The organism is Avibacterium volantium, assembly GCF_900635775.1.
GTDB lineage: Bacteria > Pseudomonadota > Gammaproteobacteria > Enterobacterales > Pasteurellaceae > Avibacterium > Avibacterium volantium.
The window spans coordinates 2,133,148-2,230,476 of the sequence record NZ_LR134167.1; the positions used below are offsets into that span (position 1 = coordinate 2,133,148).

At 41.7% G+C, this 97,329-nt stretch carries 101 protein-coding genes, 4 tRNA genes and 2 pseudogenes (1 of these 107 only partly in view); 28 read left to right on the forward strand and 79 right to left on the reverse strand.

The window, feature by feature from the left end; all coding sequences use genetic code 11:
• The 3 genes from ELZ61_RS10115 to ELZ61_RS10125 form a co-directional block, all read right to left on the reverse strand.
• Positions 1-230, reverse strand: the 5' portion of a protein-coding gene (locus ELZ61_RS10115) for a TatD family hydrolase (RefSeq protein WP_126373683.1). The gene continues 559 nt to the left of window position 1, outside the view; the window shows 230 of its 789 coding nt (coding positions 1-230); it begins with the start codon at positions 228-230; its stop codon lies beyond the left edge, outside the window.
• 13 nt (positions 231-243) lie between these two features.
• On the reverse strand, positions 244-861 hold the full coding sequence (locus tag ELZ61_RS10120) for an NUDIX hydrolase N-terminal domain-containing protein (RefSeq protein ID WP_115249060.1): 618 nt from the start codon (positions 859-861) through the stop codon (positions 244-246).
• Positions 862-963: 102 nt separating this feature from the next.
• The gene (locus ELZ61_RS10125) at positions 964-1,473 is read right to left on the reverse strand and encodes a peptidylprolyl isomerase (protein ID WP_126373685.1); all 510 of its coding nucleotides are present in this window, start codon (positions 1,471-1,473) and stop codon (positions 964-966) included.
• A gap of 114 nt (positions 1,474-1,587) precedes the next feature.
• Here ELZ61_RS10125 and cysS point away from each other — a divergent pair, with 114 nt between their 5' ends.
• Positions 1,588-2,967: a cysteine--tRNA ligase gene (cysS, locus tag ELZ61_RS10130; protein WP_126373384.1), complete on the forward strand. Its 1,380-nt coding sequence runs from the start codon at positions 1,588-1,590 to the stop codon at positions 2,965-2,967.
• Between the two features lie 71 nt (positions 2,968-3,038).
• A complete protein-coding gene (locus ELZ61_RS10135) occupies positions 3,039-3,857 on the forward strand; it encodes a pyridoxal phosphatase (protein WP_126373386.1) in 819 nt (272 codons plus the stop codon).
• 34 nt (positions 3,858-3,891) lie between these two features.
• Here ELZ61_RS10135 and recC read toward each other — a convergent pair whose 3' ends face one another.
• The 18 genes from recC to ELZ61_RS10225 form a co-directional block, all read right to left on the reverse strand.
• Positions 3,892-7,296 (reverse strand): exodeoxyribonuclease V subunit gamma, encoded by a 3,405-nt coding sequence (recC, locus tag ELZ61_RS10140; RefSeq protein ID WP_126373388.1) that lies wholly within the window; start codon positions 7,294-7,296, stop codon positions 3,892-3,894.
• Positions 7,297-7,307: 11 nt separating this feature from the next.
• Entirely contained in the window at positions 7,308-7,613 is a 306-nt protein-coding gene (locus ELZ61_RS10145; protein WP_103854152.1) for a DUF5374 domain-containing protein, read from the reverse strand.
• Positions 7,594-8,271, reverse strand: coding sequence for a DUF2572 family protein (locus tag ELZ61_RS10150; protein WP_126373390.1), 678 nt, complete (start codon positions 8,269-8,271; stop codon positions 7,594-7,596). Before ELZ61_RS10150 ends, ELZ61_RS10145 begins: the two co-directional genes overlap by 20 nt.
• On the reverse strand, positions 8,268-8,990 hold the full coding sequence (locus ELZ61_RS10155) for a PulJ/GspJ family protein (RefSeq protein ID WP_126373391.1): 723 nt from the start codon (positions 8,988-8,990) through the stop codon (positions 8,268-8,270). The genes ELZ61_RS10150 and ELZ61_RS10155 overlap by 4 nt, the downstream gene beginning before the upstream one ends.
• Positions 8,991-9,515, reverse strand: coding sequence for a type II secretion system protein (locus ELZ61_RS10160; RefSeq protein ID WP_126373393.1), 525 nt, complete (start codon positions 9,513-9,515; stop codon positions 8,991-8,993).
• Between the two features lie 225 nt (positions 9,516-9,740).
• Positions 9,741-9,816: transfer RNA gene (locus ELZ61_RS10165), tRNA-Lys, on the reverse strand.
• A gap of 24 nt (positions 9,817-9,840) precedes the next feature.
• Positions 9,841-9,916 (reverse strand) — tRNA-Lys (locus tag ELZ61_RS10170).
• Between the two features lie 28 nt (positions 9,917-9,944).
• Positions 9,945-10,020: transfer RNA gene (locus ELZ61_RS10175), tRNA-Lys, on the reverse strand.
• A 182-nt stretch (positions 10,021-10,202) separates the two neighbouring features.
• Positions 10,203-10,667 (reverse strand): peptidoglycan-associated lipoprotein Pal, encoded by a 465-nt coding sequence (pal, locus tag ELZ61_RS10180; protein WP_103854155.1) that lies wholly within the window; start codon positions 10,665-10,667, stop codon positions 10,203-10,205.
• A 10-nt stretch (positions 10,668-10,677) separates the two neighbouring features.
• Entirely contained in the window at positions 10,678-11,976 is a 1,299-nt protein-coding gene (gene tolB, locus ELZ61_RS10185) for a Tol-Pal system beta propeller repeat protein TolB (protein WP_422386271.1), read from the reverse strand.
• 36 nt (positions 11,977-12,012) lie between these two features.
• A complete protein-coding gene (gene tolA, locus ELZ61_RS10190; RefSeq protein WP_126373398.1) occupies positions 12,013-13,227 on the reverse strand; it encodes a cell envelope integrity protein TolA in 1,215 nt (404 codons plus the stop codon).
• 16 nt (positions 13,228-13,243) lie between these two features.
• Positions 13,244-13,666 (reverse strand): colicin uptake protein TolR, encoded by a 423-nt coding sequence (gene tolR, locus ELZ61_RS10195; RefSeq protein ID WP_103854158.1) that lies wholly within the window; start codon positions 13,664-13,666, stop codon positions 13,244-13,246.
• Between the two features lie 49 nt (positions 13,667-13,715).
• On the reverse strand, positions 13,716-14,399 hold the full coding sequence (gene tolQ, locus ELZ61_RS10200) for a protein TolQ (RefSeq protein WP_103854159.1): 684 nt from the start codon (positions 14,397-14,399) through the stop codon (positions 13,716-13,718).
• A 45-nt stretch (positions 14,400-14,444) separates the two neighbouring features.
• A complete protein-coding gene (gene ybgC / locus ELZ61_RS10205; protein ID WP_103854160.1) occupies positions 14,445-14,843 on the reverse strand; it encodes a tol-pal system-associated acyl-CoA thioesterase in 399 nt (132 codons plus the stop codon).
• Positions 14,844-15,026: 183 nt separating this feature from the next.
• A complete protein-coding gene (gene ybgE / locus ELZ61_RS10210; RefSeq protein WP_126373399.1) occupies positions 15,027-15,329 on the reverse strand; it encodes a cyd operon protein YbgE in 303 nt (100 codons plus the stop codon).
• 4 nt (positions 15,330-15,333) lie between these two features.
• On the reverse strand, positions 15,334-15,432 hold the full coding sequence (locus tag ELZ61_RS10215; RefSeq protein ID WP_103853713.1) for a cytochrome bd oxidase small subunit, CydX/CbdX family: 99 nt from the start codon (positions 15,430-15,432) through the stop codon (positions 15,334-15,336).
• A gap of 11 nt (positions 15,433-15,443) precedes the next feature.
• Entirely contained in the window at positions 15,444-16,580 is a 1,137-nt protein-coding gene (gene cydB / locus ELZ61_RS10220) for a cytochrome d ubiquinol oxidase subunit II (RefSeq protein WP_126373401.1), read from the reverse strand.
• Positions 16,581-16,594: 14 nt separating this feature from the next.
• The gene (locus ELZ61_RS10225) at positions 16,595-18,157 is read right to left on the reverse strand and encodes a cytochrome ubiquinol oxidase subunit I (RefSeq protein WP_103853715.1); all 1,563 of its coding nucleotides are present in this window, start codon (positions 18,155-18,157) and stop codon (positions 16,595-16,597) included.
• Between the two features lie 470 nt (positions 18,158-18,627).
• On the opposite strand from ELZ61_RS10225, the gene ELZ61_RS10230 reads away from it, so the two are divergent.
• Positions 18,628-18,888: a DUF5339 domain-containing protein gene (locus tag ELZ61_RS10230; RefSeq protein ID WP_197717483.1), complete on the forward strand. Its 261-nt coding sequence runs from the start codon at positions 18,628-18,630 to the stop codon at positions 18,886-18,888.
• 60 nt (positions 18,889-18,948) lie between these two features.
• On the opposite strand, the gene hpt is transcribed toward ELZ61_RS10230, so the two are convergent.
• Both hpt and pmbA read right to left on the reverse strand, forming a co-directional pair.
• Complete coding sequence (gene hpt / locus ELZ61_RS10235; protein ID WP_126373405.1) at positions 18,949-19,491, reverse strand: hypoxanthine phosphoribosyltransferase; 543 nt, start codon at positions 19,489-19,491, stop codon at positions 18,949-18,951.
• 244 nt (positions 19,492-19,735) lie between these two features.
• Positions 19,736-21,085, reverse strand: coding sequence for a metalloprotease PmbA (gene pmbA / locus ELZ61_RS10240; protein ID WP_126373407.1), 1,350 nt, complete (start codon positions 21,083-21,085; stop codon positions 19,736-19,738).
• Positions 21,086-21,203: 118 nt separating this feature from the next.
• Here pmbA and yjgA point away from each other — a divergent pair, with 118 nt between their 5' ends.
• Positions 21,204-21,737 (forward strand): ribosome biogenesis factor YjgA, encoded by a 534-nt coding sequence (gene yjgA, locus ELZ61_RS10245; protein ID WP_115249015.1) that lies wholly within the window; start codon positions 21,204-21,206, stop codon positions 21,735-21,737.
• Between the two features lie 75 nt (positions 21,738-21,812).
• Here the strand turns inward: yjgA and ELZ61_RS10250 are convergent, their stop codons facing one another.
• From ELZ61_RS10250 to ELZ61_RS10260, 3 genes and pseudogenes are all read right to left on the reverse strand, one after another.
• Positions 21,813-22,043 carry a hypothetical protein gene (locus ELZ61_RS10250; protein WP_126373409.1) on the reverse strand — a complete coding sequence of 77 codons (231 nt, stop codon included), beginning with the start codon at positions 22,041-22,043 and terminating at the stop codon, positions 21,813-21,815.
• A gap of 69 nt (positions 22,044-22,112) precedes the next feature.
• Positions 22,113-22,766 (reverse strand): annotated as a pseudogene (locus ELZ61_RS10255) (IS1595 family transposase).
• 21 nt (positions 22,767-22,787) lie between these two features.
• Complete coding sequence (locus tag ELZ61_RS10260; protein ID WP_126373411.1) at positions 22,788-23,360, reverse strand: hypothetical protein; 573 nt, start codon at positions 23,358-23,360, stop codon at positions 22,788-22,790.
• Positions 23,361-23,668: 308 nt separating this feature from the next.
• Between ELZ61_RS10260 and ELZ61_RS10265 the strand changes: the two genes are divergently transcribed.
• A complete protein-coding gene (locus tag ELZ61_RS10265) occupies positions 23,669-24,877 on the forward strand; it encodes an IS256 family transposase (protein WP_126373413.1) in 1,209 nt (402 codons plus the stop codon).
• Positions 24,878-24,948: 71 nt separating this feature from the next.
• Here ELZ61_RS10265 and ELZ61_RS10270 read toward each other — a convergent pair.
• Positions 24,949-25,308: pseudogene (locus ELZ61_RS10270) on the reverse strand (multicopper oxidase domain-containing protein); the annotation flags it as partial.
• Positions 25,309-25,445: 137 nt separating this feature from the next.
• Positions 25,446-25,844 carry a MerR family transcriptional regulator gene (locus ELZ61_RS10275; protein WP_013746097.1) on the reverse strand — a complete coding sequence of 133 codons (399 nt, stop codon included), beginning with the start codon at positions 25,842-25,844 and terminating at the stop codon, positions 25,446-25,448.
• A 69-nt stretch (positions 25,845-25,913) separates the two neighbouring features.
• On the opposite strand from ELZ61_RS10275, the gene ELZ61_RS10280 reads away from it, so the two are divergent.
• A complete protein-coding gene (locus ELZ61_RS10280; protein WP_039096602.1) occupies positions 25,914-26,528 on the forward strand; it encodes a cation efflux transmembrane domain-containing protein in 615 nt (204 codons plus the stop codon).
• A gap of 85 nt (positions 26,529-26,613) precedes the next feature.
• On the opposite strand, the gene arsB is transcribed toward ELZ61_RS10280, so the two are convergent.
• From arsB to ELZ61_RS10295, 3 genes are read right to left on the reverse strand one after another with little or no spacing between them, the layout of a single operon-like run.
• Positions 26,614-27,627: an ACR3 family arsenite efflux transporter gene (gene arsB, locus ELZ61_RS10285; RefSeq protein ID WP_065233445.1), complete on the reverse strand. Its 1,014-nt coding sequence runs from the start codon at positions 27,625-27,627 to the stop codon at positions 26,614-26,616.
• Between the two features lies 1 nt (position 27,628).
• Positions 27,629-28,039, reverse strand: a complete 411-nt coding sequence (gene arsC / locus ELZ61_RS10290) for an arsenate reductase (glutaredoxin) (protein WP_065233444.1) — start codon at positions 28,037-28,039, stop codon at positions 27,629-27,631.
• A gap of 50 nt (positions 28,040-28,089) precedes the next feature.
• Complete coding sequence (locus tag ELZ61_RS10295) at positions 28,090-28,413, reverse strand: ArsR/SmtB family transcription factor (RefSeq protein WP_126373687.1); 324 nt, start codon at positions 28,411-28,413, stop codon at positions 28,090-28,092.
• 129 nt (positions 28,414-28,542) lie between these two features.
• On the opposite strand from ELZ61_RS10295, the gene ELZ61_RS10300 reads away from it, so the two are divergent.
• On the forward strand, positions 28,543-29,196 hold the full coding sequence (locus tag ELZ61_RS10300) for an IS1595 family transposase (protein ID WP_126373415.1): 654 nt from the start codon (positions 28,543-28,545) through the stop codon (positions 29,194-29,196).
• Here ELZ61_RS10300 and ELZ61_RS10305 read toward each other — a convergent pair.
• From ELZ61_RS10305 to bioA, 20 genes are all read right to left on the reverse strand, one after another.
• A complete protein-coding gene (locus ELZ61_RS10305) occupies positions 29,164-29,532 on the reverse strand; it encodes a hypothetical protein (RefSeq protein WP_174896879.1) in 369 nt (122 codons plus the stop codon). The genes ELZ61_RS10300 and ELZ61_RS10305 overlap by 33 nt on opposite strands.
• Positions 29,533-29,648: 116 nt before the next feature.
• Positions 29,649-30,533 carry a protease modulator HflC gene (gene hflC, locus ELZ61_RS10310; protein WP_126373417.1) on the reverse strand — a complete coding sequence of 295 codons (885 nt, stop codon included), beginning with the start codon at positions 30,531-30,533 and terminating at the stop codon, positions 29,649-29,651.
• Positions 30,533-31,756 carry an FtsH protease activity modulator HflK gene (hflK, locus tag ELZ61_RS10315; protein ID WP_164550738.1) on the reverse strand — a complete coding sequence of 408 codons (1,224 nt, stop codon included), beginning with the start codon at positions 31,754-31,756 and terminating at the stop codon, positions 30,533-30,535. The genes hflC and hflK overlap by 1 nt, the downstream gene beginning before the upstream one ends.
• A 95-nt stretch (positions 31,757-31,851) precedes the next feature.
• Positions 31,852-32,586 (reverse strand): 4'-phosphopantetheinyl transferase family protein, encoded by a 735-nt coding sequence (locus tag ELZ61_RS10320; RefSeq protein ID WP_126373421.1) that lies wholly within the window; start codon positions 32,584-32,586, stop codon positions 31,852-31,854.
• A 30-nt stretch (positions 32,587-32,616) separates the two neighbouring features.
• Positions 32,617-32,880, reverse strand: a complete 264-nt coding sequence (locus ELZ61_RS10325) for a DUF5339 family protein (protein WP_103853734.1) — start codon at positions 32,878-32,880, stop codon at positions 32,617-32,619.
• Positions 32,881-32,953: 73 nt separating this feature from the next.
• The gene (gene htpG / locus ELZ61_RS10330) at positions 32,954-34,834 is read right to left on the reverse strand and encodes a molecular chaperone HtpG (RefSeq protein ID WP_126373423.1); all 1,881 of its coding nucleotides are present in this window, start codon (positions 34,832-34,834) and stop codon (positions 32,954-32,956) included.
• A 155-nt stretch (positions 34,835-34,989) separates the two neighbouring features.
• A protein-coding gene (locus ELZ61_RS10335) for an IS3 family transposase (RefSeq protein WP_126373425.1) occupies positions 34,990-36,317 on the reverse strand; the annotation gives its coding sequence in 2 pieces (ribosomal slippage) (positions 34,990-35,867 and positions 35,867-36,317; 1,329 coding nt in all).
• An 88-nt stretch (positions 36,318-36,405) separates the two neighbouring features.
• Positions 36,406-37,746 (reverse strand): anaerobic C4-dicarboxylate transporter, encoded by a 1,341-nt coding sequence (locus ELZ61_RS10340; RefSeq protein ID WP_126373427.1) that lies wholly within the window; start codon positions 37,744-37,746, stop codon positions 36,406-36,408.
• Between the two features lie 163 nt (positions 37,747-37,909).
• Positions 37,910-38,140 carry an acyl carrier protein gene (gene acpP / locus ELZ61_RS10345; protein WP_005544465.1) on the reverse strand — a complete coding sequence of 77 codons (231 nt, stop codon included), beginning with the start codon at positions 38,138-38,140 and terminating at the stop codon, positions 37,910-37,912.
• A gap of 311 nt (positions 38,141-38,451) precedes the next feature.
• Entirely contained in the window at positions 38,452-39,180 is a 729-nt protein-coding gene (fabG, locus tag ELZ61_RS10350) for a 3-oxoacyl-ACP reductase FabG (protein ID WP_115248669.1), read from the reverse strand.
• A gap of 23 nt (positions 39,181-39,203) precedes the next feature.
• Positions 39,204-40,148 carry an ACP S-malonyltransferase gene (gene fabD / locus ELZ61_RS10355; RefSeq protein ID WP_103853738.1) on the reverse strand — a complete coding sequence of 315 codons (945 nt, stop codon included), beginning with the start codon at positions 40,146-40,148 and terminating at the stop codon, positions 39,204-39,206.
• A 47-nt stretch (positions 40,149-40,195) separates the two neighbouring features.
• Entirely contained in the window at positions 40,196-41,146 is a 951-nt protein-coding gene (locus ELZ61_RS10360) for a beta-ketoacyl-ACP synthase III (protein WP_126373429.1), read from the reverse strand.
• 30 nt (positions 41,147-41,176) lie between these two features.
• Entirely contained in the window at positions 41,177-42,211 is a 1,035-nt protein-coding gene (plsX, locus tag ELZ61_RS10365) for a phosphate acyltransferase PlsX (RefSeq protein WP_103853740.1), read from the reverse strand.
• Between the two features lie 25 nt (positions 42,212-42,236).
• Positions 42,237-42,407 carry a 50S ribosomal protein L32 gene (rpmF, locus tag ELZ61_RS10370; RefSeq protein ID WP_103853741.1) on the reverse strand — a complete coding sequence of 57 codons (171 nt, stop codon included), beginning with the start codon at positions 42,405-42,407 and terminating at the stop codon, positions 42,237-42,239.
• Between the two features lie 17 nt (positions 42,408-42,424).
• Positions 42,425-42,949 (reverse strand): 23S rRNA accumulation protein YceD, encoded by a 525-nt coding sequence (gene yceD, locus ELZ61_RS10375; protein WP_126373431.1) that lies wholly within the window; start codon positions 42,947-42,949, stop codon positions 42,425-42,427.
• Positions 42,950-43,032: 83 nt separating this feature from the next.
• The gene (gene bioD / locus ELZ61_RS10380; RefSeq protein ID WP_126373433.1) at positions 43,033-43,680 is read right to left on the reverse strand and encodes a dethiobiotin synthase; all 648 of its coding nucleotides are present in this window, start codon (positions 43,678-43,680) and stop codon (positions 43,033-43,035) included.
• Between the two features lie 14 nt (positions 43,681-43,694).
• Complete coding sequence (gene bioC / locus ELZ61_RS10385) at positions 43,695-44,453, reverse strand: malonyl-ACP O-methyltransferase BioC (RefSeq protein ID WP_126373435.1); 759 nt, start codon at positions 44,451-44,453, stop codon at positions 43,695-43,697.
• Positions 44,454-45,143 (reverse strand): DUF452 family protein, encoded by a 690-nt coding sequence (locus tag ELZ61_RS10390; protein WP_126373437.1) that lies wholly within the window; start codon positions 45,141-45,143, stop codon positions 44,454-44,456.
• Positions 45,134-46,318 carry an 8-amino-7-oxononanoate synthase gene (bioF, locus tag ELZ61_RS10395; RefSeq protein ID WP_126373439.1) on the reverse strand — a complete coding sequence of 395 codons (1,185 nt, stop codon included), beginning with the start codon at positions 46,316-46,318 and terminating at the stop codon, positions 45,134-45,136. Before bioF ends, ELZ61_RS10390 begins: the two co-directional genes overlap by 10 nt.
• Positions 46,311-47,600 (reverse strand): adenosylmethionine--8-amino-7-oxononanoate transaminase, encoded by a 1,290-nt coding sequence (gene bioA, locus ELZ61_RS10400; protein ID WP_126373441.1) that lies wholly within the window; start codon positions 47,598-47,600, stop codon positions 46,311-46,313. Before bioA ends, bioF begins: the two co-directional genes overlap by 8 nt.
• A 764-nt stretch (positions 47,601-48,364) precedes the next feature.
• Between bioA and asd the strand changes: the two genes are divergently transcribed.
• Both asd and ELZ61_RS10410 read left to right on the forward strand, forming a co-directional pair.
• Entirely contained in the window at positions 48,365-49,255 is an 891-nt protein-coding gene (gene asd, locus ELZ61_RS10405; RefSeq protein ID WP_126373443.1) for an archaetidylserine decarboxylase, read from the forward strand.
• A gap of 47 nt (positions 49,256-49,302) precedes the next feature.
• On the forward strand, positions 49,303-49,935 hold the full coding sequence (locus ELZ61_RS10410) for a BamJ family beta-barrel-assembly machinery protein (RefSeq protein ID WP_126373445.1): 633 nt from the start codon (positions 49,303-49,305) through the stop codon (positions 49,933-49,935).
• Positions 49,936-50,082: 147 nt separating this feature from the next.
• Here ELZ61_RS10410 and ELZ61_RS10415 read toward each other — a convergent pair whose 3' ends face one another.
• Positions 50,083-50,421, reverse strand: a complete 339-nt coding sequence (locus ELZ61_RS10415; RefSeq protein ID WP_126373447.1) for a hypothetical protein — start codon at positions 50,419-50,421, stop codon at positions 50,083-50,085.
• Positions 50,422-50,548: 127 nt separating this feature from the next.
• On the opposite strand from ELZ61_RS10415, the gene ELZ61_RS10420 reads away from it, so the two are divergent.
• On the forward strand, positions 50,549-50,941 hold the full coding sequence (locus ELZ61_RS10420; RefSeq protein ID WP_126373449.1) for a helix-turn-helix domain-containing protein: 393 nt from the start codon (positions 50,549-50,551) through the stop codon (positions 50,939-50,941).
• A 74-nt stretch (positions 50,942-51,015) separates the two neighbouring features.
• Here ELZ61_RS10420 and ELZ61_RS10425 read toward each other — a convergent pair whose 3' ends face one another.
• A complete protein-coding gene (locus ELZ61_RS10425) occupies positions 51,016-53,589 on the reverse strand; it encodes a penicillin-binding protein 1A (RefSeq protein WP_126373450.1) in 2,574 nt (857 codons plus the stop codon).
• 158 nt (positions 53,590-53,747) lie between these two features.
• Between ELZ61_RS10425 and ELZ61_RS10430 the strand changes: the two genes are divergently transcribed.
• The 8 genes from ELZ61_RS10430 to ELZ61_RS10465 all read left to right on the forward strand — a co-directional run bounded on the left by ELZ61_RS10430 (position 53,748) and on the right by ELZ61_RS10465 (position 60,016).
• Positions 53,748-54,548 carry a type IV pilus biogenesis protein PilM gene (locus tag ELZ61_RS10430; RefSeq protein WP_126373452.1) on the forward strand — a complete coding sequence of 267 codons (801 nt, stop codon included), beginning with the start codon at positions 53,748-53,750 and terminating at the stop codon, positions 54,546-54,548.
• On the forward strand, positions 54,538-55,062 hold the full coding sequence (locus tag ELZ61_RS10435; protein WP_126373454.1) for a hypothetical protein: 525 nt from the start codon (positions 54,538-54,540) through the stop codon (positions 55,060-55,062). Before ELZ61_RS10430 ends, ELZ61_RS10435 begins: the two co-directional genes overlap by 11 nt.
• Positions 55,043-55,582: a hypothetical protein gene (locus ELZ61_RS10440; protein WP_126373456.1), complete on the forward strand. Its 540-nt coding sequence runs from the start codon at positions 55,043-55,045 to the stop codon at positions 55,580-55,582. The genes ELZ61_RS10435 and ELZ61_RS10440 overlap by 20 nt, the downstream gene beginning before the upstream one ends.
• Positions 55,579-55,938 (forward strand): pilus assembly protein PilP, encoded by a 360-nt coding sequence (locus ELZ61_RS10445; RefSeq protein WP_126373458.1) that lies wholly within the window; start codon positions 55,579-55,581, stop codon positions 55,936-55,938. Before ELZ61_RS10440 ends, ELZ61_RS10445 begins: the two co-directional genes overlap by 4 nt.
• A gap of 9 nt (positions 55,939-55,947) precedes the next feature.
• Entirely contained in the window at positions 55,948-57,351 is a 1,404-nt protein-coding gene (locus ELZ61_RS10450; RefSeq protein ID WP_126373460.1) for a type IV pilus secretin PilQ, read from the forward strand.
• A gap of 135 nt (positions 57,352-57,486) precedes the next feature.
• Positions 57,487-58,035: a shikimate kinase AroK gene (aroK, locus tag ELZ61_RS10455; protein ID WP_277870321.1), complete on the forward strand. Its 549-nt coding sequence runs from the start codon at positions 57,487-57,489 to the stop codon at positions 58,033-58,035.
• Positions 58,036-58,055: 20 nt separating this feature from the next.
• Positions 58,056-59,144 carry a 3-dehydroquinate synthase gene (gene aroB / locus ELZ61_RS10460; RefSeq protein WP_126373689.1) on the forward strand — a complete coding sequence of 363 codons (1,089 nt, stop codon included), beginning with the start codon at positions 58,056-58,058 and terminating at the stop codon, positions 59,142-59,144.
• Positions 59,145-59,149: 5 nt separating this feature from the next.
• Positions 59,150-60,016, forward strand: coding sequence for a Dam family site-specific DNA-(adenine-N6)-methyltransferase (locus ELZ61_RS10465; protein ID WP_126373465.1), 867 nt, complete (start codon positions 59,150-59,152; stop codon positions 60,014-60,016).
• Here ELZ61_RS10465 and ELZ61_RS10470 read toward each other — a convergent pair.
• Positions 60,004-60,318 (reverse strand): DciA family protein, encoded by a 315-nt coding sequence (locus tag ELZ61_RS10470; RefSeq protein ID WP_126373467.1) that lies wholly within the window; start codon positions 60,316-60,318, stop codon positions 60,004-60,006. The genes ELZ61_RS10465 and ELZ61_RS10470 overlap by 13 nt on opposite strands.
• A 106-nt stretch (positions 60,319-60,424) precedes the next feature.
• On the opposite strand from ELZ61_RS10470, the gene secM reads away from it, so the two are divergent.
• From secM to mutT, 3 genes are all read left to right on the forward strand, one after another.
• Positions 60,425-60,736 (forward strand): secA translation cis-regulator SecM, encoded by a 312-nt coding sequence (gene secM / locus ELZ61_RS10475; protein WP_126373469.1) that lies wholly within the window; start codon positions 60,425-60,427, stop codon positions 60,734-60,736.
• A gap of 85 nt (positions 60,737-60,821) precedes the next feature.
• Entirely contained in the window at positions 60,822-63,539 is a 2,718-nt protein-coding gene (secA, locus tag ELZ61_RS10480) for a preprotein translocase subunit SecA (protein WP_126373471.1), read from the forward strand.
• 68 nt (positions 63,540-63,607) lie between these two features.
• Positions 63,608-64,009 carry an 8-oxo-dGTP diphosphatase MutT gene (mutT, locus tag ELZ61_RS10485; RefSeq protein WP_103853760.1) on the forward strand — a complete coding sequence of 134 codons (402 nt, stop codon included), beginning with the start codon at positions 63,608-63,610 and terminating at the stop codon, positions 64,007-64,009.
• A 58-nt stretch (positions 64,010-64,067) separates the two neighbouring features.
• On the opposite strand, the gene ELZ61_RS10715 is transcribed toward mutT, so the two are convergent.
• The 4 genes from ELZ61_RS10715 to mfd form a co-directional block, all read right to left on the reverse strand.
• Entirely contained in the window at positions 64,068-64,226 is a 159-nt protein-coding gene (locus tag ELZ61_RS10715) for a hypothetical protein (RefSeq protein WP_164550739.1), read from the reverse strand.
• A 51-nt stretch (positions 64,227-64,277) separates the two neighbouring features.
• Complete coding sequence (mltF, locus tag ELZ61_RS10490) at positions 64,278-65,690, reverse strand: membrane-bound lytic murein transglycosylase MltF (RefSeq protein ID WP_126373474.1); 1,413 nt, start codon at positions 65,688-65,690, stop codon at positions 64,278-64,280.
• Positions 65,691-65,801: 111 nt separating this feature from the next.
• Positions 65,802-66,386 carry a D-sedoheptulose 7-phosphate isomerase gene (lpcA, locus tag ELZ61_RS10495; RefSeq protein ID WP_126373476.1) on the reverse strand — a complete coding sequence of 195 codons (585 nt, stop codon included), beginning with the start codon at positions 66,384-66,386 and terminating at the stop codon, positions 65,802-65,804.
• A gap of 86 nt (positions 66,387-66,472) precedes the next feature.
• On the reverse strand, positions 66,473-69,907 hold the full coding sequence (gene mfd / locus ELZ61_RS10500; RefSeq protein ID WP_164550747.1) for a transcription-repair coupling factor: 3,435 nt from the start codon (positions 69,905-69,907) through the stop codon (positions 66,473-66,475).
• 234 nt (positions 69,908-70,141) lie between these two features.
• On the opposite strand from mfd, the gene ELZ61_RS10505 reads away from it, so the two are divergent.
• A tRNA-Ser gene (locus ELZ61_RS10505) sits at positions 70,142-70,231 on the forward strand.
• 110 nt (positions 70,232-70,341) lie between these two features.
• Here the strand turns inward: ELZ61_RS10505 and cysK are convergent.
• Together cysK and cysZ are read right to left on the reverse strand one after the other, a co-directional pair.
• Positions 70,342-71,292 carry a cysteine synthase A gene (gene cysK, locus ELZ61_RS10510; RefSeq protein ID WP_126373691.1) on the reverse strand — a complete coding sequence of 317 codons (951 nt, stop codon included), beginning with the start codon at positions 71,290-71,292 and terminating at the stop codon, positions 70,342-70,344.
• A 119-nt stretch (positions 71,293-71,411) separates the two neighbouring features.
• Positions 71,412-72,260 (reverse strand): sulfate transporter CysZ, encoded by an 849-nt coding sequence (gene cysZ / locus ELZ61_RS10515; RefSeq protein ID WP_126373480.1) that lies wholly within the window; start codon positions 72,258-72,260, stop codon positions 71,412-71,414.
• 161 nt (positions 72,261-72,421) lie between these two features.
• Here cysZ and zipA point away from each other — a divergent pair, with 161 nt between their 5' ends.
• On the forward strand, positions 72,422-73,423 hold the full coding sequence (gene zipA / locus ELZ61_RS10520) for a cell division protein ZipA (protein WP_126373693.1): 1,002 nt from the start codon (positions 72,422-72,424) through the stop codon (positions 73,421-73,423).
• A 129-nt stretch (positions 73,424-73,552) separates the two neighbouring features.
• A complete protein-coding gene (gene ligA, locus ELZ61_RS10525; RefSeq protein WP_126373696.1) occupies positions 73,553-75,574 on the forward strand; it encodes an NAD-dependent DNA ligase LigA in 2,022 nt (673 codons plus the stop codon).
• A 74-nt stretch (positions 75,575-75,648) separates the two neighbouring features.
• Here ligA and hslU read toward each other — a convergent pair whose 3' ends face one another.
• From hslU to ubiA, 3 genes are all read right to left on the reverse strand, one after another.
• The gene (gene hslU, locus ELZ61_RS10530) at positions 75,649-76,980 is read right to left on the reverse strand and encodes an HslU--HslV peptidase ATPase subunit (RefSeq protein ID WP_126373483.1); all 1,332 of its coding nucleotides are present in this window, start codon (positions 76,978-76,980) and stop codon (positions 75,649-75,651) included.
• A 47-nt stretch (positions 76,981-77,027) separates the two neighbouring features.
• The gene (gene hslV / locus ELZ61_RS10535; protein ID WP_017805350.1) at positions 77,028-77,552 is read right to left on the reverse strand and encodes an ATP-dependent protease subunit HslV; all 525 of its coding nucleotides are present in this window, start codon (positions 77,550-77,552) and stop codon (positions 77,028-77,030) included.
• 164 nt (positions 77,553-77,716) lie between these two features.
• Entirely contained in the window at positions 77,717-78,583 is an 867-nt protein-coding gene (gene ubiA / locus ELZ61_RS10540) for a 4-hydroxybenzoate octaprenyltransferase (protein WP_126373485.1), read from the reverse strand.
• A gap of 127 nt (positions 78,584-78,710) precedes the next feature.
• Between ubiA and glpE the strand changes: the two genes are divergently transcribed.
• Positions 78,711-79,046, forward strand: coding sequence for a thiosulfate sulfurtransferase GlpE (gene glpE / locus ELZ61_RS10545; RefSeq protein WP_126373486.1), 336 nt, complete (start codon positions 78,711-78,713; stop codon positions 79,044-79,046).
• A gap of 119 nt (positions 79,047-79,165) precedes the next feature.
• Here the strand turns inward: glpE and brnQ are convergent, their stop codons facing one another.
• The gene (gene brnQ, locus ELZ61_RS10550; protein WP_126373488.1) at positions 79,166-80,497 is read right to left on the reverse strand and encodes a branched-chain amino acid transport system II carrier protein; all 1,332 of its coding nucleotides are present in this window, start codon (positions 80,495-80,497) and stop codon (positions 79,166-79,168) included.
• Positions 80,498-80,509: 12 nt separating this feature from the next.
• Positions 80,510-82,828, reverse strand: a complete 2,319-nt coding sequence (locus tag ELZ61_RS10555) for a Tex family protein (RefSeq protein ID WP_126373490.1) — start codon at positions 82,826-82,828, stop codon at positions 80,510-80,512.
• Between the two features lie 167 nt (positions 82,829-82,995).
• Between ELZ61_RS10555 and ELZ61_RS10560 the strand changes: the two genes are divergently transcribed.
• The 3 genes from ELZ61_RS10560 to greB are packed head-to-tail and all read left to right on the forward strand — an operon-like array spanning position 82,996 to position 84,194.
• Entirely contained in the window at positions 82,996-83,256 is a 261-nt protein-coding gene (locus ELZ61_RS10560) for a type II toxin-antitoxin system Phd/YefM family antitoxin (protein WP_103854784.1), read from the forward strand.
• A gap of 8 nt (positions 83,257-83,264) precedes the next feature.
• Positions 83,265-83,684, forward strand: a complete 420-nt coding sequence (locus ELZ61_RS10565; protein ID WP_126373492.1) for a type II toxin-antitoxin system VapC family toxin — start codon at positions 83,265-83,267, stop codon at positions 83,682-83,684.
• Between the two features lie 33 nt (positions 83,685-83,717).
• On the forward strand, positions 83,718-84,194 hold the full coding sequence (gene greB / locus ELZ61_RS10570) for a transcription elongation factor GreB (protein ID WP_126373494.1): 477 nt from the start codon (positions 83,718-83,720) through the stop codon (positions 84,192-84,194).
• Between the two features lie 2 nt (positions 84,195-84,196).
• On the opposite strand, the gene agaF is transcribed toward greB, so the two are convergent.
• The 14 genes from agaF to rpmH form a co-directional block, all read right to left on the reverse strand.
• Positions 84,197-84,631 carry a PTS galactosamine/N-acetylgalactosamine transporter subunit IIA gene (agaF, locus tag ELZ61_RS10575; RefSeq protein ID WP_126373496.1) on the reverse strand — a complete coding sequence of 145 codons (435 nt, stop codon included), beginning with the start codon at positions 84,629-84,631 and terminating at the stop codon, positions 84,197-84,199.
• A 71-nt stretch (positions 84,632-84,702) separates the two neighbouring features.
• Positions 84,703-85,545, reverse strand: a complete 843-nt coding sequence (agaE, locus tag ELZ61_RS10580) for a PTS N-acetylgalactosamine transporter subunit IID (protein ID WP_103854787.1) — start codon at positions 85,543-85,545, stop codon at positions 84,703-84,705.
• The gene (agaW, locus tag ELZ61_RS10585; RefSeq protein WP_103853840.1) at positions 85,535-86,311 is read right to left on the reverse strand and encodes a PTS N-acetylgalactosamine transporter subunit IIC; all 777 of its coding nucleotides are present in this window, start codon (positions 86,309-86,311) and stop codon (positions 85,535-85,537) included. The genes agaE and agaW overlap by 11 nt, the downstream gene beginning before the upstream one ends.
• Positions 86,312-86,329: 18 nt before the next feature.
• A complete protein-coding gene (gene agaV / locus ELZ61_RS10590; RefSeq protein ID WP_103854788.1) occupies positions 86,330-86,803 on the reverse strand; it encodes a PTS N-acetylgalactosamine transporter subunit IIB in 474 nt (157 codons plus the stop codon).
• 209 nt (positions 86,804-87,012) lie between these two features.
• Entirely contained in the window at positions 87,013-87,957 is a 945-nt protein-coding gene (ispH, locus tag ELZ61_RS10595; RefSeq protein ID WP_126373498.1) for a 4-hydroxy-3-methylbut-2-enyl diphosphate reductase, read from the reverse strand.
• A complete protein-coding gene (gene lspA, locus ELZ61_RS10600) occupies positions 87,954-88,451 on the reverse strand; it encodes a signal peptidase II (protein WP_126373500.1) in 498 nt (165 codons plus the stop codon). The genes ispH and lspA overlap by 4 nt, the downstream gene beginning before the upstream one ends.
• Positions 88,452-88,599: 148 nt before the next feature.
• A complete protein-coding gene (gene ileS, locus ELZ61_RS10605) occupies positions 88,600-91,419 on the reverse strand; it encodes an isoleucine--tRNA ligase (protein WP_126373503.1) in 2,820 nt (939 codons plus the stop codon).
• A gap of 184 nt (positions 91,420-91,603) precedes the next feature.
• Complete coding sequence (gene ribF, locus ELZ61_RS10610; protein WP_126373505.1) at positions 91,604-92,551, reverse strand: bifunctional riboflavin kinase/FAD synthetase; 948 nt, start codon at positions 92,549-92,551, stop codon at positions 91,604-91,606.
• 184 nt (positions 92,552-92,735) lie between these two features.
• Entirely contained in the window at positions 92,736-94,094 is a 1,359-nt protein-coding gene (mnmE, locus tag ELZ61_RS10615; protein WP_126373507.1) for a tRNA uridine-5-carboxymethylaminomethyl(34) synthesis GTPase MnmE, read from the reverse strand.
• 88 nt (positions 94,095-94,182) lie between these two features.
• Positions 94,183-94,524, reverse strand: coding sequence for an avidin-fold protein (locus ELZ61_RS10620; protein ID WP_126373698.1), 342 nt, complete (start codon positions 94,522-94,524; stop codon positions 94,183-94,185).
• A 105-nt stretch (positions 94,525-94,629) separates the two neighbouring features.
• Positions 94,630-96,243 carry a membrane protein insertase YidC gene (gene yidC / locus ELZ61_RS10625; protein ID WP_103853846.1) on the reverse strand — a complete coding sequence of 538 codons (1,614 nt, stop codon included), beginning with the start codon at positions 96,241-96,243 and terminating at the stop codon, positions 94,630-94,632.
• Entirely contained in the window at positions 96,243-96,503 is a 261-nt protein-coding gene (gene yidD, locus ELZ61_RS10630) for a membrane protein insertion efficiency factor YidD (protein WP_103853847.1), read from the reverse strand. The genes yidC and yidD overlap by 1 nt, the downstream gene beginning before the upstream one ends.
• Entirely contained in the window at positions 96,467-96,826 is a 360-nt protein-coding gene (rnpA, locus tag ELZ61_RS10635; RefSeq protein ID WP_126373509.1) for a ribonuclease P protein component, read from the reverse strand. Before rnpA ends, yidD begins: the two co-directional genes overlap by 37 nt.
• 14 nt (positions 96,827-96,840) lie before the next feature.
• Positions 96,841-96,975, reverse strand: a complete 135-nt coding sequence (rpmH, locus tag ELZ61_RS10640; protein ID WP_005539760.1) for a 50S ribosomal protein L34 — start codon at positions 96,973-96,975, stop codon at positions 96,841-96,843.
• Between the last annotated feature and the right edge of the window lie 354 nt (positions 96,976-97,329).

Consider the following 97,329-nt stretch of genomic DNA (forward strand, 5'->3'; position numbering starts at 1 on the left):
GCCACGTGGTGCTGCTTGATATACAATGGGTGCAAGCCCAAGCCATAGTAAAGCTGCTCGGGATAAAGTGCGGTGATTTTTTCAATATTTTTAAAATCCTCTGCTTGCACCGCCACCACGAGCATTTTCTCAACGCCAGCTTGTTGGCTTTCTTCCATCAGTTCTGCCAACGGCTGTTGGGTTGTAGCAAGTAAATAATCGAGGTGGGTGTGAGTATCAAAAAATGGCACGGGGGAATTCCTGTTAATCAAAAATGGTCTGCCAATGTTCGGCTTGATGTGCCTGAAAACACATTTTTATTTGTGCTTCAGTGGTTTTGCCTGTCGCCAAAGGCGGTAAGTCGTGTAAGGAAAAATAGCCACTGGCTAAGGTTTCGCTGTTTGGCATAAATTCTCCCCCTGTGGCACGGCAGTAAATAAACACTTTGCACACATTATGCGCAAGAGCTGGTGGATTATTTTTCGCGTGATCTTGCAAGGCGATAACAAATTCAGCAACGGCATCTAGCCCCGCTTCTTCCTTGACTTCTTTCACCACATTTTCTTTTACTGTGGCAATCACATCACACCAGCCACCAGGTAATGCCCATAAGCCGTTTTCTTCTTGCACGAGCAAAATTTGATCATCTTGAAAAATTGCCGCTCTGGTATCAATTTTTGGCGTTTGATAGCCCGTTTCGTTGCAAAATAACTGGGTTACGCGCGCTAAAGGCAAATCCGATTGGGCTTGCAACATTTCGGTGCTGATTTCTCTGATACGCTGAAAACGCTCCAAATCAAATTTATTGTTAGAATAAAACAAGCCCGCTTGTGCCAAGCCTTGCAATTCAATTATCCATTGCAACCATTTTTCATTTTGCATCGTGATCTCCTTAGCAAAGTGCGAGAAAAGAAAAGTGCGGTGGAAATTTTGGCTATTTTAAAAGGAGGCAAGCCTCCTTTATTCATCAATATTTCGTTAATTTTATTCCACAGTAACAGACTGGATTACCACATCGTCCACTGGCACGTCTTGGTGAAAACCTTTGTTGCCTGTTTTCACGCCCTTGATTTTATCCACCACGTCCATTCCATCAATCACTTCACCGAACACGGCATAGCCCCAATCTTGCACCACTTCTTTGCCGAACATTTCTTTTGAACGATAATCCAAGAACGTATTGTCTGCCACGTTAATAAAGAATTGCGCCGTTGCAGAATGCGGATCAGACGTGCGCGCCATTGCAATTGTGCCACGTTTGTTGCTTAGGCGATTGTTGGCTTCATTTTTGATTGGCGCATTGGTATTTTTTTCACGCATACCCGCTTCCATTCCACCACCTTGGATCATAAAACCATCAATAACACGGTGGAAAATTGTGTTATCATAAAAGCCACTTTTGCAGTAATTTAAGAAGTTTTCCACGGTGTTCGGCGCTTTTTCGCTGTTTAATTTAATTTTGATGTCGCCCAAATTTGTGTGTAATGTAACCATTGTCATCGTAATATTCCTCTTGTGTATCAAAGGCGGTTATTATTTCACAAAAGTGCGGTATAATTCCAGCTCATTTATTTTGTCTAATTTCATCACTTCAAGAGAAACAAACAAATGCTAAAAATTTTCAATACCTTAAGTCGAGAAAAAGAAGTTTTTACCCCCATTCACCCGAATAAAGTGGGAATGTATGTGTGCGGCGTAACCGTTTATGATTTATGCCATATTGGCCACGGACGCACCTTTGTTTGTTTTGATGTGATTGCACGTTATTTGCGCTATTTGGGTTACGATCTCACTTATGTGCGCAACATTACCGATGTGGACGACAAAATCATTAAACGCGCCTTAGAAAACAAAGAAACCTGCGATCAGCTTGTGGATCGTATGGTAACAGAAATGTACCGCGATTTTGATGCGCTCAATATTTTACGTCCGAATGTTGAACCGCGCGCCACCCACCATATTCCAGAAATCATTGATATTGTTGAGAAATTAATTCAACGTGGACACGCTTATGTGGCAGAAAATGGTGATGTGATGTTTGATATTGAAAGTTTTCCGCAATATGGCAAATTATCGCGTCAAGATCTCAGCCAACTTCAAGCAGGCGCACGAATTGAGATTTCAGAAATCAAGAAAAACCCGATGGATTTCGTGCTATGGAAAATGTCTAAACCGAATGAACCAAGCTGGGATTCCCCTTGGGGCAAAGGCCGTCCGGGCTGGCATATTGAGTGTTCTGCAATGAACAGCAAACAGCTAGGCGATCATTTTGATATTCACGGTGGCGGTTCAGATTTAATGTTCCCACACCACGAAAACGAAATTGCCCAATCCTGCTGCGCGCACGATGGCGAATATGTCAATTATTGGATTCACTCGGGAATGATTATGGTGGATAAAGAAAAAATGTCGAAATCTCTCGGCAATTTCTTCACCATTCGCGATGTGTTAAATCATTATAACGGCGAAGTGGTGCGTTATTTCTTACTCACCGCCCATTACCGCAGCCAGCTTAATTACAGCGAAGAAAACCTTAACCTTGCGCAAGGCGCATTAGAGCGTTTATATACCGCATTACGCGACACCGATCCAAGCGTCGCACCACAAGGTGGCGAGGAATTTGTCGCCCAGTTCAAAGAGGCAATGGACGATGATTTCAACACGCCAAATGCTATTTCTGTGCTATTTGAAATGGCGCGTGAAATCAATAAATTGAAAGGCGAAGATAAAACCAAAGCAAATCAACTTGCTGCACGCTTGCGTGAATTAGGCGATATTTTAGGCTTATTACAGCAAGATCCTGAAAGTTTCTTACAAGCAGGCGCTGACGATGATGAAGTGGCAAAAATCGAAGCCTTAATCAAACAACGCAACGAAGCCCGCGCTGCCAAAAACTGGGCCGCCGCCGACGAAGCCCGCAATCAGCTCAACGCGATGGGCATTGTGTTAGAAGACGGCGCAAATGGTACCACTTGGCGGAAGCAGTAAACAAACATATCGCAGGTAAATGGCCTGCGATATTTTTATCTAACAAACTCAAAAAATAAAAGGATAAAAAAATGAACTACCAAGCAGTCGCTTTTGATTTAGATGGCACATTGCTGAATTCGCAAGGGCAGATTCTTGCGGAAAATAAACAGGCAATCGCTAAGTTGCAACAGCAAGGCGTTAAAGTATTGTTGGTAACAGGGCGACATCATACGGCGGTGATTCCTTATTATATGGAACTGGGTTTAACCTCGCCGATTATTTGTTGCAACGGCACCTATGTTTATGATGTGCAAAATGACAAGGTGCTGGCGGCCAATCCACTTTCGCAACAACAAGCGCAGCAAATTTATGATACGGCAACCAAGCACCATTGCCATTTATTAATGTATTCTCGCAATGCGATGAATTATGCTGAGCTCAATCCGCATATGGAAAAATTTCTGAAATGGGTAGGCAGTTGTCCAGAAAATGTCCGTCCTTTAGTGCGAAAAGTAGAAAGTATTCAAGATGTGATCGATCACGACAAGCCAATCTGGAAGTGCGTAATTAGCGCGCAAAATAAGGACGTTATGAACCAAGTGGTGGCAGAATTGCCAATTGAGCAATTTAGCTGTGAATGGTCTTGGGTGGATCGTGTGGATATAGCCAACGCAGGCAATACCAAAGGGGCAAGATTGTTAGAAGTATTAAACCAATGGCAAATTGCACCGCAGCAAGTGATTGCCTTTGGCGATAACCACAATGACATCAGTATGCTCACCGCCGTGGGATTAGGCGTGGCAATGGGCAATGCGGAAGATGAAGTAAAACATCAAGCTAAGCTCACCACCACAAGCAATGATGAAGCTGGCATTGCTCAAGTATTAGCCGAATATTTCAAACGCTAAAACAAAACCGCTGAGAATGATCAGCGGTTTTCTTTTATTTACAGGTTTCTAACATCAACCCAAACCAATCCTGCATTATGCTAGTCATTGCGTTTAAGTCCAGTTGTGCTAATTCTTGTTCGCTTAGCACACGTTGCCAGTATTTATCTTCTTGTTTAAAACCATAATCGTTGCCGTAAATACTTTCGTACAAGATGGCCAAGCATTTTTGTTGGATTTTGGCTTCATCATCTTTGCCTTTTTCATTTTTGAGTGCTTTGAAATAGTTCCCCAAATTTTCTGTTAGCACTAAGCAAGGGGATTGCAGGGCTTGAACATAGGCTTCCAGATAACATTGTAATTGTGCAAGTGCGGTGTTTTTTGGCAGAATTTTAAACCGCACTTGTTCACCTTTGGCGTAACTATGAGCAGGTGCAACATTTTCTTGTGTGGCACATTGCACTAAATAATAGATCCAGTTTTCAATCAGATCTTTATCACGGATTTTCCCGCCTACACGCCAAGTTACTCTCTCCATTGTTCCATCAACCAAAGGATAAAGCTGATTGATTACTCCTGTTAAACGCAAAGTTTGGGTTGGCAGGGTGAAATCCAGCTCCACTGCCACGCTTTGGCTTTCTTGCGTTAAATAATCTGCCACTTCTTTTTTCAGCTCGCGAATATCTTGACTCAGTTTTTGACCTTGCACTTCAGCAAAAGCGCCCCTTGGCATTACACCTTTGATTTGTAACTGGCGGAAAAATTGGCTAAATTCATCATCATTGAGATAAAGCAGTTGCTGGTTAATGGCATAGCGTTCTAAATTATCGAAATCGAAATTTTCTGTGTCCCGCAAGGCGCTTTCTTCATTTTTCAGGTGAATGCCTAAAATCTGCTCTAGGAAAAATCGGATCGGGTGCTGTACAAAGGCGATAAGCTGGCTTAACGCCACTGTTTGCACCCGATGATCATTATTCAATGGCTGAATAAATCCCTGTTCTTGCTGAGCGGTTTTATTCACTAATGGCAACCATTTACGCGCAAAAGTGCGGTGGTTTTTACTGAAATTTTTCTCGCTAAAGGCAGTCATTGGGTGATGTATCACCAATTTTTTACGCCAATATTCATTCGGATTTTCGCCCTCATCATTCTCAGGCAATGGCAAGTTTTCTGCCACATAATCCAATAATTGATTTACCAGCACGGAAGGTTCTTTTGACTCATCGTCAATGATTGAATGCCCGACATAACTGAGATAGAAATAATCTTGCGCAGAAACCAGTGCTTCAAGGAAGAGATAACGATCATCATCTCGTTTGAAACGATCGCCTTTTTGCTGATGATATTGCATAAGATCAAAGCTATTTGGTGTACTTTGGCGTGGGTATTCGCCTTCATTCATTCCCAGCAAACACACTACGCGGAATGGGATTGAGCGCATTGGCAATAAGGTGCAAAAATTCACTTTCCCAGCCAGAAAACGTAAGTTATGCGGATTTTCTTGCAAATAGCCACTCATCACTTCCGACACCACTTCTGCGCCAAGTGGTTGTTCAAATTGCACATTGACCAAAGGCTCGGCAAAGGTTTCAATGCAATCATTAAGATACCATTGGGTTTCTTGGCTCGTTTCGTCAAATTGGAAAAAGGTTTCCACCAGTTGGAATAAAGCTTGCTGCCATTGCTCAACAGAATGTTCGCCGCAAAGTGTTTGATACCATTGATAAAGTTGTTCAATAAATTCCGCTAAATAGCCTGCTAATTGCCCTTTTAAGCCGTAACTATTATCAAAACCTAGGCTGTCTTGCCAAATGCCATTTTCTTCACGCATTGCATAGCCGAGCAACATTCTCTCCAGCCCTGCTTTCCACGCATTATAATTTTCTTGCGCTACGCCCTGATATTTTTCCAAGCCAAAGCGAATACCTGAATGTTCCACCCAATGATGAATATAAGGTAGATCTTCAAGCTTAATATGAAAACGGGCGCGGATACTTGGAATATCGAGAAAATCCAGCACATCTTGCGCACTAAACAGACTTTCTTTCAGGTTTAACAATTTGATGAAAGCCGACACAATCACATCATTTTCCGACAATTTATTATCCGAAATGGAAAATGGAATGTAAGGCTTACCTTGCTCAAAAACAGCACGAATATAAGGGGTATATTTATCAATATCGGCCACCATTACCACCACATCTTTTGGCGTTAGGCTCGGATCTTGATTAAACAAATGCAGCAAATAATCCTGCAAGGCTTCCACTTCTCGCATTGCGCTATAACAGGCGTGAATGGAAAAAGACGGATCTTGCGGTGCAAAATGCAGCGGCTCAATGCCTGTTGGGGTAAGCGTTAAAATCCGTTGCTGAATTTGGTGTAATAAACTGTCTTCTGCCAATTCTACATAGGCATTAATTTCATTACTTTGCAGATCGGTGAGCAGATAAAGGAAATCACGCCCTTGCTTGCCCCAAGAAGAAAGTAACGGATTGCCCACTTGCAACATTTCTTGCTCGGCAGTGCGTTCGTATTGCTCTTGTTCTAATCGTGCAATTTGCTGATGAGAAAATAATGGGTTAGCTTGCTGGCTTTGTTGATCGGTGCGAGAACGCTGTTGTAATTTTTGCCAATATTGCTTATCGACAATATCCCCCCAATACTCACGACAAGGGTTGGTGAAAAATAAATGCACATCACAAAACTCGCTGATGCCGTTGAGAATTTCCAAATACACTTTTGGCAGGGCTGAAATACCAAACACAAAAATGCGTTTCGGCAGTTTTAATGGTGCTTTTTCACCCAATAGCTGAAGAAATTGTTGGTGTAAATGCGCCCTGTGCCAAACTTCTTCACTGCCATTTTGCTGTTGAATTTCAGCCACTAACGCACGCCACAAAATACCTTGCCATTCAATATGGCGTGTAATTTGATTGGCTAACTGTTGTTTATCTTCACTTTTCTGTGCGGCAATTTGTTGCGCGATGCTACTGTCTGCATTTTTTTCCCACACGCTGATCCAATCTGGACGATACACCAAATATTGGTCAAATAAATCAGCCACTTTTTCTGCTAGCTGATACAACTTTTGTTGTGCCGATTGCGGCGCAGAATTGAGATAATCTCGCAATGGTGCAAAGGCAGGTTGTGCTAAATATTGCGGAATCAATCGCATTAAGCGCCATACAATCTGTTCTTTGGCAAATTGATTTTGCTGCGTTACATTAAACAAATTATCGCGATACAGCTGCCAAATAAAGGTCGCTGGCATAGGAAATTGTAAATTCGCTGAAATTCCTTGCTTTTCCGCAATTTGCCATTGCAGCCACTGCGCCATTCCAGGGCTTTGTACCAAAATAATTTCCGACTGCAACGGATCGTCCAACGGCATTGTTTTCATTAAATGCAGTAGGATCTCTTTTTGTGTTTCAAGCAAATTGGAATAATAAACGGTTAGCACAGAATTTCCTTTTATAAGCTGGTTTCCCCTGTGGGATAACGCACGGTAACTTTATTTTTATGACAATGAAGATGAAAAATAAGCTGATTTTGTTCAATTTGAGTTTGACAACTCAGTCCCATAAACAGACGCTGCTGCTGATTATGCGCAATAGAAATGGCTTGTAAATCTTGATAAATTTTCACCGCACTTTGCCGCTGGTGCGTGAGCCATTGATTAATGGACAGAAAAATACCACTAAATAGGGTTAAAGTCATTAGCAAAGAAAATAAATTCATTCCTTTGTATTTTAGCGGTCTATAAAGGCTCGAAATCATACCAGCTCCTTTTTGCTAGCCGCCAAAAACGATAAGCCTGAACCACTTCTTGTAGCGTTTTCTTATTATAAACCAATTTCACATTTTCCCCTTGATGTAATTGCCCTTGCGTAATCACAGCGCCACGAATTTCCCCTTTGCCAGATAAAGTTAAATCACCTTCCGCTACAATCACCGCATAAATATTGCCGTTGATTTCCCAATGTTTCTCGCGTTCAGAAAACCAATAAAGGGGATATTTACTGATATTTTCTTGCTGTAAAACTTTGGCAAACAAAGGTGTGATCTCAGGATCAAAATATTGCGAAAATTCCCCCGCACTTATGCCACGACTTGGCGTTTTCTGAAATAGACTTATTCGCTCGCACCAAGCAAAATGCGCGGGGTCATCAAAAGTGCGGTGGTTTTTTGTTGAATTTTTAAACTCAAGACGATAGACAGAATCCGCATAATCTAAGGGTAATTTTTCGCATTCCTGTTGCAGATGTTGGCTGCTTATTGGCAAGAGCACTACATCATTTTCCGCATAATATTTTTGCTGCGCATTCATTGCTCGATAAAAATGCAGTTCTTCTTGATTAAACAACATTGCGATCATCAATAATGAGCTAAGCAACAACAATAAGGTTAGGGTAACAATGCCTTTTTGTGCCTTCATTCTGTCCTGCCTTGATTGAGCAAAGGAATCACTGTTTCATTTTCATATTCAATATGCGGTTGTTTGACGAGTTGCCCTTTTAACTGTGCCACAAGTAACAAAGGTTCTTTTAGCCACCGCAAAGAAAAATGGGTGATCACAATTTCACGATCATCAAACAGATCCACCCAACCCCCTTTCTCACACGCGGGTTGCTGAATGTAAGTTTGACATTCTTCTTTTGTGCATTTTTGCTTAACGGTGTTTTTGTAAGTTAAGCGCGTTTCTAGCATTTTTTGCTTTAGGCGATAACCAAACAATTCACGTTCAATTTCTTTTGCTCGGTTTTTACCATTTTCAACGCATAATCCTTTGGTGTAAGTAGAGCCAATACAACCTGAATTATCCAAATCATAGAAAAATAACACACAGCTATTCGGCTTTTCTCCCAAGGCTTGGCTAATAACAAGACTTGTGCCTTGGCTGTCTTGCTCGAACAAGGCAAGATTATCCACTTTACGCTTTCCAACGGCTGCACGAAATCCCGTGCGGCGTAAATCTTTGCCGATTAATTGCAGGGTTCTTTCTATTTCGGCTTGTAAAAACAGCCGTGCATTCATTTGCTGAATTTGCCATTGGCTATGTTGATAAAATTTCACGATGGCGATTAATAATAGGCTAGATACCATCAAGGCGATCATCAAACCTAGCAAACTTTGCCCTTTTAAATAGCGGTTCATCTAAGGCTCTCCGCACGCACTGAGCGAATTTCCCTGTTTTAGCTTTAAGCTACCCACATTAAAAAAAGAAAATAAGGTTTTCGCTTGCCCTGCTTGCAATAAGAAGCAGTCCGCTTGAATGGTGTTGCGGATACCGCTGAATCTAGCCATTTCTTGCGGAAAATAATGTTTACTGCTAATCATTGTTTGCGTTGGAAACAAGGGTTGATAAATATTCGCCATTAGCTCCTCTGGACATAAGTGCGGTTGCAAACAGTTGCATATTTTGTCGCTTTTGACTTGGGCCGCAATGCACCATTTTTGACTTGCTAGATCGCGATTTGCCACTAAAAACCATACTTGATTAGAATTTTCTACGCGCCGTTGAATGGTACGGAAAAATAAATATAAGCGCTGTTGCTCTTTGCTTAACACCGATTGTTCCTGATTCTGTTGCCATACGGGCAAGGCCGTAAGCAATAGCATACTGGAAATCAATAGCACGATAAGAAATTCTAATAGCGTGAAACCTTTCATTTTAGCCATAATAAAAACACGGATTTTTCAACCGCACTTTTGCCTTTGTTTATCGGTAATTTTCTATACGCAAGCCTAACAAGTGCGGTGCTTTTTTAGTAGGAAATGAAGAAGGTTTTGGAATCGAGATCGCAAAAATAATCAGAAAACGAGAATAAAACCTAAGAATGTAATAGATGAAAAATAATAAGGTGGAAGATAGATTATTATAAAAATTTAGGGATAAATTGATGATGGTGGGTCGTGAAGGATTCGAACCTTCGACCAACGGATTAAAAGTCCGCTGCTCTACCGACTGAGCTAACGACCCTAAGTATAGTTAATGGCTTTGAAGTGGTGGGTCGTGAAGGATTCGAACCTTCGACCAACGGATTAAAAGTCCGCTGCTCTACCGACTGAGCTAACGACCCTAAATATATTTAGGCTGTTACGTTTGATTGGTGGGTCGTGAAGGATTCGAACCTTCGACCAACGGATTAAAAGTCCGCTGCTCTACCGACTGAGCTAACGACCCGAACAGGTATCATTGCGTAACGGAGGCTTATAATACTGTTTTTATTTTAATAATCAATAAAAATTTTCTATTTTTTGTTTGTTTGCACGAATAAACAACAACTAAATCACACTTTACCACGCAGATAAATAAAAAAACCGAGCATTCAAGGCTCGGTTTTTTTATTTCGTCAATAAGGCAGATTAGTATGCTAACACTGCACGACGGTTTTTAGAATATGCAGCTTCAGTGTGGCCTAACTCAGCTGGTTTTTCTTCACCGTAAGAAACGGTTGAAAGCTGACCTGCTTGAACACCTTTAGCAGATAAATAGTGCGCTACTGCGTCAGCACGGCGTTGACCTAATGCGATGTTGTACTCTGGCGTACCGCGTTCGTCAGTGTTACCTTCAACAACCACTTTAGATGCTGGAGTTGCTGTTAAATATGCAGCGTGCGCATCTAAGATTTGTTGGTATTCACCTTCGATGTTGTATTTATCGAATGCGAAGTAAACAGTGTTATAACGTTGTTGTAAATCTTGAACTGAGTAACCGCCAAAAGTTTGGGCAGTTGTTGTTTCTGCAGCACTTTCATTTTTTGAAGAACTACAAGCTGCTAATACAGCTACTGAGCCAGCTACAACTAATAATTTTGCAAAGTTTTTCATTAACTTTCTCCTAGTTTTTAGTTAAATATGGGGACCAAGCTGGAAATTTAACTTGCCCATCACTTCCCGGTAGGCGTGCTTTAAAACGCCCATCAGCAGAAACCAATTGTAGCACCTTTCCTAACCCTTGTGTAGAGCTATAAATAATCATAATTCCGTTTGGAGAGATGCTTGGACTTTCATCTAAGAAAGTCGAACTCAACATTTCTGTTTCACCTGTCGCAAGATCTTTTTTCATAATATGATCCGCGGCAATCATAATTAATGTACTACCATCAGCAGAAATTTGTCCGCTATAGGTGCGACCACCAGAACTTAGTAAGGTTGCGCCACCACCGCTTGCGCTCATTTGATATACTTGCGGCGAACCTGCTCTATCAGAAGTAAAAATAATGGATTGACCATCTGGCGACCACGCAGGTTCAGTGTTGTTACCTGAACCGCTCGTTAATTGTGAAACGCTGCCGCTGGCTAAATTCATCACATAAATATTTAACACCCCATCTTTTGATGAAGCGAAGGCTAATCTTGAGCCATCAGGCGAAAACGCTGGCGCACCATTATGTCCTTTAAAAGACGCAACCACGCGGCGTGCGCCTGAACGTAAATCTTGCACTACAAGCTGAGATTTGCGGTTTTCAAAAGAAACATAAGCAAGTTTATTGCCATCTGGCGACCAAGCTGGTGACATCAATGGCTGTGCGCTTTGGGTAACAATAAATTGGTTATGTCCATCATAATCAGCGACACGCACTTGATAAGGTTTTGAACCACCATTTTTTTGCACCACATAGGCGATTTTTGTTCTAAATGCCCCACGAATGCCCGTGAGTTTTTCAAACACTTCATCACTTACCGTATGCGCGCCTAAACGAATTGCGCTGGCTGGAACGGCATATTGATTTTGTGCCAATACTGCCCCAGCTGTGCCAGATGCACCAATGGTATCTACAAGCTGATAAGCAATGCTGTATCCATTGCCATTTGGCGTAACTTGCCCAACAACGATAGCATCAATGCCTAAAGATGACCAGGCATCAGCATTCACTTCTGAAGCTGAAGTAGGTTGTTGTGGCATTTTTGCTGGCGAAATTGGATTGAATTTACCGCTATTGCGTAAATCTGCAGAAATAATTTCTGCCACGTCAGTTGGCATTGCGCCTGCGCCATTCCATTTAAATGGTACAACGGCGATAGGGCGCGCGCTATCAACCCCTTCGTCAATCACAATACGAACTTCGTCATCTGCTAAGGCGACATTTGCCAATAGCACCCATAGCATCGTTAAAAACTGTGTGATACGAATCATTACTTTCATAAAATTCACCTTAAATTGTTAAACCAATTATTTCAAATCAAAATCAATAACTGGTGATTTATATTTACTATAAATAGCATCTGATGGCGCAGCCGGGACTTTCTTCGTTCTTGCCACAGCACTCATTGCCGCAGAACAAATATCATCAGGGCCAGAAATTCTTTGATAACTTGAGATCGTGCCATCACGTTGCAATTGAATACGAATGCGACAGACTTTCCCTGCAAAGCTCGGATCTTTTAAGAAACGGCGTTGAATTTCTTTCTTAATGACGCCAGCATAGCGATCACCTTCTTTTTTGCCATCGCCTGCGCCTAAACCTGCACCACTGCCTTGGCTGCCTGCTTTATTTGCATTACCGCCAACTTTAGCACTGCCACCACCAATATCACCACCGTTAAGAAAATCATCTAATGCGGCTTGTTGGGCGCGGCGTTTGTTGGCTTCAGCCTTTGCTTTCACTTCTGCCTTAGCTTTGTCTGCTTTTGCCTTGGCTTCAGCTTTCGCTTTAGCTTCTGCCTCTGCTTTGGCTTTTGCAGCAGCTTCAACCTTTGATTTTTCCGCTTGAGCTTTTTTCTCTGCGTCCGCTTTAGCTTTTGCCTCCGCCGCTGCTTTTTCGGCTTTTAACTTGGCTTCTTTTTCAGCTTGTTCTTTGGCTTTTTTCGCTTGCTCAGCGGCTTTCGCCTTGGCTTCTTCTTCAGCTTTTTTGGCCTGCGCGGCTAAACGTTTTGCTTCAGCTTCTGCTTTTAGCTTTGCCGCTTCCGCTTGTTGTTTCGCCTTTGCTTCTTGCAACTTCTGTTTTTCTAAGGCGATGCGAGCTTGTTCTTCACGTTGCCTTTGTTGCTCTGCCAACTGTTCTTGTTGTTTTTTCAGTTCAAGCTGTTTTTGACGCTCTTGCTCCAGCTGTTTTTCAAGCTGCTTTTGGCGTTCCAATTCTTGCTGACGTTTTTGTTCTTCTAACTGTGCTTGTTTTTGTTCTTGTGGATCGGGTTCTTTCTGCTGTGGTTGAGTAGGTTTATCCACCTGCCCTTTTTTCTGTTGTTGCAAACGTCCCCATTCCTGTGCAGCAGATCCTGTATCGACCATCACGGCGCTGATCACATCGCCATCACCTTCACCGCCGCCCATTATTTCTACTTTGTAATAAAGCGAGCCAAGAATTAACAAGCCAAATAGAATAATGTGCAGAATAATTGAAATGGCAAAGGCGCCAATTCCGTTATTTCGTTGATTATTACGCACAATAGACCTACTTACCTTAAATTGGGTTTGTCATTAATCCAACAGACTTTATTCCTGCTAGATGCAGTAAATTGAGTGCTTTAATCACTTCTTCATAAGGCACATCTTTCGCTCCGCCAACCAAGAACATTGTGTTGTTGTCTTTGTCATATTCTTGTTTAGCCATTTGCGTAACCATTTCTTCTGTGAGATTTTCACTGCGTTCACCGCCAATGGAAAGGCTATATTGACCAATGCCTGAAACTTCTAAAATAACTGGCACTTTGTCTTCATTGGATACGGATTGGCTTTCCACCGCATCTGGCAATTCCACTTGCACACTTTGTGAAATGATTGGTGCAGTTGCCATAAAAATAAGCAATAGCACTAATAACACATCTAAAAATGGCACTATATTGATTTCAGATTTTATATCACGACGTTTACGACGATAAGACATTATTGCCTCTAAAAACTTTGCTAAAAATCACCGCACTTTGTGCGACATACTATTGATGACGACCGAAAACTTGACGATGCAAGATGGTGGTAAATTCATCAATAAAGTTACCATAATTTTGCTCAAGTTTATTGACGCGTAAACTTAAACGGTTATACGCCATTACCGCAGGAATTGCGGCAAATAAACCGATTGCTGTTGCGATCAAAGCTTCTGCGATCCCCGGTGCAACCATTTGCAAGGTAGCTTGTTTTGCCCCGCTTAGCGCCATAAAGGCGTGCATAATTCCCCAAACCGTACCGAATAAGCCGATATATGGGCTGATTGATGCGACCGTAGCTAGGAATGGTACGCGTGTTTCCACATCTTCAATTTCACGGTTCATTGCCAAATTCATTGCGCGCGTGCTGCCTTGAATAATGGCTTCTGGGGCATCTGGGTTAGCTTTTTTCAAACGTGAAAACTCTTTAAAGCCGACATAGAAAATTTGTTCGCTACCTGTTAAACCATCACGGCGGTTAGATAGGCCTTCGTATAATTTATTTAGTTCTTCGCCAGACCAAAAGCGATCTTCAAACGCTGAGGAATCTTTTAAGGCTTTGGTTAATACGCGGCTGCGTTGGATAATGATCGCCCAAGACATAATGGAAAACGCGATCAGGATTACAATTACAATTTGAACCACTACACTGGCTTTTAAAAACAGTTCCAAAAAGTTCAATTCACTGGTCATTACATAGCTCCAAAAAATAGGATAGTAAAATAGGTAAGTGTTTATTTACCCGTTAAATGCTGCTTTAATTTCTTGTGGAATAGCAACAGGTTTCATTTTTGTGAGATCCACACAGGCCACTTTTACTTCAGCCGTACAAATCAGCACATCATTACGTTTTATTTGCTGCGAAAACAAAATTGTTGCGCCTTTAATGCCGCTTACTTCTGTTTCCACCGTTAATAAATCATCTAGCTTTGCGGCAAGACGATAATCAATCTGCATTGTTTTGACAACAAATGCGAGATTATGTTCATCAAGCAATGCCTGTTGAGAAAAGCCTAGCTCACGCAGATAATCGGTTCTTGCTCGCTCAAAAAAATGCAGATAACGGGCGTGATAAACCACTCCGCCTGCATCGGTATCTTCATAATAAACTCGTATTGGTAGAGAAAATCTTTGCATAAATTATCAACCTTGAGTTTTTAATCGTTGTTTTTTAATACAGAAAATTGCCGTATTGTAGAGAGCTTAATCAGGATTAGCAAGAAATAAAGTGCGGTGAAAATTAAAAAGATTTTTGCTTTATTTGCTGATATAAGAAAAACTTGGCAAAAAATCACCGCACTTTGATAAATGCGTATTTGATCAATGCGTGAACGCTGGCAAAAGGAAATGTTGCACTAAGGCAATGATGCCAACGATATAACCAACATAAGGGAAAAATACCCCTTTCCAAATGGCTGCCCGAATTTCAAACCCAATGCCGTGAATCCATAAAATCACTGTTGCCCACAAAATAAAAATAACCCAAACAGGTGGGGCTGTTCTTAATTGTGTGGCAAATTCATTAATATTAAAGAAAAAGCAAAGGGTTAATGCAATAGCTAAGATCAACGAAAGGGCTCGCCAAGAGCCCTTATTTACTAAATGATATGCTTTATCAATCATTGACTTACTCGTCAAATTTACCTGTTTTTTCAATGCCAATGGTAATCACTGCACTTAGCATTATGGCAAACAAGACACCCACTACCCATAAAACATAAAACATAATTTCGCTCCTTAGTATAATGAGTTTTTGTTGTCTTCGATGAAATCACTGTCCAAACGACCAAACATTTTGATGTATGACCAGATGGTGTAAGACAATAAGATCACCACAAACACTAATGCAAAACCAAGCATTAAGGTTAAGGTTAATTGGCTTGATGTTGAATCCCACATTAATAGGCTCATATCAGGGTGAGAGCTTGATGGCATTACAAATGGGAACATTGCCACGCCACAAGTTAAGATCACGCCAGCCATTGTTAATGATGAGAACAAGAAGGCAAAGCCACAGCGGTTTGCTTTCGATGCCAATACATTTAATAACGCGCCACCTACTGCTAAAGCAGGGAAGATGAACAATACAGGGGCATCAAAGTAGTTTTTGAACCACGCGCCCGCTTCAACTGCCACTTGTTTTGTTAATGGTGATGAAGGTGCATTGTGATCCACTACGCTAGTTACCACATAGCCATCTTTGAAGTATAACCACACGCCTGCTAATACGAAGGTGATTAAGGTTGCCATTGCGCCAACTTGGGTAATCACTCTTGCACGCTCACGCAATTCAGAAGTGGTTTTTAATTGTAACCACGCACCACCTTGCGTAATGAGCATTGATAAGCTAATTAAGCCGCAAAGTAAGGCAAATGGGTTTAATAATTCAAAGAATGATCCTGTGTAGAAAATTTGGTGCATATCATTGAAATAGAATGGCACACCTTGTAATAGGTTACCAAAGGCCACACCAAATACTACCGATGGCACAAATCCACCAATGAATAAGCCCCAATCCCATAGCTTGCGCCATAATGGATTGTCGATTTTAGCGCGATATTCTAAGCCCACTGGACGGAAGAATAATGCCGCTAACACTAAGATCATTGCAATAAAGAAACCTGAAAATGAGGTTGCATAAACCAATGGCCAAGCTGCAAACATTGCACCGCCAGCAGTTAATAACCACACTTGGTTTCCGTCCCAGTGGGGAGCGATTGAGTTGATCATAATGCGTTTTTCCACTTCTTTTTTACCTGCAAATGGTAATAGTGTTAAAACGCCCATATCAAATCCATCGGTTACTACGAAGCCAATCAGTAATACACCAACGAGAACCCACCAAACAAAACGTAAAAATTCGTAATCAATCATAGTTAGGCTCCTAATTATTTAGATGACTGCTCAAAGTAGTAACGACCTGTTTTTAATGCACTCGGGCCAAGACGAGCATATTTAAACATTAAGTACATTTCCACTACTAAGAAAATAGTATAAAGGGCGCAAATCAGACCGATTGAGAACCATAATTCGCCAGTGGTTAAGTTCGATGCCGCCACACCAACTGGTAACATATCGTAAATAGCCCAAGGCTGACGACCATATTCCGCTAAGAACCAGCCACTTTCAATGGCAAGCCACGGAAGCGGGAGTCCCCATAATAATGCGTGTAACAAGAAGCGGCTTTTACCCACTGTTTTACGCACATTTTGTACCACAGCGGCAATCATTAAGATTAGAATTAAACCACCTGCTGCCATCATTACACGGAATGCCCAGAATGTTGGCCCAACATTAGGTACAGTATCTAAGGTTGCTTGCTTAATTTGTGATTCTGTTGCATCAACCACTTTGTCTGTATAGCGTTTTAATAGTAAGCCATAACCAAGATCACCACGCACCGCATCAAATTGTGCTTTGGTTTCTTCATTGATTTGACCTGCTTTTTTCTCTGCTCTTAATTGTTCAAGCAAACCATAAGCCACCATACCTTGACGAACACGTTGTTCATTCACCACTAAAATATCGTTGATCCCTGCAAAGGTTTTATCCAATGAACGGGTTACGATAATCCCTGCGGCGTAAGGAATTTGTAAGGCAAAATCATTATGTCTTTCTGCTTGATTTGGCACAACAATCATATTCCAGTTAGCTGGTGCGGGTTCAGTATGCCATTCACCTTCCATTGCGGCTAATTTCATTGGTTGTTTTTGTCCGATTTCATAACCAGATTCATCACCCATAATTAGCACAGACACAACGGCAATAATACCGAATACAGAAGCGACAGAGAAAGAACGTTTGGCAAAACCAATATCACGCCCTTTTAAGATGTAATAAGCGCTAATTGCTAAAACAAAGAATGCCCCTGAAACATAACCTGCAGATAAAGTGTGTAGGAATTTACTTTGTGCAACTGGATTTAACCAAAGATCCATAAAGCTGGTCATTTCCATTCGCATTGTTTCAAAATTGAAATCTGAGCCTACTGGTGCTTGCATCCAGCCGTTTGCCACCAAAATCCACATTGCAGAAAGGTTTGAACCGAAAGCTACGCAGTATGTTGAGAGTAAGTGCTTACCTTTTGATAAACGATCCCAACCGAAGAAGAATAACCCAACAAAGGTAGATTCTAAGAAGAAGGCTAATAATGCCTCAATTGCCAGTGGTGCACCAAAAATATCGCCCACATAATGTGAATAATATGACCAGTTAGTCCCGAACTGGAATTCCATTGTAATACCAGTTGTTACCCCTAAGGCAAAGTTAATACCAAATAACTTACCCCAGAATTTTGTCATATCTTTATAAACTTCTTTGCCTGTTGCCACATAAAGGGTTTCCATAATCACAAGAATGAAAGATAAACCCAATGTTAATGGCACAAACAAGAAGTGATATAACGCAGTTAATGCAAACTGCAATCTAGAGAGTTCAACAACGTCTAACATCTCAACTCCTTGTAAATATTACAAGTTCTAAACCAATGATTACTGTGTAATCACCCCAAAATCTTAAAGGTACACCCTTAAGCCAAGTTAATTGAATTATCTTCGCAAGAATTATACAGATAACCCAAGATCGGTATGTATTCTACTACTAAAAGTGTGGATAAAAAATAGTAAAAAATGTAACACCGATCACATTTTTTAGATTTAAATCAAAAATAAACCCATAGAAAGTATGAGCTCTTTTGACAAGCTTCAAATTATAGTTTCTCTTAACATTTTTACAACAAGAATTGTGCGTTACCTCGCAAAATAGAATAAAAAATGATGAATAACTAGACTTTCCCCTCAGATTTTGCTAACTTTCGCAAAGCTCATTTTTTATTATATTTTTACAGATTGAAAATAAGGGAGTTTTAATGAAAATAATGAAGGGAATTATGTTCGTGGCAACGCTTGCTGCAACTGCATTTATGAGCGTTTCAATTTCAGCAGCACCACAACAAACAGAGAAAAATACAATCCCTCAGCAATGTGCCAAACTCTTTAAAGAAACCGAAAACCTCATTGCCGAAGCGGAAAAACAACCAGGAACACACACCCAGTTAAACAAAATTAAGAGTAAGCTAAACCAAAGCAAAAAACAGATTCTTGAAATGGAACTTGCAACACAAATGAAAAGTTGTGATGCAGCGTTAGCAAAACTGGCTTCGAAACAACAAAATACACTGTAATGATTAAAAAGGCTTGTTAAAAAACAAGCCTTTCTTTTATCTTCACTGTCTCTACAAAAATTAATCTTCTTGTAAAACCACTTTCCCAATGTAACCAAAATTACGATAACGCTGCGCGTAATCAATACCGTAGCCCACCACAAATTCATCAGGAATAGTGAAACCTACCCAATCCACTGGCACTTCCACTTCACGGCGTGAAGGTTTATCCAATAAAGTACAAATACACAGTGAAGCAGGCTCACGCAGTTTTAGCATTTCACGCACTTTTTGCAAGGTGTAACCGGTGTCAATAATATCTTCCACAATGAGAACCTGTTCGTTACGAATATCGCCATCAAGATCTTTGCTAATTTTCACATCGTGATTTGTCGTCATTCCGCTACCATAGCTTGTGGTAGTCATAAATTCTACTTCCACTGGTAAATCAATTTCACGCACCAGATCTGCCATAAACATAAATGAACCACGCAACAAACCAACCACAATCAGCTTTTCTACCTTTTGCTGATGATAATATTGCGTAATCTCACGGCCCAATTCGCTAATTCTTGCACGTACATCTTGTTCCGAAATCATCACATCTACATAGTGTTTTTTCATTATTAATTTACCTTTAAGCCCGCCAATGGCGAAATGATTGAGTTAAAAACGGTGAAATTGTAGCAAAAAAAAGGCCGAGATATAAGTCTCAGCCTTTTAAATACCCTAACGAATTTACTTTCTACTCTACTTGTTTGGAGCATCTTAAAAATGAATCATCATTTTCAACAACAATACTTAACAAACGCCTCCATTCTAGCAAACTAAAAAGCATTGTCAATAAGAATAATTCTCATTTATAAAATTAATTTCCTGATACCTTCATTTTTTCTAACAAGATTGAACCAGTTTGAATGTTAGAGCGGTGTTCAACATCGTCCGCCACGGCGACAATTTGCTTAAACATTTCGGGAAGTGATCCTGCAATGGTAATTTCAGCTACTGGATATTGGATTTGCCCATTTTCCACCCAAAATCCTGCTGCACCACGGGAGTAATCACCAGTAACGAGATTGACGCCTTGCCCCATAAGATCCGTAACTAGCAAGCCCGTTTCCATTTTTTCTAAAAGTGCGGTCAATCCCCCTTGCAAATTTGGTTTCACTAACCAATTATGAATACCTCCGGCGTGGCCCGTGCTTTGCATACCGAGTTTTCGCCCACTATAACTGGTTAATAAGTAAGTTTGCAAAATGCCTTGGTCAATAATTTCCATATCACGAGTTCGCACACCTTCACTATCAAAAGGTGAAGAAGCCAATTTCCCAATTAAATGTGGGCGTTCACTAATGTGAAACCAATCTGGCAAAATTTGCTTGCCTAAGGCATCTAATAAAAAACTCGCTTTACGGTATAAACTGCCGCCACTAATCGCTGCGGTCAAATGACTGATTAATCCTGTTGCCACATCATTTAAAAACACTACTGGCACTTCTTGGGTCGCAATTTTTTGCGGATTTAAACGTGATAAGGCTTTTTTCGCCGCATTTTCTCCCACCCAAGCTGGATTTTCTAACTTATCTGGATAACGTGAAATGGTATATTCATAATCACGCTCAAGCTGATTGTTTTCCCCCGCAATCATCGAACAAGAAAGGGAATAACGGCTAGACAAATAGCTCTGCAACATTCCATAACTATTACCATAAACTCGCACGCCAGTATGAGAATTAAAGGCTGCCCCTTCACTATTCACAATACGCTCATCATAATCCAACGCCGCTTTTTCTGCATTCAATGCTAACGTTGCCGCCTGATCCACATCAATTTCAGTGGGGTGATAAAGGGATAAATCTGGCGCATCAAACACCATTAAATCGCGATCAGCCAAGCCTGCGCAATCATCAGGCGACGTATATTTTGCAATGGCAAGAGCTGCTTCCACGGCATTTTTGATCGCCACAGGGCTTAAATCAGAAGTGGACGCATTGCCCTTTTGTTGACCTAAATAAACCGAAATACCTAATGCCCCATCATTATTAAATTCCACATTTTCAATTTCTTGCAAACGAGTGGAAACAGAAAGCCCATTTACTTTGGTCACGGCAACTTCCGCGCTTGCGCCCGCTTTTGTTGCAATATCAATGGCATAACTCACAGCCTCACGCAATTCTTGTTCTTGCTGTTTTAAAAGTGCGGTAGGATTTTGTTGCATTTTTTAACCTCTTATCAAAATTTACCGTATTCTATCCCATTTTCCCTTATCTCGCTAATTTAGCCGAAATTATGCTACACTAACGCCCATTTAGCGCATTTAGATTTAGGAAAACCTTATGGCAAAACGTAGAAAAGAACAATTTGATTGGGAAGATGAAGAACAAGAAGAAATTATTTGGGTAAGCAAAAGTGAAATAAAACGTGATGCGGAAGCCTTAAAACAGCTTGGTGAAAAATTGGTAAATCTAACCAAAACCAACTTAGAAAAAATTCCATTGGAAGAAAATATTCTTGATGCCATCGCGCTCGCTCAACGCTTACAAAAAGAAGCAAAACGCCGCCAGCTACAATATATTGGTAAACTACTGCGCCAAGTAGATGCAGAGCCAATTCAAGAAGCCTTGGATAAAATCGAGAATAAACACAATCACCAACAAGCGCTGTTACATAAATTAGAATTACTGCGTGATGAACTCATCGCCAAAGGGGACGAAGCATTAAGCAATGTACTGAATGACTACCCCTATGCTGATCGCCAACATCTGCGCAACCTAATCCGCGCAGCGCAAAAAGAAAAAGCACAAAACAAACCACCAAAAGCCTATCGTGAGATTTTTCAATATTTGAAAGAATTGGCGATTGAGGAATAATTTGTAATCCCCACATATCTCAATAAAAATGGCACGCTTAACGTGCCATTTTTTGCTGAAAACGCTTGTTTTATCCTATTCATCTAATAACCACTTCCAAATTTCAACTGTTTCAGGTTTTGGTGTACCTTTCTCCATTCCTAATTGAATAGCAATATGTTGCAACTGCTTTGCAAGCGCTGGCTGTCCACATAAATTAAGGCTTACGATAATACGAGAAATTTTTTTGTCTTCGTGTCCAATATGCTTAATCCAATAATCTCGATTCTTTACTTCCTCGCTAATTTTGAGTTCACTATTTTCCAAATATAATCCCCAATAACGGATGATATGTTTAAACGTTGTTAAAAATTTAGGGGCTGTAGTAGATTAGCCCTAAATTTCACACCATTTTCGCAATATTTTTAACTGCTCTTTTGGTGTCCCAAAGTTAAACCGAAATTCACATTCCTTCAAGAATAAAGGAAAGTTTTTTCGGTTAATTCCATTATATTTTCGCAGTATCCGCTTCGCCTGATTCCAAAAATTTTCAATGCCATTAATATGATTTTGTTTCACCGCAAATAGCTCGGAATGATTGATTCGTTCGTGGTGAAATTCACTCACATCAAGCGCATCATAACTGCGATAAGTGTCCGTATAAACCCAGCTATCAGGCTTGATTTTTCTTTTAATAACAGGGAGTAATGTTTCAATCTTGGTGTTTTCAACCACAACAGTAAATACCTTTCCTTGTCGTTTTAGTCACCCAAAAACAGCAACTTTTCCAGCCGCTCCTCGTCCTCGTTTTCCCTTTCGATGACCACCAAAATAGCTTTCGTCTAGTTCAATTTCCCCCTCAAAAATCTCGTTAACTTCAAGGGATAAATGATAGCCAATCACAAGCCTGATTTTATGGTAGAACAAAGCGGCTGTATTCGGTTGAATATCTAGCAAATTTGCTGCCGTTCTTGCAGTAACTTCTGCGACAAAAAACTCAAGCAGTTTTTTCTGTATGGATTTCTTTAATTTACAATATGTTATCTTCATTTTTGTAGTATAGCATTGTTGCTAATCTACTACAGCCCCATTTTTTATATAAATATATGTAATACTGTCACTATTTTCTTTTTTGTCTAATTTAAATGATGTTTTATTATCAAAATAAGGATTAATTTCATCAATGATTATTTTTTCAAGTATTCTTTTTTCTTTGAAAAATGTGAATATAAAGCCATTAAATAATCTAAGGTTTAATTTATTATTATGAGAGATTTGAATAAATCCTACTACAGGTTTATTTGAAATTTTCAATACAATAGAATTTATATTCTCTAGAGGAATGTGATGACATATTTGTCTATTTTTGAAAACAATGATTGAATCTTCATAAAGTTTTATGCTATATTTTGAACTTATGACAAATTGGTTTATTATAAGAAGAAGTATAAAGGAAATACCAAGTATAAGCCCATAAACTTTAGAAATATCAATAACAGAAGGTTTTTTGACAATGTCATAATTAAATATTTGTTCAATAAAAGGAGCTATTAAGAAAAAAAGGACTATCCAAACTGACATTGCTAAAATCAGCTTGCTTATTGTTAAAGCTTTAAACTCATATTGACTATTATATTGTTTCATATTGAAGTCATTTAAACTTTTTTGGAAAATAAAAAAGGGTTGACGAAATTTGTGTTGCAAAACATAATCATTTCAAAGTCAACCCCATGTTGTATAAAATACTCGACAAAGATACAATAAAAAATGAAATAATTCCACATTTGCCACGAGCAAAAAGAGGCTTTCAAGATCCGTAGGATGGGCTTCAGCCCATCAAAGGGGATAAATTACATTAAATGATGGGCTAAAGCCCATCCTACCCGAGCCTCTCCCACAATTTGTGTAAATGCCTGTTTCTGAGATAATACATTAGATACAGGTATTTTATTATGAACGAAAAACAACTCCACGCCTTGGCAGCAGAATTTGCCAAAAACCTCAAAACGCCGGAAGACCTTAATCAGTTTTCTCGAATGCTCAAAAAAATCACGGTCGAAGCAGCCCTAAACGCGGAACTGACTGACCACCTTGGTTATGAAAAACATCAGCCACGAAAAGGCAAAAATGCGCGTAACGGCTATACGTCCAAAACTGTGATGTGTGATGAGGGTGAAATGGAAATTGATACCCCTCGTGACCGTGAGGGCACCTTTGAACCGCAGCTTATCAAGAAAAACCAAACCCGAATTACCGGAATGGACGAGCAGATTATCGCCTTATATGCCAAAGGCTTAAGCAATCAAGAAATCGTCGAAATGTTCAAAGAACTCTATGATGCTGATGTGTCAACGAGCTTGATTTCTCGCGTGACAGATTCGGTTAAAGAGCGCGTCTTGGAATGGCAAAATCGCCCGCTTGATGCGGTGTATCCGATTGTTTATTTAGATTGCATCGTGGTCAAAGTGCGTCAAGACGGGCGGATTATCAACAAGTCCGTCTTTGTGGCGTTGGGTGTGAATTTGGAGGGGCATAAAGAATTACTCGGACTCTGGATTGCCGAAAACGAAGGCGCGAAGTTCTGGGCAAACGTGCTAACAGAGCTGCAAAATCGCGGTTTAAAAGACATTTTAATTGCGTGTGTGGACGGTTTAAAAGGCTTTCCTGACGCCATTAATGCCGTTTATCCCCAAACCAAGATTCAGCTTTGCATTGTGCATTTGGTGCGTAATAGTTTGAAATATGTGTCATGGAAAGATTACAAGGCGGTGACTGCGGATTTAAAACAGGTGTATCAAGCCCCGACGGAGATGCAAGCACGCGAGAATTTGACCGCACTTTCGCAAAAATGGCAGGAAAAATACCCGCTTGTAGCGAGAGGTTGGGAGGAGAATTGGGCGAATATCGCGACATTTTTTGATTATCCGTCGGATATTCGCAAAGCGATTTATACCACCAATGCGGTGGAGTCACTCAATAGCGTGATTCGGCGAGTCATTAAAAAACGCAACGTATTCCCGACGGATGAGTCGGTGTTCAAGGTAATATGGCTGGCGATGAAAGATGCGTCAAAGAAATGGACAATGCCGATTCAAAACTGGAAACAGGCAATGAATCGTTTTATGATTGATTTTGGTGATCGCCTCGACGATCACCGTTAAGTTGAAATGGGTGTTTACACAGAATTTGGGATAGGGTCCGAAAATCCCTCTATTTTTATAGTTAGATACCACTATTCCACTTTAAACATCCCCATCATACCGAGGTTTTCATGTTCTAAAATATGGCAATGGTACATTTTCAACCCAGTATGTCCTTGCTTAAAGCGAACAATCACTTTTTCATAAGGGCGTAAATTAACCACATCTTTTAACGCTCTGCCTTCTGGCTTAAAGGTTTTACCGTTTAACGTATGTTGAATTACTTCAAATTGAGTGCCATGCAAATGGAATGGATGATCCATATGGCTTTCATTGAAGATTTCCCACTGTTCCACTTCATTCAATTTGGTAACAAAATCAATACGGTTCATATCAAAGGTTTGACCGTTGATTAAGAACATCCCATCCATCATTGGCGGAATAGGGTTATTCTAACCTGAAATTAGATTTCCCTAGTTATCTAGTACAGCCCCTTAAATATTTGTTTAAAACACCGTTTGGAGCAATTCAAGCGGTGTTTTCGTGTGGAAATTTTGCAAAAATGAACTTTCAGGCTGCCTGAAAAACATTATCCTTTATCTTTAATACTTTTAATGATTTGACAATTTTCAATTTCTTTATTTTGACAACCAATAATTTGTTCCAAAAATGATTTAACTTCTTGTAATTGCTTAATTTGTTCGTTGATATGTGATAAATGTTTTTGGGTTAATTCATCAACATCATCACATTGATGATTGGGAGTTGTTTGAAATGTCAATAAGACCTGAATGTCATTTAAAGAAAAACCGATATTGCGACAAGTTTTAATAAAGCGTAATTGTTCTAGCTGATTTTCATCAAAAACTCGGTAGCCATTAGCTTGAAAAGTTGGCTTGATTAAGCCTTGTTTTTCATAATAACGAATGGTTTCTAAATGCACGCCTGTTTGTTCACTGGCTTGTTTAATTTGAAAAATTTTTGACATTGTACTTGACTCTGTAATAACTACGGAGTTTATATTATAGCAAATTTCAATCATCTTTCGGAGTTTGTTATGGCGTGCCAAAGTTGTTGCAGTTCAAATCAGCCCATTCATCAATCACCCAAGTACAAAAAAGCCTTGTGGATTGTCTTGATATTAAATTTATCAATGTTCTTTGTGGAAATTGTAATGGGGATTAAATCGGGTTCAACTTCGCTGTTGTCGGACAGCTTGGATTTCTTGGGCGATAGTGCCAATTATTTGATAAGTTTGATTGTTTTGCCAATGGCATTAAGTTACCGTGCCAAAGCATCTATGGTTAAGGGGCTAACGATGGGCGTTTTTGGCTTATTTATTTTAATTACAACCATTTATCGTGCGTTTTATGGGGAAATTCCCAGTTATAGCGAAATGAGTATTGTGGGATTTTTGGCGTTATTGGTGAATGTGTCGGCATTGTTGATATTATTAAAATTCCGTGATGGCGACAGTAATGTCCGAAGTGTATGGGTATGTTCTCGCAATGATGCGATTGGTAATGTGGCAGTGATTTTGGCTGGCATAGCAGTTTATTTTTTTCAATCAAAATATCCTGATTTAATTGTGGCGTTTATTTTGGCATTTTTAGCATTACAAGCCAGTCAAGAAATCATCAAAAGGGCTTGGGTGGAAGTAAAAGTCAGTTAATTTATAAACACCGTTTGAATTTGATTTTCAAGCGGTGTTTTTGTTTGAGAATTTTGCAAAATAACTTTCAGGCAGCCTGAAAAACCTACACCCCTTTATTTTCCAGCGATTTTCGGTTTATCCACCACACCAGCGACAACATCACAGGCACTTCAACCAACACGCCCACCACCGTTGCCAATGCCGCCCCTGAATTTAAACCAAATAAAGCAATCGCCACCGCCACCGCCAATTCAAAAAAATTGCTTGTGCCGATTAAGCAAGCAGGGGCGGAAATGGCGTGGGGCAATTTAAGCCATTTTGCCCAAATCGCACTCAAGGCAAAAATGCCGTAAGTCTGCACCAATAAAGGAATGGCAATCAGCAGGATAATCATCGGCTTATCCACAATGGTTTGTGCCTGAAACGCAAACAACAGCACCACCGTCAATAACAATCCCAAGATAGACAAAGGCTTAAAACGCTGGCTGAATTGGCGAATTTTGTGTTCATCTTGCAAAGATTTGCGAGTGGCAACTCCCACAAGCAAAGGCAACACCAAATACAGCAACACGCTAAAAAACAGCGTATCCCACGGGATTGTGATGTCGTTGATACCCAAAAGTAGCCCAGCAATCGGGGCAAAGGCAAAAATCATAATCACATCATTTAAAGACACTTGCACCAGCGTGTAATTGGGGTCGCCTTTGACCAGTTGAGACCAAACAAAAACCATTGCCGTACAAGGTGCAACCCCAAGCAAAATCATACCTGCAATGTATTCGTTTGCCGATTGTTCATCTACCCAGCCAGCAAAAAACACCTTAAAAAACAACCAGCCAACAAGTGCCATCGTAAAAGGCTTAATCAACCAATTCACCGTTAAAGTCAGCCACAGCCCTTTGGGATTGTGGCGGATATTTTTAATGGCAAGCCAGTCAATTTGTATCATCATCGGATAAATCATCAGCCAAATCAGCACCGCAATCGGCAAATTGATTTGAGCCACCTGCATTGTGGCAATCCATTGAAAATAAGGCGTAAACCAAATACCCAGCCCCACGCCAAGCAAAATCGCCAACCCCACCCACACACTCAAAAATCGTTCAAAAATGCCCATTTTATGCCCCTTGTACGCGGATGATTTCGCCATCTTCTTTGACAAAATCACTGTGTAATACCACAGGTGAAATGCTCAGAAACACTTCGCTTGGACGGCACAAACGCACGCCTTTTTCGGTGATGACAATCGGGCGGTTGATTAAAATGGGGGCGGTTAGCATTGCCTTGATGATGTCGTTGTCACTCACCTCGTTGTCCAAATTAAATTGTTGATATTCAGGCACATTACTTCGCAAAAGCTCTCTGGGCGTGATGTTCATTTGCTTAATCAGTTGGCGTAGTGTGCGTTCATCGGGCGGGGTGTCCAGATAATGAATAATGGTCGGCTCAATGCCCAAATGGCGAATCAAAGCCAGCGTGTTGCGAGAAGTACCACATTTGGGATTGTGATAAATGCTGATTGGGTGCATAGTATGTTCCTTACTTCAAGAGTTATTGAAATGAATGGGCAAAAAATTTGCTAACACGATTGGCAAAATTTTTCGCAATCGCCACCGCTTACGTTTTCACAACAGCGATGCAATAAAAACTCAATCAAGCCGTTCATCATCGCCAAATTGGCGAAATAACGGACAAATTTTCCCTGCTGTTCACTGTAAACAAGGTTGGCGTTTGCCAAAGTTTTTAAGTGAAACGACAGATTATTGGGGGCAAGATTGAGCTGTTTTGCCAAATCGCCCGCCACCATACCACGCCCCCCTTCGGCGGTCAGAGCTTGGAAAATGGCAAGGCGTGTGGGCGAAGCAAGACTTTCAAACAGTTTGCTGGCGTGTTCGGTGTTCATATTCATAGGCGGTTAGTATAGCAGGGTGTGTTTTTCATTTCAATAGGTATTGAAATGATGTTTGTGTGTTCAGGTAGCCTGAAAAATTTAGGGGCTGTAGTAGATTAGCAACAATGCTATACTACAAAAATGAAGATAACATATTGTAAATTAAAGAAATCCATACAGAAAAAACTGTTTGAGTTTTTTGTCGCAGAAGTTACTGCAAGAACAGCAGCAAATTTGCTAGATATTCAACCGAATACAGCCGCTTTGTTCTACCATAAAATCAGGCTTGTGATTGGCTATCATTTATCCCTTGAAGTTAACGAGATTTTTGAGGGGGAAATTGAACTAGACGAAAGCTATTTTGGTGGTCATCGAAAGGGAAAACGAGGACGAGGAGCGGCTGGAAAAGTTGCTGTTTTTGGGTTACTAAAACGACAAGGAAAGGTATTTACTGTTGTGGTTGAAAACACCAAGAATGAAACATTACTCCCTGTTATTAAAAGAAAAATCAAGCCTGATAGCTGGGTTCATACGGACACTTATCGCAGTTATGATGCGCTTGATGTGAGTGAATTTCACCACGAACGAATCAATCATTCCGAGCTATTTGCGGTGAAACAAAATCATATTAATGGCATTGAAAATTTTTGGAATCAGGCGAAGCGGATACTGCGAAAATATAATGGAATTAACCGAAAAAACTTTCCTTTATTCTTGAAGGAATGTGAATTTCGGTTTAACTTTGGGACACCAAAAGAGCAGTTAAAAATATTGCGAAAATGGTGTGAAATTTAGGGCTAATCTACTACAGCCCCAATATTTAAGCTGTTTTTCTGCGAGTTTGAGTAATAGTGATTGCTGCTCATTCAAAACGGGTAGCGCAAATCCAGCTGAACGCTCTTTCCAATAATAGGTATAAGGCTTGCTATCGTTGTTACATTCTAAATCGTCAAAATGTAAGCAAAGTGCTTGTAGCGTTCTCTGAATACTACGTAAATCACGATTAAAGCCTAAATCTTTCAGTTTTTCGTGAATCGTTTTTGCCTCTATGCTCGCTGGCAGCCTAGGAATAATCCTTAAAATTTCTATCTGCAAAAGCGTAGCATCAATATCTTTTGGTCGAGTTGTCATAATTTTATAATTTCCTCTAGCTTCAATTATAAAATTATAGCAAAAGCAAGTGAATATTTTGTGAGAATAGTGAGGAGTTTAGGGCTAATCTAATATAGATATAGCCCTTATATATTTTACTTCGGCGCTTGCATAAAGCGGAAGAAGTCGCTGTCTGGTTTGAGAATCAGCATATTGTTTGATTCTGCAAAGCTTTTTTCGTAGGCTTTCATACTACGCACAAAGCTGTAAAATTCAGGTTCTTGCGCAAAGGCATCGGCGTAGAGTTTGGCGGCGGCGGCATCACCGTTACCGCGCAATTCTTGTGCCGTTTTATTGGCGGTGGCCAGAATCACTGTAACTTTACGATCCACATCGGCTTGGATAAATGCGGCTTTTTCTTTACCTTGTGAACGATGTTCACGGGCCACTGCATCACGCTCTGCACGCATACGCTGGTAGATTGATGAAGACACTTCATCAGGGAGATTGATTTGTTTTACTCGTACATCAACCACTTCAATCCCTAATTCTGAGGTGCTATCTTGCCCTGTATTCAAGGCTTTGCGCGCACCAACCATTAATTCGCCGCGTGTCCCTGACACAATGTCTTTAATGGTGCGTGAACCCACTTCAGAGCGTAAACGGTCATTCACTTTACGGCGTAATAAGTTAGACGCTTGAGTATAATCGCCACCACCTGTTGCGGTGAAGAAACGGCCGAAATCACTGATTCGCCATTTCACATAAGAATCCACTAAAAGATCCTTTTTCTCAACGGTAACAAAGCGATCTGGCGCGCCATCAAGGGTGCGAATACGCGCATCTAACACTTTCATTGAGTCAATAAATGGGATTTTAAGGTGTAAACCTGGCTCATACACCTCCACTTTATTGTCAGAATCACGATGAACTTTACCGAAACGCAACATAATACCGCGCGTGCCTTCATCTACAATCACAAGGCTAGAATAAATCACCGCAAGCAATACCAGTAAAACAGGGGTTAAAATCTTACGCATTAGTTAAATCTCCCTTGGCGATTTTCAGATGATTGTTGATAGCTCTCACTGTTGGAAAAAGAGCGAGTTTCGGAATAAATTTCCTGATTTTTCACCGCACTTTGTGAATTTGATGAGTTAGGTGCGGTGCTTTTTGGGCTATTTTTTTGCGATAAAATTTTATCGAGCGGCAGCACACTTAAATTATTTCCGTTGCTATCAAGCAATACTTTTGGCGTGTTTGCCATCACTTTTTCCATCGTTTGAATATATAAGCGATCACGCAATAATTGCGGCGCGGCTTTAAATTCAGGCAATAAGCGTTGGAAACGTTCCACTTCCCCTTGAGCATTTAACACCACTTGATCTTTATAGGCGGTGGCTTCTTCAATAATGCGTTGTGCATTACCACGTGCGATTGGCTCTTGCTCGCGGGCATAGGCTTCCGCTTCACGAATATAGCGTTGCTCATCTTCTTGTGCTTTGATCGCATCATCAAAGGCGGCTTTCACTTCTTCAGGTGGGCGCGCAGATTGGAAGTTCACATCAAGCACTTCTAACCCCATATCATAAGGCTGAATAATGCCATTCAAGGCTTTCCAAGTGTCTTCACGCACAATAGAACGCCCTGTGGTTAAAATATCGTCCATTGACATATGGCCAATCACATAACGCAACGCACTGTCGGTGGCTTGGTTTAAGCTGTCATCTGCATTGGTTACGCTGAATAAATATTTCGCTGGATCACTCACTCGATATTGCACGGTCATTTCCACTTTCACCATATTTTCATCGCGAGTAAGCATTGCGCCTTGGGTTTTCAGCTCTTTCACCTGTTCCACATTAACGGGGATCACTTTATCTACGAAAGTCGGTTTCCAGTTCAAACCCGGTTGTACGATTTTTTCCAGCTCACCAAAACGTAACACCACGCCACGCTCTGCTTCTTTTACGGTATAAAAACCGCTCACGCCCCAAACAATCGCACCAATCACCGCGGCAACAGGTAACAATTTACCTAAGCCGAATGACAGGCCTTTGCCACCGCTATTATGGTTGCCACCATTTTGGCCACCACCGAGTTTTTTCAATAAATTACTAAAGACTTCTTCAAGATCAGGTGGGGATTGTTCCTGCTTATTGCGCTTATCCCATTGGTTATTTGGATCGGATTTGTTATCCGATTGATTTGGGTTGCTCCCTGGTTTTCCCCAAGGATCTTGATCTGAACCATTAAAGGACATTCTTTTCTCCATTTGTCAAAAAATTGTTACAAGTCTAAACAAAATAATAAGTGAAGTCTAGGGCGGATTGCCCGCTTTTCCTTCCCTTTAAACCGTCAAAATTTCGTTAAAGTGCGGTTCACTTTATAGCAAATTTTTTGCCTTAATTCAGTGGAAATTAAACTTTTATCATTCCAATACAAATAATGCGCTGTTGCCAGGGTTTCATTAGCAAAAACGGCCAAATAAAAGGGCAATTCTTGCGTAAATATGGCTTCCCCTTGCGGGCAATAGGCTGAAAATAATTGTAGGCTATCAGCTTGGTGATCCACTTCCGATAATTTCACAATGCCTACACCTTGTGATTTCAACAGCGCTTCACGCAAACACCAAATACGATAAAAAGCCGTTCTTTTGTCGAACTGCTTGGCAAACCATTGTTGTTCTTGTTCGGGAGCGAAATGACCAAGCAAGGCGGCATAATCCCGTTCTTTTTGCGGAAATTCAATGTCAATTCCCACCGCACTTTGGTTTTCATTTTTTTCATTAACCTTGAGCATCACTGCCACCCAATCGCCTGAATGACTGATATTAAAATCAATATTCGGTTTGGGGAAATGCGGCCGTTGGGTTGGGCTATATTGAATGTCTGCTAAAAGTGCGGTGGAAATTTTTGCGGTTTTTAATAATTGCCATAGCAAAAAATGTGCCACCCAACGGCAACGATAACGTTGCAACAAACGTGGTTGTTCAGGCGGTGCTTGACGTAATTTATAGCTTAATAATTCTGTGGGAATTTGGCTAAAAGGATAAGCCTGTTGAATATTTCCCCACGCAATAAAAATGCTCATTGACGCTCCTTGTTACGCAGGGAAAGAAAATTAATGTTGAAAACGTGCCAAACGCGCACGGCAGAATTGTTCTTGTTTCTCAGCAGAGAGTTTTGTAAATTCTTTGCGATATTGTGCAAAATCCTGTTGCAACGCCTGCAAGGTTTCCGCTGGTAAGGTGGATGTGGCAACATTCTCATCTAAAATATTAAAATAGGTTTGGCAGCTGTTAGCTAATTTAGCCGATTGAGTAACATTCAGCACTGAACTACAAGCAGATAACAATAAGCTGATAACGACAATAAATTTTTTCATACCATTCCTTTTTATAAGTCAAAAAATAAGCGTTGCCTAGTTTTAGACAACGCCTCTATTCTAACCTAATTTATTAAGATAACAACTCATTTACACGTTTAATGAATGCGGTTGGATTTTCCAGCGATCCGCGCTCCGCAAACATGGCTTGCTCAAGCAGTAATTCCACCCAATTTGCAAAGGCTGCATCGTCTGTCATCTCCGCCACTTTTTTCACTAACGAATGATCTGGATTTAGCTCAAAGGTATATTTCACTTCTGGCACTGGCAGCCCACTCATTGCAAACAATTTCGCCATTTGTGTGGTCATTTGATCGTTATCCGTTGAAACCACCGCTGGGGTATCCGTTAAACGATGGGTTAAACGTACCGCTTTCACGCGATCCCCCAATAAGGTTTTCACGCGTTCAACGAAAGCACCAAAGGCTTCATCTTGTGCCTTTTGTTCTTCCTGTTCTTGATCCGCTAAATCGCCTAAATCAAGATCGGACTTGGTGATTGGCTGCAATGGTTTGCCATCAAATTCGGTGAGATAACTTACCATCCATTCATCAATACGATCAGAAAGCAACAACACTTCAATGCCTTTCTTATTAAACAACTCTAAGTGCGGGCTATTTTTCGCCGCAATATAGCTATCTGCCGTGATGTAATAAATGGCTTTTTGACCTTCTTTCATTCGCGAAACATAATCTTGCAAGGAAACAGTTTGCTCGCTGCTATCATTATGGGTTGAAGCAAAACGATATAAACGGGCAATTTGCTCGCGGTTAGCCACATCTTCCGCCACACCTTCTTTTAATACCAAGCCAAATTCTTTCCAGAATCGTAAATATTGCTCTGGATTGTCTTTCGCTAATTTTTCTAACATTTGTAATGAACGCTTGGTAAGCGCTTTACGCAAGGCGGCGGTTACTTTGTTATCTTGCAGAATTTCGCGAGAAACGTTGAGCGGTAAATCATTACTATCAATTAAACCACGAATAAAACGCAGATAATTCGGCATAAATTGTTCCGCATCGTCCATAATAAACACACGTTGCACATAGAGCTTCAAGCCTTGTTTGTGATCACGGTTAAAGAGATCCCAAGGGGCTTTAGACGGCACATAAAGCAGGCTGGTATATTCTTGATTTCCTTCTACTTTATTGTGCACCCATAAAAGCGGATCCGCAAAATCGTGGCTTAAATGTTTGTAAAATTCTTTATATTCTTCATCAGAGATTTCGCCTTTTGAGCGTGTCCACAAGGCTTGGGCTTTGTTGATCTTTTCCCATTTCACGCCAGTTTCTTTGCCTTCATCATCATATTCTGGCGTCAAAATTTCTACTGGCAAACCAATATGATCGGAATATTTGCTGATGATTTCACGCAAACGCCACGCGTTGGCAAACTCTTTATCTTCCGCACGCAAGTGCAATGTGATCTCCGTTCCACGATCTTTTTTCTCAATGTTTTCAACGGTATATTCACCTTCACCAGTGGATTCCCACAACACACCTTGATCTGCTGGCACACCTGCGGCACGGGTTTTCACGGTTACTTTATCCGCCACAATAAAGGCAGAATAAAAACCAACACCAAATTGTCCGATAAGCTGGCTGTCTTTCGCTTGATCCGCGCCAAGTGCGCTCAAAAATTCTTTCGTTCCTGATTTCGCAATCGTCCCTAAATGATCGATCACTTGCTCACGCGTCATTCCAATTCCGTTATCGCTAATGGTGATCGTTCCTTTTTCTTCATCAAAGCTGATACGCACTTTTAAATCGCCATCACCTTCATATAATTCTGGTGCAGAAAGCGCTTTAAAACGCAACTTGTCCGCCGCATCAGACGCATTTGAGATTAGCTCACGCAGGAAGATTTCTTTATTCGAGTAAAGTGAGTGGATCATTAATTGAAGTAATTGTTTAACTTCAGATTGAAATCCACGAGTTTCTTGATTTTTGTTCATATTGTATCCTCTCTTTTGCAATGGGATCTTATATAGGAATAAATAAAGGAATTTCAACGGGGGATTTTTTGTTCGGTGAAAGTTTAAGCATTTCTGCTGTAATAAAAATGCGGTGAAAAATGATCTGCCCCCAAAAAGTTAGACTATATTCTAATTTAATTCAAGGACTGAGTTCTGTATTCCACAGGGCTTAGTCCTTTGAGCTTCACTTGAATACGCTCATTGTTGTAGTAATGAATGTACTCGTGAATCACTTTTTCAAGCTGTTCAAAGGTTTCAAACCGCTTGCCAAAGTAACATTCCGTCTTCAATCGCCCGAAAAAGCTTTCCATCGCACCATTATCAAGGCAATTACCTTTTCTCGACATACTTTGCTTAATACCGTGTTTTTTCAATATCTCCCGATAACTCATCATTTGATACTGCCATCCTTGGTCGGAATGCAGTATCGGTTTTTCCCCCGCTAATCGGTTCACCGCTTGGGTCAACATTCTGGTTATCTGCTCAAAATTCGGACTTCTCGCCACATTATAAGCAATAATTTCGTTATTAAACAAGTCTTTAATCGGCGATAAATACACTTTGCCTTCCGCACATTTGAACTCGGTGATATCCGTTACCCACTTCTCATTCGGCATCGTTGCCGTAAAATCCCGTTGCAACAGATTATCGGCAATTTGTCCCACTTTGCCTTGGTAAGAACGATATTTTCTCTGCTTACTTTTTCCTTTTAACCCCAAACGTTGCATTATCGCTTGCACCCTTTTGTGGTTGATAATCAAGTATTTCCTTAATTCCAAGGTAATTCGACGATAACCATAATTTTCGTCATTTTTGCGATAAATTTCCTCTATTTTCTGTGAAATCGCTACATTTTTATCCGACTTTGGCTTGAGATGATAAAAGAACGAACTGCGTGCCAATCCGATTAGCCTGAGTAACAATTCCAACGGGAAATGCGAGCGTAAGGCATTTACGATGACGGCTTTTTCTGCATTTTTTGTTGGTTGAGTTCCTGCAACTTTTTTAGCATTGCATTCTCCGCTTCTAATTCCAAAATTCGGTAACGCAAGCGTTCTTCTTCTGTTTTGGGCGTTGGTGGCATTTTAGGTGAGTTGAGTTTCATACTTGGACGACCTTTAGGTTTGAGTAATAACCCATCTATACCTTGTTTTTCAAAGCGTTGCAACCATTGACTAATTATCCCTGAACTGGGGATATCAAAGCGAAAGCAGGCGGCTTCAGCGGAGCACTGGCCTTTTTTGATAGCTTGAATAACCTTTAATTTAAACTCAACAGAATAATATCGTTTTTTACCTAACACAGCTAATCCATTGATTCCATTATGATTAAATTTCGCAATCCAACGTGCTAACGTTCTTTGGGGAAGCTGAAAATACTGGCGAGTAAGCGAACGGTTTTTTCCATTTTGATGATAAAAGTCGAGCACTTGTTGTTTGAAACGTTGAGTATATTTAGTCATAAAAAATCTGCACCTTAATCAATTGGTTGTTTAGTCCAACTTTTGGGGTGCAGATCAAAATCACCGCACTTTGCTATTATGAAATGAGTTATCTAATCACAATCTGTGCAATGGTATATCCAACCATACAAGCTACCACGACCCCAATTAGCCCCGGCACCATAAAGCTGTGGTTGAAGTAGTATTTCCCAATTTTGGTTGTACCTGTTACGTCAAAGTTCACCGTTGCGATGTCTGACGGATAATTTGGAATAAAGAAATAACCGTAAGTGGCTGGCATTAAGCCCACTAATAATGGCGCTGGTAAGCCTAGACCAATTCCCACTGGCAACATCATTACTGCGGTGGCGGCTTGGCTGTTGATCACCACGGATACGGCAAACAATGCAAAGGCGAATGTCCAAGGGTAAGTGCTTACCATTTCAGTAATGCCTGCTTTAAATTGTGGCATTGCGAATTTGAAGTAAGTATCACTCATCCACGCAATCCCGAAAATCGCAATAGCAGCCACCATACCTGATTTAAACACCACGCCATTTGGCACGATTTGCGGATTGGTTTTAGTCACCAATAAAATAATCCCACCAAAACATAGCATCATCATTTGAATGATGTAAGACATTGAAATCGGTTTGATTTTTTCACCCACGCCAACTGTACGAATTTCTGGGAACATTGCGATGAACACAATCACAACAAGGGCTAATAAGAATAAATAAACCGATTGTTTCGCCGCTGGTGGCAAGGTTTCATTTAAAGTGGTGCTAGTGGTATTTAAAATACGCTCACGCCAAATTGGATCTTGCAAACGGCGTTGGTATTCTGGATCTTGCTCAAGTTCTTTACCACGGCGCATACTATAAAGCGATAAGGCAATAGTTCCCGCCAAGGTTGCTGGCACAGTTACGCAAATAATATCCAACAAGCTGATATGATCGAAGCCCGGCAACTCCGTGATACGCCCTAAATAAAACACCACGGCCGCAGATAATGGGCTGGAAGTAATCGCTAATTGCGATGCCACAGAAGCCGCTGCCATTGGGCGTTCTGGACGAATTTTATTTTTCAATGCTACATCACCAATGATCGGCATAATAGAATACACCGAATGGCCTGTTCCGAGCATAAAGGTCATTAAATAAGTTACCAATGGCCCAAGCAAGGTAACCCGTTTCGGATTATTACGCAGAATTTTTTCCGCCACTTGCAGCATAAATTTCAGCCCGCCTGCTGCTTCTAATACGGAAGCACAGGTTACCACGGCTAATATGATCAGCATTACATCAATCGGGGCTTTTCCTAATGGCATACGCAACACGAAAACTTCAATTGCCAAGCCAATTCCCGATACCACACCCAAACCAATACCACCGTATCGGCTACCGATATAAAGCATTAATAATAGAAACAAAAATTCTAAATAAAGCATAGTCTATCCCTAAAATGAGTTATAAAAATTTCCGTTAGCAATCATACTTTATTTACAATTTTCTACAATATTCTTGGTGGGATTATTTGATGAAAAGGCTATCTAAATCAAATTTTTATGGAGGAAAAAAAATTAAGGCGGTTTTTACACCGCCTTAATGTGATTATTGGTTGTTTTGAACATAATCAATTGCTGATTGAACAGTGGTGATTTTTTCAGCTTCTTCATCAGGAATTTCGATATCGAATTCTTCTTCTAAAGCCATCACTAATTCAACAGTGTCTAAAGAGTCTGCACCTAAATCTTCAACGAAAGAAGCTTCTGGTTTAACGTCTTCTTCTTTAACACCTAATTGTTCAACAATGATTTTTTTTACGCGTTCTTCAATGCTCATTTGCTTTTCCTATTATAGTTAGCCATAAAATAATGGTTTTATAGTGTATGTATTTTTAGCTAAGTTGCAACCTATTTTTGCAAGGTCAAACCACAAATCAACTAACAAAAATACATTCGCTAAAAATAAGTTACGTTACTTTGCTAACGCAACAGCCAACGTAAACAATTTACATCGCTGGGGGCGATTTTAGCATTAAGCCCCCCGCTTGGCTATGCTTTCGTGCAAGAAATTGTTTTAAATCAAAGATTAAACAGAAAATCTTTTCCGTGATAGAATAAATTTTCCTTTTAAATCTTAGGGTTATGGCATTACGCCATATACATTCCACCATTAACGTGTAGGGTAGAACCAGTGATGTAACCTGCATCATCAGAGGCTAAAAATGCCACTGCTTTGGCAATATCTTTTGGTTCGCCTAAACGACCCGCAGGCACGTTAGCCAAGGTTGCCGCTTTTTGTTCTTCCGTTAATGCGTCTGTCATATCTGTGGCAATAAAGCCAGGAGCAACCACGTTTACGGTGATTCCGCGTGAAGCCACTTCTTTGGCAAGGGCTTTGCTGAAACCAATTAAACCTGCTTTTGCCGCGCAATAGTTCGCTTGTCCGGGGTTACCCATTGAGCCAACCACCGAGCCAATGGTGATAATGCGTCCAAAGCGTTTTTTCATCATTGAACGTAACATTGCTTTGGAAAGATGGAATACCGATGTGAGATTAGTTTGCAAAATATCAAACCATTCTTCATCTTTCATTCGCATTAATAGGTTATCACGGGTGATCCCTGCGTTATTAACAAGAATGTCAATATCGCCGAAATCAGCTTTGATTTGTGCAAGCACAGCATCAATAGATTGCGCGTCTGCAACATTCAATACAAGGCCTTTGCCTTTTTCACCTAAGTAAGCTGAAATGCTCTCAGCTCCTTTTTCAGAAGTGGCTGTGCCGATCACAAATGCGCCTTTTGCACTTAATTCTTCTGCAATCGCGCGTCCAATCCCACGGGTTGCCCCTGTTACTAACGCAATTTTACCTTGCATAATTGTTCTCCTAATTGTCTTTTTTAGGCTTCGGTTAATACCGCGTGCGCTTTTTCTAGCGATGCTACATCATTGACGGCAACGGCGGTTAATTCTTTCACAATACGGCTTGTTAAACCGGTAAGCACTTTATTTGGGCCAATTTCTACTAACACTTCAATGCCATTTTGAGCCATTTTTTCTACGGTTTCAGTCCAGCGTACAGGGCTGTATAGCTGACGAATAAGTGCGGTGCGAATTTCTTCACTTTTTTCTTCTGCTTTCACATCAACATTATTGATCACCGCAACTTCAGGGGCTTTAATGGCAATGCTTTCTAACGATACGGCAAGTTGATCTGCCGCTGGTTTCATTAAGGCACAGTGAGAAGGCACGCTCACCGCTAAAGGTAAGGCTCGTTTTGCGCCAGCTTCTTTACAGGCTGCTGCTGCACGTTCTACGGCTGCTTTTGCGCCTGCAATCACCACTTGCCCCGGTGAGTTAAAATTCACTGCTGAAACCACTTCGCCTTGCTCGGCGTCTTTACAAGCTTTGATGATTGATTCGTTATCTAAACCAATAATAGCATACATTGCGCCTGTGCCTTCTGGCACGGCTTGTTGCATTAATTTTCCGCGTAATTCCACTAATTTAATGGCATCTTGGAAATCAATGACACCTGCGCAAACTAAGGCAGAATATTCGCCAAGGCTATGGCCTGCCATTACACTTGGTTTTAAATCTGGATATTGTTGTTGCCAAACACGATAAATTGCCACGGAAGCGGCTAAAAGTGCGGGCTGAGTTTGCCAAGTTTTGTTTAATTCTTCCGCAGGGCCTTGTTGTACGAGTTGCCATAAATCATAACCAAGTACTTCAGAGGCTTGCTTAAAAGTTTGTTCTACAACGGGAAATTGATTAGCTAAATCCGCTAACATTCCCACTGCTTGAGATCCTTGTCCTGGGAAAACCATTGCAAATTTTTTCATTCTTATATCCTATTTTCGATTTTGAGTTGCTATTCTAGCAGATAAATTTAAAAACGAACTAAGGCTGCACCCCAAGTCCAACCACCGCCAAAGGCTTCTAATAAGACTAATTGACCACGCTGAATACGTCCATCACGCACTGCTTCATCAAGGGCAGTTGGCACGGTGGCGGCACTGGTATTGCCATAGCGATCAAGGGTGATCACCACTTGCGACATATCCATTTCTAGTTTTTTCGCGGTGGCACTGATAATGCGTAAATTCGCTTGATGTGGCACTAACCAGTCAATATCTTTTTTATCTAAGTTATTGAAAGCAAGGGTTTCTTCCACCACGTTTGACAATTGGCTCACCGCCAATTTGAAAGTGGCATTGCCTTGCATTGAGATATAACCAGAATGGGTATCCTTAGGTTCAGCCTGTGGTAATACGAGCATATTATCGGTATCAGGCGAAGCGTGTAAGTGGGTGGAAATAATGCCTGTATTTTCATCAGCTTCTAAAATTACCGCACCTGCACCATCACCAAATAACACCACAGTGCTGCGATCGGTTTCATCAAGATGACGTGAGTTTAAATCCGCACCGATCACCAAGGCTTTTTTCACTTGCCCGTTACGCACGAATTGATCCGCCACTGAAAGGGCATACACAAAACCTGTACAAGCCGCTGCAACATCAAAGGCAATGGCATCTTTAATGCCAAGAAGGCCTTGAATTTGGCAAGCTGCACTTGGGTAAGAATGAGAATTCGTGGTTGTGCCAACCACAATGAGATCGATTTCTTGTGGATCGATATTGACCATTGCTAAGGCGTTTTGCGCTGCCGCTGCGCCCATTGTTGCAACGGTTTCATTCTCACCTGCAATACGGCGTTCTTTAATGCCTGAACGCGTGGTGATCCACTCATCTGAGGTATCCACCATTTTTTCTAAATCGGCATTTGTTCTCACTTGTTCTGGCGCATAGCTACCAGTGGCTAAAATTCTACTATACATAACAATTTCTAATGATTAATGAATTGAAAGCTAATATCTTTGCAAGCCAGCTAAAATCTTTTCAGGGATTTTTTGTCTTGCTTGCTGTGCCGCATCAGCAATGGCGTAAGCAAAGCCATCAATGTTAGCACTGCCGTGGCTTTTGACGACCACAGCGGTTAAACCAATTAATGACGCGCCGTTATATTGGTCTGGATTAATTTGTTTTAAGCGTTGATAGCTCCCTTTCAACAAGAAAGTTCGCACAAACCAGCGAAAAATCGGTTTTAAAATATGATTTGTTTTATTCAATGTTGGACTGCCTTTGAATAAAGAAATCACATTCTTTGCTGCGCCCTCTAAGGTTTTTAATGCTACATTGCCCACAAAACCGTCATTGACAATCACATCAGCTTTGCCATTGAGCAATAAATCTCCCTCAATAAAACCAATGTAATTTAAGGTGGGATTTTGCTTCAATAATTCTGCCGCATCACGAATAGATTTATATCCTTTAATTTCTTCGATGCCAATATTTAGCAACGCAATACGCGGAAAAACCAGATCTAAACAATTCTCGGCAAAAATTGATCCCATTAATGCAAATTGATAGAGATTTTCTGCACTACATTCAATATTGGCGCCAAGATCAAGCATTACGGAACGATCACCATTCATTGTGGGAATCACAGAAATTAACGCAGGACGCTCAATTCCTTTCAGCGGTTGCAATAAAATTTTAGCTAAACCCATTAATGCTGCCGTATTACCTGCACTCACGCACGCTTGCGCCTCGCCTTTTTGCACCGCTTCAATGGCTAAACGCATTGATGTGCCTTTGCTATGGCGCAGGGCATAAGACAAACCTTGGGTATTTTCAATGATTCTGCTGCAATGGCAAACCTTGATGCGATCTTGCAACGCAGTGGGGATATTTTCTAATAAAGGGAGAATTTTTTGGCTATCGCCAAATAATAAAAGAGAAAGCATCGGATCTTGTTCCAACGCTTTTATGGATGCTGGGATAGTAACACGGGGACCAATGTCCCCGCCCATCACATCTAACGCAAGGGTTAGACGGCTCAAGTGAATACCTTATATAAAAAAGGAATTACTTGTTGATCACTTTACGACCGCGGTAATAACCGTCAGCAGTAACGTGGTGACGTAAATGGGTTTCGCCAGTTGCTTTATCTACTGATACTGCTGCAGTAGTTAAGGCATCGTGTGAACGACGCATATCACGACGTGAACGAGATTTTTTATTTTGTTGAACAGCCATTGGCTATACTCCTAAATTTACTTTTGCTTTAAACTAGCTAATACAGCGAACGGGTTCGGTTTTTTTGCCAATTCTTCGGGCAATTCGCCAAAAACCTGTTCAGCCACGGACACTTCACAGTGTTCAGATGAATGCATTGGCACAATCGGCAGACATAACATCAATTCATCTTCAATTGTTGCCAGTAAATCTATTTCCCCAAACTCGTTAAGTTCAATAGGTTCATAAATCTCTGGTAACGCATCGGCTTGATCCAAATTAGAAACAGGGCTATATGCAAACTCGGCTTCCAAGATTTGGTTAAAAGGTTCACCGCAGCGCTGACAAGTGAGTTCCACTTCAACCTGAGCTTTGCCTTTCATTACCACTAATTTTTGTGAATCAATGAAAAATGATAATGTTACCTGTGCATCGCTGAGCACTTTATTTACTGATTCAGCTAGGCGACCAAGTTGGTTGATTGCATAATAGCCATCATAATCCAATCTACGCTGTGCATCCTTTACCGGATCAGTTGTAAGGGGTAGTTTTACCTTTTGCATAGGGCGTGCATATTACCTTTTGATGTTCAATTAGTCAAAGGAAATTATGATTTTTTATGCGAAAAGTGCGAATTTCCTTTTTCTTAAATTTGATCTTGTTTTTCTAAACGGAAAAATTCTGCTTGGGGAAAATGTTGGTGCAAATAATTTTCCAAATAACGCGCCGTTTCATCATTGATGGTTTCATCGCCTAAGGGATAGCGATTATAAATTAATCCTTTTAATTCAATATGATACTGTTTGCAGGCTAACAAACTAAGCAAGGTGTGATTAATACTGCCCAGTTTTCCTGAGGTTACTAAAATCACAGGATAGCCTTGCGCGGCCACATAATCTAAGGTGGTGTGCTGTTCATCATAAGGCACGCACAGGCCACCTGCGCCTTCCAATAGCACATAATCATAACGCGCTGCCAGCTCGTCTGTTGCTTGGCGGATAAGTGCGGTGCAAATTTCACGATTTTCTAGGCGCGCGGCGAGATGCGGCGAACAAGGGTAAGAAAATAAATAAGGGCAGGTTAGCCCTTGCTGATCTTCGGGCAATAGCTCAATGCCTTGCAATTTGCGGTGTTGCACAATGTCTTCAGAAATTTCTTCACAGCCTGTTTGGATCATTTTTTGCGTAATGACCGAAAAACCTTGTTCCGCGAGTTTTTTCGCATACCAGCCTGTGGCGATGGTTTTTCCTACATCGGTGTCAATGCCCGAAATAAAGATCACTTGCCCTGTCATTTTGTTTCCCCTTGCTATAATTTTTGTGCCAAAATAAAAAGTGGCTGATAATTCAACCGCACTTGTCCTTGCGGATTTTCATATTGCGCTTTGTAATCTGCAATAAATTGTTGCAATCGTCCCTTTGTCCAACGTCCTTGCCCTGTGGCAGTTACGCCAGTGGCTTTGAGATGTTGCAACACCGCTAACGGATTAGAAAAATACAACGGCATCGCTTGTTCAAATAAGGCTTTGATCTCAAATCTTTCACTCAGCCATTGTTGCCATTGCTCCAAATCAGGATAATCCAAGCCAATTCCCGTTAATGCACGAATTTCGGCTAAATTTTGTGGGGCAAAGGTGCTAATCAGCAAGATGCCATTTTCACGCAATAAATCGGCACATTTATTGATGAAACCGTGCGGATCAGCAAACCACTGCACCGCAGAAGCGGAAGCGATGAGATCATAATGCGCAGGAAACGGATAGTTTTCCCCATCGCCTTGATAAAAAACAACATTCTCTTGTGGAAATAGGGCGTTAAGTTGGCTTTTCACATCGCATAAATCGTTAAATGCCCAAGATTTCACTTGTAAATGTTGCGCTAAAAGTTGGCTAAAATGCCCCGTGCCACAACCAATTTCCAGCACTTGTGAAAAAGCCGTTCTGCCCGTTTGCAATAACAGCTGTAACAGTTGCTGATTAATTTGCTGCTGCGCTTGTGCTTGGCTGTCGTAGCTCTGCAAGGCTTGGCTAAAGCATTGCGCAACGCGAGATTTATTTACCGCCTTCATTTAAAATAACTCAGCCCATGCGTGAAATTGCGCAAAAGGATAGTGCGGCAATGGCATTGTTTGTAAGACAAATTCTGTGCCATTTTGCACCGCACTTTGCTTTTGCTCAGCGGCATAAGTTTGCCAAAAGTTGAGCTGATTTTGGCTAGGGAAAATACGATCTTTCTCCCCAATAATGGCTTTTGTCCAGTTCAGCGATTTTCCATTATCTTGCTGAATAGATTGATAAAGTTCGCCTAATTCTGACCGCACTTGCTGCCAATCACGTTGCCCTGCTAATTGGCTATATTGCTCGAACGTGGCGCTATCACCGCACATTCTGCGCTGAAATTTGGCTAAATTACGTTCATCTAGCTGTTCTAGAGTGCCGATAAATACCGCTTGCGGAATGCCCATAGCATCATCACAAGGCTTGCCTGTGCCGTTAATGGCAGTCGCGCTGACAAAGGGCGTTTGCCCAAGTACTTTATTTGCCACCCACACGCCCATTGACCAAGCCACCACACGGATCTGCGAATAAGGGGAAAGATCCACATTAAATATCAGATCTTGATAGTCATAGCACAGCAGTAAATCGGTGTTTTCTGGTAACGCTAAGTGAGAAACCGCACTGGCTGGCGTTCCCCAGCCCGCAAAATAAATGATTAAATTTGGATTATTATCTGCGCGCTTGATTAATTCTATTTGCATTGTTGTTGCTCAAATTCCATTAAGGTTGTGAGAAAAGCGTCCACTTCTTGCTCTGTCATATCCGCTGTTAAAGAAACGCGAATGCGTGATGTACCTTTTGGTACCGTAGGCGGACGGATCGGCAAACAATAATAGCCTTGTTGTTGCAAGGCAAGCGCCGTTGCCACGGTTTTTTGATTATCACCGATAATATAAGGAATAATACCGCTTTCGCTCAGAATCGATTGGGCTAAATTCTCGCGAAAAAAGCACCGCACTTTTTTGCTTAGCTGATGTAAATGTTGGCGGCGCGTAGCAAAGTGCGGGAGTTTTTCAAACAGAAATGTGCTCCACGCCACACACAATGGCGGCAGTGCGGTAGAAAAAATCAGCGGTCGCATTTTATTAATTAAATAATCTTTAATGAGCTGATCGCACACCACATAAGCGCCCATTGATGCCAAGGCTTTGCCAAAGGTGCCAACTAAAAAATCGATCTCTTGCACGCAACCTTGCTGTTCCGCAATGCCTAATCCTGTGTTGCCATAAGCCCCGATGGCGTGGGCTTCGTCCACATAAAGCATCACATTGCCAAAGCGATGTTTCAACGCTACAAGCTGGCGTAAATCTACCACATCACCGTCCATACTAAAAATGCTTTCGGTAACGATGATCATTCGTTGGTAATGGGCTTGATGTTTTGCTAATAAGGTTTCTAAGTGATTGAAATCATTATGCCGATAGCGCACGAAATCTGCCTCGCTCAAACGAATGCCATCAATGATACTGGCGTGAACCAGTTTATCCGCCACGATCAGGGTTTTCTTATTTGCCACGGCGGGTAAAATGCCGATGTTGGCGTGATAGCCACTATTAAACAACAAGCACGCCTCACGTCCAAATCGGCTTGCCATCAGGCTTTCGAGCTGTTCGTAAATGGCGAAAGATCCCGTTAATAACCTTGAGGAAGAGGAAGTAAAGTGTGGTAGGTTTTCGCCATAGTTTTTTAAAAATTCGCTTTTTAACGCGTCATCATTGGCAAGACCTAAATAATCATTAGAAGACATATTGAGCATTGTGCGTCCGTCTTTGACGATCATTTTGCCTTGATGATCTAACTGTGGAAGCTGACGAAACTGCCCTTGAGCTTTAAGTTCAGCCAGTGTTTGTGCAAAATCAGCCAAATGATTATTCATTGTAAACCTCTTTGAGTACCGCCAATAAGCCTTGCGTGAGCTGGCTGAGCTGGGCGGACGAAATAATAAAAGGAGGCATAATATACACCAAATGCCCAAAAGGACGTAGCCAAATGCCTTTTTCTACAAATTTTGGTTGCAATACAGCTAAATCCACTGGGGCTTTCATTTCTAACACGCCAATAGCGCCTAATACGCGTACTTCTTTCACCGATTGGAAATTTTTTGCTGCCGCCAGTTCGGTTTTTAATTGCTGTTCAATGGCGTTTACCTTGCCTTGCCAATCGCTTTCCAATAATAAATCAATGGATGCACTGGCAATGGCGCAAGCGAGCGGATTGCCCATAAAGGTTGGCCCGTGCATAAAACATTTTGCTTCGCCGTTGCAAATGGTTTCGGCAATATGTGCGGTGGTGACGGTGGCGGAAAGGGTTAAATAGCCGCCTGTTAAGGCTTTGCCTAAGCAGATAATATCAGGCTTGATGTTGGTATATTCTGTGGCAAACAGTTTGCCTGTACGCCCAAAGCCTGTGGCGATTTCATCAAAAATCAGCAAGACGCCATATTCATCACACAAGGCGCGCGCTTTTTCTAAATAGGTCGGCGAATAAAAATACATTCCCCCCGCACCTTGCACAATCGGCTCTAAAATTAAGGCGGCAATTTCACCGCTCTTTTCTGCCAGTAAATCTTTGAGCGGCTGAATATCAGCCTCTTGCCATTGTCCGTCAAAGGTGGTTTTCGGTTGCGGTAAAAAATATTGCACGGGCAGGCCTTTGGCAAACAGACTATGCATTCCGGTAATCGGATCGCACACGGACATTGCGTGCCAAGTGTCGCCGTGGTAGCCCGAACGAATGGTGGCGAATTTGTAACGCTGGCTTTCACCTTTGGCTTGCTGATATTGCACCGCCATTTTCATCGCCACTTCCACCGCCACCGAGCCACTATCGGCAAAGAAAATTTTATCCAAGCCCGCAGGCAATAATCGCACTAAACGCTGCGCCAATTCGCCAGCGGGATCGTGGGTAAATCCACCGAACATAATATGGCTCATTTTCTCTAACTGATCTTTCGCCGCTTGGTTCAATTTCGGGTGATTATAACCGTGTAACGCCGCCCACCAAGAAGACATTCCATCAATAAGCCGCTTGCCATTTTTCAACGTGATTTCCACCCCGTCCGCACGTTCCACCGCAAACATCGGCGCATCGCTGTTAATGCGTGAATAAGGGTGCCAGATGTGGTTTTTATCGATATTAAGGAGGGATTGTTCTTGCATTTTTAACCTGTTATTTCAGCAAACTTTAGGGAGAACGATGTATTCGCCCGCATCTCATATCATTTGGGGTAGGGACGGACCTGTGTCCGTCCGTATATCATCATTAATTTTCGGGCGAACACATAGGTGCCCCCCTACATCAATATAAACGAACACTGCTCTTTTTCACCTATCATTTCAGTAAATTCTAGGGAGAACGATGTATTCGCCCGCCTCTCATATCATTTTTTGTAGGGACGGACCTGCGTGTCCGTCCGTAATAAGCATTAATTTTCGGGCGCACACATAGGTGCGCCCCTACACCAATATAATAGAGAACGAGCAATGCTATTTTTAACCTATAATTTCAGTAAATTCTAGGGAGAACCGATGTAGTCGTCAGTATCTCATATCATTTTTTGTAGGGACGGACCTGTGTCCGTCCGTATATCATCATTAATTTTCGGGCACACACATAGGTGCGCCCCTACACCAATATAATAGAGAACGAACACTGCTCTTTTTCACCTATCATTTAAGTAAATTCTAGGGATAGCGATGTACTCACCCGAATCTCATATTATTTTTGGTAGGGACGGACCTGTGTGTCCGTCCGTAATAATCATTAATTTTCGGGCGCACACACAGGTGCGTTCCTACATCAATACAATCGAAAACGAACACTACCCCCATTCCTGTGATAAATCAAGGCAAAATCCGCATATCGTTGCACAAGTAGGATAAGTTGATATAATCGCCCTTCCATTTTAACAAAGGAAAACCTTATGACATTAAAAACGCAAATACCTTTAACGTATTGGCAACGTGTAAAAGTGGCTTTTCAATATGTAATGCCGCAACTTTATTTAACCCAGCTTGCTGGTTGGTTTGCAAAGCAACGTTGGGGAGCGCTAACCCATTTAGTGATTAAATTATTCGCGAAAAAATACCAAGTCAATATGCAAGAAGCGCTGAAACCAAATTTTAATGATTATGCGACCTTTAATGAATTTTTTATCCGTCCTTTAGCGGAAGGGGCGAGAAAAATTGATGAAAATCCTACCGCACTTTGTTTACCCGCAGACGGCTGCGTGAGCCAGCTCGGGCATATTGATGAAGATCGTTTATTACAAGCCAAAGGACACGATTTTAGCCTTGCCGATCTGCTTGCCAATGATAAAGAATTGGTCGAGGCCTTTAAAAATGGTGAATTCGCCACAATATACCTTTCACCGAGAGATTATCATCGTGTACATATGCCTTGTGATGGCACATTACGCAAAATGATTTATGTACCGGGTGAACTGTTTTCAGTTAATCCATTTTTGGCAGAACACGTTCCGAATTTATTTGCTCGTAACGAACGCGTGATCTGCGTGTTTGATACGGAATTTGGGCAAATGGTACAAATTTTAGTGGGGGCAACCATCACAGCAAGCATCAGCACCCAATGGGCTGGCGTGATTAACCCACCGCGCAGCAAAGAGGTGAAAGTCTGGACATATAGCGGTGAAAATGCCGTGAAATTACGCAAAGGTCAAGAAATGGGCGCGTTCCAGCTTGGTTCTACGGTAATCAATCTATTCCAGCCAAACCAAGTGAAATTGGCAGAACAGTTGGCGGTTGATGTGCCAGTGCATATGGGCGAAGTGTTAGCTTATAAAAACACGATGTAATAAATCGCTTAATCAAACACATTTATTTTTAATAGAAGGAAAAAACAATGTCAGAACAATTTTTTAACCAAGTCGCTTTAGATGATGTTTCTGCCAAAGGCAGTTACGGTATCGGTTTACAAATCGGTCAGCAATTAGTTGATAGCAAATTAGCAGTCAAAGCAGATGCCGTGGCGAAAGGGATCTTTGATGCGTTAAATCAAAATGCGCTAGCGATTGATTTAAACGAAGTGAGCCAAGCCTTACAACAACTGCAACAACAAGCCGCAGAAGCAGCGCAAGCCCAATTCAAAAAAATTGAAGAAGAAGGCAAAGCCTATCTTGCAGAAAATGCGAAAAAAGACGGCGTGAAAGTAACAGATTCAGGCTTACAATATGAAGTGTTAGTGGAAGGTAACGGAAAAATCCCAAGCAAACAAGATCAAGTACGCGTTCATTACACAGGAACATTGCCAGATGGCACCGTATTCGACAGCTCCGTACAACGTGGCCAACCTGCTGAATTTCCTGTAAGCGGTGTAATCCCGGGTTGGGTTGAAGCCCTTTCAATGATGCCAGTTGGCTCAAAATGGAAACTCACCATTCCACACAACCTTGCCTACGGCGAGCGCGGCGCAGGTGCAGCAATCCCACCATTTAGCACCTTAGTGTTTGAAGTGGAATTGTTGGATATTCTTTAATTTATCTTCCGCATAAAAAAGACCTAGCTATTTCGCTAGGTCTTTTCTTTTCAGATTAGAAAAATTCTTGAAAAAACAACCGCACTTTGTTTTTTATCCTGTCGGTAGCGTTATACTAGAATAATTCTTATTGCTTAGGTAGAATGCTTACTTGTTAGCACAACCAGGTAAACTGCGATCCAAAACTTGTGTTCCTTCTGCAATATATTTTGTTCTAAATCCACTTTCTACAGAAATAACAACATCAGAAAGTGCGACTGCACATCGATCTGTTTCAATAGCTCTATCTACAGCATTTTTCATATATACGATACCAAATGTGGTTTTATCTTCACCTTTAACTCTTTCACCAAGAACTAATTTTCCTGAATTAAGATTCACATTTTTCGTACTAGCCAATGTAAAATCAGCTACTCTGTGAGTGACACAAGCACTCAACATTAATGTAGTGGCTGCAACAAAAATAGACTTCGAAATAAGTTTCATCGTTATACCTCATAAAATATATGTTAGAATCTTTGATATTATTTACTAGAGGAATATGTTTATCTAGTTATAAGTAGGTATAAAATACAATCAATAAAGGTGTTGACAAGTCAATAAGTGGTGAGCTATGAAAGTTAAAGACCAAATAAAAATGAGAAGAGAAGCTAATAAATGGACGCAAGAGGAAATGGCAAATAGGTTACATATGTCAACCAATAATTACGCAAAACTAGAACGTGGAGAAACGAAACTCAACCTTCATCGTTTAGAGCAAATTGCTAATGTATTTAATATTGATGTCATTGAGCTGATGAATTCTGGGGAGAAAAATGTCACTTTTCTTATGAATGATCACAATACAAATTATTATGGTAGCTCAGAAAAACAGATACAAGAAAATGAAAAACTACAATTAATCATCAACCACCAAAAAGAATTACTCTTGCAAAAAGACAACGAAATTAATGCACTAAAAACTCTCGTTGAGTTATTGCAGAAGAATACTATGCAAAAGACCTAGCTTGGCTAGGTCTTTTCTTTTCCAATTAGAAAAATTCTTGAAAAAACAACCGCTCTTTTATTTTCTTCATCTAGCTAAAATAACTCCTGTGGTTCAGAAGATTTTACACCACCGTTCAAACGCTCTAATAATTCAGGTGGTACATAATAACCTTTTTCCTCAACATAAGAGCGAGTAGGTTCTGTACCTTTGATGAAATACTCTTTACGCCCCTTTCCTGTGGAAAGTAGACCAGAAATGGTATCAATACTTTTTTCTATAATATTTTTCGGTATCGGGATCTCCCGTACAGGAATATTTTTCAAGCTCGCTTTCATATAAGCAACCCACGCAGGCATTGCGGTTTGTGCGCCGGCTTCGCCTTTGCCTAAATTGCGTTTGTTGTCATCAAAGCCAACATAAACCGCCGTGGTAATATTTGCCCCGAAACCGGCATACCAAGCCACTTTTGAATTATTGGTTGTCCCTGTTTTTCCACCAATATCAGAACGCTTAATTTGATTTGCCATTCGCCAGCTTGTACCTTTCCAACCTAGACCTTGTTCGCCGTAAATTGCGGTATTCAATGCACTACGAATTAAGAAAGCTAATTCACCACTAATTACGCGAGGTGCATACTGCACTTGATCGTTGGCTTTTTTATCTTGCGCCATAAAATCAATTGCGTTTTCATCTAATTTTTTATTTTGGCGATCAAGTTCTGGAATATCATTAGGTTGCTCATCTTGATCTAGTTCTTCACCATTGGTGCTGCTATCCGTAGAAACTAAATTATCAGGCTTCTCTAAATCAAGGTTTTTAAACCCATCTAATTTTTCAGTTTCCCCATAAATCACAGGAATGTTATCACAGGTAACACAAGCAATTTGTGGATTCGCAACAAACAGCTCTTTGCCGCTATTATCAAGGATTTTTTCAATAAGGTAAGGATTTACCAAGAAACCACCGTTATCAAACACCGCATAAGCACGAGCCATTTCAAGTGGGGTGAATGAAGCTGCCCCTAAAGCAAGGGCTTCGCTAGCGAAATATTGATCACGCTGGAAGCCAAAGCGTTGCAAGAAATCGGCGGTAAAATCAATACCTGCCATTTGGATTGCACGGATCGCAATCATATTTTTGGATTGCCCTAAGCCCACACGCAAGCGCATTGGGCCGTCATAACGATTTGGTGAGTTTTTCGGTGTCCACACCTTTTGCCCCGGTTTTTTGATCACGATAGGGGAATCTTGTAGCACGCTTGATAAGGTTAGCCCTTTTTCTAATGCGGCAGCATAAATGAAAGGCTTGATTGATGACCCCACTTGCACTAAAGATTGAGTAGCGCGGTTAAATTTGCTTTGCTCAAAGCTAAAGCCGCCCACTAAGGCTTCGATCGCACCATTATCACTATTTAATGAAACTAAGGCAGAATTTACTTCTGGCACTTGAGAAAGTTGCCATTCACCATTACCACGCTGACGCAACCAAATTTGTTCGCCTGCTTTTGGTTGTCTTTTGCCTGCCCAGCGCATTGCTGCCGGGGAAAGCGTGATGCTGTTGCCATCATCTAATAATACTTTTGCGCCCGCTTTGCTAGTTTCCAATACGGCAGCTGGCACTAAAGGCGCTGAATTAGGCAATTTTTTTAGCGCATCAATAATTTTATCTTCGTCCCAAGCGGTTTCGCCCTTTTTCCATAACACAGCCGCACCGCGGTAGCCGTGGCGCATATCATAAGCGAGCAAATTATCACGCACGGCTTTTTGCGCTTCGGCCTGATCGGCAGAAAGCACGGTAGTATAAACTTTATAACCACTAGTATAGGCGTTTTCTTCGCCAAAACGTTTCACCATTTCTTGGCGTACCATTTCGGTAACATAATCCGCTTTAAAATCTAACTGTGCACCGTGATAGCTCGCTACGATAGGCTCGTTAATGGCTTCATCATATTCCGCTTTGCTGATGTATTGCATTTCTAACATTCGCCCTAGCACCACATTACGGCGTGCCGTTGCACGTTTAAGAGAATAGAGCGGATTCATTGTGGAAGGCGCTTTTGGCAAGCCTGCGATCACCGCCATTTCTGATAAGGTGAGCTGATCGAGCGATTTCCCGAAATAGGTTTTCGCAGCCGCCGCCACACCATAAGCGCGATAGCCAAGGTAAATCTTGTTCAAATATAGTTCTAAAATTTCATCTTTGCTTAGGGTGTTTTCAATTTCAATCGCTAAAATGGCTTCTTTCGCTTTACGCACGATATTTTTTTCTGGCGTTAAGAAGAAGTTACGCGCGAGCTGTTGAGTAATGGTACTCGCCCCTTGTGAAGCACCGCCTTTAGTAATCGCAACACTCACCGCACGAGCAATGCCCACAGGATCTAAACCGTGATGTTCATAAAAACGGCTATCTTCTGTGGCAAGCACCGCCTCAATTAATTTTTTTGGCACGTCATTCAGTTTCACGGGAATACGGCGCTGTTCGCCCACTTCACCAATGAGTTTGCCGTCAGCGGTATAAATCTGCATCGGTTGCTGTAATTCCACGGTTTTTAGGGAATCTACACTTGGCAAGCCTGATTTTAGTTGAACATAAATAATTCCTGCGACAACACAGCCTAAAATGATCATTGTCAGCAAGCTACTTAAAATTAATTTTGCGATCCGCATCGTAAAATTCTCTCTTCATTCGTGCAAAATTGAAAAAAATCAGAAAAACTAAAACCCGAAATTTTAGCTTAACTACTTCCTTAAAACGTAAGTATAAAGTTTAGTCAAGGAAATCCAAAGCTAAAAGTGCATTTAAAATGAATATTTAAGTAGGAAGAATGAAGAAAACGAACAATTTCACCACACAAAAACAAGTTGGTGTGTGGAAACAAGGTGAAAATTATGAATGTGTTTGGTTTGATGAAAAAAATCAACCACAAGCCTGTACCCTATCTTCACCAATTTCCTTGCCACAACTTGCCGCACAGCTTATACCACAATCAAGCAATAATGCCTTGAAAACAATAAAATTTATCACCGCAATTTCACCACAATACACTTGGATCAAAAATCTGTTATTGCCACAAATTTTAACTGCCGCAGAATGTGAGCAACAATGTCGATTTTTATTATCGCAAGAATTGCCCCTTCCCCTTGAAGAAATCTGGTTTGATTATCAATCAGAACCGCTCAAGCAAGGCTTCAAACTAAGTATTTTTGCCATAAAAAAACAAACTGCCTTGGATTATCTCAACGCTTACGCCCCTTTTCCTATTCAAGTATTGGATTGCTGTATCCACGCGATAATCCGCGCCTTTCAATATCTCACAGGGGCTAGCACGGAAAAACAGGTGCTTTTTCTTTACCGAGATAAGCAACACACCTTTGCCGTTCAGCCCAACGCCTCAGCGGTTCAATTTATACAACAAACTGACAAAAATCTCACCGCACTTGCTGAAATGTTCTGCCAGCGTTATTCCTTGCAGCCTGAGCAAATTTATTACTATTGCGATGATTTACCAAACGCCTTGCCTGATCACTGGCAGAAAGTCGAAACGGATTTGCCCTTTATCGCCTTAGGCAATGCCTTATGGCAACAATCTTTCTGGCAACAGAAAGGAGAAACAAATGGCGATTAATTTGCTACCGTGGCGACTGGCAGCACATCATAAAAATATGAAAAAATTATTACTGCGAGCGGGAATTTGCTTCGCCATAAGCCTGGCTTGCCACCTTGCGATGCTCAACGTTTTACAAGCAGAACAAGCCATCGCGCCACAAAAGAATGCGCAATATGAAACACTTTCTCAAAATTTAAACCAAACTATTGAGCAGATTAGTGCCTTAAGACAACACTATGTTTATCAGCAAGAACAACAAAGTTTGCCATCGCAAGAGGTTATTCAATTTTTAGACTGGCTTGCTGCGCTTCCTTTGCAACAAGGAGAATTAAATGACGTGGCGCTTACGCAAGAAAAATTATTGCTCAATGGTTTTACAGAAGATCAACAAGAATTTGAGCAATTACAGCAACGCATCACGCAATTAGCGCTATTTAGCCATTCACAACTCACACAATTTCAGCCCACAGGTTCACAGCTGACTTTTGAATTTCAATTAAAAAATGAACAAGATGATGAAGCAAATTTTTAATAATCCGTATAATTTACTCGGCAAGCTCGCCCAGCTTTCAGCTACCAAGCAATACGCTCTATTACTGATTTTTACCTTTTTGCCTCTGTCTTTTTGGATTATGGAATATCAGCAAATTCAACAACAAAATAGCCAAACAGATCGCCAAATTCTGCAATTAGAACAAGATTTGGTACATCAAAAACAAATTTTAAGCTCACTACAACAAAATACACAAAATACGTTTACGCCTGAACTCACAAGCGATATTGCCCAAATAAATCAAGTTTTGCGTCCACAGGATTTTCAACTACAAGTAAAAAATAGCCAATGGGATTTTTACCAATCTCCTTATTTAACAATGCAATTAATCGGCAATTTCAATAAGTTACGTCAATTTTTGACCGCACTTTTAGAACGCACGCCGCAACTCAATGTATTACAACTGCATATTTACAAAACACGCGAAAACCCGCTTTCACAACTCTCGCTAATCACAGAAGTTCGTTTTAAACTTTCTTTACCCAAGGATAAACAATGAAAAAAGCGTTTCTTTTTCTCATACTGCTCAGCCCCTTTGTTTCTGCACAAGATCCTTTTGATAAAACACAGCGCACAGCACAGGCGGCAATCATCGCTCAGCCAAGTTCTACAAATTGCCCTACACATAAAAAAATCTTGGCGGAAGAGGCTTCTTTTCAACAGCTCAAGTTAGTTGGAATCATTCAGTTTCCAGAAAACAGCAAAGCAATTTTTACTGATAAAAATCAACAAGTTATGCTTATTCAAAAGGAAGAGGTGGTTGCACAAGAAAGATTGCAGATTAAGGATATTTCACCACAGCAAATTACACTTTTTGACTGTATGCAATCACAATTTGTTTATTTAACCTTTTAGGAGAAAAAAATGCGATTATTAAAGTGCGGTGCGTTTTTTCTGAGTTTTTCATTATTTGCCAGCGCAAGCGAAAAACCAAGCGAAACCTTTTCAATTCGCTTACAGCAAGCCCCTTTGGTACAGACCGTGCAACAGCTCGCAGCACAACAGAAGGTTAATTTAGTGATCGATGACGAATTGCAAGGTTCAATTTCGTTACAACTGCAACAAACAACCCTCGCGCAATTTTTGCAAGTGGTTGCCAAAATAAAGCAGCTCCAATTCTGGCAGGAAAACGGTATTTATTATCTCAGTAAAGCCCCACAAAATTCTTCGCCAGAAGTAGCCAATAATCTTCCTACTGAATTTGTAGATACATTGCCTGAGCCAGCACTTCCCAGATTATCAACAATGACAATAAAATTGCACTATGCCAAAGCGTCTGAAGTGATGAAAACGCTCACTTCGGGCAGTGGCTCGTTGCTTTCAGCAAATGGCAGTATGAGTTTTGATGATCGCAGTAACCTATTGATTATTAAAGATGAAAAAGCCATATTAAACCAAATGAAACGCTTGGTTACGGAAATGGATAAGCCCATTGAACAAATTGCTATTGAAGCGCGCATTGTTACTATTAGTGATGAAAGTTTGAAAGAACTTGGCGTGCGTTGGGGGATTTTTACGCCAACAGATGCCAGCCATAAAGTAATGGGTAGCCTGAATGCGAATGGTTTTGCCAATATTACTGATAATCTCAACGTCAATTTCGCTACCACCAACACCCCAGCAGGCTCGGTGGCGTTGCAGATTGCCAAAATTAATGGAAGATTGCTTGATTTAGAATTAACCGCCTTGGAGCGAGAAAATAGCGTAGAAATTATCGCTAGCCCAAGTTTGCTTACCACTAATAAGAAAAGTGCGAGTATTAAGCAAGGGACGGAAATTCCTTATGTGGTGAATAATAATAAAAATGACAGCCAGAGCATTGAGTTTCGCGAAGCGGTGCTGGGGCTAGAAGTAACGCCACATTTATCCAAAAATAACGGCATTTTGTTGGATTTGGTGGTGAGCCAAAATGCCCCTGGTGGGCGTGTGGCTTATGGCGAAAACGAAGTCATTGCTATTGATAAGCAAGAAATTAACACGCAAGTTTTTGCACAAGATGGGGAAACCATTGTGCTAGGTGGTATCTTTCACGATACCATTACCAAAGCCTTAGATAAAGTGCCTGTGCTGGGTGATATTCCTGTGATTAAACGCTTGTTTAGTAAAGAAGTAGAGCGTCATCAAAAACGGGAATTGGTGATTTTCGTCACACCGCATTTGATCAAAAAAGGGCAACAGGCCGAAAAACAAAGTGCGGTGAAAAATCCGCCAAAAAATCACCGCACTTCGTCATCTTCTAGCAAGATTTCGCACAAATCTGGTAAATAAATCTGCTTTGACGGTTGAAAAAGGTGGGCATTTATTGAGATAATCCCCATTATTTTTTGGGTGATCTTTTAGCAACCATATTCGATTTTGTGGTTGTCTTTTTATTTGTCGGAAAGATCAATTATTTTAAATTTTATTAAAGAAGAACAACGAAAAATGGCAGAGAAACGTAATATTTTCTTAGTAGGCCCAATGGGAGCAGGGAAAAGCACTATTGGTCGTCAATTAGCGCAAATGTTAGGAATGGATTTTATTGATACAGATGCGGAAATTGAACAACGTGCTGGCGCTGACATTAGCTGGATTTTTGATGTTGAAGGTGAAGAAGGCTTCCGCAAACGCGAAGAACGTATTATTAATGAATTAACACAAAAACAAGGCATTGTGCTTTCCACAGGCGGCGGTGCGGTGATGTCAAAAGAAAACCGTAATCACCTTTCTGCCCGTGGCATCGTGATCTATTTAGAAACCACGGTGGAAAAACAATTCCAACGTACTCAACGTGATAAAAAACGTCCATTATTGCAAGATGTGGAAGATCCGCGTCAAGTGTTAGAAGATCTATCAAAAATTCGTAATCCGCTCTATCAAGAAGTGGCGGATATTACCTTACCTACTGATGATCAAAGTGCCAAAGTAATGGCAAATCAAATTGTTGATTTAATTGAAAATATCAACGGCTAATTAAGCAAAAGGAAAAAATGATGTTGTGCGTAAATGTTGAATTAAAAGAACGCCGTTATCCTATTTATATCGGCGCAGGCCTGCTTTCTGATCCGAGTGTTTATCCCCTAAAATCGGGTGATAAAGTGATGATCGTGAGCAATCCAACTATTGCACAACATTATCTTGCGCAGGTAACGAAAACCTTGGCGGAATTGGGCTGTCAGGTTGATCACCTGTTATTGCCTGATGGGGAACAATACAAAAATCTTGAGTCGCTTAATCTGATTTTTACCGCCTTATTAGAAAAAAATCACGGCCGCGATACCACCTTAATTGCTCTAGGTGGCGGTGTGATTGGTGATGTAGTGGGCTATGCCGCAGCTAGTTATCAACGTGGTGTGCGTTTTATCCAAATTCCAACTACCTTACTTGCGCAAGTGGATTCTTCTGTGGGGGGGAAAACCGCAGTTAATCACCCTTTAGGTAAAAATATGATTGGGGCGTTTTATCAGCCTTGCACCGTGATTGTCGATACGCTCACCTTGAATACCTTGCCAAAACGCGAAGTCAATGCTGGTTTAGCGGAAGTGATTAAATATGGCGCGATTTTAGATTATCCTTTCTTTGAATGGCTAGAACAGCACATTGATGAATTGGTTGCTCTTGAACAAGCGCCGTTGCAGCAATGTATCGCACGTTGTTGTCAAATTAAAGCGGACGTGGTGGCAAGAGATGAAACAGAAAAAGGCGATCGCGCATTGCTCAACTTAGGCCATACTTTTGGCCACGCCATTGAAACCCATTTAGGCTATGGGCAATGGCTACATGGTGAAGCCGTAGCCGCGGGTTCAATGATGGCGGCTGCGCTTTCTGAAATGTTAGGGGATTTATCAGTGCAAGATGTCGGGCGTTTAGAAAAGCTCTTTGCACGCGCTAATTTGCCAACCCTTTCGCCAGATACAATGCAACCCGAAGATTATTTACCGCATATGATGCGCGATAAAAAAGTGCTAGCAGGCAAGTTACGCCTTGTATTGTTAAAATCGCTCGGGCAAGCTTATGTGGCGAGCGATAGCGACAAAGATCTTGTTCTCGCCGCCATTGCACGTTGCACACAAACTGACTGATCTCAATGTATCCTGATGCGACAATTTTCCCACAACAAAAATACCGCCCTTTTCTAAAATGGGCGGGGGGAAAGTTTCGTCTTACGGATCAAATCAATAAATTATTTCCTAAGAAAAAACAATGTCTTATTGAACCTTTCGTGGGGGCAGGGGCTGTTTTTTTGAATAGCCAATTTGAACGCTATATTTTGGTGGATATTAATGCGGATTTGATCAATCTATTTAACACCGTTAAACAAGATGTCAATTTGTATATTGAAGCGGTGAAAACCGTCTTTTTTCACCCTGATGCGAATACGCCAGACTATTATTACGCACGGCGCGCTCAGTTTAATCAATCCACCAATAACTTTGAGCGTTCTGTGTTGTTTTTGTATCTCAATCGCTTTGGATTCAATGGCTTATGTCGTTACAACAGCAAAAACGAGTTTAACGTGCCATTTGGACGCTATAAAACTCATTATTTCCCCGAAATTGAGCTACGCTATTTTGCCCATAAAGCACAAAGTGCGGTGTTTATTTGCGCAGATTTTCACGAAGCCTTTAAATTTGCTGATGAAAATTCCGTGATCTATTGCGATCCGCCTTATGCACCGCTCAAACAAGAAAGCAATTTCACCAGTTATGCTGGCAATGAATTTTCGTTAGACCACCAGAAAGCCTTGGCTGAATTGGCACACCGCACAGCAAGGGAACGACAAATTCCGGTGCTAATTTCTAATCACGATACCAAATTTACCCGTCAAATCTACCACGGGGCGAAAATTAAACGCTTAAAAGTGCAACGCTCTATCAGCCAAGCTTCGCACAAACGAATTAAGGTAAACGAGCTGATCGCCAGCTTTCACGGGCAAAAGACTCAACGTGGCTGAGTGATTAAGGCGGGATTGACTTTAAATTGAAGTTGCTGAATCTGCGGATTTAGGCCCTGCACTTTTGCCAAGAGATCTTTTTCTTTGAATAACAAACTTTGGCGTACCATCGCATTTGCCACTTCAATCACCAACGTGGTTTCGGAAAAATTGGCAACACGATAAAAGCCTTTAAATTGATTGGGAAATAGGCGTTCTACTTGCTCGTTCAGTTGTTGTAACAAAATGCCTTTTTGCATAATTTTGCCTAGGCTGGAATTTTCTAGCACATCTTGTACGTTGGTTGGTTTACTGTATCGCATCGCTTGTTTTCGGCTTTTTTGCCCTAATATTACACATCAGAATAAGACATTGTAGTGATTTTCCGCTACAATAACAGCGAATTTTTAATTAAAAATAAGTTACCGAATGATTTCATCTAAAAGCACACAGCATTTTTGGTCGCAATTACTACTCAGTATGATTGCGATCTTTGCCTTGCCTAATGCGCAAGGCGTGGAAAATGCTGGGCTTGCCTGTGAAAACTATTCGCGCGAACAGCGCCAAATGCAACAGCTTGCTTGTCATCAGCGAGTTGCTCACAAACAAATTATTCAACAGCAACAAAAACCAAGCAAAAAAAGTTTTGTTGCGCCGAAAATTCTCACTAAAAAAGCACCGCACTTTGTTTTTCCTGTACTCAGTGCCGCCACGCCGATCCGTGCAGGCCCTACGGCTTAACCTTTCTTTCTAGTAAATACCTTTTAACTGATTTCAGCAACCGCTGAAATTGAATTTAACCTATTGATATAAAAGAAATAAAATTATGTTTAGAACTATTTTTACAAAAATTTTTGGTAGCCGTAATGATCGCATTCTGCGCCGTTTGAATAAACAAGTGATCAAAATTAACAAAATGGAGCCGGAGTTTGAAGCCTTAAGCGATGAACAGTTGCAAGGCAAAACAGCAGAATTTCGTGAGCGCTTAAAAAATGGTGAAAGCCTACAAAGCTTATTGCCAGAAGCCTTTGCCACCGTGCGTGAAGCGAGTAAACGTGTACTAGGTATGCGCCATTTTGATGTGCAGCTCATTGGCGGTATGGTGCTGAATAATCGTTGCATCGCAGAAATGCGCACAGGGGAAGGGAAAACCCTTACCGCAACCTTGCCTTGCTATCTTAATGCTTTAACAGGAAAAGGCGTTCACGTTGTTACGGTGAATGATTACCTTGCGCGCCGCGATGCGGAAACTAACCGCCCATTATTTGAATTTTTAGGGATGACCGTTGGGGTAAACGTGCCGGGCTTGCCAGCAGAAGAAAAACGTGCTGCCTATGCTGCGGATATTACCTATGCCACTAACAGTGAATTAGGTTTTGATTATTTGCGTGATAATTTAGCTCATTCAGCACAAGATCGCTTCCAAAAAGAGCTTTATTACGCTTTGGTTGATGAAGTGGATTCTATTTTGATTGACGAAGCGCGTACACCGTTGATCATTTCAGGGCCTGCGGAAGACAGTTCAGAACTTTATATTGCCATTGATAAATTGATTCCTCATTTAATCAAACAAGATAAAGAAGACACCGAAGAATACCAAGGTGATGGTGATTACACCTTGGATCTGAAAAGCAAACAGGCGTATCTCACAGAACGTGGGCAAGAAAAAATCGAGCAATGGCTGATTGATCAAGGCCTGATGCAAGAAACCGAATCTCTGTATTCCCCTGCTAAAGTCACGTTGTTACACCACGTTTATGCCGCATTGCGCGCCCATACATTGTTTGAACGTGATGTGGATTACATTGTAAAAGATGGCGAAATTATCATTGTTGATGAGCATACAGGACGCACAATGGCAGGTCGCCGTTGGTCAGAAGGTTTACACCAAGCTATTGAAGCAAAAGAAGGTGTGCCAATTCAAAATGAAAACCAAACGGTCGCTTCTATCACTTACCAAAACTATTTCCGTCTTTATGAAAAATTAGCCGGAATGACAGGGACAGCGGACACCGAAGCCTTTGAATTCCAACAAATTTATGGCTTGGAAACCATTGTGATCCCAACTAATCGCCCAATGATTCGCGATGATCGCACGGATTTAATGTTTGAAAATGAACAATACAAATTTGCTGCGATTATTGAAGAAATTAAGGATTGCATTGCGCGTAACCAACCCGTGCTGGTGGGAACGGCGTCTATCGAAAAATCAGAATTGCTATCTGATGCTTTAACCAAAGCAGGCATTAAGCATAGCGTATTAAACGCAAAATTCCACGCCCAAGAAGCGGAAATTATTGCCAATGCAGGTTATCCTGGGGCAGTAACCATTGCCACCAATATGGCAGGACGTGGTACAGATATTGTGCTTGGTGGTAACTGGAAAGCTGAAGTGGCGAAATTGGATAACCCAACAGAAGCGCAAATTGAAGAAATCAAAGCCAAATGGCAAGAACGCCACGATATTGTAAAACAAGCGGGTGGCTTGCATATTATCGGTACGGAACGCCACGAATCACGCCGTATTGATAACCAGCTGCGTGGACGTTCAGGCCGCCAAGGCGACCCAGGTTCATCACGTTTTTACTTATCCTTAGACGATGCGTTAATGCGTATTTACTTAAACGAAGGTAAGCTCAATATGATGCGCAAAGCCTTCAGCACACCAGGTGAAGCAATGGAATCGAAATTGCTCACGAAAGTGATCGCTTCTGCGCAAGCAAAAGTTGAAGCGCATAACTTTGACGGTCGTAAAAATCTATTAGAATTTGATGACGTTGCCAACGATCAACGCCACGCGATTTATCAACAACGTAATGAGCTGTTGGATAACGAAAACATCGCTGACACCATTGAAGTGATCCGCCAAGATGTCTTCAACAGCGTGATTGATCAATATATTCCACCAAATTCCTTAGAAGAAATGTGGGATATTCCGGGGCTAGAACAGCGTTTAAGACAAGATTTCGCTTTAGACTTACCAATCAGCCAATGGTTGGAAGAAAATAATGCCTTGCACGAAGAAACCTTGCGCGAGCGTATTATTGACGCGGCAGTTGCGGAATATAAACGTAAAGAAGAACTGGTTGGTTCAGAGTCAATGCGTCATTTTGAAAAAGGTGTAATGCTGCAAACCCTTGATGAACTTTGGAAAGAACATTTATCTGCAATGGATCACCTACGCCGTGGTATTCACTTGCGTGGCTATGCACAAAAAGATCCAAAACAAGAGTATAAAAAAGAATCTTTCCAAATGTTCACGGATATGCTTGATTCCTTGAAATTGAGTGTGATTACCACCTTAAGCCGAGTTCAAATTCGTACTCAAGAAGAAATTGAGCAAGCAGAAAGATTGCAGCAAGAAATGGCAGCGCGTGAGCAAGCAAAAATGCAATATAACACCGCTGATGATCAGCAAGCTCAAGGAGAGCAAACGCCATTGCCACCATCAGATCGTAAGATTGGGCGTAATGAACCTTGCCCTTGCGGTTCTGGTAAGAAATACAAACATTGCCACGGCAATCGCGCGGCGAAATATAGTTAATCCATAAAATATAAAGTGCGGTGAAAAATTTTTGATTTTTTTACCGCACTTTTGATTAAGGAGAAAAAATGGCGAAACCCATTATCCAAGTAGCAGCAGGTATTATTCGTAATGAATTTGGGCAGATTTATCTCACTCAACGCCTTGAGGGACAAGATTTTGCTCAAGCCCTAGAATTCCCCGGTGGAAAAGTTGATAAAGGTGAAACACCCGAACAAGCTCTTGCTAGAGAGCTAGAAGAAGAAATTGGTATTCATATTCTCAACGCCAGCTTATTTGAGCGTTTTACCTTTGAATATCCGTCCAAGATCATTCAATTTTCTTTTTACCTTGTAGAACAATGGGTGGGTGAACCCTTTGGACGAGAAGGGCAAGAGGGAATGTGGATTGCGCAATCTGAACTTGATGCCAGCCAATTTCCCCCAGCGAACAGCAAACTTATTCAACGCTTATTGGCTGAAAATGCATAATTTATCGATAACAAAAAAAGCATTATGTGGACAACATAATGCTTTTTCATTTCACTCCTTAACAACAAATATCCTGAACCACAAATTGCAATGAATGGCGTTCGTGTAAGCGGAATTTTCGCTGTTTCAAACGTTTTAATCTTAAAGCTCGCACTTGCGATAAACGGAAGAGTTTAGTGTTGTTTTTCTTCAAAAATGTTTTTCTTTTTACTGCCATAATATCCTCTATTTTCTATCAAAATTCACAGCCTAAGGGAAACGCCCTAAATTATTTGCTGCGTTGTGGTAAAGGTTTGTTTTGTTCTTCTTGGTTTTGCTGTACGCGGTGATAATTCACAATGCTGTTCATATATCGGCGAATATTTTCCACATATTGGAACGCTTCATAACCTCGTGCATAACCATATTTTAAATTTGTGTAGTAACGTTTTTCTGCCAGTAAAGGAAGATTTTTCTTCACATCAAGCCAGTTATCAGGATCACCGCCAAGGCTTTTCGTTAAACGGCGCACATCAAGTAAATGCCCTAGCCCCATATTATAAGCACATAAGGCAAACCAAATGCGATCTTCTTGGCGAATGGTATTTGGCATTTGCGCAAGTAATAAATGCAAATATTCCGCCCCCGCTTTAATGCTTTGCTCCGCATCTAAGCGATTGTTGATTTTCATTCGCTCCGCTGTCGCCTTAGTAAGCATCATCATTCCGCGCACCCCTGTTGGCGAAGTGGCTTCTGGGTTCCAATGTGATTCTTGATAAGCAATAGCAGCTAACAAGCGCCAATCTAAATCTCCTTTGTACTTATCAAAAAGAGCGGCATATTTCGGTAAAATTGTTTCTATCGCGTTTAAATAAGAACGAGTGTCCACATAATCAAACTGTGCAAGATGATTAAAATATTTTTCTTCAATGCGTGCAATAAGCCCTGTTTCAATGGCATTATTCATAAAATCAAGCAAGGCGGCTTGCAGCTCGTTATAAGTGTTATTCGCCAGATACCAATGAATGGTTGCTTCATCAGTAACATCAAAGGCAACTGCAAGCTGTGGCTTAATTTGTTGGGTAATGGAAATATCTATTGAGTTAGCAATGGTGTAATCAATTTTACTTTCCGCAACTTGCAGCAATAATTCTTCTTGGCTTTGATCCACTGTCGTCCATTGCAAATCAGGATATTGCTCTTTAAAACGATTAAGCAATACATTAAGCTCCGAACCTTTCGCCACCACTAAGCGACCATTTAATCTTGCTAGCGAATTCGGGCGATTTTCTCCTTTACGGTAAACCAGTTGCCACGAGGCAGAAGAATACGCCGGCCCAAGCTGAAACTGTTCTAATTTTTCAGGCTGATAAAGCAAATTCGCTGCGGCTAAATCAATTTGATGAGTGGATAACGCAGAAAACAGTGCTTGAACGCTATCCATTGGGCGAATATCCAATTCTACATTCAAATAATCGGCAAAGGCTTTCGTCAGTTCATATTCAAACCCCGTTGCGCCCTCCGAACCAATGAAATAAGAAATAGGATTATTCAGTGTGCCAACAATCAGTTTGCCTTTGGTTTGCACCATTGCATAAGGGTTATCTTCCGATTGCATTATGCGCTGCCACGGGAACACCATATCAATGGCCCATAATAATAAGGCAACGGCACTCACTATGCGTAAAAATAAACCTTTCAATCTCGCTCTACTCTATCATCACAACACATTTTATGTGTTTGGTTAAATTTAAAAGTGCGGTAAAAAATCATTAAATTTTGTACCGCACTTATCAAATTAAATGAAAATAAATTATGCCACTTTCGCCATTTCAAATTCGATCAACATCATTAAAATATGGATCACTTTGATGTGAATTTCTTGAATGCGATCGGCATAACGGAAATGTGGCACACGAATTTCTACATCGGCAAGCCCTGCCATTTGTCCGCCGTCTTTGCCTGTCATTGCGATGACTTTCATTCCTTTGTCTTTCGCGGCTTTAATGGCATTTAAAATATTTTTGGAATTGCCTGAAGTGGATAAGCCAAACAGCACGTCGCCTTTTTGCCCTACTGCTTCAATATAGCGAGAGAACACATAATCATAGCCAAAATCATTACTCACGCAGCTTAAATGGCTGACATCAGAAATAGCAATGGCTGGGTAGCCGGGGCGATTTTCGCGATAGCGCCCTGTTAGTTCTTCGGCAAAGTGCATAGCATCACAATGGGATCCGCCATTACCGCACGAAAGCACTTTTCCGCCTTGTTTAAAGCTATCGGCAATTAACAACGCAGCTTGTTGAATTAATTCGGTATTTTTTTCATCATTGACGAATTTATTAAGCACGTCCTGCGCTTCGTTCAGCTCGGCTTTAATTTGATCTAAGTACATTTTGTTCTCCTTTTGAGATAATGCATTAAAGTTAAAATGGCGTTAATCTATCACGATTTTGCCATTAATTCATTATATTTCCGTGCCTAGGGTTGTAACGCTTGAAGCAATTCTGTAACAAAATCCAACCGCACTTTGTTATCGGTTAAATCACGCTGAAATCTAAATTTCGTTGGGCCGTCAAAGCGATACACCGCAGGGGATTGCTGAATAAGCTGCAAGAATTTTGTTGGATCAAGGCTCGCTTGAGGGGAAAACTCAATAAAGCCACCTTGTGCTGTCGCTTCAATACGAATGATCTGCAATGGCTTGGCTTGCAAACGCAGTTGGGCAATTTGTAATAAATTTTTGGCTGGCTGTGGCAATAGCCCGAAGCGGTCGATAAGCTCCACTTTTAATTCATCAAGCTCTTGTGTATTTTCTGCCCCTGCAATGCGTTTATAAAAACCAAGACGCATATTCACATCGCCTAGGTAGTCATCTGGCAATAAGGCTGGAATACGCAAATCAATTTCAACTTGGCGTTGGGTGAGTTCATCAAGAGAAGGTTCACGCCCATCTTTCAGCGCATTCACCGCACTTTCTAGCAGATCCATATATAACGAAAAACCAATACTTTCAATTTGTCCGCTTTGTTCATCACCCAACAATTCACCCGCTCCGCGAATTTCTAAATCTTGCGTTGCCAACATAAAGCCTGCCCCAAGATTATCCAAACTTTCCAAGGCTTCAAGGCGTTTTAACGCATCTTTTGTCATTGCTTTTGGCGGTGGCGTGAGCAAATAGGCATAGGCTTGATGATGCGAACGCCCCACTCGCCCACGCAGTTGGTGTAATTGCGCTAAACCAAAGCGATCCGCGCGTTCAATGATGATGGTGTTCGCCGTTGGAACATCAATCCCTGTTTCAATAATAGTGGAACAAACTAGCACGTTATAGCGCTGATGATAAAAATCAGACATCACACGTTCTAGCTCACGCTCTCGCATTTGCCCGTGTCCAATCACAATGCGCGCTTCTGGTACAAGTGCGGCAAGATTTTCGGCACAATTTTCAATGCTCGCCACATCATTATGCAAATAATAAACTTGCCCACCACGCAGAATTTCACGCAAAATTGCTTCACGAATAATTAAATCATCAGCCTGTCGCACAAAGGTTTTAATCGTTAAACGGCGTGCAGGTGGTGTAGAGATAATAGAAAGATCACGAATACCATTCATCGCCATATTTAAGGTGCGTGGAATTGGCGTTGCCGTAAGGGTGAGAATATCCACATTGGCACGCAGTTGCTTGATTTTTTCTTTTTGACGCACGCCGAAACGGTGTTCTTCATCAATAATCAGCAAGCCGAGATCCTTAAATTTCACTTCTGGCTGAATCAGTTTGTGCGTGCCGATTAGAATATCAATCTTGCCTTCCGCTAAATCAGCAAGCAGAGCTTTTTGCTCTTTCGCCGTTTTAAAGCGTGAAAGCACTTCCACATTCACTGGCAAGTTGGCAAAGCGATCTTTAAAATTTTCATAATGTTGCTGAGCAAGAAGCGTGGTCGGCACAAGCACCGCCACTTGTTTATGGTTCATCACTGCCAAAAATGCGGCACGCATTGCCACTTCTGTTTTACCAAATCCCACATCACCACAAACTAAACGATCCATCGCTTTCGGCTGCGTCATATCAGAAATTACCGCATTAATCGCCGTCATTTGATCCAAGGTTTCTTCAAAAGGGAAAGTGGCTGAAAACTGCATAAACTCATCGCGATCATAATGAAAGGCAAAGCCTTTTTGCGCTTCGCGGCGCGCGTACACATCAAGCAATTCAGCTGCCACATCACGAATTTTCTCCGCTGCTTTCTGGCGACTTTTCGCCCAAGCATCACTGCCTAATTTATGCAATGGCGCGGTTTCTTCCGAGCCGCCTACATAACGGCTAATCAAATGCAGTGAGGTTACCGGCACATAAAGTTTGGAATCATTAGCATATTGCAGTAGCAAAAATTCCGATTTTATTCCCGCATTTTCTAGCGTAACCAAGCCTGCATAACGCCCTACCCCGTGATCTAAATGCACCACAGGCTGACCAATTTTAAGCTCCGCTAAATGACGAATTAAGGTATCAGGGTTAACCGATTTTTGTCGATCTCGGCTGCGCTGTTGCACACGCTCGCCGAGCAATTCCGTTTCCGTAATCAACGCAAGAGAAGCCTTGCCTTTATCCACAATAAAACCACGATCTTGGCTACAAATCAGCAAACTTTGCTTTTCTTGCAAGTCTGAAAGATGCGCAATTTGTTTTGGTCTTAATTTCAGCGGACTGAGCAAATCAAGCAAGGTTTCGCGCCGCCCTTCTGTTTCCACACAAAAGACAATATCACCATTAAACTGCGTCATAAATTGTTGCAAAGGTAAGAGCGGTTCTTTTTGTTGCAATTTTAGGCTTAAATCAGGCAAGGCTTGCACAGGCAAGTTTTGCTGACGCACAGAAGCACGCGCCACTTTCTCCGTTTTCAGGGTGATTTTTGGAAAATGTTTGAGCTGATGATTAATTTGGTCAATGGGCAACCAAAGCTGATCTGGCGGTAATAAAGGGCGCATTGGGTCAACACGGCGGCTTTCATAACGCTGTTCACAATCTTGATAAAAACGCTCACCTTGTTGCTGGTTACTCTCAAAATCTACAAATAGCGTTTGTTCAGGCAAATAATCAAATAAGGTGGCCATTTTCTCAAAAAACAATGGCTGCCAATACTCAATCCCTGCTGCCAGAGTGCCTTTGCTAACCTGTTGATAAATATGCTCAGGATCACGGCGAATCTCACCAAAGGTATCACGAAATTTCGCGCGGAAAAATTCAATGCCTTTGCTATCGGTAGGGAACTCTTGCGCAGGCAATAAACGAATTGAAGGAATTTCTTCTAATGTGCGCTGCGTATCCACATCAAACGTGCGAATGCTATCAATCTCATCATCAAAAAAATCTAAACGAAAAGGCACCGCACTTCCCATTGGAAACAGATCGAGCAACGCCCCACGCAACGCATATTCGCCGTGTTCCAGCACCTGTTCCACCGCACGATAACCCGCATTTTCTAACTTCAAACGGAAATCATTAATCACAATGCGATCGCCTTTTTTAATCAACAACACATTGTGCTGCAAATACTCAGGCGGACAAATTTTTTGCATTAAGGTGCTGATCGGCAAAATGAAAATGCCGTTTTTGGCATTTTGCAAATGGAATAACGCACTAAGCCGTGAAGAAATAATGTCTTGATGCGGCGAAAAGCTGTCATAAGGCAAGGTTTCCCAATCAGGAAAAAAGGTAACAGGCTGCGAAACGAATTCCGCCAAAACTTTCGATAAACGCACCGCACTTCGCGTATCTGGCGTTACAACTACGGTAAGCCCTTGGTGGCTTTGGGCAATTTCTGCAAGGGCTAAGGTATCGCTACCTGCAATAACATTGGCTAAAATTTTGTGATCATTGGCTTGCGTTGGGATATTCAAATCAAAATACATCATAAGGCTAAGTGCGGTGCTTTTTTCATCTATTTTTACGGATTAAAATTGTGCCTAGTTTAGCGGAAATCCCCAAACTTGCAAAGGAAAACACTGTTTTTTTACACAGTATCAAAACTCAAATAATCCACCGCTCACTTTGACTGCCCCTATTTTAACCAGTTAAGCACCGAAGGCGGAAAAACGCTTGACGAAAGCCGATGAAATCTTTATATTCAGCCACTACTTCCCGATGGTGAGATGTCCGAGTGGTTGAAGGAGCACGCCTGGAAAGCGTGTATGTGCGAAAGTGCATCGGGGGTTCGAATCCCCCTCTCACCGCCATTCTATACTTTAAAATTCCCTTTTCTTTTCAATAAGTAAACGTATTTTTATCGTAAAAAAGGATTTATTCCTTAAAATAAATCCCTTAAACCATTTGTAGTCAATAATGATTAACCTTCAATTCCCTCAAACAATGCGGTGCTTAAATAGCGCTCTGCAGCGGAAGGGAGAATGGCGACAATCAGTTTATCGGCAAATTCGGGTAATTTGGCAAGGCGGTCAGCCGCTGCTACTGCGGCACCTGATGAAATGCCGGCTAGAATCCCTTCTTCCGCCATTAGACGGCGCGCGGTAGCAATGGCGGTTTCGCTATCCACACGTTCTACGCGATCGATTAAGGAAAGATCGAGATTTTTTGGGATAAATCCTGCGCCGATACCTTGAATTTTATGCGGGCCGGGTTTCACTTCTTCGCCATTTAAGGTTTGTGTGATCACTGGGCTTTCTTCAGGCTCAACGGCAACGGAAAGAATTTGTTTGCCTTGATCAAGTTTGATGGCTCGTGAAATTCCTGTGATTGTGCCGCCTGTACCCACGCCAGCGACCAACACATCAATTTTGCCGTCCGTATCATTCCAAATTTCCACGCCCGTGGTTTGGCGGTGAATCTCTGGGTTGGCAGGATTTTCAAATTGTTTCAGCATTACATAACGGTTTGGATCGCTTGCCACAATTTCTTCCGCTTTTGCAATGGCGCCTTTCATTCCTTTCGCCCCTTCGGTTAGCACAAGATTAACGCCCAAGCCTCTTAATAAGCGTTTGCGCTCAGAACTCATTGTTTCTGGCATTGTGAGCGTTAATTTATAACCGCGAGCGGCCGCCACATAGGCTAAGGCGATCCCTGTGTTACCGCTAGTGGCATCAACAATTTCTTTCTCTTTGGTGAGAATACCGTCTTTTTCCGCTTGCCAGATCATATTCGCACCAATGCGACATTTCACGCTAAAACTTGGGTTACGCCCTTCAATTTTCACTACAAGATTGCCATTATTGCCAAAATGTTTTAGGCGGACTAAAGGTGTGCGTCCGATGGAATAAGAATTATCGCTATAAATTGTCATTGTGTTCACCTGTTTAATTTGAATTAAAAGTGCGGTCATTTTTAGCATAGTTTTTCAGCAATAAAAAATAGCCGTTTGCTATATTTTATAACCAACGGCTATTTAGGCTTTAATTTCAATTAGTTAATAAAGCGGTCTGACTGATTTTTTAACGCTTCTCGCTGATTATTGACAATTTTCGCGCGACTATTTTGTGTTGATTTGTGATGCGGTTTAAATTCAAATAAGGCGTTATCGCGATACTTTTCCACCCACATTGCCGTTGCTCCGCATACTGCCACAGGAATAATCACCAAATTGATGATTGGCACAAAGGTACAAAAGGTAATTAAGCTGCCAAAGGTTAAACTTAGCGTGCGTGTTTCGCCCAATTCATTACGCATAATATGGAAAGGAATTTTGTGGTTATCAAAAGGGTAATCGCAATATTGGATCGCCATCATCCACGCAGTAAATAAAAAGGTCAGCACAGGCACGATAGACTGCCCTAATACAGGAATAAAACTTAGTAAAAACAAGGCGATAAGTTTTGGTAAGCTATACCATAATTTTTGCCATTCACGCCCTAACATTCGTGGAATATCTTTGATGAAATCCATTGTACTCATTTCAATGAGATTTTCGCCCGTGAGCATTTGCTCCACTTTTTCTGCGAGCAAGCCGTTGAAAGGGGCGGCAATAAAGCCTGAAAGGGTGGTAAAGGCAAAATAAAATAGGGTTAAAAGCATAAAAATAGATAACACGAGTAAAATGCCACTTAACCACGCCAACCAATCGGGAACATAGCTAATCAAGCTATCAATTAGCCCACCAATATTACTCATAAATAGCCAAAACAGCCCCGAAAGTAATAAAATATTGAGCAAAATTGGCATAATCACAAAACGTCTTAAGCCTTTTTGTGTAATCAAATGCCAGCCCATCACAAAATAGTGAAAACCTTGTTTAAGTTCCTTTGCTTGCAACATTACTTTTCCTAAAAAATCTATCTAATCAAATAAAAATGCGGTTTAGCATACAAAGTGCGGTGAAAAAAATCAATTTTTGCATATCACCGAATTTGCAAAATATGGTAAGCTATCAACCAATTTGTGCCGCCCTTTGGTTTAAAGTTGGGAGAAGACAAGTAATGGATTTGAATACTATTTTGATTATTTTAGGCGTCATCGCCTTGATCGCTTTAGTGGTTCACGGAATATGGTCGAACCGCCGTGAAAAATCGCAAATTTTTGAAAATGGCAAAACATTTAGCAAAGATTATCGCGTTCGCCAACCACAAGAAAATCTTGATCAGCAGGTTCAAAATGGAAATGCCGCACAAGCTGTGCCAGAAAGCCTTCAGCCAGCTCAGCAGCATTTAGATTTTGGTGCGGAACAACATACATTTTCTACATCTTCTACGCCTCAAAGAGAAGAACCCCAAAATGTGGAGCAGGCGGTTAATCAAATTAAAATTAGTTTGCCAAATGAGCCAGAACCTATTCAAGCCAATGTTGAACCCGTTGTGAGTTATCAAACCCCGCAAAATTTGGCAACGGCAACTATCTCTGAAATTGAAGCGACAATTAACGCAGATGAAGGAATTCACGCAGAACACAAATTATCTGAAGTGTTAGCCAGTGCGCCAGAAACGCAGATTCAAATTGAACGTGAACGCCCAACCGTAGAATTTGAAGAAGTGGCAGAAAGCACACCAGCTCAACAGGCAGAAGAACAGCAAACGAGCCAAGCCCAAGACTTCTTGATGCTTTATGTGGTATCACCAGAAAATCGTGATTTTAACGGCGCTGATTTAGCCAGAGTGCTTGATGATCTTGGTTTTATTTTTGGTCATCAACAAATTTACCACCGCCACTTGGATCTCAGCGTGGCAAGCCCTGTGTTGTTCAGTGCGGCGAATATTCAACAGCCTGGCACCTTTGATCCAAACAATATGGCAGATTTCTACACCGTAGGCATCGCATTATTTATGCAACTGCCGTCCCACGGTAACGATCTTGTTAATTTACGAATGATGATCCGTGCTGCCAAAACCCTTGCCGAAGAACTGGGTGGCTTTGTGCTAACGGATCAGCAAGAAATTTTTGATGAAAATGCGGAAAAAGCCTATTTGGCTAAAGTGAGTGCTTAAAAAGACAGAAAAAAGCACCGCACTTTCTTTTATCGCAACTGGCGGGCCACTGTGTCCGCCTTAATTATTTGCTCAATATCTAATATTCAGTAAAACAAAAGTGCGGTGATTTTTTAGAAGGAATTAATGATGACAGAACAAACCTTTGCCCAGCAAATTGAACAATTACGCCAGACCTTGCGTTACCACGAATATCAGTATCACGTTTTAGACGAGCCAAAAATTCCCGATGCAGAGTATGACCGCCTATTCCACCAGTTAAAAGCCTTGGAGCAGGCTCACCCTGAATTTGCCGACAGCCACTCGCCTACCCAGCGTGTGGGGGCAAAACCCCTTGCCGGCTTTGCGCAGGTAACCCACGAAATTCCAATGCTTTCCTTGGATAATGCCTTTTCTGATGAAGAATTTAATGCTTTCGTGAAACGTATCCAAGATCGCTTAGGCGTGTTGCCTGAGCCATTAACTTTCTGTTGTGAGCCTAAATTAGACGGTTTAGCGGTGAGTATTTTGTATGAAAATGGCGTGCTAACCCAAGCGGCAACCCGTGGTGATGGCACAACAGGCGAGGACATCACTGCCAATATTCGCACCATTCGCAATATTCCATTACAGCTTTTAACCGACAATCCTCCAGCACGTTTAGAGGTGCGCGGAGAAGTATTTATGCCACAAGCTGGCTTTGAAAAGCTCAATGAAATGGCGCTCGCCAAAGGGGAAAAAACCTTTGCCAACCCACGCAATGCGGCGGCGGGATCATTGCGTCAGCTTGATCCCAAAATCACTCGCCAACGCCCATTAATGCTCAATGCTTATGGTATCGGTGTGGCAGAAGGCGTGCTGTTACCCGATACCCATTTTGCCCGCTTGCAATGGCTGAAATCCATCGGTATTCCGGTTAATAAAGAAATTGAGCTATGTAATGGCGTGGAAAATGTGCTGAAATTCTACCGCACTATGGCAGAAAAACGTCCGCATTTAGGTTATGACATTGACGGCACGGTGCTGAAAATTAACGACATTGCCTTGCAAGAACAACTTGGTTTTATTTCCAAAGCGCCACGTTGGGCGATCGCCTATAAATTCCCTGCGCAAGAAGAACTCACCGTGCTAAACGATGTGGAATTTCAGGTGGGCAGAACAGGCGCAATTACGCCAGTGGCAAAACTTGAACCCGTGTTTGTGGCAGGCGTAACCGTAAGCAACGCCACCTTGCATAACGGCGATGAAATCGAACGTTTGAATATTGCCATTGGCGACACCGTGATTATCCGCCGCGCAGGGGACGTTATCCCACAAATTATTGGCGTAGTGGCAGATCGCCGCCCTGCCAATGCAAAACCGATTATTTTCCCGACGCATTGTCCTGTGTGTGGCTCGGTGATTGTGCGTATTGAGGGCGAGGCCGTTGCGCGTTGTACCGGTGGCTTGTTCTGCGAAGCACAGCGCAAAGAAGCGCTCAAACATTTTGTTTCGCGTAAAGCGATGGATATTGACGGCGTGGGCGCAAAACTTATTGAGCAACTGGTGGATCGTGAACTCATTCACACCCCTGCGGATCTGTTTAAATTAGACGAAGTCACTCTAATGAGATTAGAGCGAATGGGGCCGAAATCCACCGAAAATGCGTTAAATAGCTTAGAAAAAGCGAAAAAAACTACCCTTGCGCGTTTTATCTTTGCGCTTGGCATTCGCGATGTGGGCGAAGCCACGGCGCTCAATTTAGCCAATCATTTTAAAAATTTAGATGCGGTGAAAAATGCGACTATTGAGCAACTACAAGAAGTACCTGATGTGGGCGAAGTGGTGGCAAATCGCATTTTCGTATTTTGGCGTGAACCGCATAATGTGGACGTGGTAAACGATCTGATCAGCCAAGGTGTACATTGGGACGATGTGCAAGTGCAAGAAGTGGGTGAAAATCCGCTGAAAGGCAAAACCGTGGTTCTCACTGGTACACTCACCCAAATGGCACGCAACGATGCCAAAGCCTTATTGCAACAGCTCGGCAGTAAAGTTACTGGCAGCGTTTCCGCCAAAACCGATTATTTAATCGCAGGCGATAACGCAGGCTCAAAACTCAACAAAGCCCTTGAATTAGGCGTGAAAATTTTAACCGAAGAAGAATTTCTGGCTATCGCTAATTCAATTTAATTATGCTGCAAATAAAAGAGCGGTGAAAAATCTTGAAATTTTCCACCGCTCTTTTTATTTATAACATCAATGTATTACAGAATAAAACGACTTAAATCTTCGTTTTCTACCACTTCACCTAGGGCATCTGCAACGTAAGCGCCGTCAATGGTAACTTGTTCACCGTTCATATCACTGGCATTGAAGGAAATTTTATCCATTAAACGCTCCATTACCGTATGCAAACGGCGCGCGCCAATGTTTTCAGTTTTCTCATTGACACGGAAAGCGGCTTCGGCGATTTTCTTAATCGCATCTTGAGTAAAGGTAATATTCACGCCCTCCGTTGCCATTAAGGCTTTGTATTGTTCCGTTAAAGAGGCATTCGGCTCTGTGAGAATACGCTCAAAATCCCCAGCAGTTAATGCGGAAAGCTCCACACGAATTGGCAAACGCCCTTGTAATTCAGGGATTAAATCAGACGGGCGAGCCACTTGGAATGCACCTGAGGCAATAAATAAAATATGATCGGTTTTCACCATTCCGTGTTTAGTGCTCACCGTTGAACCTTCCACTAATGGCAATAAATCACGCTGTACGCCCTCGCGTGAAACATCAGCACCACTGTATTCGCCTTTTTTACAGATTTTGTCAATCTCATCAATAAAGACAATGCCGTTTTGTTCTACTGCATCAATGGCTTTTTGTTTAAGTTCTTCAGGATTAATTAATTTCGCTGCTTCATCATCAACTAAGGCTTTGAACGCATCTTTAATTTTCATTTTGCGGGTTTTGGTTTTGCCGCTCGAAAGATTTTGGAACATTGACTGCAACTGGCTCGTCATTTCTTCCATTCCCGGCGGTGCCATAATTTCCACGCCCATTGATGGTGCAGCAACATCAATATCAATTTCGCGATCATCAAGCTGTCCTTCACGCAATTTTTTGCGGAACACTTGACGAGTGCTGCTATTGGTATCGTGATTTTCCACTTCACCCCATTGATTTTTCGCTGGTGGCAATAAGGCATCTAAAATGCGATCTTCCGCGGCTTCTTCTGCACGGAAACGATTTTTTTCGATTTCTGTTTGACGCACGAGTTTCATCGCACTGTCGGTGAGATCACGGATAATGGAATCCACTTCTTTCCCTACATAGCCCACTTCGGTAAATTTGGTGGCTTCCACTTTGATGAAAGGCGCATTGGCTAATTTCGCTAAACGGCGTGCAATTTCTGTTTTACCCACCCCTGTCGGCCCGATCATTAAGATATTTTTAGGGGTAACTTCGTGGCGTAATGGCTCTTGTAATTGCATTCTACGCCAGCGATTACGCAACGCAATCGCCACCGCTCTTTTGGCATCGGCTTGTCCGATAATATGTTGATCTAATTCAGAAACAATTTCACGAGGTGTCATTTCAGACATAATGTAATCCTTTTGTGTAATCTATTTAACGCATTAAAGATAGAGAGTTAAGGCAATTCTTCAATGGTGAAATTTGTGTTGGTATAAACGCAAATATCCCCTGCAATTTTGAGCGATTTTTCTACAATTTCACGGGCTGAAAGATCGGTATTTTGTACTAACGCACGTGCCGCAGACATTGCATAGTTGCCACCCGAACCAATGGCCAAAATTTGATCTTCTTCAGGCTGTACCACATCACCAATTCCGGTAATGATCAGACTTTCTTTCTCATCTGCCACAATCAACATCGCTTCAAGTTTACGCAATGCGCGGTCGGTACGCCAATCTTTAGCTAATTCCACCGCACTTTTAAGCAAATGCCCTTGGTGCATTTCCAGCTTACGTTCAAATAATTCAAACAGAGTGAACGCATCTGCGGTGCCACCAGCAAAACCTGCCAACACTTTGTTGTTATATAAGCGGCGCACCTTGCGCGCGTTACCTTTCATTACTGTGTTGCCAAGGGAAACCTGACCGTCTCCGCCCACAACTACCTTGCCATTACGGCGTACACTTACGATCGTTGTCATAGAAGTTCCTTTTATTTTGGATAAAAATTTATCAGAGATATGGGGATAAAAAAGACAATTTCAAGTAGAAATAAACAGATTATTTTTTGATAACCAAATTGCGCTAATCATTTAGAGTAGAAGCAGCGGAAAAATTGCCTTTTATGGCTTAATTTTACTCCAAATTAGGCAAAAAAGATGCCAGCAAGAAAAGCGATAAACACGCCCATTCCCACATAATTATTATTTAAAAAGGCTTTGAAGCAGTCTTCACGGCGGCGATGGCGAGTGAGTTTACATTGATAAACGAAAAGCAATGCCGTAAGCGCAAGTAAAATAAAATAACTATAATGCAAATGGGATTGGTAGCCGATGAGAACGAGCAATCCTAAGGCAATAAATTGCAATAAGGCGATGATTTTATTGTCATATTGCGCAAACAAAATGGCGGTGGATTTCACCCCGATGCGCAAATCATCATCACGATCCACCATCGCATATTGCGTATCATAAGCCACCGTCCAGGCTAAATTCGCCACAAACAGCAGCCAACATTCTAAGGGCAGTTGTTCAACTAACGCCCCATAAGCCATTGGGATAGACCAACCAAAGGCTGCGCCTAAGAAAAATTGCGGAAGGTGGGTATAGCGTTTCATAAAGGGATAAATAAAGGCCAACAGCACCGCAATAAAAGACAAGCCAATGGCGTAATAATTCAGAAATAGCACCAAAATAAAGGCGCAGAATATCAGCCCTGCAAAAAGTAATTTAGCTTCCTTTTCGCTGACTTTTCCCGTTGCTAAAGGACGCTGTGAAGTGCGTTTCACTTTGCCGTCAATATGACGATCCGCATAATCATTAATCACGCAACCTGCTGCACGCATAATGATTACGCCGAGTACAAATACTATTAGCACCGAAATAGGCGGAAAATTTTTCTCTGCCAAAAACAATGCCCAAAGCGTTGGCCACAATAACAATAATGTGCCAATGGGTTTGTCAAAACGCATTAATTGCGCGTAAGCAGTGAGTTTTTCCGAAAGTTGAGGCATAGTCCTAAATCAGCTAAATCAAAAGTGCGGTTATTTTACTTGAAAAAATCGCAAAGGTCTTGAACAAATTGATCTATGTCAATAAGATAGCGCATTATTTCACGCATAAATAAAAATAAGGAAAAAAATGACCGCACTTAGAGAAATCACGCCACAGCAGGCTTGGCAAATGATGAACGAAGAAAATGCCACACTGGTGGACATTCGCGATTTCCCCCGCTTTACTCATAGCCACCCAAAGGGCGCGTTTCACTTGACCAACCAAAGCTATGGCGAATTTCAGCAAAAAGTGGATTATGATGATCCCATTATCGTCAGTTGCTACCACGGCATCAGCAGCCGCAATGTTGGCGCATTTCTTATCGAGCAAGGCTACGATAATGTGTATAGTATGCAAGGCGGTTTTATGGGCTGGGAACAAGCAGACTTACCGCTCGAAGGCGAAGCGGTGAAAGAGAGCTAGACAAAAAGTGCGGGTGAAAATTCACCCGCTTTTTTATGGCTAAAAATACGGAAAAAAGCACCGCACTTTAAAATAAAAAAGGATTGAACATCATGCTCAATCCTTTTCTTTGGAATAAATTATTTTACTTTGCTTTCTTGAATAATCGATAAAATCCCTTGTCGTTTACGCCAGTGCAGTAAATAGCCTGCCACCAAGCCCATCAAGGCGAAAGGCAACCATTCGATAGAATAAGGCTTAAGCGGAAGCTGTTCGAGAAAATCCATTTTGCCTGAACCCAACACGGATAAAATCGACACCAAGGTTACCAAACCAATGGCTAAACGGTGAGCCAAGATCGGCATTGGCAAAAATAAATTAATTAACAGCAACAAAATGACCGTAATGGTAATGGGATATAAAATCATCAACACTGGCAAAGAAAGCCCGATCACTTCTTTTAGCCCTAAATTGGCGATCACAAAGCTGATCAAACAAAATAGGATCGCATAAGTGCGGTAAGAAAATCGCGGAAATTGCTGATGAAAATAACTGCTAATCGAAGCACACAGCCCCACCGCCGTAGTTAAACAAGCCAGCGACACAATGATATTCAGCACCAATCGCCCTAGCTCGCCAAAGGCCATTGCGGTAACGTGGTTTAAAATATAAGTGCCAAGATCCTGTTTATTTTGATGTAACTGCGCCAGCACATCAGGGGAAATGATCAAATGATTGCCCACCCACCCAAGGGAAATATAAATAAATGCCAAGGCAACCCCTGCGATCATTGCGGCAAAAATGGTTTGTTTTTGTAACGAAACCGCTTTTACTGCGCTGGATTTAATCGCCCCTAGCACCATTGTAGAAAAGGCGATGGAAGCCAATGCGTCCATCGTTAAATAGCCATTAATCGCCCCATTGAAGAAATAAGTTTGGCTTGCCGCTGGCATTGGCAAAGGCGTTTTTCCCACCAACATTAGCCCTGCTTTGACCACCAACGCAATAATCGCCAGCAATAGCACAGGGGTGAGAATAGAGCCTATACGCTCTACCATTTTGGAGGGATTTAGGCTCAGCCATAAAGTAAGTGCGAAATAACCCAACGTGAACAACAGTTGGGAAAGGCTATCTGCTTCTTTAAGAAAAGGGATCATCACCATTTCATAAGACATCGCGCCTGTTCTTGGGCCAGCAAAAAAAGGCCCGACCGCAAGGGAAATCGACACCAAAAATAGTACAGAAAACCACGGGTGAATTTGGCGTAACGCGGCCATATAACCACCGCGGTAAAACGCGCCAACAATAATGCCAAGCAGCGGCAAGCCCACGCCAGTTAGCACAAAGCCTGAGATAGACGGCAAAAATTCCGTGCCTGTTTCAAAGCCTAATTTAGGCGGAAAAATCAAATTTCCCGCCCCAAAAAAAATGGCAAACAGCATAAAGCCAATAATAAAGGTATTTTTTGTCATTCAACTTTTCCTTTATTTTTTCCAATTTTTCAACGCATCGGCAAAGGCATTGCCCATTACGCTGTTATTTTGTGGCTTACGCGCTGCTTGTTCGTTACGCTGATTTTTCGCCGTCAAAGTGCGGTGATTTTTTTCGCCATTTTGTGATTTATCCACAGGCTGTTCGTCTAAACGCATTGTCAGCGCGATACGCTTACGCGCCACGTCCACTTCCAACACTTTGACTTTCACAATATCCCCTGTTTTCACCACATCGTGCGGATCTTCCACAAATTTATTGGAAAGGGAAGAAATATGCACCAACCCATCCTGATGAACGCCAATATCCACAAACGCGCCAAAGTTGGTTACGTTGGTTACCGTTCCCTCAAGGATCATTCCTGCTTTCAAATCACTGATTTCTTCCACGCCATCCATAAAGGTGGCAGTTTTAAATTCACCACGCGGATCGCGCCCCGGTTTTTCTAGCTCTTTGAAAATATCTTGCACCGTTGGCAAACCAAATTGCTCATCAATAAATTGTTTTGGATCGAGCTGACGAATGGCGCTGGCGTTACCCATTAAATCTTGGATAGATTGCTGCGTGGCTTGCAAGATTTTTTCCACCACTGGATAGGTTTCAGGGTGAACGCCTGACGCATCAAGGGGATTTTGCCCCGCAGAAATGCGCATAAAGCCCGCACATTGTTCAAAGGCTTTTGGCCCTAAACGGGACACTTTTTTCAGCTCTTCACGGTTTTCAAAACGGCCATTTTCATCGCGAAATTGCACGATATTTTGCGCGAGCGTTTTGGTCATTCCTGCCACACGAGCCAATAATGGCACGGAGGCGGTGTTTAAATCCACGCCCACGGCGTTTACACAATCTTCCACCACCGCATCTAATTTGCGCGCTAATTGAGTTTGGTTCACATCGTGCTGATACTGCCCCACACCAATGGCTTTTGGCTCAATTTTCACTAATTCCGCGAGCGGATCTTGCAAACGGCGCGCAATGGACACCGCACCACGCAAAGATACATCAAGCTGTGGAAATTCTTGTGCGGCTAATTCGGAAGCAGAATAAACAGACGCGCCCGCTTCGCTCACCACCACGGTTTGTGGTTTTTGCCCTGAGATTTGCTTTAATACGTCTTTGGCAAAGCGTTCCGTTTCTCTTGATGCCGTGCCATTTCCAATAGCGATCAGTTCCACATTATGGCGTTCGATTAATTGATAAAGGCTCGCCATTGCTGCAGCTGCTTGTCCTGTATGTGGATAAATCGTATCCGTAGCCAATAATTTTCCTGTATTATCCACAACGGCAACTTTCACACCTGTACGCAACCCCGGATCTAACCCCATTGTGGTTTTAGCGCCTGCTGGGGCTGCCATTAAAAGTGCGGTAAGATTTCGCGCAAAAACATTGATGGCTTCTTCTTCCGCTTTTTCACGCAGCTGGCTCATTAATTCCGTTTCCAAATGAAGCGAAATCTTAATTCGCCACGTCCAGCTAATCACCTGCTCACGCCATTTATCCGCGGGCTGTTGATTGAAATGCACGCCCAAATGTTGGCGAATAATTTCTTCACAATAACTCTGACGCGCCCCTTCTTCCTGTTCTGGATTGGCATTTAAGCTCAACTGCAAAATGCCCTCATTACGTCCACGGAACATTGCTAAAGCACGGTGCGAAGGCACATTATGCCAAAGCTCTTGGTGATCAAAATAATCTTGGAATTTTTCCCCTTCCTGCTCTTTACCGTCTAAAACTTTAGAAATTAACACCGCACTTTGTTGTAAGTACTGACGCACTTTCGCCAATAATTGCGCATCTTCCGCGAAGCGTTCCATTAAAATATAACGCGCGCCGTCTAACACCGCTTTGCTATCGGCAAAGCCTTTTTCTGCATCAATATAAGCGTTTGCTGCACTTTCAGGATCTTGGTTTGGATCATTCCAAAGGCTTTCCGCCAACGGCTCAAGCCCTGCTTCAATGGCGATTTGCCCTTTAGTACGGCGTTTCGGTTTGTACGGCAAATACAAATCTTCCAGCTCAGTTTTGCTTTGGGTTTGTTGGATTTGGTCGCGTAATTTCTCCGTCAATTTGCCTTGTTCTTCGATGGATTTCAAAATGGTTTGACGGCGATCTTCTAACTCGCGCAAATAAATCAAGCGGGTTTCAAAATGGCGTAATTGGGTGTCATCTAAGCCGCCCGTTACTTCTTTACGATAACGCGCAATAAAAGGAATGGTGTTGCCTTCGTCCAATAATTGAATGGCAGCTAAAATCTGCTGCGGACGCACCGCAAGCTCTGCGGCAATAATTTGGGAAATTTGTTGATTTAGCATTGGCTCTTATTTTGATTAGTAAAACAATTAGTAAAAATTGCCATAGGATACTGGTTTTGCGGGCTTTGCTCAAATGTTTCTTTGCCACAAATTTAACCTACAATTTTTTCTTGTTATTTTTTTTCTTTTGCACTACATTGTAGAAACATCACTACAAGGAGTTCAAAATGACGATTATGACCAGCCGAGAATTTAATCAACACCTCAATCAGGCACAAAAAGCGGCACAAATCGCACCTGTTATTGTAACTAATCGAGGTGAACCAACTTATGTGTTAATGAGCTATACCGATTATCAGAAAACGTTACGATCTCTTTCACCTCGTAATGCGTTAGAGGCATTAATGCCACAAGATGAAGCTGATATTGAATTAGAAATTCCCCCTCGTTCAACAAAGCAACGTGCTCCCATTGAACTTGATGATTAGAGGACAAAATGTATTTTATTGATACTAATGTATTAAGTGAAATTCGTAAAATTAAAAGCGGGAAAGCAAACCAAGGAGTCATTCGTTGGTTATCTGAAATTAATGAACAGCAAATTTATACGAATATTGTCGTAATGATGGAATTAGAACGTGGCATTTTAGCTAAAGAACGTAAAGATCCTTGGCAAGGAAAAATACTCCGTCAATGGTTTGAAAACACCATAAAAATAGGCTTTGCAAATCGTATTCTTCATCTTGATGCTAAAACAGCACAGATCTGTGCAACATTACATATTCCCGATCACTGCCCCGAAAATGATGCTTGGATTGCTGCTAGTGCTATTCAATATGGTCTTACTCTTGTTACAAGAAACACCGCTGATTTCTCACGTATAGGGATAAAATTATTCAATCCGTTTGATGAATAGTTTTTATAAATTCAAAAGTAAAGGTATAGCACAATGTCAAAATCAAATTACATTACGCGTAGTGGCTGGAATACGCTGGATCAAGAATTGAAATTTTTATGGAAGGAAGAGCGACCTAAGGTTACGCAAGCGGTATCTGATGCGGCGGCATTAGGGGATCGCAGTGAAAATGCGGAATATATTTATGGTAAACGCCGTTTGCGTGAAATTGATCGCCGTGTCCGCTTTTTGACAAAACGTTTAGAAGTGTTGCAGATTGTGGATTATCACCCTAGACAGGAAGGGAAAATCTTTTTTGGTGCTTGGGTAAGCCTTGAAAATGAAAATGGCGAGGAAAATCAATACCGTATCGTGGGCTGTGATGAGTTTGATCCCGCTAAAAATTGGATCTCCATTGACAGCCCTGTGGCGCGCGCCTTAATTGGGAAAGAAGTAGATGATGAAGTGAAAGTCCATACACCATCTGGCTTAGTGACGTTATTTGTGAATAAAATTTGGTACGAGAAATAGTCTCAAATACCATCATCTTCTGCGCGCGCCGTTCTTTTTGCTTTTTGTTGTGCAGAAAGTGTGGTGATTCCTTGATTAGCGCTGGTTAGAGCTTGTGTGACTAACTCGACAAACTCAAGCTCATCTTTCGCCATTATGGTTTCAATCAGCATTTGTAAATTCGTGCCAACAATCACCTCTGCGCACTCAAACTGTTGTGCAATCATCGCACATTGGCGAAATGGCGTGCCACCTAAAATATCACAACAAAAAAGCACCGCACTTTCCTGTTCCGCATTGAGATATTGTTCGATATTTTGGCGTAATTGTTCTGGCGTGATTTTCTTATCATCAAAATCAAAAAAGGCCACCTTTGGATATTGTCCAATAATTTGCTCCAACGCACTTTGTAGCCCTGTGGCAAAATGTCCGTGTCCGCTCACGATCAAGGTTGTCATCTTTTTCTCCTTATTGATCCAAAATAGATAAAAAATGCCGAGCAAACACTCGGCATTTATTACAATAATATTTATAGGATACCCGCAAAACGTCCGCCGATACCAATCACTACGGTGAGAATGATTAAGCGTAACGGCGACCAGTTGCGTTTCACTAAATAGTACATCAATAAGGTGTACACCAGTGGTAAAAAGGCTGGCATTAGCTTGTCTAACACATCAGCTTGCACTTTCACTACGGCATCACCTGCGGTGATTTCTGCGGTGGTTTGGAAACGAATGTAAGTGGCAACTAATGCGCCAATCACGGTCATACCGATCATTGATGCGGCGTGTGACACTTTTTTCGTGTTAGCCTTAATGGTTGGAATAGCCGCTACCCCCATTTTGTAAGCATAATGGGCTAGACCAAAACGTAAACCAAAATGCACGATATTGAATACTACAAAGAAGAAAATCGCCCCAAGGATCGAACCTTGTAATGCCAAACTTGCGCCAATACCGCCACAAATTGGCAATAAGGTGAACCAGAATAAGGCATCACCAATGCCGCCTAATGGCGCACCCACGGCGATTTTTGTACTTTGAATGGCGTTCACTTCCTGTTTAGAACGTTCCATTGCCAGCACAATGCCCATTACGAATGTAACAAGGAATGGGTGGGTATTGAAGAAGCCCAAATGCCCTTTCATTGCCTTGCTTAAATCCGCTTTGTTGGTGTGAATTTTTCTCAATGCGGGGCTAATTCCATATAACCAACCTGCCGCTTGCATACGCTCATAGTTAAAAGAAGCTTGTAGTAATAAAGAACGCCACGCCATCGTATTAATATCAGATTTAGTGAGTTCTGTACCCATTGTTTGATCTTCGTACACATTGTCATTTTGTACGCTTTGACGTGCTTTAGATTCCATCTTGAAACTCCTCTTTTTGCGTTGCTTTTGTTTCAGTATTGCCTTTACGCATATAATCAATCAATGCCATTGCAACTGCCGCTGCAGCAATTGCTAACACTGGCAGATTAAGCCAAGCAGCACCCACAAAACCTAGGATAAAATAAGGGATATAGGCATTTTTCATCATAATTTTCATTAATACCGCAAACCCGATAGCTGGCATAATGCCCCCTGCCACGCCTAAACCATCAATCACTTCTTTTGGCAACATTGCAATGATTTTACCGGCATATTCCGCACCAAAGTAAGTTGGCAAGAACGCACAGAAGAAATAGAACGTACCCAGCACTAACAAACCAAGATAGTTCACATAATCAATGCCTTTGAGATTGGCTTCTTCTGCCATTTGATCACAACGGGACATTACCGCTGACATTACGGAGAATAAGAAGGTGATCCCCATTTGCACTGCAATGGCAAACGGCACAGCAACCCCAACGGCCACTTTTGGATCGGTTTTGGTGGTGATGGCAAATGCCGTTCCCACGATCGTACCGATAATCACATTTGGTGGTTGCGCGCCTGCTAATGGTGCAAGCCCCATCCAGACTAATTCAAGGGTACCGCCAACTAAAATCCCTGTTTGTAAATCCCCTAAAATCGCTCCCACAATAGGCCCTAATACAACTGGTCTATGAAAATGCGTTAAACCATTATAGAGGTCAAGACCTGCAAAGAATGCAAGTACACCCAATAAGAGTGCCTGTAAAAGTCCAATTTCCATAGTTTCCTCGCTTCTTTCTTACAATAATTTAAACAAATCTATTGCATCTTCGGTTGGCACACCTTGAATAAAGCACTGCACACCAAGCTGGCGTAGCTGTTCAAATGCCGCTCTGTCTTTATCATTTACGGATACGGTTTTATGGATCTGTGTTTTGCCCTCCTCATAATGCATATTGCCTACGTTAATTTTGTCAATTGGCACGCCACCTTGCACTAAGGTTAAAAAATCACTCGGCGTTTTGCACACAAGTAAAATTTTTTGTCGATCCGCGGCGCGGTGTATATTGTCTATCACCTTTTGCAACGGCCAAAAGCGCACATCAATGCCTTCTGCTAACACCATTTCCATTAGGTTTTGTTGCATTGGATCTTCAGCCACCTCATCATTGGCAACCAGCACTAAATTCGCCCCAGCAAAGCCAACCCATTGCACGCCCACTTGACCGTGGATCAAACGTTCATCAATTCGATTTAACACAATATTTGGCATAACACTCTCCTTGCTAACCTGTTTTATGTATTTTCTTTTTACGCCTAAAAAATCAGGAAAGCAAAGAGTAAAATAAAGAAGTGTGACAGAGATCTAAAAATATTTTTTGGAGTGTAATTTACAAATTACGGAGAAAAGTCATATAGCACAATTTGCTAGAAAATTAGGCGATAAAAAAGCCACTTAAAGAAAGTGGCTTGATGAGGTAATTACTGAACCGCTTTAATCCGTAACTCTTTCGGTACTTCAAACACGGTGTTTTCTTCGCAGCCTTGTAGCTCTTCCACTTGGGTTACGCCTAATTCTCTTAAGCGATTAACCACCGATTGCACTAATACTTCAGGGGCGGAAGCGCCTGCGGTAATACCGATGGTGGAAACGTCTTTGAGCCACGCGATGTCAATATCATTGGCATCATCAATCAGCTTAGCGGTTACGCCCATTCTGGTGGCTAGTTCTGCTAAGCGGTTGGAATTGGAAGAGTTTTTTGAACCAACAACAATCACCAAATCAGCAATCTTGGCTAATTCTCTCACTGCTTGTTGGCGGTTGGTGGTGGCATAGCAAATATCGTTTTTGCGTGGGCCTTGAATAGCGGGATATTTTTCTTTTAACGCAGCAATCACTTCACTGGTATCATCAATGGAAAGGGTGGTTTGCGTCATAAAGGTAATATCATCTTCTTTCGTCAGCGCAAGTTTGGCGATGTCTTCCACATCTTCCACTAAATAAATACCGCCTTGTGCATTATCATATTGCCCCATTGTGCCTTCTACTTCAGGGTGGCCTTCGTGTCCAATCAGCACCGCTTTTGTGCCTTTGCGGCTAGCGCGTGCGACTTGCATATGCACTTTGGTTACTAACGGACAAGTGGCATCAAACACTTTCAGCTCGCGTCTTTTGGCTTCTTGGCGAACGGCTTGAGAAACACCGTGGGCGGAAAAAATCACGATCGCGCCGTCTGGCACTTCATCTAATTCTTCCACAAACACCGCACCACGTTCACGCAATCCATTCACCACAAAACGGTTATGCACCACTTCGTGGCGGACATAAATCGGCGCGCCGTGAATTTCTAAGGCTAATTCGACAATGCTAATGGCACGATCTACCCCTGCACAAAAGCCACGCGGGTTGGCTAAGATAATTTTCACTGGGCTTTCTCCGTTTTTTTCTCGTTATTTTTAATGGCATCAATGGCAAGTAACGCGGCACCAATACAAATAGCAATGTCCGCCACGTTAAAGACAGGATAATGCCATTGTTGCCAGTAGAAATCGAAAAAATCCACCACAAAACCGTGATAGGCGCGATCAGCCATATTCGCCAGCGCTCCACCAATAATTAGAGCATAGGCGGTGTTTTGTAACCGCTGGCTCGCTTTATTTTTGGCTAAGAAAATCACGAGCATTACGGAAATTCCAATGGCAAGTAGAATAAAAAAGCTTTTCTGCCAGCCTGAATGATCCGCAAGAAAACTAAATGCTGCGCCATAATTTCGCACATAGGTGAGATTAAAAATAGGCAAAATTTGGATACTTTCGTACAGCTCAAAATGGTTTACCACTAAATATTTGGTAAACAAATCTAAGCAAAATGCCACCGCACTTAGCCAGAGAAATGATAAACCTGATTTAGATTTTGACATCTATTTGTTCCAAAATGTAGGTTGTTTCCAAATGTAAGGACACACAGGCAGCCCTACAAATTCAATTACGCCAAACAAAAAATTCGTGAAAAAAGCACCGCACTTTGTGATTTCGTTAAATCAAAGTGCGGTGGAATTTTTTCACATTTTATGCAAAGCGTCTTACTTCACCTTTGCCGTCCACGTTTTCAACACAGCGTGAACATAGGGTTGGGTGTGCTGGATTTGTGCCGATGGTGTCAGAATAATGCCAGCAACGCGGACATTTTTCATTGGCGGAACGAATCACTTTCACTTTAAAGCCTTCTACTTCGCCTGCTTCCACATCTGCTTCAGCTAATGGTTTCACTTGCGCTTTTGAGGTGATCAGCACAAAGCGTAATTCATTTTCCAGCTGCGATAAAATCTTCGCGTATTCATCGTTCGCATAAAGGGTCACCTCTGCTTCCAATGCGGCGCCAATGGTTTTATCTGCACGAGCTTGCTCTAACACACGGTTTACTTCATCACGCAGTTTCAACACTTGTTGCCAGTAAGCATCATTCATTGTTTCTTCTGCGCTTAATGGAAATAAGCCGTCATAAAACTCTTCGGTAAACACAAATTCTGCGCGTTCACCAGGGATATATTGCCAAATTTCATCAGCGGTGAAAGATAAAATCGGCGCAATCCAACGCACCAAGGCTTCGGCAATATGCCATAAGGCTGTTTGGCAGCTACGGCGCGCAAGGCTGTCTGCTTTGGTGGTGTATTGGCGGTCTTTGATAATATCTAAATAGAACGATCCCATTTCGATTGAACAGAATTTCATTAAACGCTGAACAACGGCGTGGAATTGATAATTATCGTAAGCTTCTTGGATCTCTTTTTGTGCATTCAAAGCACAGTCCACCGCCCAGCGATCGAGTACGATCATTTCTTCTGGTTTAACTAAATCGCGTTTTGGTTCAAAACCATTTAGGTTCGCCAAAAGGAAACGCGCCGTGTTACGAATGCGGCGATAGCTATCGGCTGCACGTTTTAAGATTTCATCTGAAACAGACATCTCGCCGGTGTAATCCGTTGAAGCTACCCATAAACGTAAAATATCGCCACCGAATTTATCCATCACTTCTTGTGGGGTCACAATATTTCCGATGGATTTTGACATTTTGCGCCCTTTGCCATCTACGGTAAAGCCGTGAGTTAGCACTTGCTTATAAGGCGCTTGGTTATCCGTTGCTGTGGAAAGCATTAGCGATGACATAAACCAACCACGGTGCTGATCCGAACCTTCAAGATACATATCCGCACTTAAGCCGTTAAACTCTGGACGCGCTTTCACCACAGAGAAATAAGTCGATCCTGAATCGAACCACACATCAAGGGTATCTGGCACTTTTCGATAATTTTCTGCATCATCACCAAGCAGATCTTTTGGATCAAGATCCCACCAGGCTTGAATACCAGATTGTTCCACCAATTGAGCCACTTGCTCGATAAGCTCAAGGGTGCGTGGGTGTAATTCTTCAGTGGTTTTGTGGATAAATAACGCCATTGGCACGCCCCAAGTACGCTGACGAGAGATACACCAATCTGGACGATTTTCCACCATTGCTTCAATGCGCGCTTGACCCCAATCTGGAATCCAACGCACTTTTTTGATTTCGCTTAAGGCTTGCGGACGTAAGCCATTTGTTTCCATTCCAATAAACCATTGTGGTGTGGCACGGAAAATAATTGGCGTTTTGTGTCGCCAGCAATGAGGGTAACTATGGCGAATTTTTTCTAATTTCAATAAGTTACCTGTTTCTTTCAGTTTTTCGATCACTAAATCATTGCTTTCAAACACGCCTTTGCCAGCAAAGAATGGCGTTTCTGCTTTGAATACACCTGCATCATTAATTAATGCCGCCATTTCTAAGCCATATTTTAAGCCTACCAAATAGTCGTCTTGACCGTGATCTGGCGCGGTGTGAACTAAACCCGTACCGCCATCAGTGGTAACGTGATCACCTAAAATTACTGGTACGCTGTAATCATAGAATGGGTGGTTAAAGCGAAGAAGTTCTAAATCAGCCCCTTTTGCTTCCCCTAGCACTTTCACGTTCTCTTCGCCTAAGGCTTTTTGTACGCTTTCCACCAAATCTTTTGCTAAGATCAAACGCTTATCACCAAATTGTAATAATTGGTAAACAAGATCCGCATTCACTGCGATCGCGCGGTTTGATGGCAATGTCCAAGGGGTGGTTGTCCAGATCACCGCTGCCACTTCACCGCTGCCTGCTTCGCTTAAATTAAATTTATTTAGCACCGCACTTTCATCGGTGGCTGGGAATTTCACATAGATAGACGGTGAAGTTTTATCTTCGTATTCCACCTCGGCTTCTGCTAAAGAAGATGCACAATCTAAACACCAATGCACCGGTTTATAGCCTTTGTAAAGATGGCCGTTTTCGACCACTTTAGCCAAAGTGCGAATAATGTTCGCCTCGGTGTCGTAATTCATTGTTAAATAAGGATTATCCCAATCCCCTAACACTCCTAGGCGGATAAAATCTTTCTTTTGCCCTTCCACTTGCTCGCGTGCATAGTGACGACATTCTTCGCGGAATTGTGCCGCAGAAATTTTGTCCCCTGGTTTTCCCACCAAGCCTTCTACTTTCAATTCAATCGGCAAACCGTGGCAATCCCACCCTGGGATATAAGGGCTGTCAAAACCTGCCGCGGTTTTGGATTTCACAATAATGTCTTTCAGAATTTTATTTACAGCGTGTCCGATATGAATTGAACCGTTGGCATAAGGAGGGCCATCGTGCAAAATAAAGGATTTTTTCCCTTGTGCAGATTGTCTGATTTTTTCGTAAAGTTTTTTCTCATACCAATTTTTAAGCATTACTGGCTCGCGTTTCGCCAGATCGCCACGCATTGGAAACCCTGTCGCAGGCAGGTTAAGCGTGTTTTTGTAATCTACATTTTCATTCGACATTTGTTTTTTCCACGTTGTATAAAAATAAAATCTTGCATTGAATGCACAATGATTCCCGCATTATACGCATAAATAACCTAATGTTAAAGAATGGGGGCTGGGAATTGTTATTCAATCCTGAATTATCAACTGTCCCTAAAGTGCGGTGATTTTTTCGCAAATTTTTTACCGCACTTTAAGCCATTTATCTGGTTCTTTTTGCGTGGCTAAAATAATTCTTCGCCACGTCCACATCTTTTGCAATTTGTGCTTTAAGATCGTCAAAAGACGGAAATTTGACTTCATCACGAATTTTATGACACAGCACCACCTGAAGAGCCTGCCCGTAAATATCGCCTTTAAAATCAAAGAGATGAACTTCTAATAGTTGTTTTACACCATTGATAGTCGGGCGGCGACCAATATTTGCTACGCCCTCATATTCCGTGCCATCAGCCAATTTGGCTCGCACGGCATACACACCTTTCACAGGGTTCACTTGGCGTTGCAGACGAATATTTGCCGTTGGAAAACCGATGGTTCGCCCTAATTTATTGCCTTGCACCACGCGCCCATAAATGCAATAAGGCTTACCTAAAAGCTGTTCGGCAAGGGCTAAATTATCATCAGCTAAGGCTTGACGGATCGCTGTGCTGCTAATGCGTTGTTCATTTAAACGAAAACTACAATTATCTTCCACCGCAAAACCGTATTTCTGCCCCGCTTGTTGTAACAGCGCAAAATCCCCGGTACGCCCTGCACCAAAGCGGAAATCATCGCCAATGCTTAAAAATTTCACGTTGAGTTTCTGCACCAAGCATTGTTCAATAAATTGTTGCGCGGAAAGCTGAGCAAAAGTGCGGTCAAATTTGATGCGAATAACATAATCCACACCCAAATCCGCCAACGCACTTAATTTATCGCGCAGCCTCATTAAGCGCGGCGGTGCGTTGTCGCCCATAAAATATTCGCTCGGCTGGGGTTCAAAAAGCATCACAACCATCGGCAAAGAAAGCGCACTTGCTTTTTCACGCAAATGACGCAACACCGCTTGATGACCTAAATGCACGCCATCAAAATTCCCAATGGTTAAGGCACAGCCTTGTTGCTGAAAAATAGCGGGCAGTTGTTTTAACCCTTGAATTAATTGCATTAATCTATTCCGTTACGACCTTTTTTAATCATCACACCATACGCACCGTATGGCGTTTGTTTATCTCAGCCACGCGGTGGCTAGTAAGAATAAATGCGAGCTTGTCGCGTTAATGTTTATTTTGTAATGACAATCTCACATAAAAAATCAATAAAATGACACCGCACTTTTATTTTCTACTGATTTATTTCCCAATGCAAAACGAGCTGAAAATATTTCCAAGTAAATCATCAGAGGTAAATTGTCCAGTAATTTCGCTCAGGTGATTTTGCACCATTCGCAATTCTTCGGCGAGCAGTTCACCTGCGTAAAATTCGGTGAGCTGAATGAGTCCTGCTTGTAAGTGGATATCCGCTTGTTCTAAAGCTTCCAAATGGCGGCGGCGGGCTAAAAATCCCCCTTCGGCACTGGTGTTATAACCCATTGCTTGCTTCAAATGTTCACGCAGTAAGTCCACGCCCACTTGGGTTTTCGCTGAAAGGCTGATGGTGGTTTGCCCATTTTGTTCGCGGAGAGTTTCTGCCTCGCCACTCAAATCCGCTTTATTACGCACAATGGTTAAAGGGATATTATTCGGCAATTTTGCCAAAAATTCTGACCGCACTTGCGCGAGATTTTCTTCGCTATCGGTGCTGTCTAACATCAGAATAATGCGATCTGCTTGCTCAATTTCGTCCCACGCACGGCGAATCCCAATACGCTCTACTTCATCGATAGCATCACGCAAACCTGCCGTATCAATAATATGCAACGGCATTCCGTCAATGTGGATATGCTCACGCAACACATCTCGAGTTGTGCCTGCAATGTCAGTAACAATCGCCGCTTCGCGTCCTGCGAGAGCATTGAGTAGGCTAGATTTTCCTGCATTTGGTCGCCCTGCGATCACCACTTTCATTCCTTCACGCAAAATCGCCCCTTGCTTGGCTTCCGCTCGCACGGCAGCAAGTTGAGCAATAATCTCACGCAATTTGGCTTCAATTTTTCCGTCCGCCAAGAAATCAATTTCTTCATCAGGGAAATCAATCGCCGCTTCCACATAGGTGCGTAGATAAATCACATCATCAACAAGCTGATTGATTTTATTAGAAAATTCCCCTTGTAAGGATTTCAATGCTGAACGCGCCGCTTGTTCAGAGGTCGCATCAATAAGATCGGCAATGGCTTCCGCTTGAGCGAGATCCAATTTATCATTCAAAAACGCCTGTTCAGAAAATTCTCCTGGGCGAGCCAAACGCACGCCTTTGACTTGCAAAATGCGTTTGAGTAAGAGATCTAAAATAATCTGTCCGCCGTGGCCTTGTAGCTCTAATACATCTTCACCAGTGAAAGAATTTGGGGCTTTGAAAAATAGCGCGATCCCTTGGTCTAACACTGTGCCATCGCTATCTTTAAACGGTAAATAATTCGCTACACGCGGCTTCAGACTTTTGCCTAGCACCGCTTCTGCTACTTGTTGGGCAAGCGGCCCTGATACCCGTAAAATACCGACACCGCCACGTCCAATCGGGGTGGCTTGGGCGACTATGGTTTCTTTTGACATAATTTTTCCTAGAAAAAAGACCGCACTTTTAGAAACGCTCAAATATTATCTCGAGCAATAAACGGTGCGGTGGATGACCTTTATTTCATTAAATTTCTTCAACAACTGATGAACCAGTTTCCTGCTCACCGTCCAGCCATTGCCATTGTTCATTCAAGCGTAATTTGCCTGAAGGCAAGGTTTCAATTCTGCTCAAACATTTACCTAGGCGATTTTCACCTTGCTGATTAAGATGTTGATAAGTAAAGCTAATTTCATCATCAGAAATAAATTTTCCAATCAGAAAACCTTTTTTAATTTCACCGCCTGCGTACTCAGCCCAAATCATCGTGCCTTGTTGAAAATAATGAAAACGCGTTTGGTTACTCACTTCCCCGCTTTCGCTATTTACAACGGCGGCGAAGATTTTTTGGTTAAGGTTGTATGTCATCATCGCTCCTTGAGGGTAGGTTATGGCGAGTTTGCTCCGCGGTAGGTATAGCCAAAAAGCATAAAATAAAAGGTATCCTGAGATACCTTTTATTCTTTTATCTCGTTATTTTTTACGAGAGTGTAACCCTTTTTTCTCTAACCCACGATAAATCCATTGTTGTTGAGCAATGGTGATAAGGTTGGAAACTAGCCAGTAAAGCACCAAACCTGCTGGGAAGAATAGGAAGAATACCATAAAGATCAACGGCATAAATGTCATAATTTTTTGTTGCATTGGATCAGCAACAGGTGTTGGCGACATTTTTTGTAATAAGAACATTGATCCGCCCATTAAAATTGGCAAGATGAAATACGGATCTTGTGCCGATAAATCTTGAATCCAACCGAAGAATGGCGCGTGGCGTAGTTCAACGGCTTCCATAAATGTCCAGTATAAGGCGATGAAAATTGGCATTTGTAAAAGAATTGGTAAACAGCCACCCAGTGGGTTCACTTTTTCTTCTTTATACAATTTCATCATTTCTTGGCTCATACGCTGACGATCTTCACCATAACGCTCACGCATTTCTTGGATTTTCGGTTGCAGCATACGCATTTTCGCCATTGAGGTGTATTGTGCTTTCGTTAATGGGTAAAGCAAGCCTTTCACCACAAGGGTTACACCAATAATCGCAAGACCCCAGTTTTTCACTAAATCGTGAATGTGGGTAAGTAGCCAGAATAGCGGTTTCGCAATAAACCACGCCCAGCCGTAATCCACGGTGAGATCTAGGTGGTTCGCTACTTCTGCCATTTGATTTTGTAATTTCGGCCCTGTCCATAATTTGCTGGTGATGGTTTCTGTTGCGCCTGCTGGAATATCCACCACTGGCCCACGATAACCAATTGCCCCTAAATTACGTGCTTTGTCTGTAGAAGTATATAAAAGATGTGTACTGTCTTGATTTGGAATCCACGCAGACACGAAATAATGCTGCAATACTGCTACCCAACCTGCTTTTGTTTGGATAGAAAGATCTTTTTCTTCCATATCTTGGAAGCTGTATTTTTTATAATTCGTTTCAGAAGAAGAATACGCGCCACCAGTATAAGTTGGCATTGCCATACTGCCTGAGCTTTCTACCAAAGTATGGGTTAATTTTGCATAAGGCTCAACTTCAATGGCTTGACCACTTTGGTTTGCAATTTCAAAGTTCACTGCAACATCATATTCACCGCGTTTTAAAACGAAAATTTTGCGGTATGTTACGCCATCTTTTTCAAATACTAATGGTACAACAAGCTCATTCTGTCCATCAGCCAGTTTGAAAGTATCCCCTTCTACTTGGTAATTTGCACGGCCTGCTTTGGTGTCAATCCCGTTTTTGCCAACTAAACCACTTTGCGCAATATAAATATGCTCTGGTGTATCGTTCAATAAAACAAATGGTGTATGGGAATCTAATTCTGCATCATATTTTAATAATTCAGAACGCACTACGTCCCCACCTAATGTATTCACTTTTAAACGGAATACATCATTTTCTAAGGTAATCACTTTACCTTGAGCAAGGTTAGCAAGGTCTGAATTTGCGGTTAATTCGCCTTGAGAATTAGAAGTTTGTGCTTGTTCAGTGGCAACAGGCTTTGGTGAATGGTAATCCACTTGCCATTGCTGATAAACAAGAAAAGAAATAAAGAGTAGTGCTAGCACTAACAGGCTACGTCTTGAATCCATTATTTGTTCTCTTTGTTGTTATTGATCTTCGGCGGAACAGGATCGTATCCACCAGCGTGTAAAGGATGACATTTTAATATACGTTTTAACGTAAGCCAACCACCTTTTAACGCACCGTGCGTTTTTAATGCTTCAATGCCGTAGCAAGAACAAGTTGGCGTGAATCGGCAACGTGGGCCAATTAAAGGACTAATAACAAGCTGATAAAAGCGAATAAGTGCAATTAAGACTTTCGAGCCAAGCGAATGTGGCGCTGCCATAATTTATCCAATGAATTGAATATTTGCTGATTGTCTAAACGCCCAATCCCTTGTTTTACCACAATAACAAAATCATAATGCGGCAATTGATGTTGCAACAAACGGAAACGTTCACGGCACAAACGCTTAATGCGATTACGATCGTGGGCGCGTTTTAAATGCTTTTTTGCTACCGCTAAACCTAAACGTGGAACAGATTCCTGATTAGGACGGGCTAGAATGGTAATTTCGGGGGAACTCGCGCGTTGCGGATCTTGGAAAACGTATTTGAATTGAGCGGGAGTTAGCAGACGTAACTCCCTAGAAAAGCTTAGCTTAATCACAGCGAAAGGCTGGATTATGCAGATAAACTTTTACGACCTTTAGCACGACGACGAGCTAAAACTTGACGGCCGTTTTTAGTTGCCATACGAGCACGGAAACCGTGAGTACGGCTACGTTTTAATACAGATGGTTGAAATGTACGTTTCATAACTATAATCTACCTAAATCAACATTGTTTAACCATTGCCTTTGACATTTAGATAGCCAAAAACGAATTGAAACAAGGGTTACTAAAATAAGGAACGGAATTGTAATCACAAATGAGCCGTTCGTCAAATAAGAATAAGAAAAATCGCAACATAATCTGCATTTTTCTTATTTGAAAGCATAAAAGCGGGGTGAATTATACTTTTTTTGGCAGAAATCTCAAGCAGCCTTTTTCGATTTTTTTGATCCTTTTATAAAGATCTTTTCTCAACTTTATTGTAAAATTAGCCGAATTCTCACCGCACTTTTTTGCGGACGATTCAAACGTTTAACTAATAAACTAGACATAATAACA

Excerpts from the sequence above, each read along its gene's own strand:
- ELZ61_RS10120 (WP_115249060.1), bottom strand. The coding sequence starts at position 861 with ATGCAAAATGAAAAATGGTTGCAATGGATAATTGAATTGCAAGGCTTG.
- ELZ61_RS10125 (WP_126373685.1), bottom strand. The coding sequence starts at position 1,473 with ATGGTTACATTACACACAAATTTGGGCGACATCAAAATTAAATTAAAC.
- cysS (WP_126373384.1), top strand. The coding sequence starts at position 1,588 with ATGCTAAAAATTTTCAATACCTTAAGTCGAGAAAAAGAAGTTTTTACC.
- ELZ61_RS10135 (WP_126373386.1), top strand. The coding sequence starts at position 3,039 with ATGAACTACCAAGCAGTCGCTTTTGATTTAGATGGCACATTGCTGAAT.
- ELZ61_RS10145 (WP_103854152.1), bottom strand. The coding sequence starts at position 7,613 with ATGATTTCGAGCCTTTATAGACCGCTAAAATACAAAGGAATGAATTTA.
- ELZ61_RS10150 (WP_126373390.1), bottom strand. The coding sequence starts at position 8,271 with ATGAAGGCACAAAAAGGCATTGTTACCCTAACCTTATTGTTGTTGCTT.
- ELZ61_RS10155 (WP_126373391.1), bottom strand. The coding sequence starts at position 8,990 with ATGAACCGCTATTTAAAAGGGCAAAGTTTGCTAGGTTTGATGATCGCC.
- ELZ61_RS10160 (WP_126373393.1), bottom strand. The coding sequence starts at position 9,515 with ATGGCTAAAATGAAAGGTTTCACGCTATTAGAATTTCTTATCGTGCTA.
- pal (WP_103854155.1), bottom strand. The coding sequence starts at position 10,667 with ATGAAAAACTTTGCAAAATTATTAGTTGTAGCTGGCTCAGTAGCTGTA.
- tolB (WP_422386271.1), bottom strand. The coding sequence starts at position 11,976 with ATGATTCGTATCACACAGTTTTTAACGATGCTATGGGTGCTATTGGCA.
- tolR (WP_103854158.1), bottom strand. The coding sequence starts at position 13,666 with ATGTCTTATCGTCGTAAACGTCGTGATATAAAATCTGAAATCAATATA.
- tolQ (WP_103854159.1), bottom strand. The coding sequence starts at position 14,399 with ATGACCAGTGAATTGAACTTTTTGGAACTGTTTTTAAAAGCCAGTGTA.
- ybgC (WP_103854160.1), bottom strand. The coding sequence starts at position 14,843 with ATGCAAAGATTTTCTCTACCAATACGAGTTTATTATGAAGATACCGAT.
- ybgE (WP_126373399.1), bottom strand. The coding sequence starts at position 15,329 with ATGATTGATAAAGCATATCATTTAGTAAATAAGGGCTCTTGGCGAGCC.
- ELZ61_RS10215 (WP_103853713.1), bottom strand. The coding sequence starts at position 15,432 with ATGTTTTATGTTTTATGGGTAGTGGGTGTCTTGTTTGCCATAATGCTA.
- cydB (WP_126373401.1), bottom strand. The coding sequence starts at position 16,580 with ATGATTGATTACGAATTTTTACGTTTTGTTTGGTGGGTTCTCGTTGGT.
- ELZ61_RS10225 (WP_103853715.1), bottom strand. The coding sequence starts at position 18,157 with ATGTTAGACGTTGTTGAACTCTCTAGATTGCAGTTTGCATTAACTGCG.
- ELZ61_RS10230 (WP_197717483.1), top strand. The coding sequence starts at position 18,628 with ATGAGCGTTTCAATTTCAGCAGCACCACAACAAACAGAGAAAAATACA.
- hpt (WP_126373405.1), bottom strand. The coding sequence starts at position 19,491 with ATGAAAAAACACTATGTAGATGTGATGATTTCGGAACAAGATGTACGT.
- pmbA (WP_126373407.1), bottom strand. The coding sequence starts at position 21,085 with ATGCAACAAAATCCTACCGCACTTTTAAAACAGCAAGAACAAGAATTG.
- yjgA (WP_115249015.1), top strand. The coding sequence starts at position 21,204 with ATGGCAAAACGTAGAAAAGAACAATTTGATTGGGAAGATGAAGAACAA.
- ELZ61_RS10260 (WP_126373411.1), bottom strand. The coding sequence starts at position 23,360 with ATGAAACAATATAATAGTCAATATGAGTTTAAAGCTTTAACAATAAGC.
- ELZ61_RS10265 (WP_126373413.1), top strand. The coding sequence starts at position 23,669 with ATGAACGAAAAACAACTCCACGCCTTGGCAGCAGAATTTGCCAAAAAC.
- ELZ61_RS10275 (WP_013746097.1), bottom strand. The coding sequence starts at position 25,844 with ATGTCAAAAATTTTTCAAATTAAACAAGCCAGTGAACAAACAGGCGTG.
- ELZ61_RS10280 (WP_039096602.1), top strand. The coding sequence starts at position 25,914 with ATGGCGTGCCAAAGTTGTTGCAGTTCAAATCAGCCCATTCATCAATCA.
- arsB (WP_065233445.1), bottom strand. The coding sequence starts at position 27,627 with ATGGGCATTTTTGAACGATTTTTGAGTGTGTGGGTGGGGTTGGCGATT.
- arsC (WP_065233444.1), bottom strand. The coding sequence starts at position 28,039 with ATGCACCCAATCAGCATTTATCACAATCCCAAATGTGGTACTTCTCGC.
- ELZ61_RS10295 (WP_126373687.1), bottom strand. The coding sequence starts at position 28,413 with ATGAACACCGAACACGCCAGCAAACTGTTTGAAAGTCTTGCTTCGCCC.
- ELZ61_RS10300 (WP_126373415.1), top strand. The coding sequence starts at position 28,543 with ATGAAGATAACATATTGTAAATTAAAGAAATCCATACAGAAAAAACTG.
- ELZ61_RS10305 (WP_174896879.1), bottom strand. The coding sequence starts at position 29,532 with ATGACAACTCGACCAAAAGATATTGATGCTACGCTTTTGCAGATAGAA.
- hflC (WP_126373417.1), bottom strand. The coding sequence starts at position 30,533 with ATGCGTAAGATTTTAACCCCTGTTTTACTGGTATTGCTTGCGGTGATT.
- hflK (WP_164550738.1), bottom strand. The coding sequence starts at position 31,756 with ATGTCCTTTAATGGTTCAGATCAAGATCCTTGGGGAAAACCAGGGAGC.
- ELZ61_RS10320 (WP_126373421.1), bottom strand. The coding sequence starts at position 32,586 with ATGAGCATTTTTATTGCGTGGGGAAATATTCAACAGGCTTATCCTTTT.
- ELZ61_RS10325 (WP_103853734.1), bottom strand. The coding sequence starts at position 32,880 with ATGAAAAAATTTATTGTCGTTATCAGCTTATTGTTATCTGCTTGTAGT.
- htpG (WP_126373423.1), bottom strand. The coding sequence starts at position 34,834 with ATGAACAAAAATCAAGAAACTCGTGGATTTCAATCTGAAGTTAAACAA.
- ELZ61_RS10340 (WP_126373427.1), bottom strand. The coding sequence starts at position 37,746 with ATGCTTTATTTAGAATTTTTGTTTCTATTATTAATGCTTTATATCGGT.
- acpP (WP_005544465.1), bottom strand. The coding sequence starts at position 38,140 with ATGAGCATTGAAGAACGCGTAAAAAAAATCATTGTTGAACAATTAGGT.
- fabG (WP_115248669.1), bottom strand. The coding sequence starts at position 39,180 with ATGCAAGGTAAAATTGCGTTAGTAACAGGGGCAACCCGTGGGATTGGA.
- fabD (WP_103853738.1), bottom strand. The coding sequence starts at position 40,148 with ATGAAAAAATTTGCAATGGTTTTCCCAGGACAAGGATCTCAAGCAGTG.
- ELZ61_RS10360 (WP_126373429.1), bottom strand. The coding sequence starts at position 41,146 with ATGTATAGTAGAATTTTAGCCACTGGTAGCTATGCGCCAGAACAAGTG.
- rpmF (WP_103853741.1), bottom strand. The coding sequence starts at position 42,407 with ATGGCTGTTCAACAAAATAAAAAATCTCGTTCACGTCGTGATATGCGT.
- yceD (WP_126373431.1), bottom strand. The coding sequence starts at position 42,949 with ATGCAAAAGGTAAAACTACCCCTTACAACTGATCCGGTAAAGGATGCA.
- bioD (WP_126373433.1), bottom strand. The coding sequence starts at position 43,680 with ATGACAGGGCAAGTGATCTTTATTTCGGGCATTGACACCGATGTAGGA.
- bioC (WP_126373435.1), bottom strand. The coding sequence starts at position 44,453 with ATGAAGGCGGTAAATAAATCTCGCGTTGCGCAATGCTTTAGCCAAGCC.
- ELZ61_RS10390 (WP_126373437.1), bottom strand. The coding sequence starts at position 45,143 with ATGCAAATAGAATTAATCAAGCGCGCAGATAATAATCCAAATTTAATC.
- bioF (WP_126373439.1), bottom strand. The coding sequence starts at position 46,318 with ATGAATAATCATTTGGCTGATTTTGCACAAACACTGGCTGAACTTAAA.
- bioA (WP_126373441.1), bottom strand. The coding sequence starts at position 47,600 with ATGCAAGAACAATCCCTCCTTAATATCGATAAAAACCACATCTGGCAC.
- asd (WP_126373443.1), top strand. The coding sequence starts at position 48,365 with ATGACATTAAAAACGCAAATACCTTTAACGTATTGGCAACGTGTAAAA.
- ELZ61_RS10410 (WP_126373445.1), top strand. The coding sequence starts at position 49,303 with ATGTCAGAACAATTTTTTAACCAAGTCGCTTTAGATGATGTTTCTGCC.
- ELZ61_RS10415 (WP_126373447.1), bottom strand. The coding sequence starts at position 50,421 with ATGAAACTTATTTCGAAGTCTATTTTTGTTGCAGCCACTACATTAATG.
- ELZ61_RS10420 (WP_126373449.1), top strand. The coding sequence starts at position 50,549 with ATGAAAGTTAAAGACCAAATAAAAATGAGAAGAGAAGCTAATAAATGG.
- ELZ61_RS10425 (WP_126373450.1), bottom strand. The coding sequence starts at position 53,589 with ATGCGGATCGCAAAATTAATTTTAAGTAGCTTGCTGACAATGATCATT.
- ELZ61_RS10430 (WP_126373452.1), top strand. The coding sequence starts at position 53,748 with ATGAAGAAAACGAACAATTTCACCACACAAAAACAAGTTGGTGTGTGG.
- ELZ61_RS10435 (WP_126373454.1), top strand. The coding sequence starts at position 54,538 with ATGGCGATTAATTTGCTACCGTGGCGACTGGCAGCACATCATAAAAAT.
- ELZ61_RS10440 (WP_126373456.1), top strand. The coding sequence starts at position 55,043 with ATGATGAAGCAAATTTTTAATAATCCGTATAATTTACTCGGCAAGCTC.
- ELZ61_RS10445 (WP_126373458.1), top strand. The coding sequence starts at position 55,579 with ATGAAAAAAGCGTTTCTTTTTCTCATACTGCTCAGCCCCTTTGTTTCT.
- ELZ61_RS10450 (WP_126373460.1), top strand. The coding sequence starts at position 55,948 with ATGCGATTATTAAAGTGCGGTGCGTTTTTTCTGAGTTTTTCATTATTT.
- aroB (WP_126373689.1), top strand. The coding sequence starts at position 58,056 with ATGTTGTGCGTAAATGTTGAATTAAAAGAACGCCGTTATCCTATTTAT.
- ELZ61_RS10465 (WP_126373465.1), top strand. The coding sequence starts at position 59,150 with ATGTATCCTGATGCGACAATTTTCCCACAACAAAAATACCGCCCTTTT.
- ELZ61_RS10470 (WP_126373467.1), bottom strand. The coding sequence starts at position 60,318 with ATGCGATACAGTAAACCAACCAACGTACAAGATGTGCTAGAAAATTCC.
- secM (WP_126373469.1), top strand. The coding sequence starts at position 60,425 with ATGATTTCATCTAAAAGCACACAGCATTTTTGGTCGCAATTACTACTC.
- secA (WP_126373471.1), top strand. The coding sequence starts at position 60,822 with ATGTTTAGAACTATTTTTACAAAAATTTTTGGTAGCCGTAATGATCGC.
- mutT (WP_103853760.1), top strand. The coding sequence starts at position 63,608 with ATGGCGAAACCCATTATCCAAGTAGCAGCAGGTATTATTCGTAATGAA.
- ELZ61_RS10715 (WP_164550739.1), bottom strand. The coding sequence starts at position 64,226 with ATGGCAGTAAAAAGAAAAACATTTTTGAAGAAAAACAACACTAAACTC.
- lpcA (WP_126373476.1), bottom strand. The coding sequence starts at position 66,386 with ATGTACTTAGATCAAATTAAAGCCGAGCTGAACGAAGCGCAGGACGTG.
- mfd (WP_164550747.1), bottom strand. The coding sequence starts at position 69,907 with ATGTATTTTGATTTGAATATCCCAACGCAAGCCAATGATCACAAAATT.
- cysK (WP_126373691.1), bottom strand. The coding sequence starts at position 71,292 with ATGACAATTTATAGCGATAATTCTTATTCCATCGGACGCACACCTTTA.
- cysZ (WP_126373480.1), bottom strand. The coding sequence starts at position 72,260 with ATGTTGCAAGCAAAGGAACTTAAACAAGGTTTTCACTATTTTGTGATG.
- zipA (WP_126373693.1), top strand. The coding sequence starts at position 72,422 with ATGGATTTGAATACTATTTTGATTATTTTAGGCGTCATCGCCTTGATC.
- ligA (WP_126373696.1), top strand. The coding sequence starts at position 73,553 with ATGACAGAACAAACCTTTGCCCAGCAAATTGAACAATTACGCCAGACC.
- hslU (WP_126373483.1), bottom strand. The coding sequence starts at position 76,980 with ATGTCTGAAATGACACCTCGTGAAATTGTTTCTGAATTAGATCAACAT.
- hslV (WP_017805350.1), bottom strand. The coding sequence starts at position 77,552 with ATGACAACGATCGTAAGTGTACGCCGTAATGGCAAGGTAGTTGTGGGC.
- ubiA (WP_126373485.1), bottom strand. The coding sequence starts at position 78,583 with ATGCCTCAACTTTCGGAAAAACTCACTGCTTACGCGCAATTAATGCGT.
- glpE (WP_126373486.1), top strand. The coding sequence starts at position 78,711 with ATGACCGCACTTAGAGAAATCACGCCACAGCAGGCTTGGCAAATGATG.
- brnQ (WP_126373488.1), bottom strand. The coding sequence starts at position 80,497 with ATGACAAAAAATACCTTTATTATTGGCTTTATGCTGTTTGCCATTTTT.
- ELZ61_RS10555 (WP_126373490.1), bottom strand. The coding sequence starts at position 82,828 with ATGCTAAATCAACAAATTTCCCAAATTATTGCCGCAGAGCTTGCGGTG.
- ELZ61_RS10560 (WP_103854784.1), top strand. The coding sequence starts at position 82,996 with ATGACGATTATGACCAGCCGAGAATTTAATCAACACCTCAATCAGGCA.
- ELZ61_RS10565 (WP_126373492.1), top strand. The coding sequence starts at position 83,265 with ATGTATTTTATTGATACTAATGTATTAAGTGAAATTCGTAAAATTAAA.
- greB (WP_126373494.1), top strand. The coding sequence starts at position 83,718 with ATGTCAAAATCAAATTACATTACGCGTAGTGGCTGGAATACGCTGGAT.
- agaF (WP_126373496.1), bottom strand. The coding sequence starts at position 84,631 with ATGACAACCTTGATCGTGAGCGGACACGGACATTTTGCCACAGGGCTA.
- agaE (WP_103854787.1), bottom strand. The coding sequence starts at position 85,545 with ATGGAATCTAAAGCACGTCAAAGCGTACAAAATGACAATGTGTACGAA.
- agaW (WP_103853840.1), bottom strand. The coding sequence starts at position 86,311 with ATGGAAATTGGACTTTTACAGGCACTCTTATTGGGTGTACTTGCATTC.
- agaV (WP_103854788.1), bottom strand. The coding sequence starts at position 86,803 with ATGCCAAATATTGTGTTAAATCGAATTGATGAACGTTTGATCCACGGT.
- lspA (WP_126373500.1), bottom strand. The coding sequence starts at position 88,451 with ATGTCAAAATCTAAATCAGGTTTATCATTTCTCTGGCTAAGTGCGGTG.
- ileS (WP_126373503.1), bottom strand. The coding sequence starts at position 91,419 with ATGTCGAATGAAAATGTAGATTACAAAAACACGCTTAACCTGCCTGCG.
- ribF (WP_126373505.1), bottom strand. The coding sequence starts at position 92,551 with ATGCAATTAATTCAAGGGTTAAAACAACTGCCCGCTATTTTTCAGCAA.
- mnmE (WP_126373507.1), bottom strand. The coding sequence starts at position 94,094 with ATGTCAAAAGAAACCATAGTCGCCCAAGCCACCCCGATTGGACGTGGC.
- ELZ61_RS10620 (WP_126373698.1), bottom strand. The coding sequence starts at position 94,524 with ATGACATACAACCTTAACCAAAAAATCTTCGCCGCCGTTGTAAATAGC.
- yidC (WP_103853846.1), bottom strand. The coding sequence starts at position 96,243 with ATGGATTCAAGACGTAGCCTGTTAGTGCTAGCACTACTCTTTATTTCT.
- yidD (WP_103853847.1), bottom strand. The coding sequence starts at position 96,503 with ATGGCAGCGCCACATTCGCTTGGCTCGAAAGTCTTAATTGCACTTATT.
- rpmH (WP_005539760.1), bottom strand. The coding sequence starts at position 96,975 with ATGAAACGTACATTTCAACCATCTGTATTAAAACGTAGCCGTACTCAC.